Here is a 113,743-nt window from a genome sequence, read left to right as displayed (position 1 = left end):
TGGTCTACAAGCTCGTCGCACGGCAGGATGCCGACGGGTCGTGGATCGGGGTGGCGAAGGCGTCTGCCGACAAGGCCTCGTACGGCGGCCGCAAGGCGGCGTTCCGCACCGTGGTCGACGGCGTCGCGACCGCAGAGACCGTCGTCGTCTCCGACGGCTTCGAGGAACTGGACACGCCCGACGAGCACCCCGACGGCCGTGCGCTTCAGGTGACCTTCGTCGAGGCGGGCGACATCGACACCGCCCACGAGGGCGCGGAGGGGACGGCGGCCGCGCGAGCACACCACCTGCGCGTGCGCGAGGAGCTGCCGGTGCGCGCTCTCGCGCTCAGCAAGTCCGACCCGGCGATTCCCACCGTGTACGTCGAAGCCGACTGACGTCAGCCGATCATCGACTCGTAGATCTCCTTGCACGTGGGGCAGATCGGGAACTTCTCCGGGTCGCGACCCGGCGTCCACTTCTTGCCGCACAGTGCCCGCACCGGTTTCCCGGTGATCGCGGACTCGAGGATCTTGTCCTTCTTCACATAGTGCGAGAAGCGCTCGTGGTCACCCGGCTCGAGATTCTCCTCGCGGAGGAGCTCTTCCAGTTCGCGATCAAGCGTTGCCACGCCGCCCTGATCGGGGCTGTCCAGCGGAGTACTCATCCCGAGAGTCTAGCGGCGTCGAAGACGCCGCGGGCGGTCGTCACGCGGTCTCGACGAACTCCATCAGCCTCTCGCCGCTGCGCTCGAAGATGCGACCGCCGATGACCGCTCCGGCTGCCAGCACGGCGAGCCCGACGAGGAGCCCGACCCAGAACGTCGCCGGCGCATAGGCCGACCCCTCGAGGACCGTGGCCGCGAACAGCCAGGCGGTCGGGATGCTGACCACGATCGCTCCGAGGAAAGCGGCCGCCGGGCCGTACGTGCCTCGCGAGCTGGGCCGCTGCGGCTGCTGGAAAGGGCTGTCACCGGGCCGGGAGACCGCGTACGGGGCCACGACCGAGACGATGCTCGAGATGCCGAGCGCCGAGAACAGCAGACTCGCCGCAAGCCCCCCGAGCGGCAGCAGGAGGCTCCAGTCGCCGATGAGGAGGAGCGACAGCGGCGTGGCGATCGCGAGGACGGGAACAGCCACCAGCAGAACCGGAACCAGGCGACCGAGGCGATCGGGAAGCCCGCGCACCCCGCTCGCCACGTGTGTCCACAGAGCCGTCGAGTCGTAGGCGACGTCGTTGTGCGGCAGCCAGCCGAAGAAGAGCGCCATCACCGGGACGGGCACCAGGGCGGCGACCTCGACGGGCACGCCCGCGACGATGAGCGGAAGCACCGTCAGCACCCCGGCGACCGGCACGACGATGATGTTCATGATGTACCGGCGATCCCGGAGCCAGTACACGAGACTGCGGGCGGCGATCGCGCCGAACGCGTTGGACGGCAGGAGACCGAACCAACCGAGCCCGGTGCGCTCTCGCGAGGTGACGGGGCGCTCGGTCGTCGTGAGCAGGCGACGCACGAGCCACGACCAGGCGACCCACAGGAGGCCGACGGTGAGGACCGCCACGATGCCGCTCACCCACGCCGATGCCGTCCCTCCTGCAGCGGACGAGAAGAGGAAGGCAGGCGCCGCGGCGAACGGACTGAACCCGAGCACCGTCGACAGCGTCGCCAGAGAGTCGGGGACGAGACCGTCCCAGCGCAGGGACCCGAGGAACACCGCGACGGGGAACGCGATCACCAGCAGCGCGAGCGCGAACAGCGCGGTGAGCTCGCGCGAGCGACGCTCGGGGAGCAGCAGGGCGTTGACCGCCATACCGATCCGGGAGACGAGCACGGTCGTCACGACGCCGAGGAGCGTCATCAGGATGGCGAGCGGCCACGGCGTTCCCGCCTGGACCGCGACGATGCAGACGCTGATGTAGACGGCGAGCAGCGCCAGGCTGGGCACACTGACGAAGGCCGCCAGCGTGAGCACCCAGGGCATCTGGCGTTCGTCCACGCCGAAGACCGCGAACCGACGGGGATCCAGCTGGTCGACCGCGCCGACGAGGATCGGGCCCACGAGGAAGCCGACGAGCAGGGCGGCCCCGCCGAGCACGGTGACCGCACGGGCGACGGGCACAGGAGCATCGGCCAGGCTGAAGATCGCGAGGCAGACGATGACCGTGACGGCGACGACCGCTGCGAGCATCACGAGCATCCGAACCCGACGATCGCTGCGCAGCGCCCCGACGAGGAGCGCGACTCTCAGTCGGAGAACGTGTGCAGCCACTCGAGCCCCTCCACCTCTCCGCTGGATCCGGCGAGCTCCACGAAGCGCGCTTCGAGGGTCTGACCTGCGCGCACCTCGTCGATCGTTCCTTCTGCGAGCACCTCACCGTTGACGATGATGGCCACACGCGAGCAGACGCGCTCGACCAGGTCCATGCCGTGGCTGGAGAGGATGACGGTGCCACCGTGTGAGACGTAGGCGCGCAGGATGTCGAGGATGACCGCGGACGAGACCGGATCGACCGATTCGAACGGCTCGTCGAGCACGAGGACGCGCGGCGAATGGATCATGGCCCCCGCGAGCATGATCTTCTTCGTCATGCCCGCCGAATAGTCCGAGACCACTCGGCTGAGCGCGTCGCCGAGATCGAAGGCACGAGCGAGGTCAGCCGCACGCTTCTCGATGACATCGGCCGTGAGCCCGCGCAGAAGCCCGTAGTAGTAGAGGAGCTGGCGGCCGGTGAGCCGGTCGAACGTGCGCAGCCGGTCGGGCAGCACACCCATCATTCGCTTCGCCGCCTGCGGCTGCACCGCCTGATCGATTCCGCAGATCACGACGCTGCCCTCATCGGCGCGCAGCAGACCGGCGACGATGGAGAGCGTGGTGGTCTTACCGGCGCCATTGGGGCCGACGACGCCGTAGAACGACCCGGCCGGGACTGTCAGGTCGATCCCGGCGACGGCACGATTGTCGCCGAACTGCTTCACGAGACCGCGGATGCTGATCGCCTCGCCGTCGGACGTGCTGTCGGCTGCGCCGACCGCGTCGGAGGCCGTGTCGCCGGAGTCGACCACGGCTTCGACGACCTCGACCGACGTCGCTTCGCGCTCCGACTCGACCTCGACCTCGGTCGGTACAGCGACGTCGTCTGCCGCCGTCACCGCGGGTGCCTCTACCTCACCGCGCACCGGTTCCTCGGATGCGGGGGCGGGTTCGATCGCCGAAGCGGACTCGACGGGAGCCGTCTGGTCGCCAGCCGGAGCCGGCTCGACGACGGGCGTTGCGGTGGCGGCAGCCGTCTCGGCCTCCGCGGCGGCAGCGGCAGCCTTCTCCGCGGCAGCCTTCTCCGCGGCAGCCTTCTCCGCGGCAGCCTTCTCCGCGGCAGCCTTCGCCGCCGCCGTCTTCGCTGCCGCCGTCTTCGCTGCCGCGGTCTTCGCTGCCGCGGTCTTCGCGGTCGTCGACCGGGCCATGGTCTTCGCGGCCGCAGTCTTGGCCGCCGCCGTCTTCGCTGCGGTGGTCTTGGCTGCCGCGGACTTCGCCGATGCCGTCGTCCCCGCGGCGGGCTTCGTCGCCGCGGCACGTGCGGCCGTGTTCTTCGCCGCGGCCGTGCGGGCCGTCGCAGACGTGCGCTTCGGAGCGGCGTTCGACGCGGATCGATCGAGCATGGCGTTCTTCAGAGGCTCCACGACGACCTCAGCGGTCGGTGCCGCCTGCTCTGCAGCCGATCTCGCCGTCGTCGTGGCGGCGGGCCTCTTGGCAGGAGCCATCTTCGAGGCGGCAGGTTTCGCCGGAGCGCGATTCCCGGCGGGCTTCTTCGCGGCAGTGGTCTTCGCGGCGGTCGATTTGGAAGCAGTCGACTTCGCAGCAGCGGTCTTCGCGGCGGTCGACTTCGCAGCAGCCGTCTTCGCAGCAGCCGTCTTCGCAGCAGCGGTCTTCGCGGGCGTCGTTTTCGCGGCAGTCGTCTTCGCCACAGGCTTCGTCGATGCCTTCGGCGGCGCGGTCTCGGTCTCGTCCACCTGGGCGGCGCGGTCGTCAGGGGAGGAAGTCACCGTCCTACGGTATCAATGGGGAGCCGCATGCCAAGGCCGCCGCGCAACATTCACCGACGAACCCTCAGATCCGACACAATGGGCCCGGAGGGCGAGCCTGTGCGTCCGGTGTGTACTCGATCACGAAATGACAACGGGAGGCTCCCCGACCCGGGGCTTCCCAGGCTGCCTCGCTACCATGAACTCGGCACGACGAAGTGTCTGGTCGGTGAATCGACCGTGAACACAACTTCCTTTAGGAGCACTCGTGACTCTTCAGACCGTCATCCTCGCCGCCGGCATGGGCTCGCGCCTCGGCCGAGCGCTGCCGAAGCCGCTCACCGAACTGAGCGACGGCCGCACGATCATGGGCCAGCAGCACGACAACATCCGCGCCGCCTTCGGTTCGGACGCGCGCATCACCACAGTGGTCGGCTATCGCGCCGAGACCATCATCGACGCCTTCCCCGCCGTCAACTACGTCCACAACGAGCGCTACGACGAGACCAATACCTCGAAGAGCCTGCTGCGCGCCCTCGGCGCGACCGGCAAGGGTGGCGTGCTGTGGATGAACGGCGACGTGGTGTTCGACCCGATGATCCTCGGTCGTGCCGCCGCCTTCATCGAGCGCGATCAGTCGTTCGTCACCGTCAACACCTCCAAGGTCAGCGACGAAGAGGTGAAGTACACGGTCACCGCCGAGGGCTTCATCAACGAGCTGTCCAAGACCGTCAAGGGCGGTCTGGGTGAGGCCGTGGGCATCAACTACATCTCCTCCGCGCACAAGAAGGCGTTCATGCGCCAGCTGCAGCGCGTCGAGGATCAGGACTACTTCGAGCGCGGTCTCGAGCTGGCCATCGCCGAGGACGGTCTCCTCCTCGAGCCGATGGACGTCTCTGACCTGTACGCGGTCGAGGTCGACTTCGCAGAAGACCTCGAGCGGGCGAACCTCTTCGTCTGACCCGATTCCCGAAAGCCCGGCCCCCGTCGTGGGGCCGGGCTTTCGGCGTTTTCGCGGGCTGACTCCCTAGGATCGCCGCATGACCCCCAAGGTGCACAAGATCCACTCCCTGCCGGACGATGCTCCGTGGGACAAGGGCGTGCCTCCCGCCGGATCCCCGGAGCATCCGATGATGGTGCGGGGGCTCGACCGCGTGCTGTCGATCCAGCGCCCGCTCGTGCTCGCGCACATCCGGAGCATCCGCCTGCGCAACCCGCACGCGACGCCCGCCGAGATCATCCGCATCCTCGAGCGACGCTACCTCGCTGCCGTGACCACGGGCGGGGCGGCAGTGGGAGCGACCGCGGTCGTCCCCGGCATCGGTACCGGCGTGACCCTGGCACTCTCGGGCGTCGAGACCGTGGGTTTCGTGGAGTCGACGGCGCTCTTCGCGCAGTCGGTCGCCGAGGTGCACGGCATCGCGGTCGCCAACCCCGATCGCGGACGCGCTCTCGTGATGACCCTGATGCTGGGCAAGGAGGGCGTCGACCTGGTCGGGCAGCTGGCGGGGCAGATGGCCGGGCGCGGCGGGAGCAGATCGTCGTACTGGGGCGAGCTGGTCACGAAGTCGCTGCCCCGCGCCGCCGTCGGCCCCCTGGTCGACCAGCTCAAGAGCATGTTCGTGAAGCAGTTCGCCGCGAAGGGCGGAGCGTCGATCATCGGCAAAGCGTTGCCGTTCGGCATCGGGGCGGCGATCGGCGGGGCCGGAAACCACATCCTCGGTCGTCGCGTGCTCACCACATCGCATCGGGCGTTCGGTGCAGCTCCGATCGATCTCCCGTTCGAGCTGGAGCCCGTTCCCGGCGCCGAGAAGGTCGAACTGCGCGTGCTGCGCGGCGCCCGGTACGCCGGCACGGCGGTGGCCGGTGCTGCCGGGACGACAGTCCGCGGTGTCGAGTGGGTCGGTCGCAAAGCGCTCTCCCTCGGCCGCTCGCCCAAAAACGATCCGGCACTGGAGGAGACCGACCACGAGCAGGAACCGGACCCCGGCGGGCACTGAGCTCGCGCGTTCATCGCCAAAGGATCGACCGACCCGTTGTGCCGAGCATCCAACGGAGCGCGTCGCCCCGACGCTAGGGTGGAATCCGTGACGGACAAGCCCGACCTCTTTACCACCGCCGGCAAGATCGCGGATCTGCGCGCTCGCTACACGGAAGCCGTCGTCGACGCGGAAGCGAAGGCGAAGGAGAAGCAGCACGCCAAGGGCAAGATGACCGCCCGCGAGCGCATCGAACTGCTCGTCGACCCCGGGAGCTTCGTCGAGTTCGACGAGTATGTGCGCCACCGCACGACCGCGTTCGGCATGGACCGCTCCCGTCCCTACGGCGACTCGGTCGTCACCGGCGTCGGCACGATCAACGGACGCACCGTCGCGGTGTACTCCCAGGACTTCTCGACATTCGGCGGATCGCTCGGCGAGGTCGCCGGCGAGAAGATCATCAAGATCATGGAGTTCGCGCTCTCCGGAGGCATGCCGTGCATCGGCATCCTGGATTCGGGCGGCGCACGCATCCAGGAGGGTGTCGTCGCGCTCGGCAAGTACGGCGAGATCTTCCGCCTGAACACCCGCGCTTCCGGAGTCATCCCGCAGATCTCCATCATCATGGGCCCGGCCGCCGGAGGAGCTGTGTACTCGCCGGCACTCACCGACTTCGTCATCATGGTCGACAAGACCAGCCAGATGTTCGTCACCGGACCCGACGTGATCAAGACCGTCACCGGCGAGGACGTGGGTATGGAGGAGCTCGGCGGCGCGTACACGCACAACACCCGCTCCGGCGTCTCGCACTATCTCGCCGAGGATGAGGACGATGCGATCGACTACGCGCGCACGCTCCTCAGCTTCCTCCCCGACAACAACATGGCGGAGCTGCCCTCGTACGAGAGCACCTTCGAGTTCGAGACCACCGACGCCGACCGCACGCTGAACACGATCGTGCCGGACTCGACGAACCAGCCCTACGACATCCACACGGTGATCGAGCACATCGTCGACGAAGGCGACTTCCTCGAGGTCCAGCCGCTGTTCGCCCCGAACATCGTGATCGGCTTCGGCCGCATCGAGGGACGTTCGGTCGGCATCATCGCCAACCAGCCGTCGCAGATGGCCGGAACGCTCAACATCGAGGCCGGAGAGAAAGCCAGCCGGTTCGTGCGCTTCTGCGACGCGTTCTCGATCCCGATCGTCACCCTCGTCGATGTGCCCGGATACCTGCCGGGCACCGACCAGGAATGGGAAGGCGTCATCCGGCGCGGTGCGAAGCTCCTCTACGCGTACGCCGAGGCCACCGTGCCGCTGGTCACCGTCATCCTGCGCAAGGCCTACGGCGGCGCCTACATCGTGATGGGATCCAAGCAGCTCGGCGCCGACGTGAACCTCGCCTGGCCCACCGCCGAGATCGCGGTCATGGGCGGCCAGGGTGCCGTCAACATCCTGTACCGCGGTGAGATCAAGAAGGCGGAGGAGGCGGGCGAAGACGTCGCCGCCGTGCGCACCCGCCTCGCGAACGAGTACACCTACGACGTGGCGTCGCCGTTCCTCGCGGCGGAGCGCGGCGAGCTCGACGGCATCATCGAGCCCGCGAACACCCGCGTCTCGATCGCGAAGGCGCTGCGTGCTCTGCGCGGCAAGCGTGCAGAGCTGCCGCCGAAGAAGCACGGGAACATCCCGCTGTGACCGCGCACGACACGCAGGACGCAGCATCAGGGGACGTCGCGCCGATGCTCGAGATCACCCGTGGAGCCGCCACCGAAGAGGAACTCGCCGCACTCATCGCGGTGATCAGCGAGGCGTACGCCGCCGAGGCGGCGGACGCCGTCGTCGAGGAGCCGTCGGTCTCGGCCTGGACCCGCACGCAGCGCCCGCTCCGTCGTCCGCTGCGTCGAGACATCCCCTGGGGACGATTCTCCGGCTGATCGGGATCAGTGGTCGAGCAGCAGCGCCGATGCTCGCGGGCTGAGCACGGAGTCGAGTACCACGCAGCCGGCCCCCACAGCGGCGACATCGTCACCGACGACCGTCCCGTCCACGGGCAGCGAGCGCACCGCACGTGTGGCGCTCGCCCGTTCGAGCCGGTCGGGGATCTCCCGCAGGTAGACCTCGGCCAGCCGCGACCAGAATGGGCCACCGAAGACCACACGGTCCACGTCGAGCATGTTCGTCAGCCCGGCCGTCAGCACCGCCATGTGCGCCGCGGCCCGCGTCAGCACACCGTCGGCGAGCTCATCGCCGTCAGCCGCCCGCTGACACAGCTCCGTGAAACGCGCGTCCACCGCCTCGACATCGCTGAGCTCACGATCGTCGCGGAACACTCCCGCCCGCTCCGCCTGCGCGACGATCGCCTGCGGCGTGCAGACGACCTCGACGCACCCACGGGAGCCGCACGTGCACGGCGGTCCGTCCGGGTCGACGATGAGGTGTCCGATCTCTCCGATGTTGCGGGTGCTTCCGGGGACGGCTTCCCCGTCTCTGGCCAGCGCCGCCCCGATACCCGTGCCCAGATACACGAACACGAAGGAGTCGTCGGCCGACGCCCTCCGCGTCCAGAGCTCGCCCACCGCGGCGGCGGTCGTGTCCTTCTCGAGTACCACCGGGAGACCGATCGCCTCGGCCAGCACGGAGCGAAGCGGCACCCGGTTCCAGCCGAGCAGCTTCGGCGGGTCGATCACGGTGCCCTTCTCCGCATCGAGGGGGCCGGGCGCCGCGACCCCGACACCGGCGATCGATGCCCTGTCGATGCCCGAGACCGTGATGAGCGCGTCGACCGTCGCCGCCATGGCCTGGACGATCCGAGGAGGTTCCATGGCCGGGGTGCGCACGCCGACACGCCGCACGACCGCACCGGACAGGTCGAGGAGCACGAAAGTCATGAGGGCGGGATCCAGATGCACACCGACCGAGAAGCGGCTGTCCGCGACGAGCCGCAGCGTGACCCGCGGCTTGCCCGGTCCGTTGATCGTACGCCCGGCCTCGCGGATGAGGCCTTCGTCGAGCAGCCGGCGCGTGATGTTGGTGACGGTCTGCGCCGACAGACCCGTCGCTGCGGCGAGCTCGATCCGGCTCGACCCCTCACCGGACTGACGGATGGCCTCCAACACGACGGACTGATTGAAGTCGCCCATCCGCGGAAGATTCGTGCCCCGGCGCGTTCCCATCGTCCAATGATCCCCCATCGGCGGGGAAATCGTGTCCCCCAAAATACCTACAGACAACGATTGGAAGAACCCTCAGACTGAATGAGACGCTTCGCGTTCGGCTGGTCTCTCTGTCCCAGGGTAGACAGACGCTGATCGGCCACCAGCGGACGGTTTTCGGGTAACTGTCCGCACGGCGAGGGGCAGGCGGATACGCCGCCCCTCGCCCACTCTCTACCGCCTCGACTCCGGTCTCCTCCCCCACCGGAGCCGAGGGGCGGCGCGCCGCGTCGGTGGGGATCAGACCGCGGCGGCGTCCCGCAGGATCTCGTGCCACAGGTCGACGGAATCATCGTCGCCGGAGGAGCGAATGCCGGCGCGGCCGACCACGGTCACGGCGACGCGAGGATCACGAGCCGAACGGATGATGAGGCGAGCGCTCCGGGCACGGATGAGCACGGCGGCCAGCTCATCCCGGATCTCGACGCGTCGCGCCTCGTCGATGCCGTCGAAGCCGCCTTCGTCGAACACCGTCACGACCGCGCCCCGTCGACGCGCGCTGTCGATCGCATTCCGCACCGCATCGTTGAGCAGATCCGCACCGCGCAGCTCATCCCGCAGTCGTCCCTCAGCCAGACGGGCATCCAGGCGCTCCTGATCGTCCAACGACCCGCGAGACGCCACCACACGGCTCAGGACGGGCCCCGCGACAGCCAGAGCGAACTGCGTGCGCAGGCGCCGTTCACGCTGACGCACCCGTTGCGTGGCGTGCCAGGCCGAGACCGCCTGCTGGATCTCGGCGAGGCGTTCCGTGTCGCGGACCGCGCGATCCCAGAACATCACGAGCAGACGGGCGACGACGACCCACATGATCGAGCCCACCAGACCGAGGCTCAACGCGACACCGAGGCCGAGATAGGCGGACGTCGCCGCCACCAGGACCGCCAGCGTCGCCCAGCCGACGAGGAACCGACGACGGACGACGCACACGACCCCGAGCAGGCCGAGTGCGCCGATGTACCAGGTGGCGAACGGCGCAGTGCGGTCGGCGGGGTCGAGCGCGAACGTCACCAGCGCCGGGATGACGGCACTGGCCAGCAGCGCGAGCACGGCCGACCACAACGGCATCCGCACCGAAGTGGCGCTGCCGAGGATCGCGATGTTGACGACGACGAGGTAGAGACCGATCGCGAGGACCATCGCCAGCGGTGCGGTCGGCTGCTCGATCCACCAGATACCGCGCGCGACGAAGTACAGCGCGAACCCGACGGCGAGCGAGGTGGCGACGCTGCGGACGGTGCGGTTCACGAGCGCTCCCAGCCCAGGACCACGATCGTGCCGTGCTCGTCGGATCGGATCTCCGCGGTGCCCGCGACGCCGGCCATGCGAGCGAGGATGGACGCCCGGATGCCGAGACGATCCGCCCCGATGCTCTCGACGTCGAAACCCGGCCCGGCGTCGGACACCGTGACGGCGATCCCCTCGTCGCCGTGTCCCTCGGCGACGATGTGCAGGCCGCGCCCGCCGGCATGTGCGACGGCGTTGCCGATGGCCTGACGCGCGGCGAGCACCAGGGCCCGGGCCGCGCGACCGGGAATCAGCCCGATCCCGCCCCGCTCCTCGACGATCGCGTCGGCGCCGAGTTCGGAGAGCGCTCGACGCAGCTCCACCACGATCTGCGCCGTCCCGATCGGCTCATCACTCCCCTCCTGCGCCACCGCGGCCTCGGTGTTCGCCAGCCGGGTGAGCGCTTCGCGCGCCATCGCGACAGCGAGCTCCTTCGCCCGATCGCCTTCGGCGCGCTCCGCGGCGATCAGCGCAGCCAGGACGCTGTCGTGCATGAGTGCCGACATGGCCACCCGCTCCTCCTCTGCGGCAGCAGCAGCGGCGGCGGTCGAGTACGACGAGACCGCCTGACCTCTGGCCTCGTCCACGCCGGCCGCGACCGAGCGGAACATCCAGCCGAGCGAGATCATGACCACGCCCAGGATCAGCGTGAACGACACATCGAACGCGGTCGTCACCCAGAACTCCCGCGAGAACTCGCCCTGGACGAGTCGGACGTACCCGTAGACGAACGGCATCCCCGCCGCCCAGGCGAACTGGAGTCGCAGGGGGAACGCGAGCATCGCCGCGACCACGCCGACGTTGACGAGGAAGAATATCCACGGCTGATCCCCCGCACTCTTGTCGGTCGGATCGACGACGGTCGGCCATGCGGCCAGGGCCAGGACGTAGATCACGGCGAAGACGCCGGAGAAGAGGCGGACACCGCGCCCGATCAGACACGCGGCGAGCATCGCCGCCAGGGGCACGAAGACCGCGGCCAGGATCACGGCATCCGCCGCATCGGTACGCAACGGAGAGCTCAGCGCGGCGATCAGAGCCTGCACGCCGAGCGCAGCAGAGCCGATCGCCACGACGATCGCGAGGATCCGCTCCATTCGCTTGCCGGTGAAGCGCTCGAACTCGGTGTCCGCGCTGCCGGGCGAGGGGATCTTGCTCCAGGCATCGCGGATGCTGAGCGGATCAGCGGGCACTCGCCGCCCCGTCGGCCGCGACGATCCCGTCCTCCATCGCCCGACGGAGGAGGTCGACCTTGGTGGGTGCCGGACGACCGACCTCGACGTACTTCACGCGGACGCGGGTGATGTTCTCCTTGGCCGTGGAGTAGGCGACGCCGAGACGTTCGGCGACCGCCTTCAGCGGCAGTCCCGTGGCATAGAGCCGGAGCACCTCTCGCTCGCGAGTGGAGAGCTGCGCGTCGGCGAACGCCCGATCGCCGTCGACGGCGCTGGCCCATTCGACGTTGTTGAGCGCTTCGCCCTGGGCGACGGTGCGGATCGCATCCAACACGTCGTCGAGAGCGGATGACTTGCTGACGACGCCGGCGGCGCCCGCCGAGAGCGCCTCGCGCACTGCTGCGGGACGGTCGGCCACGCTGTGGATCACGACGCTCGCCCCGTCGTTCACGAGCGAGGTCACGTTCTCCGTCACGGTCGACCCGTCACCGAGAGTGAGGTCGAGCACGACCACGTCGGCCGGAGCGGACGCGGAGGCCACTCGCCACTCGAGGTAGGAGACGACCGTGCTGCCGGAGAACACCACCGTCTGCGAATCACGCGCGCACGCGGCCTCGAGGCCGAGGCGAACGGACTCGTGATCGTCGATGAGTGCGACCCTGCTCATCCACCCAGCCTAGTGAGTACCCGGCGGCGGCCGGGATCGGTCACCGGGTGAGGAGCGCGACGACCTCGAAGTGGTGCGAGTGCGGGAAGAGGTCGAAGCCGCGCAGCCGGTCGACCTTCCACCCGAGGGTCCGGAACGTCCCGAGGTCTCTGGCAAGGGCCACCGGGTCGCACGCGACGTACGCGATGGCCTCCGGCGCGAGGGCGTGCACCGCATCGACGACCTGGCGCCCGGCCCCGGCACGCGGCGGGTCGAGGATGACGGCTCCGGTGCGCCCACCGCTCTTCTGCGTGGAGAGGAAGCGATCCACGCGCGCGGTCACGGCCTTCACATCGAGCGGGGCGAGGTTGGCGGCTGCGTGCTGGGTGGCCCGCGCACTCGACTCGACCGTGACGATGTCGGAACCGCCGAGGTCGGCGAGGGTCACAGCGAAGAGTCCGACACCGCCGTAGAGGTCGTAGTGCGTCTTCTGCTCGTCGACGTGCCCCTCGAGCACGCCGTAGACCGCGGCGTCGAGCACGGACGCCGCGCGCGGGTGCACCTGCCAGAAGCCCGTCGCATCGACCTGGAAGCGGCGGTCGCCGACGACCTCCTCGATCACTTCCGGTGTCGGGCGGCGACGGAAGCCGCGAGCGACCTTCGCCGGCCGCTCGGTCTCCTCCCGCCGGATGACGCGGACTCGGCCGTCGGCCGGTTCGACGAGTTCGATGCGTCCCGGCGCCTCGCCGTGCAGGGCGAGTGCGGCCTCGGCGATGGCGGGACGCGAGAGCGGGTAGCTGGTGACGGGGATCACGCGGTGGCTGCGCGCAGCGAACGGACCGACCTCACCCGACTCGTCGACGTGCAGGGTGACGCGGGTGCGCCAGCCGGTGCCGTCACCGGAGTCGACGGCCTCGACCTCGGGAGCGACGAGACCTGATCCCGCGAACCGGTCGAGCGCCTCCGTCAGCACCTGGCGCTTGAGCACCCGCTGGTACCCGAGGTCGATGTGGCCGAGATCGGCTCCGCCCGGGCGGTCCGCCGGATCCCGGGAGAGATCGGCCTCGGCCCAGATGTGCGGACGGCGATGCTCCGACGCGTCGAGGACCTCGATCGTCTCGGCCCGCCAGAAGCTGCGGGTGGAGGCATCCGCCCCTTCCTGCGGGGCGATCACCCTGGCACGGACACGCTCCCCGGGGATCGCATCGGAGACGAAGACCACGCGGCCCTCATGGCGGGCGACGAAGGTGCCCCCGTGTGCGATGCCGGTGATGTCGAGTTCGAGCACGTCGGCTGCGGAGGAAGTCATTCTTCGAGGATACGGTGGTGGACATGCGCGTCTGCCTCGCCTCCACCTCTCCCGCCCGACTGATGCTGCTGAGGCAGGCGGGGATCGAGCCGCTCACCCTCTCTCCCGATGTCGACGAGGATGCCGTCGCCGCAGCCGCCGAGGCCGAACGCGGCGCCGCGCTCGCCCCCGCCGAGCTGGTGCTGCTCCTCGCCCGCGCCAAGGCCGCAGCGGTCGCCCGCAGTCTCGCAGAGGAGGGCGAGTTCGACGGTCTCGTGATCGGCGGTGACTCGATGTTCGCGCTCGGCGGGCGGGTCTACGGCAAGCCGTACACCGCGGATGAGGCCACCCGGCGGTGGGAGGAGATGCGCGGCGCGACCGGCATCCTGCACTCCGGGCACTCGGTGTTCCGGGTCGTTCCCGGCGCGGAGCCCGTCGAGGCGACCGCCGTCGCCGAGGCGGCGGTGACCTTCGCCGAAGACGTGAGCGACGCGGAGATCACGGCCTACGTGGCCTCGGGCGAGCCGCTGCACGTGGCGGGAGCCTTCACCGTGGACAGTCTGGGCGGCGCCTTCATCACCCGGGTCGACGGCGATCCCTCGACCGTCGTGGGCATGTCCCTGTCGACCGTGCGGCGCCTGGCCGCGGAGCTCGGCGTCCGATGGACGGATCTGTGGTCGTAGACTCCCCTCCACGTTTCCCCCACTTTCTTGTGGGGAGTCGTCAAAGGGATCGAGGGCCTTCTCGCTAGGCTGGCAACCATGCCTGCTATCGCCAAGGTGCTCGTCGCCAACCGCGGCGAGATCGCCGTACGCATCATCCGCGCCGCTCGAGACTCCGGGATCGCGTCGGTCGCCGTCTATGCCGACCAGGATCGTGATGCCCTGCACTCCCGTCTCGCAGACGAGGCGTACGCGCTCGGCGGCTCGACCAGCGCCGAGACGTACCTGCAGATCGAGAAGATCCTCTCCATCGCCCGCCGCGCCGGTGCCGACGCCGTGCACCCCGGCTACGGGTTCCTCGCCGAGAACGCCGAGTTCGCCCGCGCCATCATCGACGCGGGGATGACCTGGATCGGTCCGTCGCCCGAGGCGATCGAGGCCCTCGGCGACAAGGTGACCGCGCGTCACGTCGCCGAGAAGGTCGGTGCTCCCCTCGCGCCCGGAACCCCCGGTCCCGTGGCCGGAGCCGACGAGGTCATCGCCTTCGCGAAGGAGTTCGGCCTCCCGATCGCCATCAAGGCGGCATACGGCGGCGGCGGACGTGGCCTCAAGGTCGCCCGCGAGCTCGACGAGGTCGCCGAGCTGTTCGAGTCGGCCACCCGCGAGGCTGTCGCCGCCTTCGGTCGCGGCGAGTGCTTCGTCGAGAAGTACCTCGACAAGCCGCGCCACGTCGAGACGCAGTGCCTGGCCGATGCCGAGGGCAACGTCGTCGTCATCTCCACGCGCGACTGCTCGCTGCAGCGCCGCCACCAGAAGCTCGTCGAAGAGGCTCCTGCACCGTTCCTGACCGAGGAGCAGAACGACCTGCTCTACTCGGCGTCGAAGGCCATCCTCAAGGAGGTCGGATACGTCGGCGCGGGCACCTGCGAGTTCCTGATCGGCGCCGACGGCACGGTCTCATTCCTCGAGGTGAACACCCGCCTGCAGGTCGAGCACCCGGTCTCCGAAGAGGTCACCGGCATCGACCTGGTGCGCGAGCAGTTCCGCATCGCGGCCGGTGGCACCATCGACTACGACGACCCGAAGCCGCAGGGCCACTCCATCGAGTTCCGCATCAACGGCGAGGACCCCGGTCGCGGGTTCCTCCCCCAGCCCGGTCCGATCCACGTCTTCAAGACCTTCGGCGGTCCCGGCATCCGCCTCGACTCCGGCGTCACCGCCGGCGACTCGGTCTCGGGCGCGTTCGACTCGCTGCTCGCGAAGATCATCGTGACCGGCAAGGACAGGGCGGAGGCGCTGGAGCGCTCCCGCCGCGCACTCGACGAGTTCGAGGTCGCCGGTCTCCCCACCGTCATCCCGTTCCACCGCAAGGTCGTCCGCGACCCGGCATTCACGGCCGAGAACGGCGAGTTCGGCATCTTCACCCGCTGGATCGAGACCGAGTTCGTCAACGACATCCCCGCGTGGGACGGCGAGCTCGAGTCGCCGGCCGCCGGCGAGTCGCGCCACACCGTCGTCGTCGAGGTCTCCGGCAAGCGCCTCGAGGTGAGCCTGCCCGACCGGGTGGCGGTCGCTCCGGGCACCGCGGGTCGCCCCGCCGTCGTACCGCCGTCGCGTCGCAGCCACGCCACCACGGCCAACGCGGGCGCATCCGGCGACGCGGTGAAGTCGCCCATGCAGGCCACGGTCGTCAAGATCGCCGTCGAAGACGGTCAGCAGGTCGTCAAGGGCGACCTCGTCGTCGTGCTCGAGGCGATGAAGATGGAGCAGCCGCTGCAGGCGCACAAGGACGGCATCATCGGTAACATCAACGCGGATGCCGGTTTGACGGTCTCCGCCGGACACCAGCTGCTCACGATCAGCTGACCCCCGCCTACCCCCGCCTACGAGAAAGGCGCCCCACCGAGGTGGGGCGCCTTTCTCGTCGTCCGGTGTCTCAGGAGATGTTCACGAGGTGCATCGCCCGGCTGGCATCGGTGATGCTGCTCGAGAGCGACGGGTATGCCGCGAACACCCGCGAGACCTGGTCGACCGTGAGGCGACGCTCGACCGCCACAGCGATCGGATAGATCAGCTCGGAGGCCTTCGGGGCCACGATCACGCCGCCGATGACGGTGCCGGATCCCTTGCGGGCGATGAGCTTGACGAAGCCGTCCTTGATGCCCATCATCTTGGCGCGGGGGTTGGCCGCGAGCGGGAGCTTGTAGACCATGCCGTCCGCGACGCCGTCCTCGACGTCCTTCACCCCGTATCCGACCGTCGCGATCTCCGGAGCGGTGAAGATGTTCGAGGTGATCTTGATGAGTTCCAGCGGGATCACGATGTCACCGAGCGCGTGGAAGACGGCCGTGCGCCCCTGCATGGATGCGACCGAGGCGAGCGGGAAGAAGTTCGTGCAGTCCCCGACCGCGTAGACGTTGGGCACCGAGGTGCGCGCGACCTTGTTCACCCGCACGTGACCCGAGTCGTCGAGCTCGACACCGGCCTCCTCCAGGCCGATCCCCGCGGTGTTCGGGATCGAGCCCACCGCCATCAGGCAGTGGCTCCCCTCGACCGTGCGACCGTCGGACAGCGTGACGGTCACGCCCTCCTTCGTGGCCTCGACCTTGTCGGCACGGGACTTCGAGAGCACCTGCATCCCGCCGCGCTTGAACACCTTCTCCAGGACGCTCGCCGCATCCTTGTCCTCACCGGGAAGCACCTGCTCGCGGCTGGAGATGAGCGTGACCTTGGCGCCGAGGTTCATGTAGGCGGAGGCGAACTCCGCGCCGGTCACGCCGGAGCCCACGACGATGAGGTGTTCCGGCAGCGCTTTCATGTCGTACAGCTGCGTCCACGTGAGGATGCGCTTGCCGTCGGGCTTCGCGGAATCGAGCTCACGGGGCGACGCCCCCACGGCCACGACGATGGTGTCGGCCTCGACGCGGTCGAAGTCGGTGCCCTTCTCGCCCGTCGACACCACGATCGCGGTGGGACCCTCGAGGCGCCCGTGCCCGGAGAGGATCCGGACGCCGGCTTCGAGCAGAGTCGCCCGCATATCCTCGGACTGCTGCCCGGCGAGCGCGATGAGACGCTTGTTGACGGCGGCGAGGTTGATCGCGATCTCGGGCTTGAGCGGCTTGCCGTTCTCCCCCTTCGCGTAGAAGTTCACCCCGAGGTCGCTCGCCTCGGAGATGGCCACCGCGGCATCAGCCGTCGCGATCAGGCTCTTGGAGGGCACGACGTCGGTGAGGACGGCCGATCCGCCGACTCCCACCCGCTCGACCAGGGTCACCTCCGCCCCGAGCTGAGCGGCCGCGAGAGCCGCCTCGTAACCGCCGGGACCGCCGCCGAGGACGGCGACGCGCTGAGTGCGCTCGAAAGTGGTGGAAGACATGCAACCCATTCTTCCGCAATCCTGGCCCCGGAGCCTGCACCTTCCTAGAGTGGATCCATGCCCGAAACGCACAGCAATCCTCTCGATGACCCGACCGCGAACCCGTTCGAGGTCGCCGCCCAGGCCGCCGCCGACATCGCGCGTCTGACCGGAGTCGAGAATCACGACATCGCCCTCACCCTCGGCAGCGGCTGGGGCAAGGCCGCCGACATCATCGGCGAGACCGTCGCGACGATCCCCGCCACCGAGGTGACCGGGTTCTCGAAGCCCGCGCTGGAGGGACACGTCGGCACGCTCCGCAGCATCCGCACGCCCGGGGGCAAGAACGTCCTCGTGATCGGCGCCCGCACCCATTACTACGAGGCCCACGGCGTCCGTCGCGTCGTGCACAGCGTCCGCACCGCCGCCGCCACGGGTGCCAAGATCATGGTGCTCACGAACGGCGCCGGAGGCATCCGCGAGACGTGGACGCCCGGCCAGCCGGTGCTGATCAGCGACCACATCAACCTCACCGCCGACTCCCCGCTCGAGGGAGCGACCTTCGTCGACCTGACGGACCTGTACGCGAAGCGCCTCCGCGACATCGCGCGCAGCATCGACCCGATGCTCGACGAGGGCGTGTACACCCAGTTCCGCGGCCCGCACTACGAGACCCCGGCCGAGGTGCAGATGGCGAAGCACATCGGCGGACACATCGTCGGCATGTCGACCGCTCTCGAGGCGATCGCCGCCCGCGAGGCCGGCATGGAGATCCTCGGGTTCTCCCTCATCACGAACCTGGCTGCCGGGATCCAGCAGACCCCGCTCAGCCATGCCGAGGTGATCGAGGCGGGCCGCGAGGCCGAACCGGTGATCTCGGCGCTCCTGGCCAGGGTGGTCGAGGCCCTGTGAGCGAGGAGCGGCTCGCACAGGCGCGCGCCTGGCTGCGACAGGACCCCGATCACGAGACCCGCGACGAGCTCGCCGGTCTGATCACTCGAGCCTCCGGCGGGGACGGCGCCGCCGTCGCGGAACTCGACGACCGGTTCCGCGCGCGCCTCGAGTTCGGAACCGCCGGCCTCCGCGGCGAGCTCGGCGCGGGGAGCAACCGGATGAACCGCGTCCTCGTGGCGCAGGCGGCCGCGGGATTCGCCGCGTACCTGCGCGAGAAGGCGGTTCCCGGGCACACCCCGACCGTCGTGATCGGCTACGACGGCCGCCGGAACTCCCGAGTGTTCGCCACGGACTCCGCCGAACTCTTCGCCGGTGCCGGTCTGCGCGCGATCCTGCTGCCCCGCCTGCTGCCGACCCCCGTGCTCGCCTTCGCCGTCCGTCACTTCGGCGCGGACGCCGGCGTGATGGTGACCGCGAGCCACAACCCGCCGAACGACAACGGCTACAAGGTGTATCTCGGCGGCGCCGATCAGGGCTCGCAGATCGTCTCCCCCGCGGATGCCGAGATCGCCGCGCACATCCAGCGCACGGCCGACACCGGCTCCGTGGCGGCGCTGCCCCGCTCCGCGGCCTACGAGACCGCCGGCGAGGACGTCGTCGAGGCCTACATCGCGGCCACCGCCGCCGTCGCTCCCGCACCCGCCGGATCCTCCGGCATGCGGTGGGTCTACACCGCCATGCACGGGGTGGGCTGGGAGACACTGTCGCGTATCGTGCGGGACGCCGGCTACCCCCAGCCGTTCGTCGTCGACGAGCAGCTGACGCCCGATGCGACCTTCCGCACCGTCTCGTTCCCGAATCCCGAGGAGCCGGGGGCGATGGACCTCGCTTTCGCGCGGGCCCGCCGCGTGAAAGCGGACTTCATCCTCGCCAACGACCCCGACGCCGACCGCCTCGCCGTCGCAGTTCCCGACGACTCCGCCGCGGACGGCTGGCGTCGTCTGACGGGCAACGAGGTCGGGCTCCTGCTCGGCGCGAGGGCCGCCCGCGCCGCGGCCGGCACCCCCGGAGCCTCGCTCGCCTGCTCGCTCGTGTCGTCGCCCGGACTGGGTGCCGTCGCCGCGCACCACGGACTCGACTTCCACGAGACCCTGACCGGATTCAAGTGGATCTCCCGCGCCCCCGGCATCGTCTTCGGATTCGAGGAGGCGCTCGGGTACCTCGTGAACCCCGAGACCGTGCGCGACAAGGACGGAGTGTCCGCGGCGGTCGCCGTGCTCGGACTCGCCGCCGAGGCGCGAGACCGCGGGGCCACGCTCGTCGATCTGCTCGATGAGTTGGGCGAGACGTACGGGCACTTCGCCAGCGGCCAGGTCTCGGTGCGCGTCGAGGATCTCGCCGTCATCGGCAATGTCATGCTCGCGCTGCGCTCGCTGCCGCCGACCCACATCGCCGGACGCAGCATCACCTCGGCCGAAGACCTGCTGCAGGCAGCACCGGGACAGCCCTCCGGCGACGTGCTGCGGTATCGCCTCGGCGACGGCTCGCGCGTCATCGTCCGACCGAGCGGCACCGAACCGAAGCTCAAGGTCTACATCGACGCCAGAGCGGACTCCGCCGAAGCCGCACGCGGTGCCGTGGCCGAGCTCGAGGCGGGAGTGCGCGCCCTGCTCGACGAGCGCTCCTGAGCATGCCCACCCGACGCCTGATCGTCAGCGCGCACAACGGCGCGCACGCCCGGCCGGTGGCCGAGCTCGTGCGACTCGCGCAGTCGCACGGAGCCCCGGTGACCCTGCGCACCGCCGACGGCACGACCGTCGACCTGAGCAGCGTGCTGGCGGTCATGGACCTCGGGATCTCGTCCGGTGACGCGGTCGTGCTCGAGACGGCGGCGTCCGACACCGCGGACGACGTGCTGGATCAGCTCGCCGAGGTGCTCGCGCCTCGGGCGTGAGACGCGGATCAGCCGTCGATCACCGCGACGAGCTCGTCGAGGAAGGCCTCGAACGTGGTGCCCCTACGGACGATGCGCTGGACGCTCTCGCGCTCGCTGAACACCTCGACCAGCTGCTCGAACACCGTCTGGAACGCCGCCCGGTCGCTCTCGCTGAACGCGGCGAGCGCGACGACCTGCACGCGACCGCCGCCCCACGCGGCAGAGCCGTCCGCCACACCGATCGCGATGGCCGTGCGGGTCGCCGTCATCTGCAGCGCGTGCGGCACCGCGAGCGCATCCGTGAAGGCGGTCGACGACATCCGCTCGCGCACGATCGTGTTCTCGACGTAGTCCTCACCGATCAGTCCCGCCCGCACCAGGAGACCACCGAGACGCCTGATGATCGCCTCCTCCCCCTCATCCGGCAACGGGAAGACGTAGGCGTCGGCCAGGAAGTAGCGCGCGAGTTCGCCGCGTAGGCGGGTGAGGCGTCGCCCGCGGCGGACGCGTGCGGCGGCCTGCTGGATGCGGTCGACGTCGGCGTCCGTCAGGAACGGCTGGATGCGGACGAATCGGTCGCCCGCATCCCCCGGTTCGATCGTGCTCAGGACGAGATCGGTGTCGAAGGAGGTCCAGTCGGGATCGACGTTGGTGACGACGGTCGTGACCTCGATCGCCGAGCCGAGTGAGCGGTCGACGCTCGAGCGCAGCAGCTCGTGCAGCTCCTGGTAGCCGGGGCAGACGATCGTGGCCGTCAGGATCGACTCCGCCTTGCGACTGCGCTCGAGTCGCCCGCCGACGTGCATGGCGATGTAGGCGATCTCATCGTCGTGGATGGGTGTGCCGACGCGATCGTGGAGCCCGCTCGCGATCGAGACCGCCACCTCGAAGATCATCGGATACGTCGTCTTGAGCGAGCGGGTGAGCGGGTTGCGCGTCAGTGCGCTCTCCTCGGCCCGCCGCAGCAGGTTCTGCACGTGCAGGGCGAGTCGGAGGACGAAGGTCTCGTCCACGAGATCGACCTGGAAGTCTTCGGCGGCGCGGGCGATCTCCGCCCGGACCGCGGCTTCGACGGCCGGGTCCACACCGCTGCGCGCGACCTCCCTCGTCGCGTCCTCCCCCGGCGCGACGATCCGGGTCAGGACCAGGGAGGCGAGGTGACCGCTGTCGCCGTCGCCGAGGATCACGTCGAAGTGCTCGGTGGCGAGCCGGGCGATGACGGCACCCACCCGCGGGATCTCCTCCCGGGCACCCGCCGGCGACGACTCGAGGGCGTGCCCCGCGGCCACCCGCTCGGCGGCGATCGCGATGTGCAGCAGCACGTCGGCGATCGCGAGCTCGTTCACGTAGTATCCGAGCTCGCCGAGTTCCCGCACCAGTGACGTCTTGAACGGACCGACCGCACTGGCGGCCACCGCCGACCTCGACAGGGCGCGCCGGAAGGTCTCGGGGTGGAAGGAGGCGTCGTCCATCTCGTCATGCGCGAGTCTGCTGAGCAGCCGCCGCTGCGCGGCTTCGTTCCCTCGCAGTCGCACCCTCTCGCGGTCGCGCTCGAGCGCGAGTTCGGTGCCGTCGAGCAGACTGCGCACCCTGACCAGGTCCGCCTCGAGAGTCGCCTCACTCACGTGCAGTTCGTCGGCCGTGTCGAACACGTCGATCCCGGCGGGCTCGTCGAGCAGCAGCCGCACCAGCGTGTGCAGACGATCGCGGGGCGCGGACTCGCCGGTCTGGCGCATCCGGAGCGCACCACGGGCACCGGATCCTGCGCGATACCCGGCCGGGCCGGATTCGATCACGCCGGCCCCCGGGGTCCGTGCGTTCAGCGCTGCCACGTACGACCGGATGCTGCGGGGCGTGACCCCGAGCAGATCGGCGAGGCTGGCAGCCGTCGCCCACCCCTCCTGGCGCAGCAGAGCGGTGAGGAGCAGGTCCTGGCGCTGGCGCGACATGATCCTCCCCTTCCCGCTTGGTGACCGCACTGTCTCGACGTGGTCTCCATGATGTCAGCATGCCGGCATCGCCGGGCGGAAACCGGGGTTCCGCCCGGGCGGAAAGGAACCTGTTGGTGCGGCACCCCTCCCGGTTCCCAGACTGTTCTCAGGAAGGTGGGAATCGATGAGGATCCTCGTGGTGTGCGGCGCCGGCGCGTCGAGCACGTTCGTCGCGCTGCGACTGCGCACTGCGGCGACAGCGGCCGGTCTCGGCTGGGATGCCCTGGCGGGCACCGAGAGTTCCGTCGCCGGCTCCGACCACGACCTCGTCCTCGTCGGTCCGCATCTCGGTGACCGGCTCGAGGCGATACGCCGCAGCGTGGAAGCGCCCGTCGCCGTGCTTCCTGATGACGTCTTCTCCGACCGTGACGGATCCCGCACCCTCGACTTCGCCCGATCGATCCTCGCCGCCGCCGGCGACACCCCGAAAGGAACATCATGACCGCCACCCGCACCGTACGGATCGGCTCCTCCCACGGACTGCACGCCCGCCCCGCGAAGCTCTTCGCGCAGGCGGCCAAGGACTCGGGCCTCGCCGTGACGATCGCGAAGGACTCGGGCAAGCCGGTCAATGCCGCCAGCATCCTCGGCGTGATCTCGCTCGCGATCGAGTACGGCGACTACGTGACCCTGACGGCCGACGGCGACGGGGCCGAAGGCGTGCTGGACACGCTCACCGAGCTCCTCACCACCGACCATGACCAGGACGCCGCCGGATGAGCGAGCTGCGCGGGGTGGGCATCGGTCTGGGTGTGGCCCAGGGACCGGTCGTCCGCATGGCCGAGGCGATGCCGGCTCCGGAGAACACCCCGAGCACGGTGGGCGCCGAAACTGAACGCGCGCGAGTACGCGAGGCGGTCGCGACGGTCGCCCGCGAACTGAACGAGCGCGGTGAGGCGGCAGGCGGTGCCGCACAGGATGTGTTGGAAGCGCAGGCGATGATCGCCGAGGATCCGACGCTCCAGGAGGAGGTGGACGAGCGGATCGACGCCGGGGCGACCGCCGAATGGGCGGTGCACGATGCGTTCGCAGGTTTCCGCGCCACACTCGAGGCCGTCGGAGGGTACCTCGGCGAGCGCGCCGCCGATCTCGACGACATCGCGCAGCGCGTCCTGGCGCACCTGCGCGGCGTCGATGCGCCCGGCGTCCCGAACCCGGGACACCCGTTCGTCCTGGTCGCCCGCGACCTCGCCCCGGCCGACACCGCACTCCTGGACCTCGATCAGGTGCTCGCTCTGATCACGACCGACGGCGGGCCGACCTCCCACACCGCGATCCTCGCGAGGGAGAAGGGCATCGTCGCGATCGTCGGCGTCGGCGTCGCGGACGGGACGCAGCTCGTCACGGGCGAGACGGTGATCGTCGATGCCGCCAGCGGCGTGGTCACCCGCGAACCGACGGAGGACGAGAAGGACCGCGCAGCTCAGCGCGCCGCCGCCCGCCAGTCGGCCGACACCGCTCCTCCCACTCCCGGCGCCCTCGCCGACGGCACACCTGTCGCGCTGCTCGCGAACCTGGGGAAGCCCGCAGATGCGGCCGATGCGGTCGTTCGGGGGGCCGAGGGCGTCGGGCTGTTCCGCACCGAGTTCCTGTTCCTCTCCTCGGCACAGGCGCCGACCATCGCCCAGCAACGCGAGTCGTACCGCGAGCTGTTGGCGGCCTTTCCCGGCAAGAAGGTCGTAGTCCGGATGCTCGATGCCGGCGCCGACAAGCCGCTGGCATTCCTCAACGACGCGCACGAGGAGAACCCGGCGCTGGGGCTGCGGGGTCTTCGGGCGCTGCGCGCGAGCGAAGACATCCTGCGCGAGCAACTGACGGCGCTGGCCGAAGCCGACGCCGAGACCGAGGCCGATCTCTGGGTGATGGCTCCGATGGTGGCAACCGTCGAGGAGACCATCTACTTCACCGGTCTCGCCCGCGAGTACGGGCTGCAGACCGCGGGCGTCATGGTCGAGATCCCGGCGAGCGCCCTGCTCGCCGACCGGGTGCTCGCGCATGCCGACTTCGCCTCGATCGGCACGAACGACCTCACGCAGTACACCATGGCGGCCGACCGGATGCTCGGCTCGGTCGCCGGTTTCCAGGACCCCTGGCATCCGGCCGTGCTCCGCCTGGTGCGCGAGGTCGGCGACGCCGGTGCCCGCCTGGGCAAGCCGGTCGGCATCTGCGGCGAGGCCGCCGCAGATCCGCTCCTCGCCGTCGTGCTGGTCGGCCTCGGCGCCACGAGTCTCTCGATGGCTCCCCCAGCACTGGCCGATGTACGACACGCGCTCTCCGAACGCACCCCGTCCGAGGCGCGGAGCCTCGCCGAGGCCGCCCTGGCCGCCGACGATGCCTCCTCCGCCCGAACCGCCGTGGCGATGCTCGCCGCGGAACTCCCCCTTCACAAGAAAGAGACGACATCATGACGACGACGTCACCTGCCGCCACCAAACCCGGTGGCCTCCGCGTAGGAGTGCAGCGTTTCGGCACTTTCCTCTCCGGCATGATCATGCCGAACATCGCGGCCTTCATCGCCTGGGGCTTCATCACGATGCTCTTCATCGCCGTCGGCTGGCTCGGGTGGTGGCACCCGGTCTCCGACCTGCTCGGCGGCTTCGGCAACGCCGATCTCGTCGGCTGGGAGGGTGCGATGACGACCCTGGCACAGACCGAGGACGGCGCCACCTTCCCGCAGTACGTGGGCCTGGTCGGGCCGATGGTCACGTACCTGCTGCCCCTGCTGATCGCCAACACCGGCGGACGCATGATCTACGGCGAGCGCGGCGGCGTGGTCGCCGTCATCGCCACGATGGGCGTGATCGTCGGCACCAACATCCCGATGTTCCTCGGCGCCATGATCATGGGCCCGCTCGCGGCCTGGATCACCAAGCAGATGGACAAGCTGTGGGAAGGGAAGATCCGCCCGGGCTTCGAGATGCTGGTGAACAACTTCTCCGCCGGCATCCTCGGCATGCTGCTCGCGATCATCGGCTTCTTCGTGTTCGGTCCGGTGATCCTCGGTGTGAGCACCTTCCTGGGCAAGGTCGTCGATTGGCTCGTCGACGCTCAGCTGCTGCCGCTGCTCTCGGTCGTCGTCGAGCCGGCCAAGGTGCTGTTCCTCAACAACGCCATCAACCACGGAGTGTTCACCCCCCTCGGTCTCCAGCAGGTCGAGGAGACCGGCAAGTCGATCCTGTTCCTCATCGAGGCGAACCCCGGCCCCGGCATCGGACTGCTGCTGGCGTTCAGCTTCTTCGGCGTCGGTGCGGCGAAGGCGTCCGCTCCGGGAGCGGCGATCATCCAGTTCTTCGGCGGCATCCACGAGATCTACTTCCCGTATGCGCTGAGCAAGCCGATCACCATCATCGCGCTCATCGCGGGTGGGGCCACCGGCGTGACGACGAACATGCTGCTGAACGGCGGACTCGCCTTCCCCGCGGCGCCGGGCAGCATCATCGCGGTCACCGCCGCGGCCGTCGCACCGGCTGCGGGCGGATTCGCGAACCTGCTGGTGGTCTACCTGTCGGTCGTGCTGGCCGCGACCGTGACCTTCCTGCTCACAGCCGCGTTCCTGCGGGCCTCCCACAAGCGCGACCTCGAGGCCGAGGGCGACACCTTCGGCGACGCGATCGCACAGACCGAGGCGAACAAGGGCAAGTCGTCCGCGGCGATGGATGCGCTGCGAACCTCGACGGCATCGGCCGCGCCCGCTGCGACGGATGCGGTGCCGAGCGCGACCGCCGTCGCCGCCGCACCGATCGAGCGGATCGTGTTCGCGTGTGACGCCGGTATGGGCTCGTCCGCGATGGGCGCCAGCGTCCTGCGCAACAAGCTCAAGAAGGCCGGCATCGAGGACGTGAACGTCACCAACCAGGCCATCGCGAACCTCGATGGAACGGCCGACGTGGTGATCACGCAGCAGCAGCTCACCGAGCGCGCCACGGCGAAGTCGCCGAACTCGGTCCATGTGTCGGTCGACAACTTCATGAACTCGCCCCGCTACGAAGAGGTCGTCGAGATGGTGCGGGCACAGCGAAAGGACACAGAATGAGCGTTCTCACCCCCGAGCAGGTCCGCATCCACCCCGGCGGGGCGACGCGGGACGACGCGCTCCAGGAGGCCACGGACATCCTCGTCGCCGCCGGAGCCGTGACCCCCGCCTACGTCGACGCGATGCGGCAGCGCGAGGAGACCGTGTCGACGTTCATGGGCAACGGTCTCGCGATCCCGCACGGCACCAACGACGCGAAGGACGCCATCCTCGCCTCGGCCCTGTCGGTCGTCCGCTACGACGGCGGTGTGGACTGGGCAGGCGATTCCGCGACCTTCGTGATCGGCATCGCCGGGATCGGTGACGAGCACCTGGAGATCCTCTCCCGGATCGCGATCCTGTTCTCCGAGGAGGACGACGTGGCCCGGCTCTCCGCAGCACAGACCCCGGAGGAGCTCTACGCCCTCCTCTCGGAGGTGAACGAGGGATGAAGGCGGTCCACTTCGGGGCGGGCAACATCGGGCGCGGTTTCGTCGGGCTGCTGCTCCGCCAGGGCGGATACGAGGTCGTGTTCTCCGACGTCGCCGATGCTCTGGTGGACGCGATCAACGCGGTCGACTCGTACACCGTGCACGAGGCCGGCCCCGGAGGGACCGACCATGTCGTCACCGGTTTCCGAGCCGTCAACAGCCGCACCGATCCCGCCGCCGTGGCGGAGGAGGTCGCGACGGCCGATGTCGTCACGACCGCGGTCGGCCCGACGGTGCTGCGGTTCGTGGCGCCGTCGATCGTGGCCGGACTCGCCCTCCGTTCCCCCGATGCCGCGCCTCTGCAGGTCATGGCTTGCGAGAACGCGATCGGCGCCACCGATCTGCTCCGCCACGAGATCGCGACGGCGGCAGGGGCGGATGCCGAGACGCTGCTGGCCCGCGCGGTCTTCGCGAACACCGCGGTCGACCGCATCGTGCCGGCACAGCCCGCAGACGGCGGCGTCGACGTCACGGTCGAGCCGTACTTCGAGTGGGCGATCGAATCGGGTCCGTTCGGCGGCACGCTGCCGACCATCCCCGGCGCGCACTTCGTGGACGACCTGGCGCCGTACATCGAGCGCAAGCTCTTCACGGTGAACACGGGGCACGCCGCCACCGCGTATTTCGGGGCCCGCGCGGGGATCGACCGCATCTCGGACGCGCTGGCCGACCCCGCCATCGCGGCGAGCGTCTCGGCCGCGCTGGAGGAGACCTCGGCTGTGCTGGTCGCCGAGCACGGGCTCGACCCCGCCGACCTCGCGGCGTATCGCGCCACGATCCTCGAGCGGTTCCGCAATCCTGCGCTCGTCGACACCGTGCAGCGGGTGGGACGGCAGCCGCTGCGCAAGATCTCACGGCACGAGCGCTTCGTGGGGCCAGCGGCGATGGCTGCGGAGCGCGGTCTGCCGACCGTGGCTCTCGTGGCGGCCGTGTCAGCAGCACTGGAGTTCGACGATCCGGCCGACGAGCAGTCGGTCGAGATGCAGGAGCTGCTGCGCACGGAGGAGCCCGCCGCGTTCACCTCCCGCACCACGGGCCTGGATCCCGAGCATCCGCTGTTCCCCGCCATCCGGGAGGCCGTCGCAGCGCGTCAGCAGCACCTCGGGACCGCCTGACCCCGCGGAACTCGACGCCCCCGCTCACCCGTTACGATCGGTGGGCGGGGGCGTTTTTTCGAGCACACTGACGTGCGGGGAGCAGCATGAACAGATACGCCGTGATCGGCGCGGGTCCATCGGGGTTGGCCGCGGCGCGTGCGCTGCAGAAGCGCGGAATCGTGGTCGACGGCTACGAGGCCTCGCACGGCGTGGGTGGGCTCTGGGACATCACCAATCCCCGCAGCACGATGTACGAGTCCGCGCACCTGATCTCCTCGCGCACCACGACGGAGTTCGCCGAGTTCCCGATGCGCTCGCGGGTCGACTACCCCGGGCACCGGGTGCTGAAGGAGTACTTCGACGACTTCGCCGATCACTTCGGGCTCGCCGGGCTGTTCCGGTTCGACACGCGCGTCACCCGCCTCGAGCCTCGCGACGGCGGTTGGGAGCTGACCAGTTCGGGCCCCGACGGCACAGAAACGCGCTGGTACGCCGGCGTCGTCCTCGCCAACGGGACCCTCGCCGAGCCGAACGTACCGACGTTCCGTGGGGAGTTCTCGGGCGAACTGCTGCACACCAGCGCGTACAAGTCCCCGGAACAGCTGCGCGGCAAGCGGGTGCTCCTGATCGGCGCCGGGAACTCGGGCTGCGACATCGCCGTGGATGCCGTGCACCACGCCGTGTCCGTCGATATGAGCGTGCGACGCGGGTACTACTTCGTGCCCCGCTACCTGTTCGGCAAGCCCAGCGACACCCTCAACCAGGGCCGCCCGCTGCCGGCGCGCATCAAGCAGGCCGTCGACAGCCGCGTCCTGCGGGCGTTCACGGGCGACCCCGTGCGGTTCGGCTTCCCGAAGCCGAACTACCGCATCTACGAGTCTCATCCGATCGTGAACACCCTGATCCTCAACCACCTGGGCCAGGGCGACCTGCGCATCCGCTCGGACATCGACCGCTTCGACGGGCAGACGGTGCACTTCCGCGACGGCAGCGCCGATGAGTACGACCTCGTGCTGCTCGCCACCGGCTACACCCTGGATTATCCGTTCGTCGACCGGGAGCACCTGCACTGGCAGGGAGCCTCACCACGGCTCTTCCTGAACGTCTTCCCCGCCTCGTTCAACGGCCTCTACGTGATGGGCATGATCGAGGCGTCCGGCATCGGCTGGCAGGGTCGCTACGAACAGGCGGAGCTGCTCGCCGCCTACCTCGACGCGGTGGAGACCGATCCCACCCGCGCCGCCCGCTTCCGCGACCGGGTCACCGGCACGGCGTGGCCCGATGTCACGGGCGGCTATCACTACCTGGGCCTCGACCGGATGGCGTACTACGTCAACAAAGACGCCTACCGGGGCGCCGTGCGACGTGAGAAGAGTGCACTGGAGGCCTCGGCATGAACGTCGACGACGTCGTCCTCTCGTTCACGCCCGGCACGCTGACGATCCTCAACGTGGTCCTCGGCCTCATCATGTTCGGCATCGCGCTGGACACCTCACCGAGCGACTTCCGCGTCGTGGCGAAGCATCCGAAGCCGTTCGCGATCGCGATCCTCGCCCAGCTGCTCCTGCTGCCGATCGCGACGTTCCTGCTGACGCTCGTGCTCCCCGTGCCGCCGTCGATGGCGCTCGGGATGCTGCTCGTGGCCTGCTGCCCGCCGGGGAACATCTCCCAGGTGCTGACGCATCGCGCCGGGGGCAACGTCGCCCTCTCGGTGTCGCTCACCGCGGTGGGGAACCTCATCTACATCGTCGCGATGCCGCTGAGCATCACCTTCTGGGCCTCGCTGCATCCGACCGCTCGCACTCTGCTGCGCGACATCACGCTCGACCCGTGGCGGATGCTCCTGGAGATCCTCCTCATCGTCGGTCTCCCCTTCGCCCTCGGCCTGCTCCTCCGTGCGAAGGCACCCCGGTTCAGCGCCCGCGTGCAGCCGTTCGTGAAGTGGTTCAGCCTGATCGCCCTGCTCGGCTTCATCATCGCCGCCCTCGTCGGCAACTGGGCGGTGTTCGTGCAGGTGCTCGGCATCATCCTGCTGGTGGTCGCGGTGCACGACGCGGTGGCGCTCGCGCTCGGCTACGGCACTGCTGTGGTGGGCGGGCTCGGCACCCGCGAGCGCAAGGCCATGACCTTCGAAGTCGGCATCCGCAACGCCGGCCTCGGGCTGGGCCTGGTGTTCCTGTTCTTCGACGGCCTCGGCGGCATGGCGATCGTGGCCGGGTGGTGGGGCATCTGGGACATCGTCGCCGGCCTCGTCCTGGCCGGACTCTGGGCACGGCACACCAGGAAGCGCACGGGCTCGAGCACCGGCGACGCGAGCGGCCGCACGACCGTCGAGGCCATCTGATGCCCCGGGTGCTGATCACGGGCGGCAGCGGCTTCCTCGGCTCGCACGTGGCGCTGGCGCTCGCTGAGCGAGACGACGTCGAGGTCGTGGTCGCCGCGGACCTGCGAGCGGGCGCACCCCGCGCGGGCGTCATCGATGCGACGCTGGACGTGACGGATGCCACGGCGATCGCTCCCGTGCTGCGGCAGCACCGCATCGACACGGTCGTGCACCTCGCGGCGATCGTGAATCCCGGCCACGACGTCGATCTGGAGTACCGCGTCGATGTGACCGGTTCCGCCAACGTCCTCGCCGCGTGCGTCGAGGCGGGAGTCCGCCGCATCGTGGTCTCCAGCTCGGGTGCCGCGTACGGATATCACTCCGACAACCCGGAGTGGATCGACGAGGACCAGCCGCTTCGAGGCAACGACGCGTTCCCGTACGCCCGGCACAAGCGGCTGGTCGAGGAGATGCTGGCCGAGCACCGGCGTACCCACCCCGAGCTCGACCAGGTGATCTTCCGCATCGGCACGATCCTCGGTCCGACCGTGCGCAACCAGATCACCGCGCTCTGGGACGGCCGGCGGATCCTTCGCATCTCCGGCTCGGAGTCGCCCTTCGTCTTCGTCTGGGTCGACGACGTGGCGGCCGTGATGGTGCGGGCGGCGACCGACGGCCCCGCGGGCATCTTCAACGTCGCGGGTGACGGGCGGATGACGGTGCCGGAGATCGCCGCTCGTCTCGGCAAGCCGCAGCTCGTGCTGCCCGCGCGGGCGCTGTCGACGGCACTGCGGATCGGACGGACGCTGCGCCTCACCCCACACGGACCGGAGAAGGTCCCGTTCCTCCGGTACCGTCCGGTGCTGGCGAACCGCCGGCTGAAGGAGGAGTTCGGCTACACCCCGCGCCGCACGACGCGGGAGGCCTTCGAGGAGTACCTCCGCACGCACCCGGCCGTCGCCCGGAAGCGTGGTGACGCGGGGTAGCGTTGATCCGTGCAGAAGAAGCGTGGCCGCCGGGTCCTGAAACGTGTGCTGTGGAGTCTCGCGATCGTGCTGGTGCTGGCGGTGGTCGGCGTCCTCGCCTACACGCAGATCGGTGTCATGGCCGCCGAGCCGGAGCCGCTCGCGAGCGTGCGGGAGAACCCCGCGATCACGGTCACCGACGCGGACGAGGGCATCGTGCTCGCCCCCGCCGACGGCGACTCGGATCTCGGCCTGGTCTTCATCCCCGGCGCCAAGGTCGACCCGTGGGCCTACGCGGCCATCCTCCAGGGGCTCGCCGAGGAGGGAACCACGGTCGTGATCACCCGCCCCTGGCTGAACCTGGCCTTCTTCGACCCGCGCGGACTCGACGCTTTCACCTCGGCCGCCCCGGATATCGATGTCTGGGGTGTCGGCGGGCACTCGCTCGGGGGCGTCCGCGCCTGCCAGCTCGCGGCGGATGCCGACGCGCTGGTGCTGTTCGGCTCGTACTGCGCGACCGACGTGTCGGACAGCGGCCTTCCGGTCCTCAGCATCTCGGGCAGCGAAGACGGCCTCTCCACTCCGGAGAAGATCGCCGACGCGCGCGACCTGCTGCCCGCTGACGCCGAGATGGTGGAGATCGACGGCGCATCGCACGCGTCTTTCGGGGATTACGGCCCGCAGGACGGCGACGGTACCCCGACGATCTCGACGGACGAGATGCACGACGAGGTCACGCGACTCACCGAGGAGTTCCTCGCGCCGCTCGCGCCCTGAGACTCACTCCCCCACCGAGCCGACGGCCGCATCCAGCAACGGGTGCAGATGACGCGTCCGGAGAACGGTTGCGGCTGTCCGCGCGCCCGCCTCGAGTGCCGCGCCGACTCCTGCGCCGTCCAGGTGCGCGTCGAGCACGCCCGCGAAGAAAGCGTCGCCCGCACCGTTCGTGTCGATGACCTCGACGGGCACGGCCGTCACCCGATACTCGACTCCTTGTGCATCCACGGCCACTGCGCCCTCGGCCCCGAGCGTGCACACGGCGAGTGAGGCACCGGCGGCGATGCGGGAGTGCAGGAATGCGACCGGGTCCGGGAGGCGATCCGCGTTGCAGAACACCGCGTCCGCCGCCGCCAGGAACGGGCGGTGGAACTCGGCCTCACCGTCGTAGTCGTGCACGTCGACCCAGATCGGGACTCCGGTCTCGCGCGCCATCGGCAGGAGCCGCAGCGGTTCGGCGGCGAGGTCGAGCACGATCACCGCCGCCTCCCCCATCCGCTCGCGCACCCAGGCATCCTCCTCGCCCACGGTCGCCTCCGGCGACGACAGGTACAGCGAGACCCGTTCTCCGGCGCGGGTCATGAGGTTCAGATGCCGCTCGGTGGCTCCTTCGCCCCAGCGCACCTGGACTCCTGCACGGTCGAGGGCCGCACGTACGCGGCCGCCCTCCTCGTCGGGTCCGGTGAGGGCATAGAGCTGCGTCGCACGTCCGAGCCCGGTGAGGCTCAGGGCCTTACCGGCGCTCGTGCCGCCGACGGTCGCCCATGTCTCCTCGGCGAACTGCATGTGGGGCACCGGCTCGGGGAGTCGATCGAGAACGACGATCGTGTTCCACGAGGCGGGACCGGCGATGAAGACGGAGTCGGGCATGCGACCATCCTGCCGCTTCGACGCCGTCAGCCGATGCGCGACACCAGGGCGTCCAGGCCCATGCCGTAGTCGATGCGCACCACGGGGAGGGCAAGCTTGTCGGTGCCGATGGTGACGAACCCGGGTTCGATCGTCCGTGCCATCTCGTAGCCGGCCTGCCGGACGCCCTGCTTGGCGGTGTCGTTGTAGTGCCCGAACGGATAGGCGATGACCTCGCGAACGCCCAGCGTGTCGCCGGAGAGGTTGAGGTCGGCGGCGATCTGATCCGCGGTCCAGTTCACCATCAGCCCGTCACCGTTATCGCCCGCCTTGTGCATGTCGTGCGTGTGCGAGCGGCGCAGCACGTGGATCGACGGCGGCGGGTCGGAGCGGTAGGCGGTCACCATGAACGACGTCGCGAGCAGCTTGTGCTTCGCCACGACGGGGGCCCCGAGGTCGAACCAGGTCTGGTCGGCATCGTCATCCGTGATGATCACGCTCCGCGCGGGCAGCGAGAGCCGACCGTCGATGAAGGCGCTCAGCTCGTCCCAGGTGGGCAGGTAGAAGCCCGTCGTCGCGATGTGGTTCATGTGCGCGTCGAAGTCGCCGATGTAGGCGTAGTTGCCGCGCAGCCAGCCGGACTCCCCCTCGGGATTCGCCGTGAACTGGTGGTACATGAGGATCGGGACCTGCACGCCCTCGGCCGCGTTCTGCTCCGGCGTCTTCCAGGCGGCGAAGAGCTCGACCTGCTGCTGGTCGCAGACGACGGGGTCCGCGCCGTTCACCCGTGCGGCGACGGTGTAGGCCGCGGCATCCGCCGCCGTCGCGTACCAGCCGGCGAACACACGACCGGCGAGTGCCGGGATCGGGAGCGCCTGGTACAGACCGTCCTGCCGCTGCAGCTGGGGGTCGGCCGGAACCCCTTCGCCCGTGAACGTCACCGCGCAGGCGAGCGGATCATCGGCATCCGCGATGAGCAGCTCCGCCGGTGTCAGCGGGACCACGGTCTCGACCGGAGTCGGTGTCCGTGTCGGCTTCGCTTCGGCCTCGGCCGGTGCATGGTTCAGCCAGACGTATGCCGCGAAGCCACCGCCCACGACGACGATCACCGCAGCGATGATGATTCCCGCGACGCCCCCGCGCCGTCTCCCCCCGGAGGCCACGGTCAGATGTCGAATCCCTCGGCGATCAACTCGACGAGCTCCTCCCGCTCCTCGACGGGGAGGAACGCGGCCGCAGCCGCATTGAACTGGAACGTCTCGAGATCGTCGAGGTCGTACTCGAAGGTCTCGACGAGCAGGGCGAGCTCGCGGGTCAGCGAGGTGGCGCTCATCGTGCGGTTGTCGACGTTCACCGTCACCGAGAACCCGAGCTGGTACAGCAGATCGAACGGGTGGTCGGCCAGGGTGTCGCCCCACGCGGCGATCGCACCGGTCTGCAGGTTCGACGACGGCGACAGCTCGAGCGGGATCTCGCGGTCGCGCACCCAACGGGCCAGGTCGCCGAACTGCACCTGCACCTCGTCGCCCTCCTGTGTGACGACCTGGAGGTCTTCGGCGATGCGCACACCGTGGCCGAGGCGCAGCGCGCGACCGTCGATCAGCGCCGAGCGGATGGACGCGAGCCCCGCGGCCTCACCCGCGTGCACGGTCACCGGGAAGAAGTTGTCGGCGAGGTAGTCGAACGCCGCGCGGTGGTTCGACGGCGGGAAGCCGTCTTCCGGGCCGGCGATGTCGAAGCCGACGGCGCCACGCCCGCGGAAGGCGACCGCGAGCTCCGCGATCTCCCGTGCACGGTCGGTGTGGCGCATCGCCGTGATGAGCTGGCCGACGCGGATGCTGCGACCGTCGCGATCCGCCGCGTCCTCGCCCTCCTCGATGCCCTGCTGCACGGCTTCGACGGTCTGCTCGAGCGTGAGGCCCTGCGCCTGATGCTGCTCCGGAGCCCAGCGCACCTCGCCGTAGACCACGCCGTCGGCCGCGAGATCCTGGACGAACTCGCGCGCGACGCGGGTGAGCCCTTCCTGGGTCTGCATCACGGCGGTGGTCAGGTCGAACGTCTTGAGGTACTCGACCAGCGAACCGGAATCGCTCTGCTTCGCGAACCACTTCCCGAGGGCTGCGGGCGTGGATTCCGGGACCTCGAGGCCGATGGAGTCCGCGAGCTCGAGGATCGTCGAGGGGCGCAGAGCGCCGTCGAGGTGGTCGTGCAGCGACACCTTCGGGAGGCTCCGCAGGGAGACGCCCTGCAGCGTGACGTCGCCGTTCGCATCGATCGACATGGTGATCCTCTCGGTCGCGGATGTGCTCAGTTCAGGCTAGCGGTCGCGAGTCACGCCGTGATGCGCTCGCGCACGATGGGACCGGCCGCCGGAGCCTCGTCGCCGATCTCCCACGAGCCCTCGAGAGCATCGAGAGCCCGGCCGAAGCGTGCGTCGTCGGCAGCGGAGAGGGTGAACAGCGGCTGCCCCGCGACGACGCGGTCACCGGGCTTGGCGTGCAGGTCGATCCCCGCCTCGAAGATCACCGGATCCTCGGCCCTGGCGCGACCGGCTCCGAGCCGCCAGGCGGCGATACCGAACGGCAGCGCGTCCATGCGCGTCATCACCCCGTCGGCCGGGGCAGTCACGACGTGCGTCTCCCGTGCGGTCGGCAGCGCCGCATCGGGGTCGCCGTCCTGGGCGCGGATCATCGCCTTCCAGGTGTCCATCGCGCGGCCGTCGTCGAGCGCGGCTTCCACGTCGGCATGCGGCTGTCCGGCGAGGGCGAGCATCTCCCGTGCCAGGGCGAGGGTCAGCTCGCGGACATCGGCGGGGCCGCCGCCGGCGAGGATCTCGACGGATTCGCGGACCTCGTTGGCGTTGCCGATCGCGAGTCCGAGCGGCACGTTCATGTCGGTGAGGAGCGCGGTCGTGGCCACGCCGGAGTCGGTACCGAGCGCGACCATCGTGCGCGCGAGTTCGCGGGCGCGGTCGATGTCCTGCATGAAAGCGCCGGAGCCGAACTTCACGTCGAGCACGAGCGCGTCGGTGCCCTCGGCGATCTTCTTCGACATGATGCTCGACGCGATCAGCGGGATCGCCTCGACCGTGCCGGTGACGTCACGGAGGGCGTACAGCTTCTTGTCGGCGGGCGCGAGACCCGAACCCGCGGCGCAGATGACCGCGCCGACATCGCCCTGCATCTGCGCGAACATCTCCTCGTTGCTGAGGGCGGCGCGCCAGCCGGGGATCGACTCGAGCTTGTCGAGCGTGCCGCCGGTGTGGCCGAGTCCGCGACCGCTGAGCTGCGGGACGGCGACGCCGAACGACGCGACCAGCGGGGCGAGCGGCAGGGTGATCTTGTCGCCGACGCCGCCGGTGGAATGCTTGTCGACGGTCTTCTTGCCGAGCGAGGCGAAGCTCATCCGCTCCCCCGATGCGATCATCGCGTCGGTCAGTACGCGGATCTCATCGCGCTCCATCCCGCGCTGGAAGATCGCCATCGCGAACGAGGCCATCTGCGCGTCGGAGACGTAGCCGCGGGTGTACGCGTCGATCATCCACCGCAGCGCCGCCTCGGGGACCGCACCGCCGTCGCGCTTGGCGCGGATCACGTCCACCGCGTCGAAGGGCTCAACAGTCATCGTGCTTCCTCCAGGTCGCGCGGCCCGAACGCGTCGGGCAGCACCTCGTCGATCGTGCGGATGCCGGAGACCGTCTCCAGCAGCATGCCCGGCATCGCGTGCTCGAACAGCAGCTGCCGGCAGCGTCCGCACGGCATGATCGTCTGTCCGTCGTTGTTCACGCACACGAAGGCGACGAGCTGGCCGCCGCCCGACATGTGCAGATCGCCGACGAGGGCGCACTCGGCGCACAGGGTCACGCCGTAGGAGGCGTTCTCGACGTTGCAGCCGGCGACGATGCGGCCGTCACCGACGAGGGCCGCCGCCCCCACGCGATAACGCGAATACGGCGCGTACGCCTTCGTCATGGCATCCGTGGCGACCTGGCGCAGTTCATCCCAGTCGATGTCTGTCATTGCGATGCTTTCCTCTTCCGACCGGGCTAGGACTTTATGTAGGGCTTGCCGTCGGCGGCGGGCGCCTTGATCTGCCCGGCGAATCCGGCCACGGCGAGCAGCGTGACCAGGTACGGCAGCATGAGCATGAACTCACCCGGGATCGGCGTCTTCAGGATCGACAGCAGGTTCTGCAGGTTGGTCGCGAAGCCGAACAGCAGCGCGGCGAGCGTGGCACGGATCGGGTCCCAGCGGCCGAAGATCACGGCGGCGAGGGCGATGAAGCCGAGTCCCGCCGTCATGTCCTTGCCGAACTGCGGCACCGAGACGAGCGTGAAGTACGCACCACCCATGCCGGCGATCGCCCCCGCGAGCAGCACGTTCCAGAATCGGGTCGGGTTCACCTTGATGCCGACGGTGTCCGCGGCCTGCGGGTGCTCACCCACGGCACGGAGCCGCAGACCCCAGCGGGTGCGGTACAGCCCCCACGCGACCACGGCGACGGTGATGAACATCAGGTATCCGATGAACGTCTGGTTGAACAGGACGGGCCCGATGATCGGGATGTCGCTGAGCACCGGGATCTCGACGCGCGGGAACCGGACGGGGGTGTTCAAGGTCGTCTCGTTCGGTGCGAGGAGTGCGCCGTAGAGGAAGCCGGTGAGACCCGTGACGAGCACGTTGAGCACGACACCGACGATGACCTGCTCGACGAGGTACTTGATCGCGAACGCGGCCAGCACGCTGGCCACCAGCACGCCACCCACCATCGCGCCGATCAGACCGACGAACGGGTTTCCGGTGATGCTCGAGAGCAGGGCGGCGGAGAATGCGCCGAGCAGGAGCTGACCCTCGATCGCGACGTTCACGACACCGGCGCGTTCGCCGATGACGCCGCCCAGAGCCCCGAACACGAGCGGTACCGACAGCGACACCGCTCCGAACAGCAGGCTGGTGACCGGAACGAGTCCCCCGGCCGATGCCCAGACGAGGAACGCGAAGACGGCGAGCACCCCGTAGGCCACGACCAGCCACAGCGAGGGCTTGCGGTAGGTCCATGCCCGGAGGAAGGCACCGACGGTCAGGACCACCAGGATGCCGAACACGACCCAGAAGGTCGAGGCGGTCGGCAATGCCACGTCGGGCAGCGAGAGGGCCGAGGACTGGTCGGAGAGGCGGAACGTGCTGGTGCCCGAGCGCGGCACCGCGAGGAACAGCAGCGCCAGCAGCGCGGTCGCTGCGGCGAGGACGATCGGCGCTTTGAGGTGCCGCTCCTTGACCGTCGCGAGCTGCACCGTGCCGTCGGCGGCCTGGGTCTGAACGAGGGACATCATGCCATCACCGCCTTCTTCGCGGCCTTGGCTCTTGCCTTGGCAGCCTTCTCCGCATCGGTCTTCGGAAGGAAGAACACCGTCCGCAGCAGCGGCGGCGCCGCGATGAACAGCACCACGAGCGACTGCACCACGAGCACGATGTCGACCGGGATGTCCTGCGCCTGCATCGAGAACGAGCCCGCCTTGAGCGCCCCGAACAGGATGCCGGCGGCGAACGTGCCCCACGCACGGCTGCGGCCGAGGAGCGCGACCGTGATCGCGTCGAAGCCGATGCCGGCGTCGATCGTCTCGGTCACGCCGGTGGTGACGGCGCCCTGGATCTGGTTCATGCCGGCGAGACCCGCCAGGCCTCCGGCGAACAGCATCGCGTAGACGTAGATGCGCTGCACGCTGATGCCGGCGGCGCGTGCCGCATGGGGGTTCTCCCCCACCGCGCGCATCCGCATGCCGAGCGACGAGCGCTCGATCAGCCACCAGACGAACAGCGTCGCGACGATCACGATCACGAAGCCGAGATCGAGCAGCGGGAACTGCGGACCGAGCAGGGTCGGGAACTGCGCGCTCTGCGGCGTCGCCGAGCCGAGTGCCTGGTTGGTGCCCGGCTTCTGCAGCAGACCCGGCGTGCGGATCATCCACAGCAGCAGGTAGTACGCGATGTAGTTGAGCATGATCGTGAGGATCACCTCGTGCGCACCGGTGCGCGCCTTGATGAGCCCCGCGATGGCGCCCCAGAGAGCACCGCCGGCGATACCGGCGATCAGCGTCACCGGGATGTGCAGCCAGATCGGCAGATCGAGCGAGAAGGTCAGCAGCGCCGCGACGGCGACACCGATGAGCATCTGCCCACGGGCACCGATGTTGAACAGGCCGACGCGGAACGCCAGAGCGACACCGAGGCCGGCCGCGATCAGCGGAGCCGCGAAGCCGAGGGTGTTCGTCAGCGGGCGGATCTGCGCCGCGAAGTCCGCGCCACGGGCGTTGAAGATCGCTCCGCGGAACAGCGCCTCGTAGCCGTTGTACACGGCGTTCCAGGCGGCGACGAACGTGTCACCCGGCTGCGCGAAGAAGTACACCGAGGCCGTCTGCACGTCTTCGTTCGTGAAGGCGATGAGGATGCCGCCCACGATCAGTGCCAGGACGATCGCGAGGATCGTCGTGACGGCGTTGCCGCGGAGGATCTCCTTGAGGATGAGGTTTCCGCGCGGAGGCGGCGGCACGTCGGAGGGGTCGCGCGGGACGGTGCCGGTGCTCGTGGCGAGCTCCTGCGGCGGGATCCCCTTGGTCACATCTCCTGCGCCGGGCGTCGCTCCGCTCACGCGGCCACCTCCCCTTCGGCCGCTCCGGCCATCATGAGTCCGAGTGTCTCCCGAGGCGTGTCTCCGGGGACGATGCCGACGATCGTGCCGCGGTACATGACCGCGATCCGGTCGGCGAGAGCCGCGACCTCGTCGAGCTCCGTGGAGACGACGATCACGGGGATGCCCGCATCGCGCGTCTCGATGATCCGCTTGTGGATGAACTCGATCGAGCCGACGTCCACGCCACGGGTCGGCTGCGCGGCGACGAGGAGCCGCAGGTCGCGGCTCATCTCCCGGGCGATGACGACCTTCTGCTGGTTGCCGCCCGACAGCGTGCCCGCCGGCGTCTCCGGCCCCTGCGTGCGGATGTCGTACTCGGTGATGCGCGCACGGGCGAACTCGTCGAGAGCCGAACGGCGCAGCGTGCCGGCGCGGCTGAACGCCGGGTCGTCCGAGCGGTCGAGGATGAGGTTCTCCGCGACGGAGAAGCCGGCGACCAGCCCGTCCTCCGTGCGGTCCTCGGGGACGAAGCCGACGCCGGCGTCGAGGATGGCGCGCACGCTCTTGCCGACGAGTTCCTTCCCGTCGAGCACGATGCTGCCTTCGACGCGGGCGGCGAGGCCGACGATGGCCTCCACCAGTTCGGTCTGGCCGTTGCCCTGCACACCGGCGATCGCGAGGACCTCGCCGGGACGGACGGCGAGGTCGACGCCGTCGACGACGATCGCGCCCGTGGCGGTGAGGACGCGCAGTCCCTTGACTTCGAAACCGCCCTCGCCCAGGCGGGGCGGGTCCTTGTGCACGGTCAGCTCGACCGCGCGGCCGACCATGAGGGAGGCGAGCTCCGCGTTCGTCGCGGTGGGAGAAGCCTCGCCGACGACCTTGCCCAGACGGATGATGGTGATCTTGTCGGCCACCTCGCGCACCTCGCGCAGCTTGTGCGTGATGAACACGATCGCCGTGCCCTCGTCGCGCAACTGACGCATGATGTTCATCAGCTCGTCGGTCTCCTGCGGGGTGAGCACCGCGGTCGGCTCGTCGAAGACGAGCACCTTCGCGTCGCGCGACAGGGCCTTGATGATCTCGACGCGCTGCTGCACGCCGACGGGCAGGTCGCCCACGAGCGCATCCGGGTCGATGTCGAATCCGAAGCGGGCGGCGACCGAGCGCACGTGCTCTCGCGCCTTCGCGATGTCGAGCCTGCCGAGTGCCTTGGTCTGCTCGTGACCGAGCATCACGTTCTCGGCCACGGTGAAGACCGGGACGAGCATGAAGTGCTGGTGGACCATGCCGATCCCCGCAGCCATCGCGTCGCCAGGACCGCGGAAGCGCTGCACCTCGTCATCGAGGAGGATCTCTCCCTCATCGGCCTGGTACAGGCCGTAGAGGACGTTCATGAGCGTGGACTTGCCCGCGCCGTTCTCGCCGAGGAGCGCGTGGATCTCCCCCGGCTCAACCACCAGATCGATGTGGTCGTTGGCCACGAGGCTACCGAATCGCTTGGTGATGCCGCGAAGTTCGAGCTTCATATCTGCACCTTATCCAGAAGAGTTATCCAGAAGAGTCATCCAGGAGAATCGTCGTCCGTCCACGGCACGGGGCGAGTGGCAGCCTGCTCACCACTCGCCCCGTGCTGGACCGGTTACGACTTACGGGGAGTTCTCGGACTCCACCGTGATGTCACCGGCGATGATCTGCTTCTGCAGCTCGGCCAGCTCGTCGAGCAGGCCGTCGGGCAGCTCACCCTCGAAGTCGCCGAAGCCGGAGAGCTTGACGCCCTCGTTCTCGAGCGTGCCGACGTACGGCGCTGCGTCGAACTCGCCGGCGGCGGCCGCGACGGTGGCGTCATGCACGGCGACGTCGATCGCCTTCATGATCGAGACCAGCGTCATGCCGGCCACGTTCGGGTCGGCCACGGCCAGGTCGCTGTCAACGCCGAGCATCAGCGTGTCCTTGCCGCTGTCGGTGATCGCCGCAGCAGCGCTCTGGTAGACGGGACCGCCGACCGGGAGGATGACGTCGACGCCCTGGTCGAGCACGCCCTGTGCGGTCTGCTTGGCGGTGTCGTTCGCGTCGAAGCCGCCCGTGAACGAGCCCTTCTGCGTCGCGGCGTCCCAACCGAAGACCTCGACCGCAGCCGACTTGTCCTCGTTGTACTTGTCGACTCCGAGCTGGTAGCCGTCCATGAACACGGCGACCGACGGGATCTGCATGCCGCCGAAGGTGCCGACCTTGTTCACGCCGCTCTGCGCGGACCAGGCTGCCGCGGCGTAGCCGCCGAGGTAGGCCGCCTGCGCGGTGTCGAAGACGAGGGGCTTGATGTTCGGAGCATCGGTGGTGCCGTCGAAGTCGTTGTCGGCGTAGTCGTCGATGATCGCGTAGTCGATCTCGGGGTTCGCGAGCGCGGACTCGACCGTGGCTGCGGAGAGCTTGAAGCCGACCGCGACGATGAGCGAGCAGCCTTCGGAGACCGCGGTCTCGAGGTTCGGCGCGTAGTCGTTGTCGTTCGCCGACTCGAACTCGAGGGGCTTGATGCCGAGCTCGTCAGCCGCGCTGTCCATGCCCTCCTTGGCCGACTGGTTGAACGACTTGTCGTTCCAGCCGCCCGCGTCGGAGATGAGGCAGGGAAGGAAGTCGGAGTCGACCGGCTTCTCGGAGCCCGCGGGCTTGTCGGTCGGTGCCTGACCGCAGCCGGCGAGCGCGAAGATGACGCCCGCGGCGACCGTCGCGCCGAGCAGCTTCTTGGTGGTGGAGATGGTCAACTGATGCCTCCCTCAACGAAACCGCGGCCATCGCGGATCGATCAAAGTTACCTACTGTTTCGCCTTTTGCGCACGTGCGCGGCGGATGCGCTGGCCAAAGGTTACAAAGCTGAAATCAAGCCACCCGATGAGCGTGTACGCCTGCTCATCGGCGCAGGGTTCAGAGCACGTCTCCGCGGCCGGTGAGCTTGAGGGACTCGACGACGCCCTTCACGCGCTGCGCGTGCTCGACCGTGGTGACCAGGAGCGCGTCGGGGGTGTCCACGACGACGATGTCCTGGACGCCCACCAGGCTGATCACCCGAGAAGTCTGACTGACGAGGATCCCGCTCGCGCCGTCGGTCAGCACCCGGGCATTCGGCCCGAGGACGGCGAGGTCGTTCTTACGTCCGTTGTTGATGAGCTTGGTCAGCGAGGCGAAGTCACCCACGTCATCCCAGTCGAAATGGCCGGGGACCACCGCGAGCCGTCCGCGGCGGGCGGCGGGCTCCGCGACCGCGTAGTCGATGGCGATCTTCTTCAGGCGCGGCCAGATGCGGTCGACCGCAGGTCCGCGCAGCTCGCGGTCGTCCCAGGCCTCGGCGAGTTCGAGGAGCCCGGCGTGCAGCTCGGGCTCGTTCGCGGCGAGCTCGTCCAACAGCACGCTCGCCTTCGCGATGAACATGCCGGCGTTCCACAGGTAGTCGCGATCGGCGAGGTACTCCTTCGCCGTCTCCAGGTCGGGCTTCTCGACGAAGCTCTCCACGAGCGCGGCCTCGCGCGCGCCGTCGACCACGAGCTCCGGGCCCTTCTTGATGTAGCCGAAGCCGATCGCCGGCTCGGTGGGTGAGATGCCGATCGTGCAGATGTATCCCTCGCGGGCGACCTCGACGGCGTCGCGCACCGCGAACTCGAACACGCGCGTGCTGCGGATCACATGGTCCGCGCTGAACGAGCCGATGATCACGTCGGGCTCGCGTCGGTGCAGGATGGCTGCGGCGAGGCCGATCGCGGCGGCCGACTCCCGCGGCTCCGACTCGAGGAAGACGTTGAGGTCGGCGATGCCCGGCAGCTCGGCCTCGACCGCGGCGCGGTGCGCGCGTCCGGTGACCACGGCGATCCGGTCGGATCCGCTGAGCGGTTCCAGGCGGTCCCAGGTGTCGCGGAGCAGCGAATGCCCGGAACCCGTGAGGTCGTGCAGGAACTTGGGCGCGTCCGCCCGGGAGAGCGGCCAGAGCCTGCTGCCGATGCCGCCGGCGGGAATCACTGCGTAGAAATCCTTGATGGGTGCGCTCACCCTGCCAGGGTAGCCCGAGGAGACCTCTCGACATCGAGATACTTAGGCTCCCCTTCGTCGCTCCCAGTCTTCTGACAGGAATAGGATGGACAGCGATCGGGCGTGCCTGACTTCGACAGGCTCACACTTGAACGAGAGCAGCGCATGCGACCGACGCACATCGATCAGGGAGGACGACCGTGTCCACGAGCGCTCGCTTGACACCGTCGATTTCGGAAACCACGTCCAAGACCCCCCGCGGCACCCTCTATCGGGGCCGCGAAGGCATGTGGTCGTGGGTGCTTCACCGCATCACCGGAGTCGCCATCTTCTTCTTCCTGTTGGTGCACGTGCTCGACACGGCACTGATCAGGGTCTCGCCGGAGGCGTACAACGCCGTGATCGGCACGTACAAGAACCCCATCATGGCGTTCGGCGAGGTCGTGCTCGTGGCCGGCATCGTGTTCCACGCGATGAACGGACTGCGAATCATCGCCGTCGACTTCTGGTCGAAGGGCGCCAAGTACCAGCGTCAGCTCTTCTGGGGCGTGCTGCTGGTCTGGGGTATCATCATGGCCGGCTTCGTGCCCCGCCACCTGATGCTCGCGTTCGCCGGATTCGGAGGGGGACACTGATGACCGCGCAGACCATCGCAGCCCCGGCTCGCCGCCGCCGCGGAGTCAACCTCGAGAAGTGGGGCTGGGTCTTCATGCGCGCCTCGGGCGTCGTGCTCGTGGTGCTGATCTTCGGCCACCTCTTCGTCAACCTCATGGTCGGCGAGGGCATCCACGCCCTCGACTTCGCATTCATCGCCGGCAAGTTCGCCACGCCGTTCTGGCAGTGGTGGGACGTGCTGATGCTGTGGCTCGCACTGATCCACGGCGCCAACGGCATGCGCACGATCGTGAACGACTACGTCACGAACACCACCGCCCGGAAGGCCCTCACCTGGGCCCTCGGGCTCGCCGCCGGCCTGCTCATCATCCTGGGCACGCTCGTCGTCTTCACGTTCGACCCGTGCCTGGGTGCGACCGAGGACAGCGTCCTGTGGAGCGAATGCGCCGCACTGGTCGGGAACTGAGAAGAAGGCTAAGAAGAAGTGACTACCGAGACGCAGGATTCCGTCGTCCGTGACGGCGTGCACTACCACCAGTTCGACATCGTGATCGTGGGCGCCGGTGGCGCCGGGATGCGGGCGGCCATCGAGGCCGGCCCCGGGGCGAAGACCGCCGTGATCTCCAAGCTGTACCCCACGCGCTCGCACACCGGTGCGGCGCAGGGCGGCATGGCGGCAGCCCTCGCGAACGTCGAGGAGGACTCCTGGGAGTGGCACACCTTCGACACCGTCAAGGGCGGCGACTACCTCGTCGACCAGGACGCGGCGGAGATCCTCGCGAAGGAGGCCATCGAGGCGGTCATCGACCTCGAGAACATGGGCCTCCCCTTCAACCGCACGCCCGAGGGCAAGATCGACCAGCGCCGTTTCGGCGGGCACACCGCAGAGCACGGCAAGACCCCGGTCCGCCGCGCCTGCTACGCCGCAGACCGCACCGGCCACATGATCCTGCAGACGCTCTTCCAGAACTGCGTCAAGCTCGGCATCAACTTCTTCAACGAGTTCTACGTGCTCGACCTGCTGACGGTGAAGGACGCCGACGGCAAGACCCAGGTCTCGGGCGTCGTCGCGTACGACCTCTCGACCGGCGAGCTGCACGTGTTCCAGGCCAAGGCCGTGATCTTCGCGACCGGCGGCTTCGGCAAGATCTTCAAGACGACCTCCAACGCGCACACCCTCACGGGCGACGGCGTCGGCATCGTCTGGCGCAAGGGCCTCCCCCTCGAGGACCTGGAGTTCTTCCAGTTCCACCCGACCGGGCTCGCCGGCCTCGGCATCCTCCTCACCGAGGGCGCACGAGGCGAGGGCGCGATCCTGCGCAACGCCTCGGGAGAGCGCTTCATGGAGCGCTACGCCCCGACGATCAAGGACCTCGCTCCGCGTGACATCGTCGCGCGCTGCATGGTGCAGGAGGTCGCGGAAGGCCGCGGCGCCGGCCCGCACAAGGACTACGTGCTGCTGGATTGCACGCACCTGGGAGCCGAGGTCCTCGAGACCAAGCTGCCCGACATCACGGAGTTCGCCCGCACGTACCTGGGCGTGGACCCGGTCGTCGAGCCGGTGCCGGTGATGCCGACGGCGCACTACGCCATGGGCGGCATCCCGACCAACAACAACGGCGAGGTCCTGGCCGACAACGACACGATCGTCCCCGGCCTGTACGCCGCCGGCGAGTGTGCCTGCGTCTCGGTGCACGGTGCCAACCGTCTCGGCACCAACTCCCTGCTCGACATCAACGTGTTCGGCAAGCGCAGCGGCCGCAACGCCGTGGAGTACGTCAAGACGGCCGAGTTCGTGCCCCTCCCCGAGAACCCCGCCGGCTTCGTCTCCGGCATGCTCGAGGACCTGCGCAACAACCAGGGCACCGAACGCATCGCCGTGCTGCGCAAGACGCTGCAGGACGAGATGGACAAGGGCGCGCAGGTGTTCCGCACGCACGACTCGCTGCAGCACGTGCTGGGCGTGATCGCCGAGCTGCGTGAGCGCTACAAGAACGTGCACGTCGACGACAAGGGCAAGCGGTTCAACACCGATCTGCTCGAGGCCGTCGAGCTGGGCTTCCTTCTCGACATCGCCGAGGTCGTGGTCTACGCCGCGCAGAACCGCGAGGAGAGCCGCGGCGGCCACATGCGCGACGACTTCCCGACGCGCGACGACGAGAAGTACATGAAGCACACCATGGCCTACCTCACCGGTGACCCGCACTCGTCGACCCCGAGCGACCACATCAAGCTCGACTGGAAGCCCGTCGTCTTCACGAAGAACGATCAGGGCGAATTGAACTACCCGCCGATGGAGAGGAAGTACTGAGCATGTCGAACGCCATCGCCGAAGCACCCGCGGACACGACCGCAGAGACCGGCATCCAGTCCTTCATCGTCACGTTCAACATCCGCCGGTTCGACCCCGAGGTCGATGCCGAGCCGCACTGGGTCGACTACGACGTGGAGCTGTACTCCACCGATCGTGTCCTCGACGCGCTGCACAAGATCAAGTGGGAGGTCGACGGCTCGCTGACCTTCCGCCGCTCCTGCGCGCACGGCATCTGCGGCTCCGATGCCATGCGCATCAACGGCCGGAACCGCCTGGCCTGCAAGACGCTGATCAAGGACCTCGACATCTCGAAGCCGATCTACGTCGAGGCCATCAAGGGCCTGCCGCTGGAGAAGGACCTCGTCGTCGACATGGAGCCGTTCTTCGCCTCGTACCGCGAGGTGCAGCCGTTCCTCGTCGCCAGCTCCGTCCCGGAGAAGGGCAAGGAGCGCGTCCAGACGATCGCCGACCGCGAGATCTTCGACGACACCACCAAGTGCATCCTGTGCGCCGCGTGCACCTCGTCCTGCCCCGTGTTCTGGACCGACGGCCAGTACTTCGGCCCTGCCGCGATCGTGAACGCGCACCGCTTCATCTTCGACTCCCGCGACGACAACGCGGCCGTGCGTCTGGACATCCTCAACGACAAGGAAGGCGTATGGCGCTGCCGCACGACCTTCAACTGCTCCGAGGCCTGCCCGCGCGGCATCGAAGTCACCAAGGCCATCGCCGAGGTTAAGCAGGCGGTTCTTCGCGGCCGTCCCTGACGCGCCCCGCAGGCCATCATCCGAGAACAGGCGGTTCCCTTCCGGGGCCGCCTGTTCTCGCGTCTCCGCCTGTTCACGCGTCTCCCGCTGTTCTCACGTCCCCGGCTTCTCTCGCATCGCGCGGCCCTTGGATAGGGTGGGGACGTGTCTGAACCCGATGGCTCCGCGGCCGAGCCCGGTCGCCTCGATGCGGCCGTCGAGCGCGCGACCGCACTCACGCAGCGCACTCTCGGCCTGTTTCCCGTCCGCGTCTGGCGACACTTCCTGCAGCGCAACGGGTTCCTGCTCGCTGCGGGCGTGAGCTATCAGGCGCTCTTCGCGATCTTCGCGGCGATCTACCTCGCCTTCGCCATCGCCGGGCTCTGGCTCGGCGGCAGCGAAGAAGCCGTCAACGGTCTGATCGACATGATCAACAGGTACATCCCCAACCTGATCCTCCCCGAGGGTGGCGTCTTCACGCCGGAACAGGTGCAGGACGTCGCCGCGAGCACCGCCAACGTCCTGGGTATCACCGGCCTGATCGCCCTCGGAACCGTCATCTGGACGGCCATCGGCTGGGTGACGTTCTCGCGGCGAGCGACCAGGGACATCTTCGGCCTTCCTCCGGACCGGCGCAGCTACGTCATCCTGAAGGCCCGGGACCTGCTCGCCGCACTGATCTTCGGCGTCTCGTTGATCGTCGGCTCCCTCCTCAGCTCCGCCAGCGCCGCCGTGTTGAGCTGGCTCCTCAGTCTGCTGGGCTGGGATTCCGGCTCGGACGGGCTGAACCTCGGCATCCGCATCGCGACCGTCATCGTGTCGTTCGCCATCATGTCGACGGCGCTGGCCGCCATGGTCCGCTTCCTCACAGGGACGTCCCTGCAGTGGCGGACCATCTGGCCCGGTGCCCTTCTCGGCGGCGGCGCGATGACCGTTCTCCAGTACGGAGCCGGTTTCCTTTTGAGCTATACCCCGTCGAATCCGCTGCTCGCGACCTTCGCCATCTTCATCGGCCTCCTGCTGTGGTTCCGCGTCAACGGCGTCGTGATGCTGGTGGCCTCGTCGTGGATCGCGGTCGCCGCGCAGGACCGGGATCAGCCCCTGCTGGAGCAGACCGAGGCGGAGCGCCGCCTGATCGAGTACGAGACCCTGCTCACCGCGGCGCGGATCCGTGTGCGGGAGGCTCGCGAGGCCCGCGACGCCGCCCCGTGGTTCCAAGCATGGACGGCGGGACGAGCGCTGCGCGCCGCGGAGAACGAGCTCGCGGCTCTCGAGGCGTCCCCTCCCCCGCCCGTGGATTCCCCCACCCCCTTCGCGCAGCGACTCATCGCCGACCTGCACCGGCCGGATCGGGATGTCGGCGGCGCTCGTTAGGCTTGTGAGCATGCCTCATCTGCGTATCGCCACGGTCAATGTCAACGGAATCCGAGCCGCAGCTCGCAATGGGATGAGCAGCTGGCTCGACGAGGCCGGAATCGACATCCTCACGCTCCAGGAGGTGCGCGGGCAGGACGAGCACCTCGAAGCCGCGCTGCCCGGCTGGTCATTCGTGCACGACGAGGCCACCGCCAAGGGTCGCGCGGGCGTCGCCATCGCGAGTCGTACGCCGGCCATCGCGTCGCGCACCGAGTTCGGTGCTGCGGACTTCGACTCGAAGGGCCGCTGGATCGAGGCTGACTACCTGCTCGGAGACCGTCCGCTCACCGTCGTGAGCGCGTACGTGCACTCCGGCGAGGCCGACACCCCGAAGCAGGACGAGAAGTGGAAGTTCCTCGACGCGTTCGGCACGCGGCTCGGCGAACTCGGCGCCGACGGTGCGCTCGCCCTCGTCACCGGGGACCTCAACGTCGGGCACCGTGAGCTCGACATCAAGAACTGGCGTGGCAACCGCAAGAAGGCCGGATTCCTGCCCCGTGAGCGTGCCTACTTCGACCGCTTCCTCGGCGAGTCGGGCGCAGAGATCACCGCCGTCGACGGCACGATCGGCACGGGCCTCGGGTGGGTCGACGTCGGCCGCCGCTTCCACGGCGAGATCGACGGGCCGTACACATGGTGGTCGATGCGCGGTCAGGCATTCGACAACGACTCGGGGTGGCGCATCGACTACCACCTCGCCACGCCGGCACTCGCCGAGCGCGTCGCGACCTATCACGTCGCCCGCGCGGCGGCCTACGACCAGCGCTGGAGCGATCACGCTCCGGTCGTCGTCGACTACTCGTACTGACCCGATCCGGGGGCGGCCCCGGCGTCGCGGTCGGTGTGCTCCGCGTGACGGTACCAACCGCGGTACTCGAGGACTGTTCCGAGCACGGGGTTCGTGGCGCGCATCGCGATGGTGCGACGCTGCTCGGCGTCGTCCCAGCCGTCGACGAGGTCGACATCGAGGCGCAGGATGCCGCGAAGTGTGATCCGGTGTCTGCCGACCCGCAGGGCCACCGCGCGGGAGCGCATCCGCAGGGACCCCTCCGACGTGACGGAGCACTCCTCGAGCATCTCCACGCGCCCGCGAACGCCCAGAACGTTGTGGAGGACCCCGGGACGATCGATCACCGTGAGGCGATCGGAGATGTGCTGGATCGCCCCGGGAAACCGGAACTCCCGCCGGGCGGCGAGGGTCGCCCGGCCCGATCTCGATCGGCCGGCCACCGTGTCGATGCGGAACGGGACATCGCGGGCGAAACGCGTGACGAGCAGTCCGGGGCCCACCACCGGGTACCCCAGAGCGGTCAGCCGCCCGAACCGGCTGCCGGCGACCGAGAACACGCCGACCGCGCTGTCGCTCTCGGCCTCCACCCGCATCTGCGCGAGGATCTCCGGGTGCAGCCGCTCCGCGTCGTCGCCGAGCGCGGCGAGGAAGACGGCGCCCCTGGCCGTCATTCGCGAAGCTCCTCACGATAGGGCTTGACGGTCGCAGGCGCCGGCCCCTCGACGAACTCGCACGTGAACGCGCCGCGGTAGCCGAACAGGAATCCGAGGATGTCGTTGTGGATCTCGAGATCGATCAGGAACCGCTGCTGCTCATCGTCGTATCTCTCGCGCAGACGCGCCCGCCCGCTGAACAGCATCGGGAATCGGAAGGCGAGAGGCCCCTCGTAGAACCGCTGCTCGCCGGAGGTCAGCTGCAGAGCGCCGTCGTCGGTGACGGCCAGGTCGAGGTCGACCGCCAGGTGCTGATGCGTGCCCAGATAGTCGACCACTCGACGGCGGGCATCGCTGTAGATCATGGTGGCGTCGAAGCGTCGGCGACGCCCGGGGCGCACTTCCATCGTCCGGACGAACGTCACGGTCTCACGGCCGAAATCATCGACGTACGCATGGTTGTCGATCCGGAACGGGACATCGCGTCCGCGCTCCGGGAAGAGGATGTTCCGGAACGTCCCGATCAGCAGGAAGGGCAGCGTCCACCAGGGGCCACGACGCACCTCCGTCATCGTGCCGCGTCCGACGCAGCCGTACCCGGCCTCGACGCCGACCCCGAAGCGACGCTGGAGCTGCGGGTGGAGCCGGGCGAAATCGTCTCCGAGCGCGCGCTCGAAGATACCGGTCGACGTCGTCATGCGATCTCCTCGAGCGATCTCGGTGCGTCGTCCATGATCGTGCGCCCGGTGCGGCGGGCAGGTCGCGATCGACAGTTCCGCGCACGGGGCCGATATCCGCGGCGCAGCGACCGCCATCCGCTGGCTTGCTCCGGGGAGGTCCCCTCTTCCGCCCACATCCGCAGGCGGTCGAAACTCCGCGCGGTCAGCCACCACACGAACGGGCGGATGAGGAACGGGTCGCACAGGCGCCCGAGCCATCCCCATCCCGGGACGTAGTCGTAGCCGGTCAGGAATCGCACGCCCTCCGGCGTCGGGATGTATCGCCAGTATCCGCGGCCGGCACCCAGCGGCGACAGGGCGTCCTCCGTGTCGAACAGCAGCGCCGAGGTCCGCTCCCCCGCAGGTCCCTCGCGGGTGGCGAGGGAGACTCCCGTGCCGCGGATCGTGTGCACCCCGAGGTCGAGCTCGTATCGGAACTCCCGTGCGCCGTCCGATCGCGTACGCTGCGGAACGATGTCGCTGAATCGCGCATCCCAGCGCACGTGAGAGGCGGGATCCTGCGTCAGCCGCCAGACCTCCTCCAGCGGTGCGCGGATGAGGACCTCGACGTAGAGGGCTTCGTCCCCTCGTCTGCGGCGGAGAGGGGATTCGGGCGTCATGCGCCCATCGTATGGGCCCCGCACACACCCCATAGGATTGAGGGTGTGACGAAACCGCGCCTTTACTCCGGAATGCAGCCCTCCGCCGACTCCCTCCAGATCGGCAACTACATCGGCGCGCTGCTCCAGTGGCGAGACCTGCAGAGCTCCTACGATGCCTACTTCTCGGTCGTCGACCTGCACGCGCTCACCGTCGCACAGGACCCGGCAGAACTCCGTGAGAAGACACGTCGCACCGCCGCGCAGTACATCGCCGCGGGCATCGAGCCGTCGCTGTCGACCCTGTATGTGCAGTCCCATGTGCGCGCGCACGCCGAGCTCGCCTGGATCCTCAGCACGATCACCGGTTTCGGCGAGGCCGGCCGCATGACGCAGTTCAAGGACAAGTCGACACGGTACGGAGCCGATGCCACCAGCGTCGGCCTGTTCACGTATCCGGTCCTCATGGCCGCCGACATCCTGCTCTACCAGACCGATGTGGTGCCGGTGGGCGACGACCAGAAGCAGCACGTCGAGCTCACCCGTGATCTCGCCGAACGCTTCAACTCCCGCTTCGGCGAGACATTCACGGTGCCGATGCCGGTCATCCAGAAGGAGACCGCGCGCATCTACGACCTGCAGAACCCGACCGCCAAGATGTCGAAGTCGGCGGAGAGCGACGCGGGAGTCCTGTGGATGCTCGACGACCCGGCGAAGTCGGCGAAGAAGATCATGCGCGCGGTGACCGACAACGAGGGCTCCGTGCGCTTCGACCGGGAGAACAAGCCCGGCGTCTCGAACCTCCTCACGATCTACGCGGCCCTCAGCGGCCGCCAGGTCGCCGCGATCGAGGACGAGTACGCGGGTCGCGGCTACGGCGACTTCAAGAAGGGCCTCGCCGAGGTGGTCGTGACCGAGTTCGAGCCCGTGCGCGCGCGTGCACTCGAACTGCTCGACGATCCTGCAGAACTCGACCGCATCCTGGCCGAGAACGCCGGCCGTGCGGACGCCGTCGCCGATGCGACCCTCTCGAACGTGTACGACCGCGTGGGGCTCCTCCGGCGCGTCTGAGCCGCGCCCTAGGATGGGGGACGTGACTGATCCACAGCTGCCTCCCCCTTCCGGCGCCGAGCCCTTCGCGCCGCCGGCACCGCCCGCGACGACGGTCCCGCCGGTACCGGAAGCTCCGTTCGGTGCCGTGCCGCCGCCGGCAGCACCCGTGTACCCGCCCGCGGCACCGACGTATCCCGCCGCGCCACCGTACGCGACATCGCCGAACGCTCCGGCCGCCGCGTATCCGGCAGCCCCTCCGGGCGCGTACCAGGTTCCCGTCGGCGGCTACGACTCTCCGGCGGGCGCCTACACGGCCCCCGACACGACGGTCCGCCCGTCCGGCCTGTTCGGGACGATCGCGCTGATCCTCGCGCTCCTCGCCGCGGTCGTCACCCCCATCATCGCCGGCATCGCGGCCTTCGAGATCGGGCGCGTCCTCCCGCAGGGCGTGACGACGTCGACCACCGAAGACCTCAGCGTGCTCTCCCCTGCACGGGACCAGGTCCTCTGGGCCGAGCTGTCCTTCTGGATCGGCACGGTCCTCGGGATCGCCGCGATCGTGATCGGCATCATCGCCATCGCCAAGCGCAGGGGCCGTGGCGCCGGTATCGCGGCCGTCGTCGTCGCCGTGCTCGGCGCGGTCATCTTCTTCACCGTGCTGGTCGCCGCGCTCGCGGCCGGAAGCGCCGCAGGCTTCGCGACCTACACGTCCTGACGACGCTCTCGGAGCAGCGGGAGCGCCACCCGCGGCGTCAGCGCGGTGCGTGGTGCTTCTGCTGCGCCGCGAGAAGTCCTTCACCGACGAGGAGTTCGACCGCGTCGGCGGCATCATCGACGAGGATGGGCAGGTTCGGCCGTTCCTCTTTGCCGAAGGGTGAGAGGACCCAGTCAGCGGGATCCTGGCGGCCGACAGGTCGACCGATCCCCACGCGCACACGGGGGAACTCCGCTGTTCCGAGCGCCCGAGCGACGTCCCGCACCCCGTTGTGGCCGCCGTGCCCACCGCCGATCTTGAGCTTGACCGTGTCGAAGGGGATGTCGAGTTCGTCGTGCACGACGACGACCTGCTCTGCGGGCACCGAGTAGAAGCGCGCCAATGCCGCGACCGGGGTGCCCGAGACGTTCATGAAGGTGTTCGGCTTGGCCAGGACGAGCTTGTCCGCGCCAGGACGCAGCCACGTCTCGACGACGCGCGCTCCCCCTTTGTGCTCCCGGAACGCCTCGCTGCGTCGCGAGGCCAGCTCATCGACCACCATCTGACCGATGTTGTGCCGGGTGGTCTCATATCGCGGGCCCGGGTTGCCGAGTCCCACCACGAGCCAGGTCGATGCCATGTCGTCATCCTCTCCCCGCCCGGTACGAGCCCCGGTCAGGATACGACAGAGGGGACGCGATCGGATCGCGTCCCCTCTGTGATGAATCACTCGGAGATCACTCCGCGGCGGCCTCTTCGGCAGCCTCGGCGGCCTCGGTGCTCTCGCCCTCGGCGTCATCCTCGGTGGGTGCGGCCGGGACGGAGATCGCGACGACGAGGACCTCGGGGTCGGAGAGCAGTGTGGAGCCCTTGGGGAGCTTCACGTCGGCGCCGGTGATGTGCGCGCCCTCTTCCAGGCCCTCGACCGAGACCTCGATGTTCTGCGGGATGTGCGTGGCCTCGGCCTCGATCGAGAGCGTGGTCGCGTCGAGGTTCACGATGGTGCCGGAAGCCGACTCACCGGTGACGATGATCGGCACGTCGATCGCGACCTTCTCGCCCTTCTTCACGACGAGCAGGTCGATGTGCTCGATGATCTGGTGCACCGGGTCGCGCTGGACATCCTTGACGAGGGCGAGCTGGCCCTTGCCCTCGATGTCGAGCTCGAGCAGCGCGTTGGCGCGGCGGATGATGAGCGAGACCTGGTGGCCCGGCAGCGCGACGTGCACCGGCTCGGTGCCGTGGCCGTAGATGACGGCGGGGATCTTGCCGGCGGCGCGGAGGCGGCGGGCGAAGCCCTTGCCGAAGCTCTCGCGGAGCTCGGCCTGGACCTTGGTGTCTTCAGACATGGGGTTCTCCTTCGGGGCACGCAGCGAAGGCGCCGCGCGGTGGTCTTGGAATTGTCGAACTCGCTGACGCAGGAGGAAAGCCACCGGGCTTGCTTCGCCGCGTCGATAACGGATGAACGCGCACGCGCAGAAGCATCCCTCGCCGAGGTACAGCCTCAATGGTACCGGATGACCCGATAGGCTGAGGACACCCGGTCCTTTTCTGCAGAACACGGAGAACCCCCATGCTCGACGGCGCCTTCCTCTCGCACGCAATCCTCTGGCTGATCGGCGCCATGACCGTGTGCGCGGCCGTCACGTCGTTCATCGCACTGTTCGCCATGGGCCGCTCGAGCTACCGCAAGGACTGATCGCGGCTCAGACCGCGGCGGTTTCAGAGAGCCGACGCCTGCACCGCTTCGCGGATGAGGCGAAGCTCCTCATCCAGAGCGAGTGACGCGGACACGCGGACTCCGGCTTCGCCGTCCTGCAGCGACTCCAGGGTCCCCAGCTGGGAATCCAGCAGCGATGCGGGCATGAAGTGCTCTGCGCGCTGCGTCAGCCGCGCCTCCAGAGTGGCGCGATCCACCACCAGCTCCACGAAGAACGTGTCCGGCGACTCTTCGCGGATCGCATCCCGATAGCGACGACGCAGCGCGGAGCAGGCGATGACGATCCGGTCCTCGCCGTGGAGCGTCGCTCCGACCGTGCGAAGCCACGGCATCCGGTCGGCGTCGTCGAGCGGGATGCCGGCGGCCATCTTCTCGACGTTCGTCAGCGGATGCAGGTCATCGCCGTCGATGAAGCGCGCCCCCATGCTCTCCGCGAGCGCACTGCCGACAGTGGACTTGCCGCAGCCGCTGGGACCCATCACGACGATGCGCACACTCATATCTCCAGGCCGAAGTCGATGAGCACCTTGCAGGAGCTCGCGGGATCGGCCGCCAGCGCGAAGGCATCGTGAGCATCCTCCACCGGCAGCACCTCGCTGATGATACCGCGCACGTCGAGGCTGCCGTCGGCGAGGGCGGCGATGACGTCGTCGAACTCGTCACCGAAGCGGAACGAGCCGCGGAGCGTCAGTTCACGGGTGATCGCCGTGGCCAGGGGTGCCGGAACGTCTCCCCCGCGTTGCAGGCCGAGCAGCACGACGGTTCCGCCACGGATCGCCGCCGAGACCGCGGCCGAGAGACCGGGCACGGTGCCGCTGGACTCGACCACGACATCGGCGTGGAGCTCGGCGATCTCCGCCTCGGCCCTCGCATCGAGCGACCGGATGCCGCGCGCCTCGGCGATCTCGCGCGGACGCTGCTGCAGGTCGGTGACGGTGACGGACGCCGCCCCGCCGCGCTGGGCGACCGCGGCGACCAGCTGACCGATGGGCCCTGCGCCGATGACCACGACACGACGCCCGCGCACATCGCCGGCGCGCTGCAGGGCGTGCCAGGCGACGGCTGCGGGCTCGGCCAGCGCGGCGGTTCTCAGATCGATTCCGGCGGGCAGGGGGTGCAGCATGCGCGTGGGCATCGCGACCCGGCGTGCGAACGCTCCCTGCGTGTGCGGCAGGTGCATCGCCGAGCCGAGGTACGTCGAAGCCGGGGCGAGATTCGGCTGATCCGACGGCCAGGGCGTGCGTCCGTCGCCGTGCGCGGTGAGGGGATGCACGGCGACAGCCGTTCCGACGACGGGACCCGACCCGTCCGCCGCCGCGACGGCCACGACGCCCGCGACCTCGTGCCCCAGGACCATCGGCTCGCGCAGCACGGAGGCCCCGGCTGCACCGTGCCGGAAGTAGTGCAGGTCGGAGCCGCAGATGCCCCCGTAAGCGACGTCGACGACCGCCTCGTCGGAGCGGGGCGCGGGAGCACCGATGTCTTCGATCCGCAGATCGTCGGCGGCGTGGGCCACCACGGCGAGATTGTCCACCATGTCTCCTCCTCGGTCAGACGAACGCCGTGACCAGCTCGACTCCGGCCACCCTGATCGTCACGCGCTGGCCGGGATGCACCGGCGCCTGCGAATGCGGGGCGCCGGTCATCACGACGTCGCCGGGCCCCAGCACGGACCACGCCGCGACATACGCGAGGCAGTCCCGGATCGGCATCGGCAGCTGCCGGCTCCCGGTCCGGGCGACGAGGAGCCCGTCGACCTCGACGTCGAGGTCGACGTCGTCGATCCCCACCGCGGTATCGATCCACGGGCCGAGTGGCGTGTATCCCTCCCCCGACTTGGATTCGAAGTTGCGGGGATCGCTGTGCGCGCGGTCGGGGCTGGAGAGATCGTTCACGGCCGTGACGCCGAGCACATACTCGTGGGCATTCTGAGCCGTCAATCCGTGGGTCGCCCGGCCGATCACGACGGCGATCTCGCCCTCGGCCACCGGGGCGCCCGCATCGCGCCGCAGGGCGACCTCCGCTCCGCTTCCGATCACGGTCCGCGGGCTCTTGAGCCACGCCTGCACCGGCGAGGTGTGGTCGGGGCCGTTCTGGGCGATCCCGACGATGACGAGGGGGTCGACCGGCGCGACGATGGGTCCTTCGACGGCGTCACCCTCGTCATCCGGGGCGCGGCCCTCGGCGAACGCGAGGAACGGGTCCGAGATCGGGGTGAGCCCGTGGTCCGTCTCACGCACCCACCGGGGGCCCGCAGCGGACGCGACTCGACCGAGCCGCATCAGACGACCGCCGTCATGCCGCCGTCGACGAAGAGCGTCTGGCCGTTGACGAAGTCGCTCGCCCCGCCGGCGAGGAAGAGCAGAGCGCCGACGAGGTCTCGGGTGTCGCCCCAGCGTCCGGCCGGAGTGCGTCCGCGGACCCATGCCGAGAACTCCTCATCATCGACGAGCGGCTGCGTGAGAGCGGTCGCGAAGTAACCGGGAGCGATGGCGTTGGCCTGGATGCCGTGTGGGGCGAGATCGGCGCAGAGCCCCTTCGTGAACATCACGATCGCGCCCTTGGTCGCCGAGTACGCGGCGATCGAGGGGCGCGCGAGCTGCGACTGCACGCTGCCGATCTGGATGATCTTCCCCGAACCGCGGGCGATCATCCCGGCGGCGACACGGCGCGACAGGTGGAAGACGCTGGAGAGGTTGGTCTGCACGAGCGCATCCCAGTCCTCGTCCGCGAACTCCGCGATCGGCGCCCGGCGCTGGACACCCGCGTTGTTCACGAGGATGTCCGGCGTGCCGATGAGCTGCTCGACCTCGCGCATCCCGGCATCCACCGCCGCGGCGTCGGTCACGTCGAAGACGACGCTGTGGGCCACGACCCCCGTGCCCTGCATGATCTCGGCCGCGACCGCCGCGGCCTTCGCGGCATCGCGTCCGTGGACCACGACGGTCGCACCCGCTCCAGCGAGTCCCTCCGCGAGGGTCCGGCCGATGCCCTGGCTCGATCCGGTCACGAGCGCCGTGCGGCCGCTGAGGTCGAAGAGGGCGAGGCCCGCAGGCACGGCGCTCACCGTCCGACGGCCTTGATCGAGACCGTCGTGGCGAAGACGTCGTCGCCGCCCTCTTCGCGGGAGACCTTGATCGCGTCGTCGATGCGGGTGAGATCGCGGCGGAGCGTCTCCGGAGCGAGGAACGTCGAGGCGGTCGTGATGATGGCGAGCACGGCCATGTAGATCGCCAGGAGCACCCAGTTCCCGTCGCTCACCGCGATCAGGTACGCACCGAGGACACCGGCGAGGCCGCCGGCGAGCACGGCCGAGATCTCGCGAGCCATCGCGACGCCGAGGTAGCGGTGACGGTTGCCGAAGAGCTCGGGGAGCATGGCGCACTGCGGTCCGAGCATGCTGTTCACGGCGACGCCGATGCCGATCGCGATCACACCGATGGCCACGGCGTAGTTCCCGAGTGACAGCAGCCACCACGCGGGGAACGTGTAGACGAGCATGAAGACGGCGCCGAACCGGTACACCGTACGGCGCCCGAAGCGGTCGGAGAGGTGTCCGGTGAACGGCACGGAGAAGACGCCGATCAGCGATCCGAGGGTGACGCCCCACGTGAGCAGGCTCTTGTCGGCACTGTCCCCGACCACCGTGACGAAGAAGGCGAGACCGAGGGTCTGGAACATGTAGGAGCCGCCGTTCTCGGCCATCCGCAGACCGATGCCGACGATGACGCCGGGGAGGCCGTGCGTGAAGATCTCCTTGATGGGGCGATCGGCGATCTGCTCGTGCTTCTCGAGCTCGACGAAGGTCGGCGTCTCGCGCAACCGCATCCGGATGAACAGGGCGAGGAGGATCAGCGCGAACGAGGCGAGGAACGGCACGCGCCATCCCCAGCTCAGCAGCTGGTCCTCGGGGAGCAGCGTGATCAGCCCGAAGACGACCGCGGCGAGCAGGGTTCCGGCCTGGATGCCGACGAACGGCAGGGCGGAGAAGAACCCGCGGCGCTTGACCGGCGCGTACTCGGCCATCAGCACGGTCGCGCCCGCCTGCTCGGCACCGGCACCGAAGCCCTGGAGGAGGCGCATCAGCACCAGCAGGATCGGGGCCCAGAGCCCGATCGCCTCGTAGGTGGGCAGCAGACCGATCGCGGTCGATGCCCCGCCCATCAGGACGATCGTGGCGACCAGGACCCACTTGCGCCCGAGCTTGTCGCCCAGGACGCCGAAGAACAGGCCTCCGAACGGTCGTGCGAGGAAGCCGACGCCGAAGGTCGCGAACGCGGCGACCGTGGCCATGGCGGGGTCGTCCTGCGGGAAGAACAGGACGTTGAAGATCAATGCCGTCGAGAGCCCGTAGAGCGCGAAGTCGAAGTACTCGAGCGCGCTGCCGATGCTGGACGCGAGCGTCGCGCGGCGCAGATTCGCCGCATACTCCGGGTCATCGGACACTGCGCGTGCTGAGGTGCGGTGGTCGGTCACTGCCATCTCCTTCGATCGGCTTCGCCTGCGGCGTGACCCCGACTGTACCAGCCCGTTGGATTGCGTTCAACCCTTTGGACCGAGTTTCGACGCACGGAAGGACAGACCGCGCGCAGGACGCGGCAGCGCGGAACGAGTCAGCGACGAACGGCGGTGCTGAAGGGGTTCGTCAACGCCGCGGCAGCCGTGCGCAGCGCCTCGCCCACGCGCTCGATGCGCTCGTAGTCCGCCTCGGCGGCACGGATGGCGACGCCGAGAGCCAGCGGCGGATCGGTCGGCGCCCAGCCCTCGAGCGGGACGGCGACGCCGACGATGCCGCGGAAGGACTCCTCCGCATCCAGCGCCCAGCCCCGCCGACGGGCGGTGGCGAGCACTTCCAGCAGCCCCGCCATGGTCGTCGCGCTCCGCTCCGTCAGCGACGGGAAGACCGCGTCCTCGCCGAGGAGCTCGATAACCTCGGCATCGGTCATGGCGGCGAGCAGCGCGCGCCCGGTGGCCGAGAGCGGCGCGGGGAGCCGCGAGCCCAGCGGGGTTCCCAGTCGCAGCGACCGTGACCCCTCGTGCCTGGCGAGGTAGAGCGCATCCGTGCCGTCGAGCATGGCGACCTGCACGAGCTCGGAAGCCAGCTGCGGCGAAGCCTCGCACACGCTGTAGAACTCGCGCACCTGGTTGAACTGGGCCGCGAACGCACCCCCGAGCTCGGCGGTGCGCACTCCCAGACGATAGCCCTGCGGCGTGCGGTCGACCATGCCCCCGGCCTCGAGAGCGAGGCACAGATTCGCGGTCGACGACTTCGCCAGTCCGAGTTCGCCGGCGAGTTCGGTCAGGGTCCGGGGGCCACCGGCGTCGGCGAGGAGGCCGAGCAGGCGGATGCTGCGGGTGACGGCAGGCGCGGGATCGCGCCCCTCGCGGGTGTCGTCGTCCATGGCTGCGCCTTCCGCCGTCGGTGGGGCTGCGGGTGCACGCGCACCCGCCTGCGGATCAGTAGAACTCGACCGTATCGACCACGGCGGTCAGCGGCTCGCTATCGAGCAGGCGCGCCGCGTTCTCCGCGAAGCGCCGGGCGATCCGCTCCTCTTCCTTCGAGCTGAGCGCGGCCGTGTGCGGGCTCACCAGCACGTTCGGATGCGTCCACAGCGGCGACGCATCGTCGAGGGGCTCCCGCTCGAAGACATCGAGAGCGGCGAAGGCGATCCGACCGTCGTCGAGAGCCGCGAGCAGGGCGGTCTCGTCGACGACCGAGCCGCGACCGACGTTGGTGATGATCGCCCCCGGCTTCACCGCAGCGAGGACGTCGGCACCGATCAGGTGATGGGTCTGGGCGGTGCCGGGCAGCGTCACCACGATCGCATCGACGTGGGCCACCGCGTCGCGCAGCTCGTCGAGCCGCACCAGGCGATCGACGCCGGCGACCGGCTCGCCCGACCTCGTCGTGCCCCACACCCTCGCACCGAGGGCATGGAAGCGCCGCGCGCATTCCGCGCCGATGCCGCCGAGGCCGACGATCAGCACGGTCATCTCGTCGAGCTGCCGCATCTCCCAGCGGTCGGGCCAGGTGCGGGTGCTCTGATCCGCGAGGAGGCGAGGGAGGTTCTTCGCTCCCGCCATCACGCCGAACACCGCGAACTCGGCCAGCGGCCCGCCGTGCACGCCCGCACTGGTGGTGAAGACGACCCGATCGAGGTCTGCGCGGTCGAGCTCTGCGGCCTTGACCGCCGCCCCGCCGCCCGCCGCCGTCGTCATGACCCAGCGCAGTCGAGGGTTCGCCGCCACCGTGCGGGCGAGCGCCGCGGCGTCCACATCGGGGATGCCGAAGAGCACGTCGGCGGAGTCGACCAGTTCGTCGAAGGCCTGCTGCTCGCTCGCGGTGCGTGCGAAGTCCGGGTCGCCGGACCAATCCGCAGGCCCCCGCATCGGCGGGAGGAGCGAGTGATCGCGGACCACCTCGACGCGAGGCTCGAGCTCTTCGATGAGCCGGCAGAGGTCTTCGCGCAGCGGTACCGTCACGACGGCGCGCAGCTTCTTCTCGGTCCCCGTCATGCTGATCCCTTCCTCGGGAAATCTGGAATCCCTCACTTTAGCCCAGATCCATCCCGTTGGACACTGTTCTCTCCGTTGGATTGTTGCTACGGTGTGCCCATGGACATCTCATCCGTCACCGTCGGAGCCGTCGGACTCGGCGCCATGGGCCGCCCGATGGCCGACCATCTGCTCGCCGCGCACGGCCGACTGGTGATCCACGCCCGCCGCCCGCAGCCGGAACTGCTGACAGCCGGAGCCGACTGGGCGGAGACGCCGCGCGAACTCGCCTCCAGAGTAGACGTCCTCCTGATGATGCTGCCGGATCTTCCCCCGTTCGAGGCGATGCTCGACGGCCCGGATGGACTCCTCGCGGACGCCGGCGAGCTGCTCATCATGATCGGATCCACCTCGTCGGCACCGGCCGTCCGTGCGCTCGCGCAGCGCATCGGCGCGCAGACCGACGGACGGGTGCGAGTCGTGGACTGCCCGGTCTCGGGCGGCGAGGACGGGGCCATCGCCGGGACCCTCTCGATCATGCTCGGCGGCGATCCCGAGGACGCGGCCCTCGCGGCCGAGGTGTTGGCCCCGTGCGGCACCCCCGTCCTGCTCGGGCCGCTCGGCGCCGGCGAGGTCGCGAAGGCCTGCAACCAGCTGGTGGTGTCCGCGACGATCCTGGCCCTCGGAGAGGCCACGGTGCTCGCCGACCGCTCCGGACTCGACCTCGATGCCCTCTGGGCACTGCTCTCCGGCGGCTATGCGGGTTCGCGACTGCTCGACAGCCGACGCGAGAAGCTCGTCACGGGCGACGACTCCCCCAGCGGCGTCGCGCAGTACATGGTGAAGGATCTCGGCTTCGCCGCCGACATCGCCGAGGCCACCGGCACCTCCCCCGTGCTCCTTCCCACCCTGCGCGCCGCGTTCGACGAGCTGGTGGCCGCGGGCCTCGGAGACCGCGACATCGCCGTGTCCCGGCGGTTCATCGCGTCGCGTGACACAGGCGAGCACTGACCTCCCGGACAGCGATACGCTGAAACCACCCCTTCTTCACCCTCGAGGAGCCTTCTGTGCCCGAAGCATCAGCGAACATCGGAGTCGTCGGACTCGCCGTCATGGGATCGAACCTCGCCCGCAACCTCGCCAGCCGCGAGGGGAACACCGTGGCGATCTTCAACCGCAGCTACGAGAAGACCCAGACGCTCCTCGACGAGCACCCCGAGGCCGGATTCGTCCCGGCCCGCACCTACCAGGAGTTCGCCGACTCGCTGCAGAAACCGCGCACCGCGATCATCATGGTCAAGGCCGGCGGCCCGACCGACGCCGTGATCGACTCCCTGGTCGAGGTCTTCGAGCCGGGCGACATCATCGTCGACGGCGGCAACGCGTACTTCCCCGACACGATCCGTCGCGAGAAGGCGGTCCGCGAGACCGGCATCAACTTCGTCGGCGCCGGCATCTCGGGTGGCGAGGAGGGCGCCCTGCTCGGCCCGTCGATCATGCCCGGCGGCTCGGACGAGTCCTGGGTCACGCTCGGACCGATCCTGCGCTCGATCGCGGCGGTCGCCGAGGGCGAGCCGTGCGTCACGCACGTCGGCCACGACGGCGCCGGACACTTCGTGAAGATGGTGCACAACGGCATCGAGTACGCCGACATGCAGCTGATCGCCGAAGCGTACGACCTGATCCGCCGCGGCACGGGCAAGACCCCCGCGGAGATCGCGGAGATCTTCGCCGAGTGGAACCGCGGCGAGCTGGAGTCGTACCTGATCGAGATCACCGCCGAGGTGCTCCGCCAGGTGGATGCCGAGACCGGCAAGCCGCTCGTCGACGTGATCCTGGATCAGGCCGGCGCCAAGGGCACCGGCGCGTGGACGGTGCAGACCGCGCTCTCGCTCGGCGTCCCCGTCTCGGGCATCGCCGAGGCGACCTTCGCCCGCTCGCTCTCCTCGCACCCCGAGCAGCGCGCGGTCTCCCGCGACCTGCCGGGCCCGGAGGAGGAGTTCTCGGTCGAGGACACCGACGCGTTCATCGAAGACGTCCGCCTCGCGCTCTACGCCTCGAAGATCGTCGCCTACTCGCAGGGCTTCGACGAGATCCGCGCCGGCGCCGCCGAGTACGGCTGGAACATCGACCTCGGCGCGATCAGCAAGATCTGGCGCGGCGGCTGCATCATCCGCGCCCAGTTCCTCAACCGCATCGCCGACGCCTACGCCGAGACGCCGGACCTGCCGGTCCTGCTCACCGCCCCGTACTTCACCGAGGCGATCACCCGCGCCCAGGCCGCCTGGCGCCGAGTCGTCATCGCGGCAGCCGAGGCCGGTATCCCGGCGCCGGCGTTCTCGTCGTCGCTGTCGTACTACGACGGCATCCGTGCCGACCGCCTCCCCGCCGCGCTCGTGCAGGGGCAGCGCGACTTCTTCGGCGCGCACACCTACAAGCGCATCGACAAGGAAGGCACCTTCCACACGCTGTGGTCGGGCGACCGCACCGAGATCGAGGCGGAAGACACGCACTGACGTCTCCTCACGAAGGGCCGGGCACCGCGAGGTGTCCGGCCCTTCGTGCATCACACGAGGATGTTGTGGTTGCGCCGGAAGATGTTCTGCGGATCCCACGCGGCCTTGGTCGCGCGCAGCCGCGTGAGCGCCTCCGCCGAGAACATTCCCGGAACCGCATCCGGCCGCTCGGTGTCGGCGAAGTTGCCGTACTCGGCCAGCCGCCCGGCCCGGATGCCCTCGCCGTCCGCGTCGATCGCTGCGCGAGTCTGCTCGTCGAGCATGCCCGGGACGTCGAACGCCCCGGCCATCACGAACCAGTTCGCCGCACGCGCCGGGAACGCCGTCTCCTCCTGCGCGACGTCGTGGAACGCGCCGCCCAGCGACCGGAGGAAGACCACCGAGGCCGGATACGCGCGCCGGAAGGCCACAAGCCGCTCGATCAGCGCGTCATCGAGCTCGGCGTAGAGCCCGTTGCCGCCGAGGAAACCAGGAGGGGCGGGCACATCATCGCCCTCCGGCTCGGGCATCTCCATCAGCACTTCGCGATACGGCGGAGTCGTCACCTGCGTCTGCACGCCGGGGAGCGCGGAAATCGGCTCCCACATGGCACGCAGCCGATCGGGCTCCGGTGCCGCCCACACCGCGCTCAGGCGCGCTCCCGCCGGTGCGCTCGGGTCCATCGGCGGCACGTCCATGTACGTGACCGTGAGCTCACGCGGAGCGTCGCGGAGCAGATCGCGCGCGGCACGCAGCACCGCGGCCGCATCACCGTCGATCACACTCTCGGCGAAGGCGATCCCGGCCAGCGGATGCGCGGCGAAGTCGAACCGTGTGACCACGCCGAAGTTGCCGCCACCGCCACGCAGTGCCCAGAAGAGCTCGGGGTTCGTCGCGGAAGACGCTTCGACCACCTCGCCCGAGGCGGTGACGACCTGTGCGCCGATCAACTGGTCTGCGGCGAGACCCCAGGCCCGCACCATCCATCCGATTCCGCCGCCGAGCGTGAGCCCTCCGACGCCGACCGAGGCGGTGTCGCCGGAGCTCAGCGCGAGACCGTGTGCGGCGAGGGCCGTGGCGACATCGCCCCAGACCGCTCCTCCTCCGATGCGCACGGTCGTTCCCTCGACCTCGATGCCGGACAGGCCACCGAGTTCGAGACGGATCCCGTCGGCGGGTGCGTGCGACCACGGCCCGTGCCCGCCGGCGACGACGGTCACGGGGACGGCCTCGCGGGAGGCGCGTCTCACGACCTCGGCGACTTCGTCGACGGTCGAGGGACGGTGGACGGGAGGAACGGGAGCATCAGCGCTGTCGGCCATGGCGACATGGTAGCCAGAGCCGCCGACATCGTGCCCCCGTCCTCCGCACCGCCCTACTTCGTGATGTCCTGCACGACGCCCTTCGTCAGGCGCAGACGTCGAGTCGCCCGCCGGGCTACCGCCGAATCGTGGGTGACCACGATGATGGTGATGCCTTCCGCGCACAGGGACTGGAGCAGCGTCAGGATCTCGTCCCGCATGCTCTCGTCGAGGTTGCCGGTCGGCTCATCCGCGAGGAGCACCCGGGGGCGCTTCACGATCGCCCGCGCGATCGCCACACGCTGCTGCTGCCCGCCCGACAGTTCGGTGGGCAGGTGGTCGACGCGGTCGTCGAGACCGACGTGCGACAGCGCCGCCGCGACCCGCTTCCGCCGTTCCTCCCTGTCGAGGTGCAACGGCTCGAGCGCCATGTCGACGTTCTCCGCGGCGGAGAGCGTGGGGATCAGGTTGAACCCCTGGAAGACGAAGCCGATCTCCTCGGCACGGATGCGAGCGAGCTCCTTCGCCGACGCCGAGGACAGCTCTCGACCGTCGAGCAGGAGCGAACCGGTGGAGGGAGTGTCGAGCGCACCCAGCAGCTGCAGCAGCGTCGACTTCCCTCCCCCGGTCGGGCCCTGGATCGTGACGAACTCGCCGGGCAGGATCTGCAGATCCACTCCGGTCAGCGCCTTCACGATGCGTCCTTTCTGCGTATAGGTGCGCGTCACTCCTGCCGCGCGGTAGAGCGGTCGATCCTGATCCGGACCCCCTGTGGTCTCCACGATGTCTGCCATGGTCATGTGCTTCTCCTTCTCGTATGCCGCTGTGGACGGGCCGCTGTCGCCGATGCCGGACAGGGTCATGCGACCGACCGCAGTGCTTCCGCCGGGCTGAGACGCGCGGCGCGCCAACCGCCGAATACACCCGCCACGAGACCGCCGAGCACCGCGAGACCGACCGCTGCCACCAGCACCCAGGGCGTGAACGGCGCCTGCAGCACGATGTCGGCCGCCTGCGGCGTCGGCACCATCCCACCCGCGCCCCCGGTCGGGCCGGCGCCCATGCCGCCGGCGCCGGGGCCCTGACCGGCACCGCTCGCCGCGACAGAGGGCTTCAGGATGTTGATCACCACGATGCCGGCGACACCGAGGGCGAGCCCGACGGCCCCACCGATCAGGCCCTGCACCATGGACTCGCCCGCCACCTGGCGCACGACCCTGCCGTTCGACCAGCCGATCGCCTTGAGCGTGCCGAACTCCCGGGTGCGACGTCCGACGCCCGACAGGGTGAGGAGCACCGAGAGCAGCACGGCGACGGTGAGCACGATGATCGACAGCCACGTGCCGAGGTTCGTGATCAGGGCGCTCGCGTTCGAGAGCGATCCGGAGACGGTCGATGCGAGCTCGGACTGCGAGGTGATGGTCGCCTCCGGAAGCTCGTCGGCGAGCGCGGATTGCACGGCGTCGATCGACGCGGCCGAGTCCGCCTGCACGTACACGGTGGAGATGACGTCCTCGACTCCCGCGAGGGTCTGCGCGGTGCTCAACGGCAGGTAGACGTTCGCCGCGGTGTCCGCACTGTCCGAGGTCGAGCCGAGGAGCCCGACGACCTCGACGTCGGAGCCGGCCACATCGATGGCGTCGCCGACGGAGATCTCGTTCGTCGCGGCGTATGTGCCGTCGACGAGGGCGACGAGGGCATCGCCGTCGTCCGCGTCGAATCCGCGCCCCTCGGTCACCTCGGCCGAGGCGAGCGGGCCGATCGCCGTCGCGGCGGGATCGATCCCGAGCACGGAGAACGAGTCGACGCCGAACGATCCTCCGCCACCCTGTCCGCCCTCCGGGGGCGCCTGCCCCTCTTCGGGGGCGGTTCCCTGCCCGCCGTCCTGCGGAGCGAACCCGCCGCGGGGCATCTCACCGGAGAAGGTGGAGTTCGTGAGGCTCAACGCACCGGAGGCTGCTGCGACACCCTCCGTGGATGCGACCGTGTCGAGCACCGAGGAGTCGAGCGTGCCGCGCAGGAAGTCCGTCCGCAGCATCGACTGCGCGAGGGTGGTGGTCTCACCATCGGTCTCCCCCGCGTCCGCGTCGAAGTCGAAGCGGGGCCCTCCGCCCTCGCCGGGCTCGGTGGCCGCCCCCGTCACGGTGAGATCGGTGCCGACACCGTAGACGGATTCCAGCGCCTGCGTCTGCGCATCGCGCACGCCGGTCGTCAGGGCGTTGACGACGATCACGAGGGCGATCGCGATCGCCAATCCGACCGCCACGATCAGCGTCTGCTTCTTTCGGCCGGCGAGTTCCCGCCGCAGATATGTTCCGTACATCTCTCTCCTTCCGCCGCGGCCATCGCGGGGGTGAGATCGACGTTAGGAAGCGCGCATTTGCGAGATCGAGGGACGGGTGATGAGGAACCTATGGAACGGGTGACCGGGGGTCAGGCGCCGTGCAGCGCCTCCACGAACGATCGGGCGCGAACGGCGAGAGCCGCGAGATCGCCGCCGGGCGTCGCGGCATCGCCGACGAGGGGTCCGCCGACCCCGATGCCGAACGCCCCCGCGGCCAGGTACTCGCCCACGGTGTCGACACTCACTCCGCCCACGGGGATGATCCGCGCATCGGGGAACGGATCGCGCACCGCGCGGATGAAGCCGGCTCCGAGCGCCGACGCGGGGAACAGCTTGACCGCGGCACTGCCGAGGTCGTGACCGCGCTGGATCTCCGTGGGCGTGTACACCCCGGGGAGCACGCCGATCCCCTGCGCGACCGCGTACTCGACCGAGGCGCTGAGGGTGGGCGTCACCATGAACTGCGCTCCGGCCGCTGCTGCGCGCTCCACATCGGCCTCGCTGAGCACGGTCCCGGCGCCGATCAGCGCCTCGTCCGGAGCGTCCTGCACGACCTGGGCGATCGCTTCCTCGGCGTCCGGCAGGGTGAGGGCGATCTCCAGCGTCACGACGCCCGCATCGATGAGCGTGCGCGCCGCGGCAACCGTCGCATCGACGTCGGTACCCCGGAGGATCGCGACGAGCCGCGTGATTCGCAGTCGCTCCCGGAGCTGCGCGTTGTCGACGGTGCTCACAGCCCCGCCTCCGCGACGGAACCGGCTGCGCTCACGACCGGAGCCGCACCCGCCCAGGGCCACGCCGGAATCCCGCCGACGTCGACCTGCACGCCGAGCAGCGCGCCGTCGGCCTCTCCGGGTGCTGCGAGTCCGATGCTCGCCGTCGTGATTACGAGCACCGAACCGACGAGGGCGACCGCGGTCGGTCGCTTCGCCGGGAGGGCGATCGTCTCCAGGAGTTCGCCCTCGGGCGAGTATCGACGCACTTCGGCGGCGTCCCACACCGCGACCCAGAGGCTGCCGTCGAGGTCGATGGTCATGCCGTCGGGGTTGCCGCCATCGACGCGGCACACCGTGCGGCGGTTCGACAGCGTGCCGTCGGGGGCCACGTCGAAGGCCTCGATGCTGCGGTGCGGCAGGGTGTCGATGTAATAGAGGGTGGATCCCGTCGGATCGAAGGCGAGGCCGTTCGACACGGTCACACCGTCGAGGCGTGCGACGGGGATGCCGTCGGCGCCGATGCTCCACAGCGTGCAGTGGGGATCCCGCGGCATCGACTGACTGCCCACCCAGAAGCGGCCGGAGGGGTCGCCGCCGCCGTCGTTCATGTAGTCGCCCGGTGCGGCGACGTCGCCAGTGAGCGCCGTGACGACCGCGTCGTCGCCGACGTGCACCACGCGGCGATCGACACCCACCAGCCATCCGGCACCCGGCTCCGCGAGCGGGATCGGGGCGCCGATCTGCGCACCGATGACGACCGCGGTCTCGGGGATCACCCTGCCGTGCTCGAGTCGACCGCGATGCAGCGACCCGGTGGCCATGTCGATCCAGGCGAGGCCGCCGTCGCGACCGTCCCAGCGCGGCGATTCGGCCTGCACGTAACGGGCGTCGGAGAGGATCTCGACGGTTCGGGAGGGCGGGGTGTGCGACATCCGGATCATCCTTCGCTGGTAGCTCGTAACCGTTATGTGGCAGACTATCTCACAATATGCATAACACTTGCGAGAAATGTGGACACACGATGATGAAGCGGGGAAACAGCTGATGGCTCCGACACTCCACGGCTTGATGCCCATTCTGGCGACTCCGTTCGACGAGACGGGCGCCCTCGACCGCGCGAGCCTGCGCCGACTGGTCGAGTTCCAGCTCGCGTCCGGCGTCGACGGCGTCGCCGTCTTCGGGATGGCGAGCGAGGGCTTCGCTCTCACGACCGAGGAGCGCCGCACGATCCTGGACGATGTCGTCCGGGTCGTCGACGGGCGGATCCCCGTGATCGCCGGCGTCAACGGCACCTCCACCGCGACGTCCATCGAGCAGTCCCTCCTCGCCGAGGAGGGCGGCGCGGATGCCCTCATGGTGCTCCCGCCGTTCATGGTGAAGCCGCCCGCTGGCACGCTCGTGGACTTCTACGGCGACGTGGCCGCCGCGACCACGCTCTCCGTCATGGTGCAGGATGCGCCCGGTGTCACCGGCGTGGCCATGGCGCCGAGCCTGATCGCCGAGATCGCCCGCCTCGACGGCGTCGATTCCGTCAAGGTCGAGGCGCCGCCGACCGCCCCCAAGGTCGGAGCGGTGGTCGCCGCGATCGAGGACCCCGACTTCGCGGTGCTCGGCGGTCAGAACGCCCAGTTCTGCCTGGAGGAGTACGCCAGGGGCGCGGTGGGCACGATGCCCGCCTGCGAGTTCCCCGACCTGCTCGGCCCCGTGCTCGCGCTGTTCACCGAGGGGCGCGTCGAGGAGGCCCGTGCCGAGTTCCGTCGTATGCTCCCTCTCGTGCTCATCGGTCTGCAGGGAGGCATCGCCTGGGCGGTGCACAAGGAGGTGCTCGTCGCACGCGGCGTGATCGACCATGCGACGGTGCGCTACCCCGCGTCGCGCCTGGACGCGGGCAGCCGCGCCTCGGTCAAGCTCGTGATCGACGAGCTCGCTCTTCCGCCGATCCCCGCCACGGTGCGCGTGTGACACGCCGCGGCGTGCTGCTGATCGGCGGCAGCTCCGACATCGGACTCGCGATCGCCCGCGCCTTCGTCGACGGCGGAGACGCCGTCGTCGGCGTGGGGCTCGAGGACTCGGCGGACCCGGTCTTCGAGCGCTACCTCGTCGCGGACTGCAGCGCGCCGGGGGCCGCCGACCGCGCCGTCGCCGACGCCGAGCTGGCTCTGGGCCGGCTCGACGTGGTGGTGCTCGCCGCGGGCCGCATGCCGATCGGGCGTGCCGAGGCCACGAGCGACGAAGACTGGCGCGGAGCGCTCGGCGCGACGCTGGACTCGGCGTTCTTCGTGGCGCGGGCGGCACTCCCCCGCCTCACGCGCGGATCGTCGATCGTCGCGGTCACCTCGGTGAACTCATCGCTCGCCGCCCCTGCCCTGCCCGCCTACGCGGCCGCCAAGGCGGGCGTGGACGGCCTCGTGCGGCAGCTGGCGCTCGACTACGGCCCCCAGGGCATCCGGGTCAACGCCGTGCAGCCGGGCAGCATCTCAGCCGCGGACACCGGTGAGAGCGAGGGCTACCCCCTCGGACGCATCGGCCGGCCGGAGGAGGTCGCGTCGGTCGTGGCATTCCTCGCTTCCGACGCCGCCTCCTTCGTCACGGGAACGTCCATCGCGGTCGACGGCGGCCTCTCGATCTCGTCCCCCGCAGCCTGGCTGAAGCCGGTCCTGCGGGATCGCTGGCTCTGATCCCGCAGTCCACACGACGAAGAAGGCCGCGTCCCCTTTCGGGACGCGGCCTTCTTCGTGCGGGGGCTCAGGCGTTGGAGTCGAGCAGCCCCTGGACTTCCTTCTTCAGCGCGTTGAGCCCGGCCTGGGCCTCGACCTGACCGGCGAGGATCGTCGCGACCCCGGCACCGATCGCGGCGTCGATCTGCGCCGTCACGGCGACACGGTCCCACGCGGCGCCACGAGCGTGCTCGGAGACCTCCGTGCGGAACGCGCCCTGGAACTTGTCGGCCGCGAGCGCCGGGATCTTGTCGGCGACGCTCTTGGCGGCCGGAGCCACGGCGGAGTTCTCGTACAGCGCCGTCGCCGCTTCGACGTTGGTCGCCGCGTAGAGGATGAAGTCGCGGCTGGTGAGCTCACCCTCGCCCGCCGTCGCGAACACGCCGCTGCCCCACGCCCGGTTGAAGGAGTCCTTGCCCCCGGCCGTCGGACGCGAGATAGCCCCGATGTTGTCGATGATGTTCTGCGCGGCGCCGTTCGTCTTGACGAAGGTCGAGGCGAGCGGGGCGTCGTCGTAGAGCGCGGCCCGGCCGCTGGCGAACAGGATGCGGGCATCGCTGCGGGCGACGTTCGTCTGGGTCAGACCCTGGTCCTGCAGGGACTTGTACCAGGTGACGGCCTCGACGCTCTCGGCGTCGCCCAGCGTGCACTTGAGGTCGTCTGTGACGACATCGCTGCCGAAGCCCCACATCCACGGCACGGAGTCCTTGAGGTCGGGGTTCTTGGTGACCGCGGCGTACGGGATCAGCGACTTGTCCTGCTTCTTGATCTTCTCGAGCGCGGTGGCGAACTGCTCCACCGTCATGCCCGACTTGATGCCGACGCTCTTCGCGATCTCGCCGTTGGTGATGATGCCGATGCCGGCGGCCGTGAGCGGCAGCACGAGCAGCTTGCCGTCCATCGTGTAGGAGTCGAGCACGCCCTGCGGGATGCCGAGCCCCTTCGCGAGGTCGGTGAGGTCGGCGAGCACGTTCATCGGCGTGAGGACCTGCCATCCGCCCGACTGGCCGACGCCCATGAGGTTGCCGGAGCGCCCGGTCAGGGCGAGCTGCGTGGCCGCCTGGTCGTACGGGTAGATGACCGGGGCGACCTTGACGCCCTCCTTCTTGGAGAACCCGTCGAGGATCCCCTGCCACGCGGACTTCAGCGCCTCCTCGCCGAGCGAGTTGCCGTAGAAGTTGATGGTCTTCGCGGCCGTCGCAGCACCGGCCGAGGCCCCTCCGGCACCGGCGCCGGGGGCGGCGGGCGTTGCACACCCGGCGAGCGCGAGGGCACCGAATGCGGCGAGCACGGTGCCGCCTCCGAGGAAGGCTCGGCGGCTCAACTGTGAGTTCGAGATGGTCATGGAGACTGCTCCTTCGAGGTGATGGGGGTAGAGCTGTTCGGGAGACGCATGGCTACCCCTTGACGGCTCCGGCGGCGAGGCCGGAGACGAAGTAGCGCTGCAGGAGGACGAAGATGATGACGAGCGGGAGCGACGTGATGAGGGACGCCGCCATGAGCGCCGGCCAGTCGGCCGTGCCCTCGCGGATGAACGCCTGGGTCAGACCTGCCGGCAGCGTCTGCTTGTCGGGGCCGGCGAGCGTGAGGGCAAAGAGGAGATCGCTCCAGCCGCGCATGAAGGCGAACATGCCCGCGGTGATGAGGCCGGGGACCACGAGCGGGAACACGATGCGGAACATCGTCCCGGTGCGGGAGAGACCGTCGACCTTGGCCGCCTCGAGGATGTCGTCGGGGAGGGCGTCGATGATGCCCTTCAGCAGGAACACCGCGAGCGGCAGGGTGAACGTCGTGAACGAAATGATCAGCGCCGTGTAGGTGTACAGCAGTCCGGCCGAGCTCAGCATCAGGTACAGCGAGATGAGCAGCAGCGCACCGGGGATGAGCTGACCGATGAGGAACATGAACATGATCGCGTTGCGGCCGCGGTAGCGGAACTTCGACAGCGAGTACGCCATCAGACCGCCGACGAGCACCGCGAGCAGTGCCGTGCCGGTGGAGACGATGATGCTGTTCAGCAGGTTCTTCAGCAGGAGGTCGTTCTGGAAGAAGCCGATGAAGTTCTCGAACGTGGGGTCGACCGGGAAGAACGGCCGATCCAGGGAGAAGACGTCCTCCTTCTTCGTGAACGCCGTCGCCGTGAGCCAGTAGACCGGCAGCAGGCCGAACAGGGCCAGCAGCAGGAGCAGCACGCGCCCCGGGATGGACAGGTGGGGGCGGATGATCGACTCCCCCACATCGCGACTACGGCGCATCACTTCTCCAGCCGTCGGTTGAGGAACAGGTATCCGCTCGTGATGATCGCGAGCAGGACGAGCCAGAGGGCGCCCATGGCGGAGGCCTTGCCGAGTTCGTAGCTGCCGAAGGCGAGGTCGTAGAGGCTGACCGCGAGCGTCGTGGTCGAGTTGCCCGGCCCACCGCCGGTCATCACGAAGATGGTGTCGAAGTTGCCGAAGTTGTAGATGAACTCGAGCACCGCGACGAGGGTGACGGGGCCGGCGATGTGCGGCAGGGAGATGTGACGGAACCGCTGGGCGCGCGTGGCGCCGTCGATGGTGGCGGCCTCGATCTGCTCGCTCGGCAGGGTCTGCAGCACCGCGAGGGCGACGACCATGATCCAGGGGAACGAGTGCCAGGTCTTGGCGATGACCACCGCGGCCATCGCGCCGGTGGGGGTGCCGAGCATGCTGACCTCGGGGAGCCCGAAAATCGAGAGCACGTGGTTGACGACGCCGTAGCTGTCGTTGAAGATCCACGCCCAGAGGAAGGAGACGACCACGCCGGGCAGCAGCCAGGGCAGCATGAGCGCGCCGCGCAGGATGTTGCGTCCGCGCATGCGGGCGTTCAGCAGCAGCGCGAGGGCGACGCCGAGGATGAGTGGGAAGACCGTCGCGAGCGAGGCGAACACCAGGGTGGTGCCGAGACGGGCGAAGAACTCGTCCCAGACGGCCACGTAGTTGTCGAGGCCGACGAACGTGCGCTCCGGGCGGAGCAGCGACTGGTCGTACAGGCTGGTCCAGATGCTCGACACGAGAGGGAAGATCGCGATCACGAGGAACAGGAGGACCGCGGGAAGTGCGATCATGAAACCGAAGGTGCGGTCCTTCGCCCCCAACGTGGAGCGCCGCCCTGAGCGAGGCTCGACGGCCTTCTGCTCGCTCTCTGCGGGCCGCTCGAGTATGGCTTGTTGCATTGCAGTCACTTTCCAGTAGAGACGACCCCGGAGGGCCCTGCGCATCGTCGTCACAGTCGTCGACGTCGACGTGCGGCCAGTTAACCACAATGCGGATGCGAAATCCACAAAATGCATAAGACACCCACATTTGTGTTGCTCGAAGCCATTTCGCTGAATAGGATGACTGGCAACGGCGACGAGCCGCGGTCGCGCAGATGCGGCCACATCACCAAGGAGGAGTCACCATGGCGTCGGAATCGGTAGGCGGCACGCAGACCGTCGAACGGGCGATGTCGTTGCTCGCATGCTTCACGGAGGAATCCGGCGAGCTGAGGGTCTCCGAGCTCTGCACGCTGACCGGCCTCGGCCAGTCGACGGTCTCTCGCATGATGTCGGCACTCGACCGCATGAAGTTCGTGGTGCAGGACGCCCGCACGGGCCTGTACCGCCTCGGCCCCGCGGCGGTGTCGCTGGGCACGGTCGCGATCAACGGCTCCCCCATCTTCCGCGCCTCGCGGCAGATCGCGCAGAACCTGGCGCGCCGCATCGAGATCGGCGTCAACGTGGCCGAGCTCAGCGGCTTCACCTTCACCTACCTCTGCAACTTCGAAGGCGCCCTGGCGCCGAAGTCGTTCGCCATGGCGGGCCGCACCGGACCGCTGCACGCCACCGGCATCGGCAAGGCCCTGCTGTCGGGCATGTCCGATGCACAGGTCGACGAGTACTTCGCGCAGACGCCGCAGCGCTTCACGCCGCACACGATCGTGGACCGCGCGGCGATGCAGACCGCCCTCGACGAGACGCGCAGCCGCGGCTACGCGACCGAGATCGAGGAGCTCGCCTTCGGTCGCGCCTGCATCGCCGCACCGATCCGCAACCGGGCGGGTGAGATCGTCGCGGGCATCTCTGCCAGCGGCCCCCTCTCCGTGCTCGACCTGCACGAACCGCATCAGGAGCTCGCCCTGCAGCTCATCGAAGCCGCCGACGAGATCTCGGTGGCCCTCGGGTACAGCCCGTCCCGCACCGCTTCAGCGTTCGCGGCACTCTGACCCTCGGCCGCACTGCGGCTTCCCCCTCTGACGACGGCACCTGCCGCCGGCCGTTCGACCACCCCGTCTATTGGAGACCCCAGTGAGAATCACGCGCGTCCAGACCTTCCCCCTCTACCTGTCGAAGGAGGATGCGAACAACTCGTACGCCGGCGACACCGCCGTGGATCACCGCGGGTACGTCATCCGTCCGCCGTGGCGGAGCCTGTACTCCCCCGGCTACGAGACGCTGCTCGTGAAGATCGAGACCGATGAGGGTCTGGTCGGCTGGGGCGAGGCTCTCGCCCCCGTGGCCCCGGTCGTCGCCGCGGCCATCGTCGACAACCTGCTCACCCCGCTCATCCTCGGCGAGGACCCGCGCTCGGTGCGCACGCTGTGGCACCGCATGACGGAGTCGATGCGCGAGCGCGGACACCTCACCGGGCACCAGGCCGACGCCATGGCCGCCGTCGACATCGCGCTGTGGGACCTCTGGGGCCACGCCACCGGCCTCTCGGTCTCCGAGCTCGCCGGCGGGCGCTTCCACGAGGTGCTGCCGACCTACGTCTCGGGCATCCGCGGTGTCGACGACGTCGAGCGCGCCGAGAAGACGGCGGAGCTCGTGGAGGGCGGCGTCCGCCGCATCAAGCTGCACCTGGGTGTCGACATCCGCACCGACCTGGCGACCTACGACGCCGTCCGCGGTGTGCACCCCGATCTCGACGTCGCGCTCGATGCGCACTGGACGTACCGGCTCGGCGAGGCGCGTGCGCTCGGCCGCGAGCTGGACGACCGGCGCGCATGGTTCTTCGAGGCGCCGCTCGCCCCGGAGGACGTGGAGGGGCACCGCGATCTCGCGACCGCTCTCGCCACCCCGATCGCGATCGGTGAGGCCATGCGCAGCCGCTTCGAGTTCACGGACTGGCTCACCCGCCGCGCGGTCGGCCTCACGCAGCCCGACATCGGCCGCACCGGTATCACCGAAGGCCTCGCGATCGCCGCGGTCTCCGATGCCTTCCACGTGCCGGTCGCGCCGCACCACTCCGCCGCATTCGGCATCGCGATGGCCGCCGGCGTGCATGTCGCGGCGAGCGCCGCGTCGCTCCTCGCCTTCGAGTACCAGCCGTTCACCCTTCCCGTCGCCAACCGCCTGCTGACGACCCCGCTCGAGGTGCGCGCAGACGGCGGGTTCGTCGTGCCGACCGGCCCCGGGCTCGGCGTGACCGTCGACGAGGACGCGATCCAGGAGTACGTGCGGCACTGATCCGCAGCGACATCCGACGAAGAACGGGTGGGTGGGCCGGATCTCTCCGGCCCACCCACCCGTTCTTTCGCGTCAGTTCCCGATGCGCACGAACTGTGCGGCGCTGACCCGGTGGATGCTGGTGTTGCGGACTTCGAGTCGGACCGTGCCGGTGGCCCCGGCGGCGTAGCGGAACGAGCCCAGCGAACGCCAGGCCGCCGCGCCCTGCGTCTGGTCCACGATGACCTCGGAGCTGCCGTCCTGATGCTCCACGACGTAGGCCGCCGAGGTCGTGGTCGTCGAGTTCGTGGGGTACCAGACCGAGACGCGGTAGAGCCCGGCGTCCGGCAGCTCCACGTTCCACGTCACCGTGCTGCCCACCGAGTCGGAGTCGCTGTACCGCGTCCTGGTGCCGTTCCATCCCGAGAGTCCACTGGGGTACCAGTTGCCGGACTCCAGATAGCCGGGCCACGGGGACTGGGTGTGCGCGATGACGCCCTCGTCGGCGACGCGCACGAGCACACCCCGGCGCAGGGTCTGATCGAGACGCGCCTCGAACCGCGTCGATGATCCAGGCGCGACGCCCGAACCCGCGGTCACCGTCCAGGTGTGGGTGAGATCGGATCGCGGGGGCACTGTGATGCTCGTGCTCTGCTGCCCCACACTCCACCCGCTGACGCCGTACAGCGCGAGCGTGCCCTGCAGCGGGGTGACGCCCGTGTTGATGACGAGCGCGGTGAGCTTGGCGACGGCGCCCGGTCCGCTGACGATCTCGACGTCGGAGGTGAGTGACACCAGCCGTCGACGGTCGATCACCTCGATCGCGGCCGCGCGCAGCTGCACCGGATCCTCCCCCGCGACCGTCACGTTCGCGGTGACATCGACCTCGCCGAGCTCCGCGTTCGTCGCGATGATCGCCGCCGATTCCACCCGCGCGGAGCCCTCCGCGGGGACCGTGATCGCCGGTACGGTGCCGTCGAGCTGCCACCCCGCCGGCAGGGCCACCGCGATGTCGCCGGTGATCGGGTCGCCGGTCGCGTTGCGCACCTCGAAGATCAACGGCACGCGGTCCCCGGCCGTACCCGTCGCCTGCGCGATCACGTCGCCCACGATTCCGGAGTTGGCTCCGGTGATCCGGGCGGGCAGCCGCAGGGTCACCTCTTCGGTCGTCGTCCCGCCCGTGGTGATCGTGTACCGGAATTTGTCGGTGAGGTCGTCTACCGGGATCGTCCACTCGTAGGGATACGCCTTCGCGGGAGCCTGCTTCGCCGGCTTCCCGCCGATGCGATACGACAGCGTCGCCTGCTGCTCAGTGTCGATCTGCACGTAGGCGTCGTAGCCCTGTCCGTCGGGCCGCACCAGGAGCATCCCGCGGGCGATCCCGTAGTCGGTGGCGGGGTCGGTGTCGACCTCGTGGAAGCTGTCGCGGCCATGATCGGCCACGTCGTCGAACGGCAGCCCGGGGCGCTGCACGTCCACGTTCCGGATGACGAGGGCGACGAGCCCGCGCGCCGGCACAGTGACGGTGACCCGACCGTTGACGGCCGCGCCGGTGGACCGGCTGCCGTTCGCGGTCACCAGCTCGACGGCACCCGAGAAACCTCGGGGAATGCCCGTGAGCTCGGTGGCGAGGTCGACGATCACCTGCTGCGCCGCACCGGCGGAGTTGGTGAGGCTGACGTAGAGAGCATCGTTGCCGACGCCGCCGATCCAGTTGACGAGCGGATTGGAGACCGAGATCAGCCCCGCAGGGAGATAGGGCCAGACGCCGTCCTCGCCGAAGAAGGTCCCCGGGGCGTGGCCGTAGGCGAAGAACTTGAAGTAGGCGAAGTCGGCCTCGAACACGTGCGGGAACTCGATCGCCCCGCCGCTGCGGTGGAAGCTCTCACTGAGCAGGTAGTCCATCGCGAGGCCGAGCTGCGCGGGGGCGTGATGGAAGTAGTACCCGGTGATGCCCACCGGACCGCTCGTCGCGAAGTCGGGCTTCATGTGCGCGACCTGGAACTGTCGGCCGTAGTAGCCGGGATAGGTCGTGAACCGGCCGATCACCATGTTGTGGGCGATGTCGGCCAGCAGCTCGTCGCCGGTGTGATGCGCCAGTCGCAGCAGGGCACCCGCCCAGCACGGGTTGAACACATAGCCCCCGCCCGGGTTGGTCAGTGTGCTGACGCCGAGCTTGAACGACGACAGCGCCTCGAACGTGAGACCCGAGGGAGACACGTACCAGGCCGGGACGGTCTCGGTCGGCACGTTCGTGGTCGGATACGACGGCAGCGACGAACGCGACTCCCAGTCGTACTGCTGCTTGATCACGTGGCCGGCCGGCACCGTGACCGTGCCACCCGGAACCGGGCGGACCGCCGTCTGCGTGATGAAGCGCTGCACCTCCCGGTACGCACCGTCGAGGAACTCGGCCTCACCCGTCGCCTCAAACATCTCGAGCAGGTCGACCCAGTACTTCGAGAAGCTGTACGCGAACCCGCCGGGCGGCTGACCGTTGCTGCGGTACGGCTCCAGGATCTGCTCCTGCGAGTAGCGGCGGGCGATCAACGTCGCCTCCGCCAGGTACGCCGGATCCCCGGTGACCCGGTACGTCGCGAGGGCGTTCGAGAACGGCGCCCTGCTCTGCCCCACGACGCCGGCCTTGGTCGCCTTCACTGCGAGCCGCTGGATGCCGGCGTTGCGGCCGTGCGTGAGCTGGTAGAGCGACGCCAGGTTCACGGCATCCGTGGGGATCCTGCCGATGCGGTACTGGCTCGTGTCGTTGTAGACAGGGCTCCCGATCATCGGTGTATGCCCGATGCCCTTGCGGGAGAGCTGGTACTCGACGAGCGGTCGGGCACGGCGGTCGTAGAGGGTTCCGTCGGCGGTGCCGGTGAGATAGTGCGCCGAGAGCACGACGCCACTGGCCGCGGCGCGCACGGCATCCTCGTTCTCCACGTCGACGAACCCCTTGGCGCGATTCCACCAGCCGGAGTACGAGGGGATGTAGTCGGTCGAGTCGTCGCCGTCGGGTTCCACCGCGATCAGTGCCGCCATCGCGTGCACGGCGTCGGTGAGCGAGCGGTCGTAGACGTTGCTGCGGTAGGCGGTCAGCCCGTACTCGTTGCGGCACAGCTGTGCGTACGTGCCGTACAGCGTGTCCGGGCGTGCCGCGAGGCCGAACGCGAATCCGCGCTGCTCGCCGACGGCCATGGCCGTGCGCAGCCCGGGCTGCGGCGCGTACATGCTGGGCACGATGTCGAGGCTGTCGTTGCGCAGACTCATCCCGTAAGGCTGTCGGTCGGCCATCAGCTGCCGCTCGTGCACGAACTCGGCCACCTCGGCGGGCAGGTACACGCCCGAGGTGACAGCCACATCGCCCACGGCGTACTGGGTCAGCGCCATCGGCGCGAAGAGCTCCCAGGCGCCCAGGGGCGCGGATCCGTCGAGCACCGAGAGCGCGTGCTGATACGACCCGCACAGCACCTCGTCGAGGTCGTCGAGGGACTTCGCGTCCTGGCTCTGGTATCCGACGATGTAGTCACCGGCGGTCTTGGCCGTCAGCACGTAGTGCGCCTCGGGATGGGCGCCCTCCAGCCGCCAGCGGACGACCAGGTCGACGTCGTCCGTGCTCGTGGTCAGCTCGATGGCCTGCGAGCCGAGCACCTGGTACGACGTGAAGCCGAGCCAGCTCGGTGCGAGCGGCCCGTACAGCTCGGGCGCGCTGCCCGACGGCAGTGTCCCCTCCAGCACCAGCCACTGCTCGTCGAAGCGGTGCGCGGGGTCGGTGATCTGCAGCCAGCCGCCGTTGTGCGCGACCTCGAGGTCGCGCACGATCGTGGCCCCGCCGTCCCAGGTCGCCTGGAAGAAGGTCATCCGGTGGTTCTGTCCGACCAGCTGCGCGACCTGCGTGAACGCGAGATTCGGCTTGTCGAGGCGCCGGAGGGCGTCGGCGTACGCACCGGTGGTCGTCGTGAGCTCCGTCGCCGCTGCCGGGGCCGCACCATATGACGACCCGAGCACCGGGGGAAGCACTCCCGCGATCACGAGTGCGCGCAGCACGGAGCGTCGGCTCCACAGCAGAGGATTGTCTTCGGCTCCATCGCCAGGCATTGAATCCATGATGCACATACTGCAATCCGTATGCGATCATGTCAATGCGTCGGCCTTCCGGGCCACGGCGCCGCCTCGTCGTGCCACGCCGGTAACGTCGAGCAGGCAGAACCACCCGAAAGGACACGTGCGGTGCCCCAGGATCCTCCCGCCGAGCTGACCGAGTACTCGTTGAGCGCGCTGCTGACCCCGCCCGCGTCGCCCGTCGAACCGGACGACTTCGACGACTTCTGGGGCGCGACCTTCGAGGAGTTCGGCACGGGTCTCGTCTCGTGGGAAACCACCCGCGAACTCCCGCCGACCGCGACGCACCGAATCTCGGAGATCCGCTTCCGCTCCGCGGCCGATGAGGACGCCGCGGCCTACGTCATGCTGCCGCACACGCTCGGGAGTGCACCTCGCGGGCTCGTCGTCGGACACGGCTACGGGGGCCGCGCAGCACCCGACCTCGACCGGGTGCCCGACGACACGGCCGCGATCTTCCCGGTCGCACCCGGGACGCACGCCGGCACCGCGAGCCGCTTCCCCGCCCTCCCTGACGAGCATGTCCTCGCCGGGATCGCCCACCGCGACACCTACTCGCACCGCTTCAGTGCGGCGGACATCTGGCGTGCGGCCACCGTGCTGCTCGAGATGGTGCCCGCAGCGGCGGGTGCCCTCGACTTCAGCGGCGGCAGCTTCGGCGGCGGCATCGGCGCGATGGCCCTCCCCTGGGACGCCCGCTTCCGCCGCGGCGTGCTGGACGTGCCGAGCTTCGGTGACCACGACGTGCGGCTCACGCGGAAATGCACCGGGAGCGGGGAGGCCGTGCGTCAGCATCTGCTCCGGCACCCCGAGGACCGCCCGGTGCTCGACTACTTCGACGCGGCGATCGCGGCACGGAGGCTGCGGCTTCCCGTGCACGTGACCGCGGCGGTGCAGGATCCGGCCGTCGACCCCCGGGGCCAGTTCGCGGTCTACCACGCGCTGACCGGGCCGCGTCGCCTGAGCGTCCGCGCCGCAGGGCACCTTCCCGGCGAGATCGGCGAACTGTCGGACCGGCTCGCGCTGCAGGCCGGCATCGACTTCCTCGCCCTCCCCGACGAGCGGCTGGCATGACCACGCGCCACGCCTCCCAGACAACACATAGCGATCTCCATAGAAATCACATAGGAGATTCCGCAGAATAGGGGTATGACCAGCGACCTGCCCGAACTGCGCCGCCCCGACGGCACCCCCCTGCGCATCCTCGCCGTCGACGACGAGCAGATGCTGACCGACCTGCTCGCGATGGCCCTGCGCATGGAGGGCTGGGAGGTGCGCACGGCCTCGTCCGGCATGGAGGCGCTCCAGGTCGCGCGGGAGTTCGAACCCGACGCGCTCGTGCTCGACATCATGATGCCCGACCTCGACGGCATGTCCGTGTTGAAGCGGCTGCGCGAGTCGGGGAACCTCGTCCCGGTGCTGTTCCTCACCGCCAAGGATGCCGTGGGCGACCGCGTCGCCGGCCTCACCGCCGGCGGTGACGACTACGTCACCAAGCCGTTCAGCCTGGAAGAGGTCATCGCCCGGCTGCGCGCGATCATCCGCCGCACCGGCCACGCGACCACCGACGACGGGCAGTCGATCCTGCGCGTCGCCGACCTCACGCTCAACGAGGACAGCCACGAGGTCGTGCGCGACGGCACCGAGATCGAGCTCACCGCTACCGAGTTCGAGCTGCTCCGCTACCTCATGCGCAACGAGCGACGGGTGCTGTCGAAGGCCCAGATCCTCGACCGGGTCTGGAGCTACGACTTCGGCGGCAAGTCCTCCGTCGTCGAGCTGTACATCTCGTACCTGCGCAAGAAGATCGATGCCGGTCGCACGCCGCTGCTGCACACCGTCCGCGGCGTCGGCTACATGATCAAGGCTCCGCAGTGAGCTCTGCGACGATGATGAGACGGCCGATGAGCCTGCAGACACGGCTGATGACCGCCGTGATCGGGTTCGTGTCGCTGATCCTCATCATCGTCGCCGTCATCACCAGCGCCACGCTGGGCAAGACCATGGAGGACCAGCTCGACCAGAAGCTGAACAACAGCGCGCACGCGCTGGTGGGCGTCACCGAGGCCTTCGCCCCGTCGGCGGCGACCGCACAGAACGTCCTCCTGGCCGGTCGCTACTCTCCGCCGGCCGGGCTGCTGTTCGTCGTCTCGAGCCCGGTGACCGGCTTCAGCGGGGCCCTCGTGAAGAGCACCGCCGCCGACGAGCTCACGGGAACCCTGCAGCCGTTGACCGGCGAGCAGCTGAGCGAAATCGCGGCGGCGTTGAAGGGTACGTCCGTCGCCACGGTCTCCCTCACCGACCTCGGCTCGTATCGGGTCATGGCACTGCCCTCGAACAACGGCGTCCTCGCGGTGACCGGGCTCCCCCGCGACGAGATCCAGAGCCAGCTCACGCAGCTGCTCACCGTGATCGCCCTCGCCACCATCGGCGGTCTGATCCTGCTGGCGCTGACCACCGCGATCACCATCCGGGTGAGCCTGCGCCCGCTCCGCGCCGTCGCGGTCACCGCGACCAGGGTCGCGAACCAGCAGCTCGATCGCGGTGAGGTCACGATCACCGAGCGCGTGCCGGCATCCGAAGCCGATCCGCGCACCGAGACCGGCCTGGTCGGCGCCTCACTGAACAAACTCCTCGACCACGTCAACGCCTCGCTGGCCTCGCGTCAGAAGAACGAGGAGCGGATGCGCCGGTTCGTCGCCGATGCCAGTCATGAGCTGCGCACGCCACTCGCCTCCATCCGCGGGTACTCGGAACTGTCGCTGCGCGCCCTGCATCAGCGTCCGGCTTCGGAGCAGGGTCCGGAAGTCATCGAGGGCACGACCTCGTCGCTCGAACGCATCCAGGCGCAGTCCCTGCGGATGACCCGTCTCGTCGAGGACCTGCTGCTGCTCGCACGGCTCGACGAGGGGCAGGAGCTGGTCTACGGCACCGTCGACCTCACCCAGCTGGCGCTCGAAGGACTCTCGGATGCGCGGCCGACGGCGGCCGACCACCACTGGAGCATCGAGGTGCCGGACGAGCCCGTCACCGTCGTCGGCGATGCCGGACGGATGCACCAGGTCGTCGCGAACCTCCTCGCGAACGCCCGGACGCACACGCCGGCGGGCACCAGGATCACCCTGAGCGTCGCGCGAGAGGGCGCGGACGCCGTGCTGCGCGTGCACGACGACGGCCCCGGCATCGACCCCGCCATCCGCGACGAGCTCTTCGCGCGCTTCGCCCGCGGCGACAGCTCCCGGGCTCGCCAGACCGGGGGAACCGGACTGGGCCTCGCGATCGTCAAGGCCATCGTCGAGGGCCACCACGGGACGATCTCCGTGGCCAGCGAGCCCGGCGACACGACCTTCACCGTGCGCATCCCGGTCAACCCTGCGGCCGCGGCCGCCGAAGACGACGCGTCCGAGGCCTGACGGCCGGCCGGCCGTGAGCCGGATCAGTACCCGGCGAAGGCATCGGTCGTGAGGGCGCGGGCCTTCTGCAGTGCGGGGGCGAGATCGGCGATGAGGCGCGGGGGTCCGGAGATGAACGCGTGGCGGGTGCCGAGGTCGGGGACGGTGCGCTCCAGCGTCTCGGCGTCCAGTCGCGCTCCCTGCGCCCAGGTCCAGTGCGCGGGCAGGTCGAGTGGCTCGTCGCGGGTGAACACGACCGTGCGCACCCCCGTCGCGGCGAGCTCATCACGGAAGGCGAGCTCGGAAGCCTCGGACGCCACGTACACGAGCACCACGTCGCGCTGCTGCCCCACGGCCTGGAGCTGACGCAGCTGGGACACGAACGGCGTGACGCCGATGCCCGCGGCGACCATCAGCACCGGGTGATCGCTGCGCGGCAGGATGAAGTCACCCCAGGTGCCCGTGACCGCGAACGTCGCGCCCGGCTCGGCCGCGGCGAGAGCCCGCTTGTAGCTCGACGGATGCTTCTGGTCGCCGTTCTTGTAGGCGATGCGCAGCGTGGGCAGGTCGGCCGGCGCCGACACGATGCTGAACTCGCGACGGGTGCCGCGCGCGTCGGGGCGGTGATGCGGGACGTCCAGCTCGAGGTACTGACCCGGCAGGAACCGGACCCGCCCCTTGGCCCGGAACGTCAGCTCCTGCGCGGTCGGGGTGATGAACTCGCGACGCTCGAGCACGAGTCGCACCGACCCCCGCAGCGCGAACGCGAAGGCCACCAGGTTTCCGATCAGGAGCGCCCGCTCCTGGCCGAGCGTGAACAGGCCGGCGACCGAGATCGGCCATCCGGCGAGCAGACCCACCACGACGGCCACCACGAGCTGCTGGCGGCGACGCGGGGGCAGGGTCAGCGGCTCGGAGAGCATGAACGCCCCGAGGAACAGGAACGGCGACTGCAGCACCGCGAACTGCAACGCGGTGAGCACGTCGAAGCCGATGTCGAACTGCACGGCCTGCACGGCCTGACGCACGACCGAGGTGGCGACGGCGACCAGCACGAACACCAGCACCACCCGCACCTTCTCGGTGCGCCACAGCACCGCGAGGCCGAGGAGGAGCACGGGGATCGTCAGCACCGGCGTCCCGACCCACCAGGACGACGAGGTGCCCAGCCACTCGAACGCCCCGAAAGCCCCGAGGATCGAGACGACGGCCGCACCGAACGCCGCCGGGTTGAAGATGTGCCGACCGCGCCATGCGATCAGGTACTTCGACACACTCGCCACGGCTCCGGCGAGGGCGAGTCCGAGGAGCGCGCCGATTTCGAGACCCGGGCGGAGCACGAACAGCAGGATGAGGGCCGTGACGAGGGAGGATTCGATACGCCACGGGAGTCGGAGGATGCGCTGGGCCGCGGCGTCGACGGCCGAGATCACGATCGCGAGCACCAGGAACGACGCCAGCATCTCGAGCGGCGTGGGCGAGACGATCACGCCGAGCAGCGAGAGCACGAACGCGATCACCGCCAGGGCGATCAGCGCGAACAGCACGAGGCGATACATCGACAGCGAGCCCAGGACCGCGAGGACCCGCTGGCGTGCGGCGGCGAATGAGGTGATCACGTTCTCCACTCTTCCCTAGTTCGGCGCCGCGGGGCGCGTGTTCGCCCCCGCGATGAACAGTTCCGCGGGGCATCCCGGCGAGTGCTGCACCCGGCCGTCGGTGCTCATCCGCACCCATTCCACGCCCCAGGCGCCGGCGAGCTCCGGTCCGCCGTCGAAGAACAGCGCGGTCGAGACGGCATCCGCCGTCATCGCGTCGGGAGCCAGTGCCCAGGTCGCCGCCCAGGTGCGCACCGGAAGCCCCGTGCGGGCGTCGAGCACGTGGTGCAGTCCGCTCCCCCACGCCCGCCGGTTCACCGCGGAGGCGCACAGCGCCTGATCGCGCACCTCGACGACGCCGATCGCCTTGGTCGCGTCGTACGGATGCTCGAGCCCGATGCGCACACCGGCACCCCGCACCCGGATGTCGCCGCCGGCATCGACCACCACATCGCCCGGAACGTCCCCGAGCATGTCCATCACGAGGTCGACCAGTCGCCCCTTGCCGAGGGCGCCGACGTCGAGGAGGGCAGGGGCGGATGCCGCGACCTCGTCGGTCGTCCACGACACCTGCTCCTGCCAGGCCTCCGGAGCACGCACCGGGTCACCGCCGACGAGCGAATAGCCCGCGTCGTACCCCAGGGCTTCGAGACTCGCCGCCACGAGCGGGTTGACCGCGCCGCCCGTCGCCGCCGAGAGCTCGCGGTAGGCGTCGAGCATCGGAGCGGCGTCCGGTGAGGCGAACGAGCCGCCCTCCCGTCCGAGCCGCGTCACCGCGGAGCCGTCACGGAATCGGGACCACTCGCGGTCGAAGCGCTCGATCTCGGCGTCGACCGCCGCACGCGCCGGGTCCGCGAGCGGATCCGTGGTCTCGATCTCCCAGCGCGTTCCGATCGCCTCGAAGCGCCAGCTCGCCATGCGGCCTCAGGCGCCTAGGAGGCCGCCTGCTCCTTGATCGACTCGACCGCGTCGTTGAAGCCGCCGCTGGTGAGCGACGAGCCGGCGACCCGGCTGACATTCAGCTCGTCGATCGACTTGCCCTCGACCTCGTCCGCGATGCCGTCGATGAACTGGCCCTGGTACTGCTCGGTCTCAGGTGCCTGCGGGTCGCCCGTGACCTCGACGTCGGTCACGACGCCGTCGGCGAGGGTCAGCGTGACGGAGATCTGCTCGACCGTCTCGGGTGTCTGGTACGAACCGTCGGCCGTGTAGGTGCCGTCTGCGTAGGTGGCGGTCGCGTCGCCGCCCGAGGACTCCGAGGAGCCGGCGTCGGGCGTGCTGCCGGTGTCGTTCGGGGTGTCACCCGCGTCGGCGGTGCCGGAGCACCCGGCGAGGACGAACAGGCCCGCGATCCCGAGGATGGCGGAACCCTTGCGGACAGAGGTCGGTACGGTCGTGCGGATCATGCTGGTCCTCCCGGCGCGGTGTCGTTCGACGGGTTCGTCGACCCTTCGACCGTAAGCACCGTGTCTATGCGCGGGCTGTGCCGTGACGATGCGTTACGCGTCGCCACCGAACATGCTCGTCACGGAGCCGTCTTCGAAGACCTCGTGGATGGCGCGGGCGAGCAGCGGCGCGATCGGGAGGATCGTGAGGTTGTCCCAGCGACGCGACTCGGTGAGCGGGATCGTGTCGGTGATGACGACCTCGTCGATCGACGAGTCCTGCAGACGATCGGATGCCGGGTCGCTGAAGATCGCATGGGTCGCCGCGACGATCACACGGTGCGCCCCGGCCGCCTTGAGCGCCTGGGCGGCCTTGACGATCGTGCCACCGGTGTCGATCATGTCGTCTACGAGGAGGCAGGTGCGCCCCTCGACGGTTCCGACGATCTCGTGCACCGAGACCTGGTTGGCCACCTTCGGGTCACGACGCTTGTGGATGATGGCGAGCGGGGCACCGAGGCTGTCCGACCAGGTGTCGGCGACGCGCACACGACCCATGTCGGGCGAGACGACGGTGAGGATCTCGCGGTCCGCCGGCGAGAGCGTGCGCTGGAAGTAATCCAGCAGCACGGGCTTGGCGAACAGGTGGTCGACGGGTCCGTCGAAGAAGCCCTGGATCTGCGCCGCATGCAGGTCGACGCTCATGACGCGATCGGCACCGGCGGTCTTCAGCAGGTCGGCGACGAGGCGGGCGCTGATCGGCTCGCGTCCGCGGCCCTTCTTGTCCTGACGCGAATACGGGTAGTACGGAGCCACGACGGTGATGCGCTTGGCCGACGCGCGCTTGGCGGCGTCGATCATGATGAGCGTCTCCATGAGCCACTCGTTGACCGGCTCGCCGAACGTCTGGATCAGGAAGAGATCGACGCCGCGGATCGAGACCTCGAAGCGGGCGTAGATCTCACCGGAGGCGAACGTGCGGTGCTCGACGGGGGCGATCTCCGTGCCGAGCGCCTCGGCGACGGCCGCCGTGAGCTCAGGGTGCGAGCGCCCGCCCGCGACGACGAGTCGCTTCTTCGTCTTCGCGATGATGCCGGGAGCCACGCCGTTGTCGCGATCCAGATCGACCGTCTTCTTCTTGCGCGCCATGCTCCGCCTATTCCGCCGAATTCTCGCGGGACGCAGCATCCGCCGCGCCCGTCCCTGCTCTGTTCTTCGCGACCCAACCTTCGATGTTGCGCTGGGGTGCGACGGTCATGGCCAGCGCTCCGGCCGGGACATCCTTGCGGACGACCGCGCCGGCGCCGGTCTTCGCGCCAGCTCCCAGCCTAACGGGCGCGACGAGCACCGTGTGCGAGCCGGTGTGCACCTCGTCGCCGATCTCGGTGCGGTGCTTGTTCACGTCGTCGTAGTTCGCCGTGATGGTGCTCGCACCGAGGTTGACACCGCGGCCGATCGTGGCGTCGCCGACGTAGGAGAGATGCGGGACCTTGCTGCCCTCGCCGATCTCGGCGTTCTTCGTCTCGACGTAGGCGCCGATCTTGCCCTTGGCGCCCAGGACCGTGCCGGCCCGGAGGAACGAGAACGGGCCGACGGTGGCCTCCGCACCGATCACGGCGAGGGTGGCGTCGGTGCGACGGACGGTCGCGTCCTCGCCGACCTCGCAGTCGACGAGGGTCGTGTCCGGTCCGATCACGGCGCCGGAGGCGATGACCGTGGCACCCAGGATGTGGGTGTTCGGCAGGAGGGTGACGTCGGGCGAGAGCTTCGCGTCGTCGTCGATCCAGGTGGTGGCCGGGTCGATGACGGTGACGCCCTCGAGCTGCCAGCGGCGCACGATGCGCTGGTTGAGCAGGCGACCGACCTCGGCCAGCTGTGCGCGGTCGTTCACTCCGAACGTCACCGCGATGTCGGAGACGACGGATGCCGCCACCCGGTCGCCGTCGCGACGGAGCATCCCCGGCACGTCGGTCAGGTACATCTCGCCCTGTGCATTGTCGACGCCGACCCGCGGCAGGTAGGTGCGCAGGGTCTCGGCGCGGAACACGTACATCCCGGCGTTGATCTCGCGGACCGCGGCCTCTTCGGCGCTCGCATCCTTCTGCTCCACGATGCGGTCGACACCGCCGTCGGCGTCGCGGACCACGCGGCCGTAACCGGTCGGGTCGTCGAGCAGTGCCGTCATCAGCGTCGCCGGAGCGCCCGACGCGCGGTGCTCCGCCACGAATGCCGAGAGGGTGTCGGCGTCGGCGAGCGGGCAGTCTCCGGAGAGGACGAGCACGTCGCCGTCGAAGTCCTCGGGGAGCGCGTCGACCGCCACCTGCACGGCCCGCCCGGTTCCGGGTACCTCGTCCTGGTCGACGAACACCGCGTCGGGGTAGTCCTTGGTGAGTGCGGCGACCACCTGATCGCGCTCGTGCCGCACGACCACCTCGACGTGCGCGGCCTGCAGCCGCCCTGCGGTGGTGAGCACATGCCCCACCAGAGGGCGCCCGCCGATCGGGTGCAGCACCTTGGGCAGACGCGACTTCATGCGCGTGCCCTGGCCTGCAGCGAGGACGATGATGGCGAGATTGTTCCCAGTCATGCTCCGCCGCCAGGACTCGAACCTAGACCTAACAGCTCCAAAGGCTGTCGTGCTGCCATTACACCACGGCGGACCGCGCCGCCCAGGAGGGCACCGCGGGGTCAAGTCTGCCATGCTCCGGCCTGTGTTCCGATGTGCGCGGATGCCGCCCCTCCCGCGCCGTCATGGTTCGGAAACACGGCTCTGGGATGCTGGCACCATGAGCATCGTGATCGAAAGGGTCGAGACGGCGACCCCCGCCCTCGCAGAATTCCTGGTCGCCCACCACGCCGAGCTGGAGCACACCGCGCCCGCGGAGAGCCGTCATGCGCTGGTCTTCGAGCGCCTGCTCGCTCCCGGTGTCCGGCTGTTCGCCGGCTCGATCGACGGCCGCCCGGTCGCCACCGGCGCGCTGGCCACGGTCGAAGACGGCCACGAGGAGCTCAAGTCGATGCGCACGGATCCGGCCCTGCGCGGCCGCGGACTCGGGAAATCGATGCTGGCCTTCCTCCTCGCCGATGCGCAGGAGCGCGGCATCCGTCGACTCTCGCTCGAGACCGGCAGCGACGACTTCTTCATCCCGGCACGCGCGATGTACGCGGCGGCGGGCTTCCGCGAGTCAGGCCCGTTCGGCCGCTACCTCCCCGACCCGTACAGCGCCTTCATGACCCTCGAGCTGCCCGTGGTGTCCGTCACCCCCGACCCGCACACGCGATAATGGGCGGATGAGCGAGGTGGATGAGGTCGACCGGATCGTCGGCGCGTGGAACACCCAGCGTCCCGACCTCGACTTCTCCCCCCTCGAGGTGCTCTCGCGGATGGACCGCCTCTCGCGCCATCTGGACCGCGCCCGCCGCGACGTGTTCCGTCGCAGCGACCTGGAGCACTGGGAGTGGGATGTGCTCTCGGCGCTGCGCCGCGCGGGAACGCCGTTCCAGCTCTCCCCCAAGCAGCTGCTGCAGCAGACCCTGGTCTCGAGCGGCACGATGACCAACCGGATCGACCGGCTCGTCGGCCGCCGCTTCGTGCGCCGCGAGGCCGACCCCGGCGACGGGCGCAGTGTGCTCGTGACGCTGACCGACGACGGGCGCATCCGCGTGGATGCCGCCATCACCCGCCTCGTCGACGTGGAGGCCGACCTGCTGCAGGCGCTCTCCCGCTCGGACCGGGATCGCCTCGCCGGGCTGCTGCGCAAGCTGAGTCTGAGCTTCGACACGTGAGCGGCTGCGCCTGATGGGCATGCCCTCTCCCCTCCCGGTGCGCGACGGCGTCGGAGCGACCCGACTGCACGTGCCGCTCACCGGCTCCTGGCCGACGGTCGCCGCGTACATGGTCGAGCGCTTCTTCCACCTCGATCCGGAGCGTCTGCTCGAACGGTTCGACCGCGGCGACATCGTCCGGGCCGACGGGTCGCCCGTCCCCCGCGATGCACCGCTCGGCAGCGTCGAGTTCGTCTGGTACTACCGCGAACCCGCCGTCGAGACCCGGATGCCGTTCGAGATCGAGATCCTGCACCGGGACGACCATCTCGTGGTGGTCGACAAGCCGCACTTCCTGCCCACCACCCCCGGCGGCAAGTTCCTGCAGAACTCGGCCCTGGTGCGGCTGCGCAACCTGCTCGACAATGCCGACCTCGCGCCGATCCACCGCCTCGATCGAGCGACGGCCGGACTGCTGATGTTCTCGACGCGCCCCGCGACCCGCGGCGCCTACCAGCTGCTCTTCGAGAAGCGGCAGGTGCAGAAGGTCTACGAAGCGGTCTCCGAGCTCCCAGGGAACGGGACGCTCCCGTCGTTTCCCGTCGTGTACCGCAACAACATCGAGAAGCTCCGCGGTCAGGTGCGCGTGCAGGTCGATGAGTCCAAGGAGCCGAACTCCGAGACCCTGGTCGAGCTGATCCATGCCGACGACCGCGTGGTGCACACGCTGCTGCGACCGCACAGCGGCAAGATGCACCAGCTTCGGGTGCATCTCGCCGCCCTCGGCATCGGCATCCTGAACGACCGCTTCTACCCCGAGCTGCAGGAAGACCGGCCGGACGACTACAACCGACCGCTGCAGCTGCTGGCGCGCGAGCTGCGCTTCGTGGACCCGATCAGCGGGCAGGACCGGGTGTTCACCACGCGCCGCACCCTGCAGGAAGCACCCGTCAGCGACGCATGACCTTGCGGGCCAGGCGCGTGCCGAGCATCTGCACCAGGTGCACGAACACCACGATCAGGACGATCGCCGCCCACATGACGAGCGGCTCGAACTGCCGGAAGCCGTAGATCTGCGCGAACGCACCGAGCCCGCCCCCGCCGACGAGGCCCGCCATGGCCGTCATGTCGATCAGCGCCACGAGGATGAACGTGTAGCCGAGGATGAGCGGACCGAGCGACTCCGGGATGGCCACGGTGAAGAGGATGCGCCAGGGGCCGGCACCCATCGCCCGCGCCGCCTCGATGACTCCGGGAGAGACCGAGACGAGGTGCTGCTCCACGATGCGCCCGATCGCGAACGCGGCGGCGAGACCGATGATGAAGGCCCCGGCCGTCGTGCCGATGCCCACGCCCACGACCGCGCGCGCCAGCGGCTGCGCGACCACGAGGAAGATGACGAACGGGATCGGGCGGAAGAAGTTCACCACGAGGTTCGCGAGCACCGAGATGACCCGGTTCTGTGCGAGACCACCGGGGCGCGTGACGTACAGGACGATGCCGATCGCCAGCCCGAGGATGCCGCCGAGCACCAGCGCGAACGACGTCATGTACAGGGTCTCGAGTGCGGCCGCCCAGAACTCGGGCCACAGTTCGTTCAGACGCTCCATCAGCGGGCCTCCTCTGCGGCGATCTCGGTCACTTCGACGCGTTCGGCGATGCGGGCGAGCGCACCGTCGATCGCTGCGGCGTCACCACGGATCGCGAGCGTCAGATGCCCGAAGGCGCGCCCGCGGATGTCGTTGATCCCGCCGAAGACGAGCTCGAAGTCGAGGCCGGCACCGGCGAGGTCGAGGAACACCTGCGCCTGCGACGAGTCGCCGTCGCGGAACGAGAACGTCACCAGGCGGCCCCGGTGCCGCTCGCGGAGCACCGCGAGTTCGGCCGGCGACGGCACGCCCTTCACGACCGTGCCGACGAAGCGCTGGGATGCCGGGTTCTGCGGAGCGGAGAAGACGTCGAACACGTCGCCGTGCTCGATCACGCGGCCGTTCTCCATGACCGCGACCTTGGTGGCGATGGTCTGGATGACGTCCATCTCGTGCGTGATGATCACGATCGTGACGCCCTGCTCCTGGTTGACCCGCTTGAGCAGGTCGAGCACCTCGTGCGTGGTCTGCGGGTCGAGGGCGCTGGTGGCCTCGTCGGCGAGGAGGATCGCGGGGCCCGTCGCGAGGGCCCGTGCGATGCCGACGCGCTGCTTCTGACCGCCCGAGAGCTGTTCGGGGTAGGCCTTGGCCTTGTCGGCGAGGCCGACGAACGACAGCAGCTCGGCGACCCGCTTCTCGATGTCGTCCTTGGACCAGCCGGCGAGCTTGAGCGGGTAGGCGATGTTGGCCCTGACGCTCCGCGAGGAGAACAGGTTGAACTGCTGGAAGATCATCCCGATGCCGCCGCGGACCCTGCGCAGCTCGCTCTCCTTGAGCGCGGTGATGTCGACGCCGTCCACCGTGATGGTGCCGCTCGTGGCCGGCTCGAGGGCGTTGATCAGCCGCACGAGCGTGGACTTGCCGGCACCCGAGTATCCGATGATGCCGAAGACGTCGCCCTTCTCGATCTCGAGGCTGACGTCGTCCACGGCGACGACCTCTGACCCCTCACGGGTGCGGGGCGGATAGGTCTTGGAGACGTTCGTCAGGGTGACGATCGGCATGGGCTGCTCCGGTCTGCTTCGGGAACGAAGAATCGGGTGACGCTTCTCGCGGCACCCGATTCTCCCTCATCGGACGAAAGGGGGTTTCCCCGTCGTCCTACTTCTTCGAGTCCGCGTCCTTCTGGACCTTCTCGAGCGACGCGACGAGGTCCTCGACCGGGGTCTGCAGCGCCACGGCGGTGTCGCCCGAAGACTTCAGCAGACCCTTCTGGACGTCTTCATTCGTCTGGAAGATCTCGACGAGCTTGAGGTACGTCTCGTTGTCGGCGTCCTCGGCCCGCGCGGCGAAGATGTTCACGTACGGCAGCGCGCCGGCATCCTCGGGGTCGTCCTGGGCGATCGCGTCCTCGAACGAGAGGCCGGCGGGCTCCACGAAGTCGTTGTTGATGATCGCGGCGGCGACGTCGGGCAGCGACGTCGGGACGATCGCGGCCTCCAGCGCCTTGACCTTGACCTCGGACTTCTCGGTGTCCACGTCGGCGAGGTCGGAGTACGGGGTGCCACCGCTCTTCAGCTCGATGAGGCCGGCCTGCTGCAGCACGTTCAGCGCGCGGGCCTGGTTCGAGGCGTCGTCCGGGACGGCGACGGTCTCGCCCTTCGGGATGTCCTTCACGTCGTCGTACTTGGTCGAGTACAGACCGAGCGGGTAGATCGCGGTCGACCCGATCGGGGTCAGGTCCGCACCCGAGGCGTTGTTGTACTCCGCGAGGTACACGATGTGCTGGAACTGGTTCAGGTCGATCTCACCCTCGGTGAGCGCCGGATTGGGCTGCTCGTAGGAGCCGAAGTCGACCAGCTCGACGGTGATGCCCTCCTCGGCTGCGGCATCGACGAATGCGGGCCACTGCTCATCGCCCTTGCCGACGACGCCGATCTTCACGACCTCGTCCTCGGTCGAGCCCGCGCTGCCGGAACCGGCTTCGGAGGATGCCGTCGCGCAGCCTGCGAGCGCGACGAAGAGCGGGACCGCGGCGAGCGCGGCGATGACGGAAGTGGTGCGGCGTGACATGGGAAGGAGTTCCTCTCGTGGGGGGACTCGAATACGTTAGGCAGGCACCATCGAACGTGCGGAATCGAGTCGTCACACGGCGTCACAGCCCGATCGGCGCAGGTCAGTCGAACTCCTCGATCCCCTGCAGACGCACCTGCTCGAGGTCGAGGCGGGCCGAGATGCGGCGCACGACGAGGTCGTCGACCGTCCCCGCACCGCGCAAACCCAGGAGCACCTCGCGCTTGCGGTCGATGAGGGCGAGCTTGAGGCGCGTGTGCTCCTCGTGCCGGATCAGCGGCGAGCGCTGCGCGAGGTCGACGTCGGCCGAGGTCGCGATCATCTGCAGGACCGTCCCGTCGGTGCCATCGGGCCCCGTGGCCTGATCCACTCCCCCGCTCGGTGCCGGATCTTCGTCGGTCGGATCGGTGGTTCCGGCGCTCAGCGGATCGGGCTCGCCGAGCATCTCGTCCAGCGCGTCGGCCTCCGCGTCGACGATCGCCTGCTCGCGCGCCAGCGTGCGCGCGTTCGCGAACTCGAGCATCGCGTATCCCTCGGTGCGCACACGGTCGCGGACCTCCTGCCCGATGCCGTGCTCGGCGGCGAGCTCGTCGAGGGCCGCGAGCGCCGCACCCGAGATCGCCCGCTCGGCGAGCTCGTACTCCTCGTCCTCGACATGGTCGGCGGGGAACCGCGCCCAGCGCACGAGTGCGGGGAGCATCGGGGCCTGCACGAGCAGGCTCAACAGGATTACCCCTGCCGTGACGAACACGATCTCGTCACGTCCGGACACCACCCCGCCCTCGGTGATCGTGGCGGGGACCGACAGCGCGATCGCGAGCGAGACCGCACCGCGCATGCCGGCCATGGTCGACACGACGCGCGCCCGCGACCGGGCTCCCCGCGCCGGACGCCCACCGGTCTGGCGCTGGAAGAGCACGTTCAGCACCTGGAACACGTAGCGCACGACCAGGAGGGTCGCCCACACCGCGAGCGTGATCAGCACGAGCCGGCCGATCGCCGCCGCCGAGATCTCGTGCACGACGTACTGCACCTCGAGGCCGATCAGCACGAACAGCGCGCCGTTGAGCAGGAAGACTCCGAACGGCCAGGCCGCATCGGCCTGTCGGCGGGAGGACGCCGTCGTCACGCGCGGCGACACGTAGGCGACGATGAGCCCGGCGACGACGACCGCGAGAACGCCGGAGGCGTGCACCATCTCGGCAGCCAGGAACGCCGTGAACGGGATCAGCAGCAGCGCCACGTTGATCACGATCGTCGAGGATGTGCGCCGCAGCAGCAGGTATCCGAGGCCGGCGATCACGACACCGGCGGCTATCCCGCCGACGTAGGAGATGAGGACGTCGACCGTGACCGACAGTGGGGTGATCTGACCGCCGAGCGCGAGCGAGACCGCGATCGCGTACAGCACGAGCGCCGTGCCGTCGTTGGTGAGGCTCTCGGCCTTCAACTTCATGAACGTGCGGCGCGGCAGCAGCCGTCCGAGCGCCGCCACAGCGGTGGCATCCGGCGGTGCGACGGCGGCCCCCAGGATGAGCGCGATCTCCCACGGCATCCCGAACAGCACGCCGATGCCGGCGACCGCGAAGGCCGACGCGACCACGAGGACCGTGCTCATCGGGAGGATGTAGCGGAAGTCGCGGCGGATCGAGCGCAGCGACGTCGTGAGACTCTCCCAGAACAGGATCACCGGGAGGAACAGCAGCAGCACCGTCTCGGGCGGCAGCTGCACTTCACGCAGCGGCGGGATGAAGCCGAGCAGCAGTCCGAAGATAACCAGGACGAGGGGCAGCGCGAGACGCACGCGCGGGGCGATCAGGGTTCCGACGAGAATCGTGAGTCCGAGCAGGACGGTTACTTCGAGGCCTTCCATCCCTACCTCCCAACACGTCAGGAGAAGGATATTCCTCGGTCAGCCGATCTCCTCGGTGAGTTCGAACCAGCGCAGCTCCAACTCCTCGATCTCGGCCTGCTGATCGCTGATCTTCTTCATGCGATCGCCGAGTCCCGCGTAGTCGGCCTGGTCGTGATCGGCGAGCGCGGTCTTGGCGGCATTGACCTGCTGAGTCAGCTTCTGGATGCGCCGCTCGAGGGAGGAGATCTCCTTCTGCGCTGTGCGGAGAGCCGCACCGTCGAGACCTGAGGCGGTTGCCGTCGCCGTCGCCGTGGCTGCCGACGTCGCGGTCTGTTTCGAGCCCGCCGACGCCTGCAGGTGGCGCAGTCGCAGGTACTCGTCGACGCCACCGGGAAGGTGCCGCAGGTGGCCGTCGAGGATCGCGTACTGCTGGTCGGTGACACGCTCCAGGAAGTACCGGTCGTGGCTGACGACCAGGAGCGTGCCCGACCATGAGTCGAGCAGGTCTTCGATGGCGGCGAGCATGTCGGTGTCGAGGTCGTTGGTCGGCTCGTCGAGGATCAGCACGTTGGGCTGGTCGAGCAGCACGAGCAGCAGCTGCAGACGGCGCTGCTGACCACCCGAGAGGTCCTTGACCGGGGTGGAGAGCTGGGCGGAGTCGAACCCGAGGCGCTCGAGCAGCTGTCCGGGCGTGAGGTCCTGCGCCTTCGAGCCGGCACCCATCGAGTACGAGGTGCGCAGCCCCGAGATGATCACGCGCACCGGGTCCTTCCAGTGCTGGGTGAGCTCGTCGAGCCGCTGGGTGAGGGTCTGCACCTTCACGGTCGTGCCGCGCTTGACCCGGCCGACCGTGGGTTCGACGGTGCCGGAGATGAGCCCGAGGAGTGTGGACTTGCCGGCGCCGTTCACCCCGAGGATGCCGGTGCGCTCCCCCGGCGCGATGCGCCACTCGATGTCGCGGAGCACGACCTTCTCGCCGCCGTCCGCCGTCGGGTAGGTCACGCCGACGTCGAGCAGGTCGACCACGTCCTTGCCGAGGCGCGAGACGGCCAGCGACTGCAGCGACACCTTGTCGCGGATCTCGGGCACGTCGGCGATGAGCTCGTTGGCCGCGTCGATGCGGAACTTCGGCTTCGCCGTGCGGGCGGGAGCACCGCGCCGGAGCCAGGCGAGCTCTTTCTTGGCCAGGTTCTGTCGCTTCGCCTCGGTCGCCGCCGCCATCCGGTCGCGCTCCACGCGCTGCAGGATGTACGCCGCGTAGCCGCCCTCGAAGGGCTCGACGATGCGGTCGTGCACCTCCCAGGTCTCGGTGCAGATCTCGTCGAGGAACCACCGGTCGTGGGTCACGACCATGAGCGCGCCCGAGTTCTGCGACCAGCGCTTCTTGAGATGCGCGGCGAGCCACGTGATCGCCTCGACGTCGAGGTGGTTGGTGGGCTCGTCGAGGGCGATGACGTCCCAGTCGCCGGTGAGCAGCTTCGCGAGCGACACCCGGCGCCGCTGGCCACCGCTGAGCGAGCCGATCTCGGCATCCCACGGCAGATCGGTGAGGAGGCCGTCGATCACGTCGCGGATGCGCGCGTCGCCCGCCCACTCGTACTCCGGGGTGTCGCCGACGACGGCGGCGCTGATCGTGAGGTCGTCCGGCAGGTTGTCGGCCTGGTCGAGCACGCCGATCCGCGTGCCGCCGCGCACCGTGACGCGGCCGGAGTTCGGCTCCTTGATGCCGGCGAGCATGCCGAGGAGGCTGGACTTCCCGTCGCCGTTGCGGCCGACGATGCCGATGCGGTCACCCTCTTCGATGCCGAGGGTCACGGAGTCGAAGACGACCCTGGTCGGATATTCGAGGTGCAGGGCTTCAGCCCCGAGAAGATGTGCCATGTTCCTTCCAGGGTAGCCGCGCGCGATGGGTACGGCGGCCAGCCTAAAATCGACGGGTGCCAAGTAAACGCCGGGTGTTCTCGCTCATGCTCGACGATCGCAAGGCGAAGCTGGTGCAATCGCGAAGGCGACCAGGTCGCTACGAGCTCAGCGTCGACGGGATCCCGCAGTCCGTCGTGTCGATGACGGATCCCACCGAACTCGAATACGCCTACACCCAGCACATCGCCAGGGCGATGGATGCCGCGGCCGAGCCCGGTGCACCGCTGTTCACCGTGCATCTGGGAGCCGGAGCACTCACGCTGGCCCGCTATGTCGAGGCCACGCGTGCCGGCTCACCCCAGCTCGTGGTCGAGTTCGAGCCCGCTCTCTACGACGCGGTGATCGCCGCGCTGCCCCTGCCCCCGGGCGCTGATGTGCGGGTCATCTTCGGCGATGCGCGAGCGGTCGCCGACGCGGAGCTCCCGGACGAGTGGGCGGATGCCCGCTTCACCGTGGTCGACCTCTGGGATGCCGCCGTCATCCGACATCGGGTGGCCAGTCAGGAGTTCTACCGCCGGGTCGCCGCGCGCTCCGCCGCAGACGGCGTCGTGGCGGTGAACCTGCTCGACGGGCATCCGTTCGAGTACTCACGGCGACAGGCGGCCACGCTGAGCACCGTGTTCGATCACGTCGCCGTCGTCCTCGACGCCGAACCGGACGATGACGAAGGGCCGCTCGGCAACGTCGTCGTCTTCGCGAGCGATGAGCCACTCGACGTCGTGACGACTCCAGACCTTCTCGGCACGCCGCGACCGCACATGCTCCATGACGATGAGCTGACGTCGTGGATCGCCGACGCGCGCATCATGACCGACGTCGACGGCACGGACTCCCCCGACCCGGACGACCCGATCTGGGATTAGCGCTCAGCCCGACGGGGCCCGGTCCGTCGGGCTGCGACAACGGGCGGAGACAACGGCCGAATCGGATGCCGGAATCCCGGTGAACATAGTTTCGAATGTCGGTGGTCCGTGATGGACTGAAGTCATGACAGCACTGCTCGATGCGACCGATTCCCAGATGGCGATGCTCGCCGATCTGGTGGCGTCGCTCGAGGCGGCAGAGGCGACGCTGAGCAGCATGCACGCGGCCCGAGACGGCATGCTCGCGATGGCCGGGCGCCTGGCGATCGACATCGCCCGCGAGGCCGCGCATCCCGATCAGGGCGACATGGCCATCCGCACGGTGGCGGCCGAGATCGGGGCCGCGCAGCACCTGAGCGACCGCACGATCGAGCGGCGGATGGCAGAGGCCTCCTGGCTCGTCGAGCACTTCCCGACGGCGTGGGCGGCACAGGGCGAGGGGCGCATCAGCGGCGCGCATGCGCGGGTGATCGTCGATGCGGGTGCCCATCTCGACGATGCGGCCGACCGGCGGGCCTACGCCGCCGAAGCGGTGGCGATCGCCGAGACCGAGACGCCGAACCGACTGCGGCGGCTCGCGCGACGCCTGGCCGAGCGGTTCCAGGAGCGCACGGTCACCGAACGGCACCGCGATGCCCGAGAGCTGCGGCGGGTATGCGTGAAGGACCTCGACGACGGCATGGCCGAACTCGGCGCGCGTGGCCCTGCGGCGCTCGTGCACGGCATGTTCGACCGGCTCTCGCAGATGGCGCATGCAGTGAAGAAAGACAATGCCCGAGCGGCGAGAGATGCTGGCTCCGATGGCCCTCCGGCAGACGAGCGCACGGTCGACCAGTTGCGGGCCGACCTGCTCGCCGACCTCCTGCTCACGGGAACGCCCGCGGGACACGACACGACCGACGGGCTGCTCGGCGAGATCCAGGCACGCATCGAGGTCTCCGTGCCGGTGATGTCACTGATGGGCGATGACCTCCACTCCTCGGAACCATCTCTCACCGGCGATGACGGCGGCGACTCCTTTCGACACGAGACACCGCCGCCCGCCCTGCTCGACGGCACGACGCCGATCGATATCACGACCGCCCGCAGGCTGGCCGGCTCCGCCGTGGGCTGGGATCGCGTGCTGACGCATCCGATCTCCGGCGCGCTGCTCGTCGTCGACCGCTACCGGCCGAGCGAGCAGTTGCGACGGCATCTGCGCGCACGGGATCAGCGGTGCCGGTTCCCCGGGTGCGGGATCGGAGCGCGGAAGTGCGATCTCGACCACAATCACGCGGCCTCGATCGGAGGCGCGACCACAGATGTGAACCTCGCGGCGTTCTGCCGACGACATCACATGCTCAAACACCACTCCCCCTGGCACGTCGAACAGCGTGCGGGCGGCGTGCTGGAGTGGACGAGCCCGACCGGGCGCTCGTACGTCGACCGACCGCCTCCCCAGAACACGGTGACGTTCACGGAATCGGCAGTTCCGGTTCCGTTCTGAGGCGCGCTTCAAGCAACCCGGTTTCATCGTCCGATCACGAATAGGGTGTGGTCGTGAAGGAATCAATGGATCACGATCACGCAGCATTCGCAGGTGTTCGTGACCGGACGGAGCGAGGATGCTGCGTGTTCGTGAACGGCCTCCCCGGATCCGGCAAGTCGACGTACGCCCGGAGCTTCGTGAAGGGCCGACGCTGAGGTCCAGCCGCTCGCGTTGGCGGTCCTCCGGGCACACATCGCGTCCGGCGGGAACGTCATCTTCCCCCAGCTCTTCTACGCGCCCGAAGAAGCCTCCGAGTTCGAAGCGGCCGTCGTGGACGCTGGCGGAACTGTTCTGCGCACAGTGCTCCGTGAAGAAGTCGCCGAATGCTGGCGTCGCGTAGAGAAACGGGCTCAGCACGTTCCCACCGAATCCGTCGAAAGCCGCATCCTCCAGCTGCTCATCAAAGCCGGCGGAGTGATCGAGCTGGAACGGATCGAGAAGCAGCTGTCCGCCTGGTCGGATCTCGCAGACCCACCCGTGGCTCTCACCTCGGCGACAACGTACGAAGAGCTCGCGGCGCTCGCGCGCGCTAAACGCGGATGACAACGACGAACCGCCCGGACCCGAAGGCCCGGACGGTTCGCGCGTCCCTGAGGACTGTTAGATCACTGCGGTATTACTGGTACGACTTCACGATCTCGAGGAGGCTCGGGACGTTGGCGTACGCCTCGGCCGCGTTCTCCTTCGTGACGATGACCGGCGGCAGCAGGAACGCGGGAACGACCTTCACGCCGTTGTCGTACTGCTCTTCGTCGTTCACGTCGACCTCTTCGCCCTTCTGGAGCTGGCCGACCATCTTGATCGACTGCTCGACGAGGAGCGTGGTGTCCTTGTTGATCGTGGAGTACTGGATGCCCTCCATGATCGACTTCACCGACTCGACCTCGGAGTCCTGGCCGGTGACGACCGGGACATCCTTGCCCGCACCCTGCACCGAGGTGATGATGGCGCGAGCGAGCGTGTCGTTCGGGGACAGGACGCCGTCGAGCGCCTCAGAGCTGTAGGTCGACGTGAGGATCGAGTCCATGCGGCGCTGGGCGTTCTCGGCCTTCCAGCCCTCGGTCGCCGTCTGGGCGATCTCGGTCTGACCCGAGACGACCTTCAGGGTGCCGTCGTCGATCTTCGGCTGGAGGACCTCCATGGCGCCGTTGAAGAACACCGCGGAGTTCGCGTCATCCGGCGAGCCCGAGAACAGCTCGATGTTGTACGGGGCCTCGTGGCCCGCACGCTCGGCGAGACCATCGAGCAGAGCCTGACCCTGGAGCTTGCCGACCTCGAAGTTGTCGAACGCGACGTAGTAGTCGACGGCCTCCGTGTTCTCGATCAGACGGTCGTACGCGATGACCGCGACGCCGGCGTCGCGGGCGGCCTCGACCTGCGTCGCGAGCTGCTTGCCGTCCTTGGCTCCAATGATGATGACCTTGGCGCCACCGGTGACCATCGCCTGGATCTGGTTCTGCTGCTCGGCGACCGTGTTGCTGGCCGGCGCGTACTGCACGTCGGCCTTGAACCCGGCCTTCTTGAGCCCGTCCGTGAACAGCTGACCGGCGAGGACCCAGTTCTCCGAGGTCTTGTCCGGAAGGGCGACACCGATCGTGGCGTCTGCGGCGAAGCCTGCTGCCGCCTCGTCGCCACCATCGGCGCCGGTGTCTCCGCCACGCTCCGAGGAGCAGCCGGTGAGGGCGAAAGCGCCCACGGCGACGATCGCTGTCGCCGTAAGAAGCATCTTCTTCATGTGATCTCTTTCTCTGGTGTGTGTAGGTCTCGACGCGTGTGCGTGCGCAGTGAGACCCCTACTATCCGCGCGTCTCGTCGACGGCGGGGGCTTCGTACTTCTGGTTGGTGGGGTAGTTCGCCTTCGGGTCGAAGGTGTCGGTCATCGGATCCTCCTTGCGGCCGAAGCGACGCGTGAGGAAGCCGGTGATCGACGGGCGGCCCTGCTGCTTGTTCCAGACGTCGACACCGACGGCGAACAGGAGCACGAGGCCCTTGATCATCGAGACCACGTCGGCACCGGCGCCCAGCAGCGCGAGACCGTTGTTCAGGAACGCCATCACGAGACCACCGATGATCGAGCCGATCACGGTTCCGATACCGCCCGAGACGGCCGCGCCACCGATGAAGACCGAGGCGATCGCATCCAGCTCCCAGCCGTTGCCGTCCTGCGGCCCCGAGGCCGTGGCCCTGGCGACATAGATCATGCCGGCCAGCGAGGCGAGCACCGACATGTTCATCATCACGAAGAAGTCGACCCAGCGGTCCTTCACACCCGACAGGCGCGCGGCCTGGCGGTTGCCGCCGACAGCGTAGATGTGGCGGCCGAACACGGTGTTGTTCGTGATGAACGAGTAGAGGATGACGAGGGCGAGCAGGATGATGCCCGAGATCGGGAAGCTGGTGCCCTCACGGCCGGTGGCGAACAGCCATCCCGCGACGAGGATCACGACCGAGATCAGCACGACCTTGGTGACGCTCACCCACAACGGCGCCATGTCGGCACCCATCTTGTGCTGGATGCGACGGGTGCGGATCTCCCAGAACACGATCCACGCGACGCCGAGCAGGGCGAGCAGCATGGTGAAGACGTTGAAGGGCACGGGGATGAACGACAGCTCGGGCAGGTAGCCGGCGCCGATGACCTTGAAGCCCTGCGGGACGGGGATCGACTGCGAGTCGCCGACCCACTGGTTCGCACCACGGAAGAACAGCATGCCCGCCAGCGTCACGATGAACGCCGGTACCCCGACATACGCCACCCAGAACCCTTGCCAGGCACCGACGAGCACGCCGACGCCGAGACCGAGGAGCACGCCGAGCGGCCAGGGGAGATTCCAGTCGGCCATGGCCTTCGCGACCACGATGCCGGTGAACGCGGCGACCGAGCCGACCGACAGGTCGATGTGACCCATGATGATGACCATCACCATGCCGATCGCGAGGATCAGGATGTACGAGTACTGGTTGACGACGTTGATCAGGTTGCCGGACGAGAGCGTGAGGCCGGTGCCCTTGAAGATCCAGGTCAGCACCTGGAAGACGACCAGGATCACGACGAGGCTGCCGAGGATGCCGAACTGGCGGAGGGTCGACTGGCCGCCCCCGAACATCTTCGTGATGTCCTTGAAGTGGAAGCCGCGCTTCGTTGCGGTGGTGTCGGTGGTCATGCGGATGCTTTCTGGTTCGTCGAGGTCATGCTGCGCATGAGGTCCTCGGGTGTCGCCTGGTCGGCCGGGATGCAGTCGGTGACCCGACCTTCGAAGACGGTGTAGATGCGGTCGGAGATGCCGAGCAGCTCGGGCAGCTCGCTGGAGATGACGATGACGCCCTTGCCCTGTGCCGCGAGCTGGTTGATGATCGCGTAGATCTCGTACTTCGCTCCGACGTCGATGCCGCGGGTCGGCTCGTCGAGGATCAGCAGGTCGGGGTCGGTGAACATCCACTTCGCCAGCACGACCTTCTGCTGGTTTCCGCCGGACAGCTTGCCGACCCCCTCCTCGACCGAGGGCGTCTTGATGCGCAGGGCCTTGCGGTAGTCCTCCGCCACGGCGAACTCGGCGCGCGCATCGACGACGCCGCGCTTGGCGATCTTGGAGAGCTTGGCGGCGACGACCGAGCGCTTGATGGTGTCGAGCAGGTTGAGCCCGAGCACCTTGCGGTCCTCGCTGACGTACGCCAGGCCGTGCTTGATCGCGGACGAGACGTCGTGGAGCGCGACCTCCTGGCCGTCCTTGATCAGGGTGCCGGAGAGGAAGTTGCCGTAGGAGCGACCGAAGATGCTCATGGCGAACTCGGTGCGCCCGGCGCCCATGAGCCCGGCGATGCCGACGACCTCGCCGCGGCGGACGTTGATGTTCGAGCCCTTGACGACCATGCGCTCCGGGACGGTCGGATGCTGCACCCACCAGTCCTTGACCTCGAAGAACACCTCGCCGATCTCGGGCGTGCGGTCGGGGTACCGGCTCTCGAGCGAGCGGCCGACCATGCCGCGGATGATCCGGTCCTCGTTGATCTCGCCGCGGGAGATGTCGAGCGTCTCGACCGTGCGGCCGTCGCGGATGATCGTGATCTCATCGGCGATCTGCTCGATCTCGTTGAGCTTGTGGCTGATCATGATCGACGCGATGCCCTTGGCCTTGAGGCCGAGGATCAGGTCGAGCAGGTGCTGGGAGTCGTTCTCGTTGAGCGCGGCGGTCGGCTCGTCGAGGATCAGGAGCTTGACCTCTTTGTTGAGCGCCTTCGCGATCTCGATCAGCTGCTGCTTGCCGACGCCGAGGGTCTTGATCTGCGCGTCCGGGTCCTCACTCAGCCCGACGCGGGCGAGGAGCTCGATCGTGCGCTCCTTCTGCGCCTGCCAGTCGATGCGTCCGCCGCGGGAGATCTCGTTGCCGAGGAAGATGTTCTCGGTGACCGAGAGCTCGGGGATGAGCGCGAGCTCCTGGTGGATGATCGCGATGCCGGCCTGCTCGCTGGCGACGATGTCCTTGAAGCGCTGCTCCTCGCCGTACAGCAGGATCTCACCCTCGTAGGTCCCGTACGGATACACCCCGGAGAGGACCTTCATCAGGGTCGACTTCCCGGCGCCGTTCTCCCCGCAGATCGCGTGGATCTCGCCGGCGCGGACGGTGATGGAGACATCGGCCAGCGCCTTGACCCCCGGGAACTCCTTGGTGATGCTACGCATCTCCAGGATCGGGCCTGACACAGTCGGCAACGTTGCAGTGGTGCTCACGGATCATTCCTCGCGACGTGCGGTCACCTTCAATGTGACCGTTCACATCGATATATCGTCGTCTTCTGCTGGACCGCTGTCAAGTCCGCGCCGGGATTTCGTGTCGCTACCGTGATGCAGCGGATTCGCGCGCGCGCAGGATCGTCTGCAGCGGGCCGAACTCCGGCACCTGCTCACCACGGATCTGCGCGAGCAGGATGCGCACGGCTCGGCGCCCGAGCTCGGGGAAGTCCTGGTGCACGGTGCTGAGCGACGGAGCCACATGCGCCGCGACGGGGATGTCGTCGAAACCGATCACACTCACGTCGTGCGGGACGCGTATCCCCGAGTCGCGGAAACCGTGCATCAGCCCGATCGCCATGAGGTCGTTCGCGGCGAACACGGCGGTGAAGTCGCGGCGGAGGGCGAGCTCCTTGCCCGCGAAGTACCCGAAGTCCGCGGTCCAGTCGCCGCGGATCGGCGGGAACGTGGGCAGATCGGCCTCGCGCAGTCCGTCGAGGTAGCCGCGCATGCGCGACTCGGCCTCGATCCAGTCCTGAGGTCCAGCCAGGTGCAGGATGTCGCTGTGACCGAGCGAGATCAGGTGCTCCGTCGCCGCTCTGGCACCGGCGACCTGGTCGGCGGACAGGCTCACCCCGTCCGAGCCGGATGCCGTCTGCAGCGTGACGAACGGCATGTCGACGGACATGCCGCGAAGGACATGGAACACCCGCACCTGCGGCGCGAGCACCACGATCCCGTCGACCTGCTCGCGCGAGAGCTGCCGCACCGCGTTGCCGATCGCCTCCGGACTCGTCGCGGGGAGGTTCAGGGTCGAGACCGAGTACCCCTCCTCGCGCGCTGCATCCTCGATCCCGGCGATGGATGACGTCGGACCGAACTCCCCGATGGTCGCCGAGAGGATCCCCAGCATGTTCGACTTGCTGGTGACCAGCGCCCTGGCCGCGAGATTCGGCCGGTAGTCGAGCACGGCGATCGCGTCGAGGACCTTGGCCTTCGTCTCGGGACGGATGCTCGGATGATCGTTCAGCACCCGGGACACGGTCTGATGGGAGACTCCCGCGAGCCGTGCGACGTCGCGGATGCTGGGCAGCCGCGCACGCTCGGAGGCGGTGGACATCACTTGCCTCCTCGCGTGTGCACGGTCACATCGTCACTTCATTATGTCTGCTGGGACGCGCGCACGCACCTCTCGCCGACCGTCGCCGCGCGTCGCCGGTTGTGCGGGAGCACGGGAACGTACACCCGGTTTCGTCGGACTGCACCGGAACGGCCTCCCCCAGCATGGCATCGTGACCACGTGGACACTCTGCTGCGCGGCGGGCGCGTCATCGACCCGAAGACCGGATCCGACCGGATCGCCGACCTCCTGATCACAGAGGGACGGGTGGCCGCCGTCGGTGATGCACTCACGGCACCGGTGGATGCCGACGTCGTCGACGCCAGGGGTCTCATCGTCGGCCCCGGCTTCGTCGACCTGCACAGCCACGTGCACTCGATCGCCGGACAGCGTCTGCAGGCGATGGACGGCGTCACCACCGCACTCGACCTCGAAGCGGGCCTCATGCCGATCGCCGAGGCTCTCGCACGCGCCGCGGCAGACGGCCGCCCCCTGAACTACGGATTCTCCGCCTCCTGGTCGCAGGCACGGGCGTACGCGCACCTCGACCGGGTGCCCGTCGCCGACTTCGCCGCGTCGATGGACCTGCTCGGCACGCCCGAGTGGCAGCGCGCCTCCTCCCCCGCCGAACGCCGCCGCTGGCTGAGCCTGCTCGAGGACGAGCTCGGTGCCGGCGCCCTCGGGATCGGTGTGCTCATGGGCTACGCGCCCCGCTCCGACCCGGACGAGTATCTGGAGCTCTCCCGGCTGGCCGCGGCCGCACATGCCCCGACGTTCACGCACGTGCGCGAGCTGATCGAAGCCGACCCCCGCACGCCGATCGACGGGTCGGAGGAGCTCGTCCGCGCGGCCGCCGAGACCGGTGCCGCCATGCACCACTGCCACGTGAACAGCACGTCGCTGCGCCACATCGACCGCGTGCTGGCCCTGCTCGACCGCAGCCGCGCGGCGGGCTCCCGCGTGACGGTCGAGGCCTATCCCTACGGCGCGGGCAGTACCGCGATCGGCGCGTTCTTCCTCGCTCCGGAGAAGCTCAAGGGACTCGGGATCACCCCGAGCTCGCTCGTGCTCGTCGACACCGGCGAGCGCATCGCCGACGAGGCCCGGCTGCGCGAGGTGCGCGCGACGGACCCCGGCGCCGCGTGCATCGTGACGTTCCTCGACGAAGCCGATCCCCTCGACCGCGCGCACCTGGACCGCGCCCTCGCCTACCCCGATTCGATCGTCGCGAGCGATGCGATGCCGATCTCCTGGGCGGCAGCCGACGGTCGGACCGTGTACGAGCAGCGCGACTGGCCCCTGCCGTCCGGCGGGCACACGCATCCGCGCACGGCCGGGACGTTCACGAAGTCGCTGCGTCTCATGGTGCTCGAGAGCGACACGTGGACCTGGCCGGAGGCCTTCCGTCGCTGCTCATTCCTTCCGGCGCGGGTGCTCGACGAGGTCTCCTCGGGCATGCGGGGCAAGGGGCATCTCGCTGTCGGAGCCGATGCCGACATCGTGGTCCTCGATCCGGCGACCCTCACCGACCGGGCGACCTACTCCGACCCGACCCGGCCCTCGCGGGGCATCCGCTACCTGTTTGTGCACGGCACCCCCGTCGTGCACGCCGGGGAGATCGTGACCGAGGCCCTGCCGGGGCGCCCCGTACGAGGGAACGTCTGAGGCATCGATCCTTCGTCCGGGCGAACCAAGGTCCGCGCAAGTCTCGTCGCCCGACACCAACGGGCCGGCGGAGCACGCGAATAGTCTCGGCCCATCGCCGTCGCCTCGAATGCGACGACCCACTCGATGTAGAGGAGCGCACGTGTCCGACCTGAACGAAATCGGCAGCTGGGTGCGGGAGAACCTTCCCGCGATGCTGGCCGACGCGCACATCCCCGCGGCATCCGTCGCGATCCTGGCCGACGGTGAGATCTTCACCACCGCCGCAGGAATCCTGAACCGCAACACCGGTGTGGAAGCCGACGTGGACTCGGTCTTCCAGATCGGCTCGATCACCAAGACCTGGACGGCGACGCTCATCATGCAGCTCGTCGACGAGGGACTGCTCGACATCGACGCCCCGGTACGCGACACCGTGCCCGCCTTCGCGATCGGCGACGATGCGGCGGCGAGCACGATCACGGCCCGGCAGCTGCTGAGCCACGTGAGCGGCTTCGAGGGCGATCTCTTCAACGACACCGGGGTCGGCGACGACGCCGTGGAGAAGTACCTCGCGACGATCGCCGACGCCCCGCAGCTCTTCACCCCCGGCGAGCGCTTCTCGTACAACAACGCCGCCTTCGTGGTGCTCGGCCGCATGGTCGAGGTCCTGCGCGGCACGTCGTACGACCAGGCGCTGCGCACGCACCTCGCCGGTCCGCTGGGCCTGACGCACGTGGCCACCACGGCCTCCGAGGCGATCATGTTCCGCGCCGCGCTCGGGCACATCCCGGCCGAGGGCAGCGACGAGCCGGCGGCGGCCCCCGTGTGGAATCTGGTGCGCTCGAACGCGCCCGCCGGGTCGATGCTTGCCATGACCGCGCATGATCTGGTGAGCTACGCGCGCATGCACCTGGACGGCGGCGTCGCTCCCGATGGGACGCGCATCCTGTCCGAGGAGAGCGTCCGCGCGATGCAGGAGCGTCAGGTCGAGCTCCCCGAGCTCGGCCTGATGGGCGACGCCTGGGGCCTGGGCTGGGAGATCTTCGACTGGGAGGGCGGACCCGTGATCGGCCACGACGGCGGCACGATCGGACAGAACGCGTTCCTGCGGATGGTTCCCTCCGCAGGGGTCGCCGTGGCGGTCCTCACGAACGGCGGGCAGACGGTCGACGCCTACCACGCCATCACCTCCCGGGTGCTCGCGGTGCTGGCCGGGGTCACGATGCCCGCGCTGCCCACGATCCCGGAGACGCCGGTCGAGGTCGACGTGGACCGCATCCTCGGCACGTATTCGTCGTCGGTCTCGGACTCGACCGTGCGACTCGACGACGACGGCCGCATCTGGCTCGAGCGCACCATGAAGGGGATCTTCGCCGAGCTGGGCCCGGCACCGGAGCCGGTCGAACTCGTCGGCTGGACGACCGACACGCTGCTCCCCCGCAAGCAGGAGCGCGGGATGCGCATGCCGCACGCCTTCGTCGGCGACGACGGCACCGGACGTGCGCTGTACCTGCACACCGGACGAGCCGACCGCCGGGTCGACGCATGACCACCACGGCGGCGCTCTTCACGGAGGCCGGCGCGACCGGGTTCCTGCACGCGCGGGAGATCGGCGAAGAGGGCGGGCCCGAGGTGAGCGTCGACGCCGACGAGCCCGTGGTGCTCGCCTCGGTGTTCAAGATCCTCGTGCTCACGGCCTACGTGCGCGCAGTTGCCGCCGGGGAACTCGACCCGACCGAGCGGACCACCGTGACGGCGCGCTACCGCATCGGCGGCGTGGGCACCGCCGGGTTCTCGGACGACGTCGAGGCCAGTTGGCGCGACCTCGCGCAGAACATGATGACCATGAGCGACAACGCCGCCACCGACGTCGTGTACCACCGGCTCGGGAGTGATGCCGTGAACCGGGTCATCAGCGACCTGGGGCTGCGGCAGACGCGGCTCGTGGGGTGCTGCGAAGACCTGTTCGCCTCGGTCGTCTCCGATCTCGGCGGCACACCCGACAGCGACCTCGACGAGCTGTTCGAGGGGGCGAGCGCCGAACAGATCCTCGCACTCGACGCGGTGCATCCAGCCAAGACCTCGCACTCCACCCCGCGGGATGTCACGACACTGCTCAACGCGCTGTGGACCGACACCGCGGCGACGGCCGAGGCGTGCCGTCAGGCCAGGGACATCATGGCGCAGCAGATCTGGCCGCACCGGCTGAGCTCCGGCTTCCCCCCGGGTGTCCGTATCGCGGCGAAGACCGGCACGCTGCCCACCTGGCGCAACGAGGCCGGCGTGGTGACCTATCCCGACGGCCGGCAGCACGCAGTGGCCGTCTTCACCCGCGCCGCATCCCTCGCCGACAGGCAGCCTCTGGTGGACGCCTCGATCGGCCGCGCTGGCTTCGCCGCCGTCGAGCACCTGCGCGCCCTCTGACCTGATTCCTGCACCATCCACCTGCACCATCCCGAACACTGCTGGAGGCTTCTGATGCGTTCTCGTACCCCGCTGATCGCGCTGCTGGGCGTTGCGGCGCTCGCCCTGACATCCTGTGCCGCGAGCGCCCCTCCCGAAGGAGGAGACACCCCCGACGGCGTCCTCGCCGACGGCAAGACCTTCACCGCGGCCGTCGCCACCGACCCGGGCACGCTCGACCCGTTCACGACCGTCATCGGCACGGCCCGACAGATCGATCGCTACCTGTACGGTCGCCTCGTCGAGGTGCAGAACGACGGGACGATCCTGTCCGGACTCGCCTCCGAATGGGAAGCCGGGACGGAGCAGGCGACCTTCACGCTGCGTGACGACATCACCTGCCAGGACGGCTCACCGCTCACGGCGTCCGCCGTCGCCGCGAACATCTCCTTCATCGGCGATCCGGCGAACGGCTCCCCCCTCGCCGGCGTGCAGGTGCAGCCGGGAACCACCGCGACCGGAGACGACGCCAGCGGCATCGTCACCGTCACGAGCGGACGGCCCGATGCCTTCCTCGTGGAGAACGTCGGAAGCATCTCGATCGTGTGCGGCAACGTCGTCGACGACGCCGACGCCCGCGCCGCCGGCGAAGGCGCGACCGGGATGTTCACGCTCACCGAGGTCGTGCCGAACAGCCAGTACACCCTGACCCGTCGCGACGACTTCACCTGGGGGCCCGGCGACTGGGATCCGAAGCAGCCGGGCATTCCCGACACGGTCGTCTACCGCGTCATCCCGAACGAGACGACCGCGGCGAACCTCGTGCTCTCCGGCGAGGTCAACACGGCACTCGTGATCGGCCCGGATCGCCAGCGGCTCCAGGACGCCGGGCTGTTCGTCTCCGAGCTGCCGCTGGCGGCGGGACAGCTGTTCTTCAACCAGGCGGACGGCCACCCCGGCTCCGATCAGGCCGTGCGTGAGGCCCTCACGGAAGCACTCGACCTCGCCCAGCTCCGCCAGGTCCTCACGAGCGGGCAGGGCACTGCGGCGAAGAGCCTCGTCACGATCGCTCCGAACCCCTGCCAGGCCGATGTCGTCGGCGATCTGCTCCCCGCCTTCGACGAGAAGAAGGCCGCCGCGGGCCTCGATGCCGCCGGATGGAAGGCCGGCTCCGACGGCATCCGTGAGAAGGACGGGACGGCGATGACGATCACTCTCCTCACTCCCACGACGCTCGGCGACGGCGGCAGCGCCGCGGCGGAGCTCATGCAGGCATCGTGGAAGAAGCTCGGTGTCGACGTGACGATCAAGACCGTCGATGCGCCCACCCTGAGCGAGACCCTCTTCGCCTCCGGCGACTGGGACGTCTCCGCTGCTCCGCTGGGCGTCTCGCTGCCGAGCATGCTGGTGCCGTTCTACTCCGGACCGACCCCGCCCGACGGCACGAACTTCGCGTCGGTGGCGGACGACGCCTACACGGCCGCCGTCACGGCCGCCTCGTCGAAGCCGGGCGCCGAAGGATGCGCGGACTGGGGCGACGCCGAGAAGGCCCTGTACACGTCGGTGTCGGTCGTCCCGTACGCGAACAACGTGCTGACGACGTTCGGCAACAAGGTGACCTTCACCGAGGGCGACGGCATCGACCCCGCCTCGATCCGCATGTACGAGTAAGCACGCAGAGAACAACCGAGCCGGAGGCAGCCGATGGCCAGCACCACCGCCACGCACGCGATACTGATCAGATCCGCACGGTCGGACAACCCCTGGGTGTCCTTCCTGGTCCGTCGCGGAGGGCAGTTCGTCCTGTCGGTGTGGGTGCTGGTCACGGCCGCCTTCTTCATGATCCACCTGGTGCCGGGTGATCCGGTGCGCGCGGCGCTCGGACTGAACGCCCCGGCCGAGCTCGTCGAGTCCCGTCGCGCGGCGCTCGGGCTCGACCAGCCCCTGCTCGTGCAGTACTTCCAGTACATCGGAGGGCTGTTCACCGGCGACATGGGCTCGTCCATGATCACCGGGCAGCCGGTCGCCGAGATCATCTCCACGCGGCTGCCCGCGACCCTGCAGCTCGCCCTCCTCGCCGTCGTGCTGGTGCTGCTGGTGTCCGTCCCGCTCGGGGTGACGATGGCCGTCGCGACCCGCGGTGGCCGGCGTCGCGGCCTCGAGCTGGCCTTCGCGACCGGATCCGTCATCCTCGCCGCGATCCCCGAGTTCCTCCTCGCCGTCGGACTCGTCTACTTCTTCGCGGTCTCGCTCGGCTGGTTCCCCGTCGCCGGTAACACCGCCCCGTTCTCGCTGGTGCTCCCCGTGATCGCCCTCGCCGTCGCCCCGACCGCAGTGTTCTCGCGCATCATCCGGGTCGAGGTGCTGTCCGTCCTCAACCAGGACTTCATCCGCACCGCCCGGGCCAAGCGGCTCGCGCCGCACCGGATCTACTCGCGCCACGCACTGCCGAACGCCATGACCGCGACCCTCACCCTCACCGGCCTGCTCCTGACGGGCATGGTCGCCGGCACCGTGCTGGTCGAGAACGTGTTCGCCTGGCCGGGCCTGGGCACGATGATCGTGCAGTCGATCCTCACCAAGGACTACTCGGTCGTGCAGGGCATCGTCCTCGTCTACGGGATCGGGGTGCTCATCGTGAACCTGGTGGTCGACGTGGTCCTCGCCCTCCTCGACCCTCGATCCACCATCCGGGAGGCATGATGTCGGCACGTACGGCATGGTCGGGCATCGTCCGCTCACCACTGGGGATCACCGCTCTCGCGCTCGTCCTCCTCGTCACGCTCACCGCGATCTTCGCGCCGATCGTCTGGGGCGCGCAGGCCGAGCAGGTGAACCCGACCGAGATCACCCAGGGACCGAGCGCCGCACACCTGCTGGGCACCGACACGCTCGGCCGCGACGTGCTCGCCCGCGTGCTGGTGGCGACCCGGCTCTCGGTGGTGCTCGCCGTGATCGCCGTGATGATCGGCGTCGTCGCCGGCACCTTGCTCGGCACCGCACCCTCGGTGCTCCCCCGCTGGCTCGGACGCCCGATCGTCGGCTTCGTGAACATCGCGGTCGCCTTCCCCGGACTCCTGCTCGCGCTGTTCTTCGCGGTCATCTTCGGGGTCGGATCCACCGGCGCCGTCCTCGCGATCGGGTTCGCGATGGCGCCGCAGTTCGCGCGGCTCACCCAGACGCTGTCCGCGGCGATCGCCGGACGCGACTTCATCGACGCCGCTCGGGTGGCCGGCGTCTCGCGGTTCCGCATCCTGATCCGTCACATCCTGCCGAACATCGGCGAACCGCTCATCGTGAACGCCACCGTCTCCGCGGGATCGGCACTGCTC

Annotated in this window: 105 protein-coding genes and 1 tRNA gene (2 of these 106 running past the window's edge); 50 read left to right on the top strand and 56 right to left on the bottom strand. The window is 69.2% G+C overall.

Annotation, left to right across the window (positions count from 1 at the left end):
* Positions 1-377, top strand: the 3' end of a protein-coding gene (locus ACIOTO_RS19295; RefSeq protein ID WP_262002609.1) for a nicotinate phosphoribosyltransferase. 949 nt of this gene lie to the left of the window's left edge; the window shows 377 of its 1,326 coding nt (coding positions 950-1,326); the start codon falls outside the window, past its left edge; it ends in the stop codon at positions 375-377.
* A gap of 2 nt (positions 378-379) precedes the next feature.
* Here the strand turns inward: ACIOTO_RS19295 and ACIOTO_RS19290 are convergent, their stop codons facing one another.
* The 3 genes from ACIOTO_RS19290 to ACIOTO_RS19280 are packed head-to-tail and all read right to left on the bottom strand — an operon-like array spanning position 380 to position 4,021.
* Positions 380-646: a DUF3039 domain-containing protein gene (locus ACIOTO_RS19290; protein WP_026049764.1), complete on the bottom strand. Its 267-nt coding sequence runs from the start codon at positions 644-646 to the stop codon at positions 380-382.
* Between the two features lie 40 nt (positions 647-686).
* Positions 687-2,252, bottom strand: coding sequence for a hypothetical protein (locus ACIOTO_RS19285; RefSeq protein WP_400859090.1), 1,566 nt, complete (start codon positions 2,250-2,252; stop codon positions 687-689).
* Complete coding sequence (locus ACIOTO_RS19280) at positions 2,228-4,021, bottom strand: ATP-binding cassette domain-containing protein (RefSeq protein WP_400859089.1); 1,794 nt, start codon at positions 4,019-4,021, stop codon at positions 2,228-2,230. The genes ACIOTO_RS19285 and ACIOTO_RS19280 overlap by 25 nt, the downstream gene beginning before the upstream one ends.
* Positions 4,022-4,268: 247 nt before the next feature.
* Between ACIOTO_RS19280 and ACIOTO_RS19275 the strand changes: the two genes are divergently transcribed.
* From ACIOTO_RS19275 to ACIOTO_RS19260, 4 genes are all read left to right on the top strand, one after another.
* Positions 4,269-4,961 carry an NTP transferase domain-containing protein gene (locus tag ACIOTO_RS19275; RefSeq protein ID WP_029262521.1) on the top strand — a complete coding sequence of 231 codons (693 nt, stop codon included), beginning with the start codon at positions 4,269-4,271 and terminating at the stop codon, positions 4,959-4,961.
* A 79-nt stretch (positions 4,962-5,040) separates the two neighbouring features.
* Positions 5,041-6,000 carry a hypothetical protein gene (locus ACIOTO_RS19270; protein ID WP_400859088.1) on the top strand — a complete coding sequence of 320 codons (960 nt, stop codon included), beginning with the start codon at positions 5,041-5,043 and terminating at the stop codon, positions 5,998-6,000.
* An 87-nt stretch (positions 6,001-6,087) separates the two neighbouring features.
* Positions 6,088-7,677: an acyl-CoA carboxylase subunit beta gene (locus ACIOTO_RS19265; protein ID WP_400859087.1), complete on the top strand. Its 1,590-nt coding sequence runs from the start codon at positions 6,088-6,090 to the stop codon at positions 7,675-7,677.
* Entirely contained in the window at positions 7,674-7,916 is a 243-nt protein-coding gene (locus ACIOTO_RS19260; RefSeq protein ID WP_029262524.1) for an acyl-CoA carboxylase epsilon subunit, read from the top strand. Before ACIOTO_RS19265 ends, ACIOTO_RS19260 begins: the two co-directional genes overlap by 4 nt.
* A 6-nt stretch (positions 7,917-7,922) precedes the next feature.
* On the opposite strand, the gene ACIOTO_RS19255 is transcribed toward ACIOTO_RS19260, so the two are convergent.
* The 5 genes from ACIOTO_RS19255 to ACIOTO_RS19235 form a co-directional block, all read right to left on the bottom strand.
* Positions 7,923-9,122, bottom strand: a complete 1,200-nt coding sequence (locus tag ACIOTO_RS19255) for an ROK family transcriptional regulator (RefSeq protein ID WP_372469394.1) — start codon at positions 9,120-9,122, stop codon at positions 7,923-7,925.
* Positions 9,123-9,434: 312 nt separating this feature from the next.
* Positions 9,435-10,442 carry a hypothetical protein gene (locus ACIOTO_RS19250; protein WP_400859086.1) on the bottom strand — a complete coding sequence of 336 codons (1,008 nt, stop codon included), beginning with the start codon at positions 10,440-10,442 and terminating at the stop codon, positions 9,435-9,437.
* A complete protein-coding gene (locus ACIOTO_RS19245) occupies positions 10,439-11,674 on the bottom strand; it encodes a hypothetical protein (RefSeq protein ID WP_029273921.1) in 1,236 nt (411 codons plus the stop codon). Before ACIOTO_RS19245 ends, ACIOTO_RS19250 begins: the two co-directional genes overlap by 4 nt.
* A complete protein-coding gene (locus tag ACIOTO_RS19240) occupies positions 11,664-12,323 on the bottom strand; it encodes a response regulator transcription factor (protein ID WP_029262528.1) in 660 nt (219 codons plus the stop codon). The genes ACIOTO_RS19245 and ACIOTO_RS19240 overlap by 11 nt, the downstream gene beginning before the upstream one ends.
* A gap of 40 nt (positions 12,324-12,363) precedes the next feature.
* Entirely contained in the window at positions 12,364-13,611 is a 1,248-nt protein-coding gene (locus tag ACIOTO_RS19235) for a class I SAM-dependent RNA methyltransferase (protein ID WP_400859084.1), read from the bottom strand.
* A gap of 23 nt (positions 13,612-13,634) precedes the next feature.
* Between ACIOTO_RS19235 and ACIOTO_RS19230 the strand changes: the two genes are divergently transcribed.
* On the top strand, positions 13,635-14,273 hold the full coding sequence (locus ACIOTO_RS19230) for a Maf family protein (protein ID WP_400859163.1): 639 nt from the start codon (positions 13,635-13,637) through the stop codon (positions 14,271-14,273).
* Positions 14,274-14,351: 78 nt separating this feature from the next.
* Positions 14,352-16,118: a biotin carboxylase N-terminal domain-containing protein gene (locus tag ACIOTO_RS19225; RefSeq protein WP_029262531.1), complete on the top strand. Its 1,767-nt coding sequence runs from the start codon at positions 14,352-14,354 to the stop codon at positions 16,116-16,118.
* A gap of 70 nt (positions 16,119-16,188) precedes the next feature.
* Here ACIOTO_RS19225 and ACIOTO_RS19220 read toward each other — a convergent pair whose 3' ends face one another.
* Positions 16,189-17,637 (bottom strand): NAD(P)H-quinone dehydrogenase, encoded by a 1,449-nt coding sequence (locus ACIOTO_RS19220; RefSeq protein ID WP_029262532.1) that lies wholly within the window; start codon positions 17,635-17,637, stop codon positions 16,189-16,191.
* Positions 17,638-17,685: 48 nt separating this feature from the next.
* Between ACIOTO_RS19220 and ACIOTO_RS19215 the strand changes: the two genes are divergently transcribed.
* From ACIOTO_RS19215 to ACIOTO_RS19205, 3 genes are read left to right on the top strand one after another with little or no spacing between them, the layout of a single operon-like run.
* On the top strand, positions 17,686-18,519 hold the full coding sequence (locus tag ACIOTO_RS19215) for a purine-nucleoside phosphorylase (protein WP_029262533.1): 834 nt from the start codon (positions 17,686-17,688) through the stop codon (positions 18,517-18,519).
* Positions 18,516-20,189, top strand: coding sequence for a phospho-sugar mutase (locus tag ACIOTO_RS19210; RefSeq protein ID WP_029262534.1), 1,674 nt, complete (start codon positions 18,516-18,518; stop codon positions 20,187-20,189). Before ACIOTO_RS19215 ends, ACIOTO_RS19210 begins: the two co-directional genes overlap by 4 nt.
* 2 nt (positions 20,190-20,191) lie before the next feature.
* Positions 20,192-20,455 carry an HPr family phosphocarrier protein gene (locus ACIOTO_RS19205; protein ID WP_029262535.1) on the top strand — a complete coding sequence of 88 codons (264 nt, stop codon included), beginning with the start codon at positions 20,192-20,194 and terminating at the stop codon, positions 20,453-20,455.
* A gap of 8 nt (positions 20,456-20,463) precedes the next feature.
* Here ACIOTO_RS19205 and ACIOTO_RS19200 read toward each other — a convergent pair whose 3' ends face one another.
* Complete coding sequence (locus tag ACIOTO_RS19200; RefSeq protein ID WP_400859081.1) at positions 20,464-22,386, bottom strand: BglG family transcription antiterminator; 1,923 nt, start codon at positions 22,384-22,386, stop codon at positions 20,464-20,466.
* A gap of 166 nt (positions 22,387-22,552) precedes the next feature.
* On the opposite strand from ACIOTO_RS19200, the gene ACIOTO_RS19195 reads away from it, so the two are divergent.
* From ACIOTO_RS19195 to ACIOTO_RS19150, 10 genes are all read left to right on the top strand, one after another.
* Positions 22,553-22,870 carry a PTS sugar transporter subunit IIB gene (locus ACIOTO_RS19195; RefSeq protein WP_400859079.1) on the top strand — a complete coding sequence of 106 codons (318 nt, stop codon included), beginning with the start codon at positions 22,553-22,555 and terminating at the stop codon, positions 22,868-22,870.
* Complete coding sequence (locus ACIOTO_RS19190) at positions 22,867-23,148, top strand: HPr family phosphocarrier protein (RefSeq protein WP_105710872.1); 282 nt, start codon at positions 22,867-22,869, stop codon at positions 23,146-23,148. Before ACIOTO_RS19195 ends, ACIOTO_RS19190 begins: the two co-directional genes overlap by 4 nt.
* A complete protein-coding gene (gene ptsP, locus ACIOTO_RS19185; RefSeq protein WP_400859078.1) occupies positions 23,145-24,836 on the top strand; it encodes a phosphoenolpyruvate--protein phosphotransferase in 1,692 nt (563 codons plus the stop codon). Before ACIOTO_RS19190 ends, ptsP begins: the two co-directional genes overlap by 4 nt.
* A complete protein-coding gene (locus ACIOTO_RS19180) occupies positions 24,833-26,461 on the top strand; it encodes a PTS mannitol transporter subunit IICB (protein ID WP_105710874.1) in 1,629 nt (542 codons plus the stop codon). The genes ptsP and ACIOTO_RS19180 overlap by 4 nt, the downstream gene beginning before the upstream one ends.
* Positions 26,458-26,892 (top strand): PTS sugar transporter subunit IIA, encoded by a 435-nt coding sequence (locus ACIOTO_RS19175; RefSeq protein WP_400859075.1) that lies wholly within the window; start codon positions 26,458-26,460, stop codon positions 26,890-26,892. Before ACIOTO_RS19180 ends, ACIOTO_RS19175 begins: the two co-directional genes overlap by 4 nt.
* A complete protein-coding gene (locus ACIOTO_RS19170) occupies positions 26,889-28,046 on the top strand; it encodes a mannitol-1-phosphate 5-dehydrogenase (protein WP_105710876.1) in 1,158 nt (385 codons plus the stop codon). The genes ACIOTO_RS19175 and ACIOTO_RS19170 overlap by 4 nt, the downstream gene beginning before the upstream one ends.
* 86 nt (positions 28,047-28,132) lie before the next feature.
* On the top strand, positions 28,133-29,425 hold the full coding sequence (locus ACIOTO_RS19165; protein WP_400859074.1) for a flavin-containing monooxygenase: 1,293 nt from the start codon (positions 28,133-28,135) through the stop codon (positions 29,423-29,425).
* The gene (locus ACIOTO_RS19160) at positions 29,422-30,372 is read left to right on the top strand and encodes a bile acid:sodium symporter family protein (RefSeq protein WP_400859073.1); all 951 of its coding nucleotides are present in this window, start codon (positions 29,422-29,424) and stop codon (positions 30,370-30,372) included. The genes ACIOTO_RS19165 and ACIOTO_RS19160 overlap by 4 nt, the downstream gene beginning before the upstream one ends.
* Positions 30,372-31,337, top strand: a complete 966-nt coding sequence (locus ACIOTO_RS19155) for an SDR family oxidoreductase (RefSeq protein ID WP_400859072.1) — start codon at positions 30,372-30,374, stop codon at positions 31,335-31,337. The genes ACIOTO_RS19160 and ACIOTO_RS19155 overlap by 1 nt, the downstream gene beginning before the upstream one ends.
* A gap of 9 nt (positions 31,338-31,346) precedes the next feature.
* Positions 31,347-32,093, top strand: coding sequence for an alpha/beta hydrolase (locus ACIOTO_RS19150; RefSeq protein ID WP_029262546.1), 747 nt, complete (start codon positions 31,347-31,349; stop codon positions 32,091-32,093).
* 3 nt (positions 32,094-32,096) lie between these two features.
* Here the strand turns inward: ACIOTO_RS19150 and ACIOTO_RS19145 are convergent, their stop codons facing one another.
* The 10 genes from ACIOTO_RS19145 to ACIOTO_RS19100 all read right to left on the bottom strand — a co-directional run bounded on the left by ACIOTO_RS19145 (position 32,097) and on the right by ACIOTO_RS19100 (position 43,610).
* Positions 32,097-32,963 (bottom strand): carbohydrate kinase family protein, encoded by an 867-nt coding sequence (locus tag ACIOTO_RS19145; protein WP_400859070.1) that lies wholly within the window; start codon positions 32,961-32,963, stop codon positions 32,097-32,099.
* A 26-nt stretch (positions 32,964-32,989) separates the two neighbouring features.
* Positions 32,990-34,051: a polysaccharide deacetylase family protein gene (locus ACIOTO_RS19140; protein ID WP_400859068.1), complete on the bottom strand. Its 1,062-nt coding sequence runs from the start codon at positions 34,049-34,051 to the stop codon at positions 32,990-32,992.
* Positions 34,052-34,107: 56 nt separating this feature from the next.
* Entirely contained in the window at positions 34,108-35,223 is a 1,116-nt protein-coding gene (locus tag ACIOTO_RS19135) for an adenosine deaminase (RefSeq protein WP_029262549.1), read from the bottom strand.
* Positions 35,224-35,273: 50 nt separating this feature from the next.
* Positions 35,274-36,566, bottom strand: a complete 1,293-nt coding sequence (locus tag ACIOTO_RS19130) for a thymidine phosphorylase (RefSeq protein WP_400859066.1) — start codon at positions 36,564-36,566, stop codon at positions 35,274-35,276.
* The gene (locus ACIOTO_RS19125; RefSeq protein WP_029262551.1) at positions 36,563-36,961 is read right to left on the bottom strand and encodes a cytidine deaminase; all 399 of its coding nucleotides are present in this window, start codon (positions 36,959-36,961) and stop codon (positions 36,563-36,565) included. The genes ACIOTO_RS19130 and ACIOTO_RS19125 overlap by 4 nt, the downstream gene beginning before the upstream one ends.
* A 26-nt stretch (positions 36,962-36,987) precedes the next feature.
* Entirely contained in the window at positions 36,988-38,271 is a 1,284-nt protein-coding gene (locus ACIOTO_RS19120) for an ABC transporter permease subunit (RefSeq protein WP_029262552.1), read from the bottom strand.
* Positions 38,271-39,590, bottom strand: a complete 1,320-nt coding sequence (locus ACIOTO_RS19115) for an ABC transporter permease (protein WP_029262553.1) — start codon at positions 39,588-39,590, stop codon at positions 38,271-38,273. The genes ACIOTO_RS19120 and ACIOTO_RS19115 overlap by 1 nt, the downstream gene beginning before the upstream one ends.
* Positions 39,587-41,101, bottom strand: coding sequence for an ABC transporter ATP-binding protein (locus ACIOTO_RS19110; RefSeq protein WP_029262554.1), 1,515 nt, complete (start codon positions 41,099-41,101; stop codon positions 39,587-39,589). Before ACIOTO_RS19110 ends, ACIOTO_RS19115 begins: the two co-directional genes overlap by 4 nt.
* A gap of 120 nt (positions 41,102-41,221) precedes the next feature.
* The gene (locus tag ACIOTO_RS19105; RefSeq protein WP_029262555.1) at positions 41,222-42,334 is read right to left on the bottom strand and encodes a BMP family protein; all 1,113 of its coding nucleotides are present in this window, start codon (positions 42,332-42,334) and stop codon (positions 41,222-41,224) included.
* 160 nt (positions 42,335-42,494) lie between these two features.
* Positions 42,495-43,610, bottom strand: a complete 1,116-nt coding sequence (locus tag ACIOTO_RS19100; RefSeq protein ID WP_029262556.1) for a mannose-1-phosphate guanylyltransferase — start codon at positions 43,608-43,610, stop codon at positions 42,495-42,497.
* Positions 43,611-43,789: 179 nt separating this feature from the next.
* Here ACIOTO_RS19100 and sdhC point away from each other — a divergent pair, with 179 nt between their 5' ends.
* From sdhC to ACIOTO_RS19070, 6 genes are all read left to right on the top strand, one after another.
* The gene (sdhC, locus tag ACIOTO_RS19095) at positions 43,790-44,224 is read left to right on the top strand and encodes a succinate dehydrogenase, cytochrome b556 subunit (RefSeq protein WP_105710884.1); all 435 of its coding nucleotides are present in this window, start codon (positions 43,790-43,792) and stop codon (positions 44,222-44,224) included.
* Positions 44,224-44,670, top strand: a complete 447-nt coding sequence (locus ACIOTO_RS19090) for a succinate dehydrogenase hydrophobic membrane anchor subunit (protein WP_091030821.1) — start codon at positions 44,224-44,226, stop codon at positions 44,668-44,670. The genes sdhC and ACIOTO_RS19090 overlap by 1 nt, the downstream gene beginning before the upstream one ends.
* A gap of 18 nt (positions 44,671-44,688) precedes the next feature.
* The gene (gene sdhA / locus ACIOTO_RS19085; protein WP_029262558.1) at positions 44,689-46,515 is read left to right on the top strand and encodes a succinate dehydrogenase flavoprotein subunit; all 1,827 of its coding nucleotides are present in this window, start codon (positions 44,689-44,691) and stop codon (positions 46,513-46,515) included.
* Positions 46,516-46,517: 2 nt separating this feature from the next.
* On the top strand, positions 46,518-47,285 hold the full coding sequence (locus ACIOTO_RS19080) for a succinate dehydrogenase iron-sulfur subunit (RefSeq protein ID WP_105710885.1): 768 nt from the start codon (positions 46,518-46,520) through the stop codon (positions 47,283-47,285).
* A 144-nt stretch (positions 47,286-47,429) separates the two neighbouring features.
* A complete protein-coding gene (locus ACIOTO_RS19075) occupies positions 47,430-48,638 on the top strand; it encodes a YihY/virulence factor BrkB family protein (protein WP_029262560.1) in 1,209 nt (402 codons plus the stop codon).
* A gap of 10 nt (positions 48,639-48,648) precedes the next feature.
* Entirely contained in the window at positions 48,649-49,488 is an 840-nt protein-coding gene (locus ACIOTO_RS19070; protein WP_181156274.1) for an exodeoxyribonuclease III, read from the top strand.
* Here ACIOTO_RS19070 and ACIOTO_RS19065 read toward each other — a convergent pair.
* From ACIOTO_RS19065 to ACIOTO_RS19055, 3 genes are read right to left on the bottom strand one after another with little or no spacing between them, the layout of a single operon-like run.
* Complete coding sequence (locus tag ACIOTO_RS19065; RefSeq protein WP_400859062.1) at positions 49,476-50,141, bottom strand: DUF4166 domain-containing protein; 666 nt, start codon at positions 50,139-50,141, stop codon at positions 49,476-49,478. The two genes, ACIOTO_RS19070 and ACIOTO_RS19065, sit on opposite strands and share 13 nt — an antisense overlap.
* Positions 50,138-50,821, bottom strand: a complete 684-nt coding sequence (locus ACIOTO_RS19060; RefSeq protein ID WP_400859060.1) for a DUF4166 domain-containing protein — start codon at positions 50,819-50,821, stop codon at positions 50,138-50,140. Before ACIOTO_RS19060 ends, ACIOTO_RS19065 begins: the two co-directional genes overlap by 4 nt.
* On the bottom strand, positions 50,818-51,462 hold the full coding sequence (locus ACIOTO_RS19055) for an SRPBCC family protein (protein WP_372466428.1): 645 nt from the start codon (positions 51,460-51,462) through the stop codon (positions 50,818-50,820). Before ACIOTO_RS19055 ends, ACIOTO_RS19060 begins: the two co-directional genes overlap by 4 nt.
* Positions 51,463-51,507: 45 nt before the next feature.
* Here ACIOTO_RS19055 and trpS point away from each other — a divergent pair, with 45 nt between their 5' ends.
* Both trpS and ACIOTO_RS19045 read left to right on the top strand, forming a co-directional pair.
* Entirely contained in the window at positions 51,508-52,512 is a 1,005-nt protein-coding gene (gene trpS, locus ACIOTO_RS19050; protein ID WP_400859059.1) for a tryptophan--tRNA ligase, read from the top strand.
* A gap of 22 nt (positions 52,513-52,534) precedes the next feature.
* Positions 52,535-53,209, top strand: coding sequence for a hypothetical protein (locus ACIOTO_RS19045; RefSeq protein WP_400859058.1), 675 nt, complete (start codon positions 52,535-52,537; stop codon positions 53,207-53,209).
* 37 nt (positions 53,210-53,246) lie between these two features.
* Here ACIOTO_RS19045 and pth read toward each other — a convergent pair whose 3' ends face one another.
* Both pth and ACIOTO_RS19035 read right to left on the bottom strand, forming a co-directional pair.
* Positions 53,247-53,828 carry an aminoacyl-tRNA hydrolase gene (pth, locus tag ACIOTO_RS19040; RefSeq protein ID WP_400859056.1) on the bottom strand — a complete coding sequence of 194 codons (582 nt, stop codon included), beginning with the start codon at positions 53,826-53,828 and terminating at the stop codon, positions 53,247-53,249.
* A 97-nt stretch (positions 53,829-53,925) separates the two neighbouring features.
* A complete protein-coding gene (locus ACIOTO_RS19035) occupies positions 53,926-54,537 on the bottom strand; it encodes a 50S ribosomal protein L25/general stress protein Ctc (protein WP_029262568.1) in 612 nt (203 codons plus the stop codon).
* A gap of 224 nt (positions 54,538-54,761) precedes the next feature.
* Between ACIOTO_RS19035 and ACIOTO_RS19030 the strand changes: the two genes are divergently transcribed.
* Positions 54,762-54,887 carry a hypothetical protein gene (locus ACIOTO_RS19030; protein ID WP_258134167.1) on the top strand — a complete coding sequence of 42 codons (126 nt, stop codon included), beginning with the start codon at positions 54,762-54,764 and terminating at the stop codon, positions 54,885-54,887.
* A 23-nt stretch (positions 54,888-54,910) separates the two neighbouring features.
* Here ACIOTO_RS19030 and ACIOTO_RS19025 read toward each other — a convergent pair whose 3' ends face one another.
* The 7 genes from ACIOTO_RS19025 to ACIOTO_RS18995 form a co-directional block, all read right to left on the bottom strand.
* The gene (locus ACIOTO_RS19025) at positions 54,911-55,408 is read right to left on the bottom strand and encodes a gluconokinase (protein WP_400859054.1); all 498 of its coding nucleotides are present in this window, start codon (positions 55,406-55,408) and stop codon (positions 54,911-54,913) included.
* Positions 55,405-56,445, bottom strand: coding sequence for an alcohol dehydrogenase catalytic domain-containing protein (locus tag ACIOTO_RS19020; protein WP_372466425.1), 1,041 nt, complete (start codon positions 56,443-56,445; stop codon positions 55,405-55,407). Before ACIOTO_RS19020 ends, ACIOTO_RS19025 begins: the two co-directional genes overlap by 4 nt.
* 13 nt (positions 56,446-56,458) lie before the next feature.
* Positions 56,459-57,190, bottom strand: a complete 732-nt coding sequence (locus tag ACIOTO_RS19015; protein WP_400859053.1) for a fumarylacetoacetate hydrolase family protein — start codon at positions 57,188-57,190, stop codon at positions 56,459-56,461.
* Complete coding sequence (locus ACIOTO_RS19010; RefSeq protein ID WP_029262572.1) at positions 57,190-57,975, bottom strand: SDR family NAD(P)-dependent oxidoreductase; 786 nt, start codon at positions 57,973-57,975, stop codon at positions 57,190-57,192. The genes ACIOTO_RS19015 and ACIOTO_RS19010 overlap by 1 nt, the downstream gene beginning before the upstream one ends.
* Positions 57,972-59,390 (bottom strand): MFS transporter, encoded by a 1,419-nt coding sequence (locus tag ACIOTO_RS19005; protein ID WP_105710895.1) that lies wholly within the window; start codon positions 59,388-59,390, stop codon positions 57,972-57,974. The genes ACIOTO_RS19010 and ACIOTO_RS19005 overlap by 4 nt, the downstream gene beginning before the upstream one ends.
* A gap of 131 nt (positions 59,391-59,521) precedes the next feature.
* Complete coding sequence (locus tag ACIOTO_RS19000) at positions 59,522-60,310, bottom strand: IclR family transcriptional regulator (RefSeq protein WP_400859051.1); 789 nt, start codon at positions 60,308-60,310, stop codon at positions 59,522-59,524.
* A 55-nt stretch (positions 60,311-60,365) separates the two neighbouring features.
* The gene (locus ACIOTO_RS18995; protein WP_400859049.1) at positions 60,366-61,424 is read right to left on the bottom strand and encodes a D-2-hydroxyacid dehydrogenase; all 1,059 of its coding nucleotides are present in this window, start codon (positions 61,422-61,424) and stop codon (positions 60,366-60,368) included.
* Positions 61,425-61,523: 99 nt separating this feature from the next.
* Between ACIOTO_RS18995 and ACIOTO_RS18990 the strand changes: the two genes are divergently transcribed.
* Both ACIOTO_RS18990 and gndA read left to right on the top strand, forming a co-directional pair.
* Complete coding sequence (locus tag ACIOTO_RS18990) at positions 61,524-62,414, top strand: NAD(P)-dependent oxidoreductase (RefSeq protein WP_400859047.1); 891 nt, start codon at positions 61,524-61,526, stop codon at positions 62,412-62,414.
* A gap of 56 nt (positions 62,415-62,470) precedes the next feature.
* A complete protein-coding gene (gene gndA / locus ACIOTO_RS18985) occupies positions 62,471-63,919 on the top strand; it encodes an NADP-dependent phosphogluconate dehydrogenase (RefSeq protein ID WP_400859045.1) in 1,449 nt (482 codons plus the stop codon).
* A gap of 50 nt (positions 63,920-63,969) precedes the next feature.
* Here the strand turns inward: gndA and ACIOTO_RS18980 are convergent, their stop codons facing one another.
* From ACIOTO_RS18980 to ACIOTO_RS18960, 5 genes are all read right to left on the bottom strand, one after another.
* Positions 63,970-65,220, bottom strand: a complete 1,251-nt coding sequence (locus tag ACIOTO_RS18980; protein ID WP_400859043.1) for an FAD-binding oxidoreductase — start codon at positions 65,218-65,220, stop codon at positions 63,970-63,972.
* Positions 65,221-65,273: 53 nt separating this feature from the next.
* Positions 65,274-65,999, bottom strand: a complete 726-nt coding sequence (locus ACIOTO_RS18975; RefSeq protein WP_400859042.1) for an ABC transporter ATP-binding protein — start codon at positions 65,997-65,999, stop codon at positions 65,274-65,276.
* A 59-nt stretch (positions 66,000-66,058) separates the two neighbouring features.
* Positions 66,059-67,522 carry an ABC transporter permease gene (locus ACIOTO_RS18970; protein WP_400859040.1) on the bottom strand — a complete coding sequence of 488 codons (1,464 nt, stop codon included), beginning with the start codon at positions 67,520-67,522 and terminating at the stop codon, positions 66,059-66,061.
* 110 nt (positions 67,523-67,632) lie between these two features.
* Positions 67,633-68,277, bottom strand: a complete 645-nt coding sequence (locus ACIOTO_RS18965; RefSeq protein WP_400859038.1) for a bifunctional 4-hydroxy-2-oxoglutarate aldolase/2-dehydro-3-deoxy-phosphogluconate aldolase — start codon at positions 68,275-68,277, stop codon at positions 67,633-67,635.
* The gene (locus ACIOTO_RS18960) at positions 68,274-69,191 is read right to left on the bottom strand and encodes an SMP-30/gluconolactonase/LRE family protein (RefSeq protein ID WP_400859036.1); all 918 of its coding nucleotides are present in this window, start codon (positions 69,189-69,191) and stop codon (positions 68,274-68,276) included. The genes ACIOTO_RS18965 and ACIOTO_RS18960 overlap by 4 nt, the downstream gene beginning before the upstream one ends.
* A gap of 112 nt (positions 69,192-69,303) precedes the next feature.
* Between ACIOTO_RS18960 and ACIOTO_RS18955 the strand changes: the two genes are divergently transcribed.
* Together ACIOTO_RS18955 and ACIOTO_RS18950 are read left to right on the top strand one after the other, a co-directional pair.
* The gene (locus ACIOTO_RS18955; protein WP_091030893.1) at positions 69,304-70,221 is read left to right on the top strand and encodes a dihydrodipicolinate synthase family protein; all 918 of its coding nucleotides are present in this window, start codon (positions 69,304-69,306) and stop codon (positions 70,219-70,221) included.
* Positions 70,218-70,937, top strand: a complete 720-nt coding sequence (locus ACIOTO_RS18950; protein WP_400859034.1) for an SDR family NAD(P)-dependent oxidoreductase — start codon at positions 70,218-70,220, stop codon at positions 70,935-70,937. The genes ACIOTO_RS18955 and ACIOTO_RS18950 overlap by 4 nt, the downstream gene beginning before the upstream one ends.
* Positions 70,938-71,004: 67 nt before the next feature.
* Here ACIOTO_RS18950 and ACIOTO_RS18945 read toward each other — a convergent pair whose 3' ends face one another.
* From ACIOTO_RS18945 to ACIOTO_RS18935, 3 genes are read right to left on the bottom strand one after another with little or no spacing between them, the layout of a single operon-like run.
* Positions 71,005-72,321, bottom strand: a complete 1,317-nt coding sequence (locus ACIOTO_RS18945; RefSeq protein WP_167634495.1) for an extracellular solute-binding protein — start codon at positions 72,319-72,321, stop codon at positions 71,005-71,007.
* A gap of 52 nt (positions 72,322-72,373) precedes the next feature.
* Positions 72,374-73,231 (bottom strand): carbohydrate ABC transporter permease, encoded by an 858-nt coding sequence (locus ACIOTO_RS18940; protein ID WP_105710904.1) that lies wholly within the window; start codon positions 73,229-73,231, stop codon positions 72,374-72,376.
* Positions 73,231-74,061, bottom strand: a complete 831-nt coding sequence (locus ACIOTO_RS18935; protein ID WP_231481692.1) for a carbohydrate ABC transporter permease — start codon at positions 74,059-74,061, stop codon at positions 73,231-73,233. Before ACIOTO_RS18935 ends, ACIOTO_RS18940 begins: the two co-directional genes overlap by 1 nt.
* 335 nt (positions 74,062-74,396) lie before the next feature.
* Between ACIOTO_RS18935 and ACIOTO_RS18930 the strand changes: the two genes are divergently transcribed.
* Positions 74,397-75,200 carry an IclR family transcriptional regulator gene (locus ACIOTO_RS18930; RefSeq protein WP_029273785.1) on the top strand — a complete coding sequence of 268 codons (804 nt, stop codon included), beginning with the start codon at positions 74,397-74,399 and terminating at the stop codon, positions 75,198-75,200.
* 82 nt (positions 75,201-75,282) lie between these two features.
* Positions 75,283-76,443, top strand: a complete 1,161-nt coding sequence (locus ACIOTO_RS18925; protein WP_029262589.1) for a mandelate racemase/muconate lactonizing enzyme family protein — start codon at positions 75,283-75,285, stop codon at positions 76,441-76,443.
* Between the two features lie 72 nt (positions 76,444-76,515).
* Here the strand turns inward: ACIOTO_RS18925 and ACIOTO_RS18920 are convergent, their stop codons facing one another.
* Positions 76,516-80,526 (bottom strand): hypothetical protein, encoded by a 4,011-nt coding sequence (locus tag ACIOTO_RS18920; protein ID WP_400859031.1) that lies wholly within the window; start codon positions 80,524-80,526, stop codon positions 76,516-76,518.
* Positions 80,527-80,649: 123 nt separating this feature from the next.
* Here ACIOTO_RS18920 and ACIOTO_RS18915 point away from each other — a divergent pair, with 123 nt between their 5' ends.
* The 3 genes from ACIOTO_RS18915 to ACIOTO_RS18905 all read left to right on the top strand — a co-directional run bounded on the left by ACIOTO_RS18915 (position 80,650) and on the right by ACIOTO_RS18905 (position 83,954).
* The gene (locus ACIOTO_RS18915) at positions 80,650-81,615 is read left to right on the top strand and encodes an acetylxylan esterase (protein WP_400859030.1); all 966 of its coding nucleotides are present in this window, start codon (positions 80,650-80,652) and stop codon (positions 81,613-81,615) included.
* Positions 81,616-81,690: 75 nt separating this feature from the next.
* Entirely contained in the window at positions 81,691-82,419 is a 729-nt protein-coding gene (locus ACIOTO_RS18910) for a response regulator transcription factor (protein WP_029262591.1), read from the top strand.
* 26 nt (positions 82,420-82,445) lie between these two features.
* On the top strand, positions 82,446-83,954 hold the full coding sequence (locus tag ACIOTO_RS18905; RefSeq protein WP_400859028.1) for a sensor histidine kinase: 1,509 nt from the start codon (positions 82,446-82,448) through the stop codon (positions 83,952-83,954).
* 23 nt (positions 83,955-83,977) lie between these two features.
* Here ACIOTO_RS18905 and ACIOTO_RS18900 read toward each other — a convergent pair whose 3' ends face one another.
* The 6 genes from ACIOTO_RS18900 to ACIOTO_RS18875 all read right to left on the bottom strand — a co-directional run bounded on the left by ACIOTO_RS18900 (position 83,978) and on the right by ACIOTO_RS18875 (position 89,576).
* Positions 83,978-85,552 carry an FAD-dependent oxidoreductase gene (locus ACIOTO_RS18900; protein ID WP_400859026.1) on the bottom strand — a complete coding sequence of 525 codons (1,575 nt, stop codon included), beginning with the start codon at positions 85,550-85,552 and terminating at the stop codon, positions 83,978-83,980.
* A gap of 15 nt (positions 85,553-85,567) precedes the next feature.
* The gene (locus ACIOTO_RS18895) at positions 85,568-86,449 is read right to left on the bottom strand and encodes an FAD:protein FMN transferase (RefSeq protein WP_400859024.1); all 882 of its coding nucleotides are present in this window, start codon (positions 86,447-86,449) and stop codon (positions 85,568-85,570) included.
* A 14-nt stretch (positions 86,450-86,463) separates the two neighbouring features.
* Positions 86,464-86,937 carry an FMN-binding protein gene (locus tag ACIOTO_RS18890; protein WP_029262596.1) on the bottom strand — a complete coding sequence of 158 codons (474 nt, stop codon included), beginning with the start codon at positions 86,935-86,937 and terminating at the stop codon, positions 86,464-86,466.
* A gap of 93 nt (positions 86,938-87,030) precedes the next feature.
* On the bottom strand, positions 87,031-88,065 hold the full coding sequence (locus ACIOTO_RS18885; protein ID WP_262002564.1) for a ribose-phosphate diphosphokinase: 1,035 nt from the start codon (positions 88,063-88,065) through the stop codon (positions 87,031-87,033).
* A 7-nt stretch (positions 88,066-88,072) separates the two neighbouring features.
* Positions 88,073-89,503, bottom strand: a complete 1,431-nt coding sequence (glmU, locus tag ACIOTO_RS18880; RefSeq protein WP_400859022.1) for a bifunctional UDP-N-acetylglucosamine diphosphorylase/glucosamine-1-phosphate N-acetyltransferase GlmU — start codon at positions 89,501-89,503, stop codon at positions 88,073-88,075.
* Between the two features lies 1 nt (position 89,504).
* Positions 89,505-89,576, bottom strand: a tRNA-Gln gene (locus ACIOTO_RS18875).
* Positions 89,577-89,615: 39 nt separating this feature from the next.
* Here ACIOTO_RS18875 and ACIOTO_RS18870 point away from each other — a divergent pair.
* Genes ACIOTO_RS18870 through ACIOTO_RS18860 form a run of 3 tightly spaced genes read left to right on the top strand, consistent with a single transcriptional unit; the run spans position 89,616 to position 91,645 of the window.
* Positions 89,616-90,200 (top strand): GNAT family N-acetyltransferase, encoded by a 585-nt coding sequence (locus tag ACIOTO_RS18870; RefSeq protein ID WP_400859020.1) that lies wholly within the window; start codon positions 89,616-89,618, stop codon positions 90,198-90,200.
* A 7-nt stretch (positions 90,201-90,207) separates the two neighbouring features.
* Entirely contained in the window at positions 90,208-90,702 is a 495-nt protein-coding gene (locus ACIOTO_RS18865) for a MarR family winged helix-turn-helix transcriptional regulator (RefSeq protein WP_372469380.1), read from the top strand.
* A 19-nt stretch (positions 90,703-90,721) separates the two neighbouring features.
* A complete protein-coding gene (locus ACIOTO_RS18860) occupies positions 90,722-91,645 on the top strand; it encodes a pseudouridine synthase (protein ID WP_400859019.1) in 924 nt (307 codons plus the stop codon).
* Here ACIOTO_RS18860 and ACIOTO_RS18855 read toward each other — a convergent pair.
* From ACIOTO_RS18855 to ACIOTO_RS18835, 5 genes are all read right to left on the bottom strand, one after another.
* Positions 91,632-92,291 (bottom strand): methionine ABC transporter permease, encoded by a 660-nt coding sequence (locus tag ACIOTO_RS18855; protein ID WP_400859017.1) that lies wholly within the window; start codon positions 92,289-92,291, stop codon positions 91,632-91,634. The two genes, ACIOTO_RS18860 and ACIOTO_RS18855, sit on opposite strands and share 14 nt — an antisense overlap.
* Positions 92,291-93,334, bottom strand: coding sequence for a methionine ABC transporter ATP-binding protein (locus ACIOTO_RS18850; protein WP_400859015.1), 1,044 nt, complete (start codon positions 93,332-93,334; stop codon positions 92,291-92,293). The genes ACIOTO_RS18855 and ACIOTO_RS18850 overlap by 1 nt, the downstream gene beginning before the upstream one ends.
* Positions 93,335-93,431: 97 nt before the next feature.
* Complete coding sequence (locus ACIOTO_RS18845) at positions 93,432-94,343, bottom strand: MetQ/NlpA family ABC transporter substrate-binding protein (protein ID WP_029262604.1); 912 nt, start codon at positions 94,341-94,343, stop codon at positions 93,432-93,434.
* Between the two features lie 103 nt (positions 94,344-94,446).
* Positions 94,447-96,216, bottom strand: coding sequence for a Na+/H+ antiporter (locus tag ACIOTO_RS18840; protein WP_400859013.1), 1,770 nt, complete (start codon positions 96,214-96,216; stop codon positions 94,447-94,449).
* Between the two features lie 39 nt (positions 96,217-96,255).
* Positions 96,256-98,079, bottom strand: coding sequence for an ABC-F family ATP-binding cassette domain-containing protein (locus ACIOTO_RS18835; protein ID WP_400859012.1), 1,824 nt, complete (start codon positions 98,077-98,079; stop codon positions 96,256-96,258).
* A 56-nt stretch (positions 98,080-98,135) separates the two neighbouring features.
* On the opposite strand from ACIOTO_RS18835, the gene ACIOTO_RS18830 reads away from it, so the two are divergent.
* From ACIOTO_RS18830 to ACIOTO_RS18820, 3 genes are all read left to right on the top strand, one after another.
* Positions 98,136-98,984 carry a spermidine synthase gene (locus ACIOTO_RS18830; protein WP_400859010.1) on the top strand — a complete coding sequence of 283 codons (849 nt, stop codon included), beginning with the start codon at positions 98,136-98,138 and terminating at the stop codon, positions 98,982-98,984.
* Positions 98,985-99,108: 124 nt separating this feature from the next.
* Positions 99,109-100,470, top strand: a complete 1,362-nt coding sequence (locus ACIOTO_RS18825; RefSeq protein WP_400859008.1) for a DUF222 domain-containing protein — start codon at positions 99,109-99,111, stop codon at positions 100,468-100,470.
* A 213-nt stretch (positions 100,471-100,683) separates the two neighbouring features.
* Complete coding sequence (locus tag ACIOTO_RS18820) at positions 100,684-101,055, top strand: hypothetical protein (RefSeq protein WP_400859006.1); 372 nt, start codon at positions 100,684-100,686, stop codon at positions 101,053-101,055.
* A gap of 73 nt (positions 101,056-101,128) precedes the next feature.
* Here the strand turns inward: ACIOTO_RS18820 and ACIOTO_RS18815 are convergent, their stop codons facing one another.
* The 4 genes from ACIOTO_RS18815 to ACIOTO_RS18800 form a co-directional block, all read right to left on the bottom strand.
* A complete protein-coding gene (locus ACIOTO_RS18815) occupies positions 101,129-102,247 on the bottom strand; it encodes a sugar-binding protein (protein WP_105710920.1) in 1,119 nt (372 codons plus the stop codon).
* Between the two features lie 61 nt (positions 102,248-102,308).
* Complete coding sequence (mmsB, locus tag ACIOTO_RS18810; RefSeq protein WP_029262610.1) at positions 102,309-103,676, bottom strand: multiple monosaccharide ABC transporter permease; 1,368 nt, start codon at positions 103,674-103,676, stop codon at positions 102,309-102,311.
* The gene (gene mmsA, locus ACIOTO_RS18805) at positions 103,673-105,193 is read right to left on the bottom strand and encodes a multiple monosaccharide ABC transporter ATP-binding protein (RefSeq protein ID WP_205829065.1); all 1,521 of its coding nucleotides are present in this window, start codon (positions 105,191-105,193) and stop codon (positions 103,673-103,675) included. The genes mmsB and mmsA overlap by 4 nt, the downstream gene beginning before the upstream one ends.
* 154 nt (positions 105,194-105,347) lie before the next feature.
* Positions 105,348-106,361, bottom strand: coding sequence for a LacI family DNA-binding transcriptional regulator (locus ACIOTO_RS18800; RefSeq protein WP_029262612.1), 1,014 nt, complete (start codon positions 106,359-106,361; stop codon positions 105,348-105,350).
* A gap of 180 nt (positions 106,362-106,541) precedes the next feature.
* Here ACIOTO_RS18800 and ACIOTO_RS18795 point away from each other — a divergent pair, with 180 nt between their 5' ends.
* The 6 genes from ACIOTO_RS18795 to ACIOTO_RS18770 all read left to right on the top strand — a co-directional run.
* Entirely contained in the window at positions 106,542-108,026 is a 1,485-nt protein-coding gene (locus tag ACIOTO_RS18795) for an amidohydrolase family protein (RefSeq protein WP_400859003.1), read from the top strand.
* 142 nt (positions 108,027-108,168) lie between these two features.
* Positions 108,169-109,557, top strand: a complete 1,389-nt coding sequence (locus ACIOTO_RS18790) for a serine hydrolase domain-containing protein (RefSeq protein WP_400859001.1) — start codon at positions 108,169-108,171, stop codon at positions 109,555-109,557.
* Entirely contained in the window at positions 109,554-110,432 is an 879-nt protein-coding gene (locus ACIOTO_RS18785) for a serine hydrolase (RefSeq protein ID WP_400859000.1), read from the top strand. The genes ACIOTO_RS18790 and ACIOTO_RS18785 overlap by 4 nt, the downstream gene beginning before the upstream one ends.
* Before the next feature lie 54 nt (positions 110,433-110,486).
* Positions 110,487-112,082: an ABC transporter substrate-binding protein gene (locus ACIOTO_RS18780; RefSeq protein WP_400858998.1), complete on the top strand. Its 1,596-nt coding sequence runs from the start codon at positions 110,487-110,489 to the stop codon at positions 112,080-112,082.
* Between the two features lie 33 nt (positions 112,083-112,115).
* Positions 112,116-113,114, top strand: a complete 999-nt coding sequence (locus ACIOTO_RS18775) for an ABC transporter permease (protein WP_105710927.1) — start codon at positions 112,116-112,118, stop codon at positions 113,112-113,114.
* Positions 113,111-113,743 carry the 5' portion of a dipeptide/oligopeptide/nickel ABC transporter permease/ATP-binding protein gene (locus tag ACIOTO_RS18770; RefSeq protein ID WP_400858995.1) on the top strand. The gene runs 1,311 nt beyond the window's last position, so the window shows 633 of its 1,944 coding nt (coding positions 1-633); its start codon is at positions 113,111-113,113; the stop codon falls past the right edge of the window. The genes ACIOTO_RS18775 and ACIOTO_RS18770 overlap by 4 nt, the downstream gene beginning before the upstream one ends.

Origin of the sequence: Microbacterium sp. NPDC087592, assembly GCF_044743585.1 — a bacterium.
Lineage (GTDB): Bacteria > Actinomycetota > Actinomycetes > Actinomycetales > Microbacteriaceae > Microbacterium.
Note: the sequence above shows the minus strand (reverse complement) of the source record. Positions and strands in the feature narration are given on the sequence as shown.

What these genes read in the sequence shown, in the direction of transcription:
- ACIOTO_RS19290 (WP_026049764.1), bottom strand. Translation starts at nt 646, where the DNA reads ATGAGTACTCCGCTGGACAGCCCCGATCAGGGCGGCGTGGCAACGCTT.
- ACIOTO_RS19270 (WP_400859088.1), top strand. Translation starts at nt 5,041, where the DNA reads ATGACCCCCAAGGTGCACAAGATCCACTCCCTGCCGGACGATGCTCCG.
- ACIOTO_RS19255 (WP_372469394.1), bottom strand. Translation starts at nt 9,122, where the DNA reads ATGGGCGACTTCAATCAGTCCGTCGTGTTGGAGGCCATCCGTCAGTCC.
- ACIOTO_RS19240 (WP_029262528.1), bottom strand. Translation starts at nt 12,323, where the DNA reads ATGAGCAGGGTCGCACTCATCGACGATCACGAGTCCGTTCGCCTCGGC.
- ACIOTO_RS19235 (WP_400859084.1), bottom strand. Translation starts at nt 13,611, where the DNA reads ATGACTTCCTCCGCAGCCGACGTGCTCGAACTCGACATCACCGGCATC.
- ACIOTO_RS19230 (WP_400859163.1), top strand. Translation starts at nt 13,635, where the DNA reads ATGCGCGTCTGCCTCGCCTCCACCTCTCCCGCCCGACTGATGCTGCTG.
- ACIOTO_RS19225 (WP_029262531.1), top strand. Translation starts at nt 14,352, where the DNA reads ATGCCTGCTATCGCCAAGGTGCTCGTCGCCAACCGCGGCGAGATCGCC.
- ACIOTO_RS19220 (WP_029262532.1), bottom strand. Translation starts at nt 17,637, where the DNA reads ATGGGTTGCATGTCTTCCACCACTTTCGAGCGCACTCAGCGCGTCGCC.
- ACIOTO_RS19215 (WP_029262533.1), top strand. Translation starts at nt 17,686, where the DNA reads ATGCCCGAAACGCACAGCAATCCTCTCGATGACCCGACCGCGAACCCG.
- ACIOTO_RS19205 (WP_029262535.1), top strand. Translation starts at nt 20,192, where the DNA reads ATGCCCACCCGACGCCTGATCGTCAGCGCGCACAACGGCGCGCACGCC.
- ACIOTO_RS19200 (WP_400859081.1), bottom strand. Translation starts at nt 22,386, where the DNA reads ATGTCGCGCCAGCGCCAGGACCTGCTCCTCACCGCTCTGCTGCGCCAG.
- ACIOTO_RS19195 (WP_400859079.1), top strand. Translation starts at nt 22,553, where the DNA reads ATGAGGATCCTCGTGGTGTGCGGCGCCGGCGCGTCGAGCACGTTCGTC.
- ACIOTO_RS19190 (WP_105710872.1), top strand. Translation starts at nt 22,867, where the DNA reads ATGACCGCCACCCGCACCGTACGGATCGGCTCCTCCCACGGACTGCAC.
- ptsP (WP_400859078.1), top strand. Translation starts at nt 23,145, where the DNA reads ATGAGCGAGCTGCGCGGGGTGGGCATCGGTCTGGGTGTGGCCCAGGGA.
- ACIOTO_RS19180 (WP_105710874.1), top strand. Translation starts at nt 24,833, where the DNA reads ATGACGACGACGTCACCTGCCGCCACCAAACCCGGTGGCCTCCGCGTA.
- ACIOTO_RS19175 (WP_400859075.1), top strand. Translation starts at nt 26,458, where the DNA reads ATGAGCGTTCTCACCCCCGAGCAGGTCCGCATCCACCCCGGCGGGGCG.
- ACIOTO_RS19170 (WP_105710876.1), top strand. Translation starts at nt 26,889, where the DNA reads ATGAAGGCGGTCCACTTCGGGGCGGGCAACATCGGGCGCGGTTTCGTC.
- ACIOTO_RS19165 (WP_400859074.1), top strand. Translation starts at nt 28,133, where the DNA reads ATGAACAGATACGCCGTGATCGGCGCGGGTCCATCGGGGTTGGCCGCG.
- ACIOTO_RS19160 (WP_400859073.1), top strand. Translation starts at nt 29,422, where the DNA reads ATGAACGTCGACGACGTCGTCCTCTCGTTCACGCCCGGCACGCTGACG.
- ACIOTO_RS19155 (WP_400859072.1), top strand. Translation starts at nt 30,372, where the DNA reads ATGCCCCGGGTGCTGATCACGGGCGGCAGCGGCTTCCTCGGCTCGCAC.
- ACIOTO_RS19145 (WP_400859070.1), bottom strand. Translation starts at nt 32,963, where the DNA reads ATGCCCGACTCCGTCTTCATCGCCGGTCCCGCCTCGTGGAACACGATC.
- ACIOTO_RS19135 (WP_029262549.1), bottom strand. Translation starts at nt 35,223, where the DNA reads ATGTCGATCGATGCGAACGGCGACGTCACGCTGCAGGGCGTCTCCCTG.
- ACIOTO_RS19130 (WP_400859066.1), bottom strand. Translation starts at nt 36,566, where the DNA reads ATGACTGTTGAGCCCTTCGACGCGGTGGACGTGATCCGCGCCAAGCGC.
- ACIOTO_RS19125 (WP_029262551.1), bottom strand. Translation starts at nt 36,961, where the DNA reads ATGACAGACATCGACTGGGATGAACTGCGCCAGGTCGCCACGGATGCC.
- ACIOTO_RS19120 (WP_029262552.1), bottom strand. Translation starts at nt 38,271, where the DNA reads ATGTCCCTCGTTCAGACCCAGGCCGCCGACGGCACGGTGCAGCTCGCG.
- ACIOTO_RS19110 (WP_029262554.1), bottom strand. Translation starts at nt 41,101, where the DNA reads ATGAAGCTCGAACTTCGCGGCATCACCAAGCGATTCGGTAGCCTCGTG.
- ACIOTO_RS19090 (WP_091030821.1), top strand. Translation starts at nt 44,224, where the DNA reads ATGACCGCGCAGACCATCGCAGCCCCGGCTCGCCGCCGCCGCGGAGTC.
- ACIOTO_RS19080 (WP_105710885.1), top strand. Translation starts at nt 46,518, where the DNA reads ATGTCGAACGCCATCGCCGAAGCACCCGCGGACACGACCGCAGAGACC.
- ACIOTO_RS19070 (WP_181156274.1), top strand. Translation starts at nt 48,649, where the DNA reads ATGCCTCATCTGCGTATCGCCACGGTCAATGTCAACGGAATCCGAGCC.
- ACIOTO_RS19065 (WP_400859062.1), bottom strand. Translation starts at nt 50,141, where the DNA reads ATGACGGCCAGGGGCGCCGTCTTCCTCGCCGCGCTCGGCGACGACGCG.
- ACIOTO_RS19060 (WP_400859060.1), bottom strand. Translation starts at nt 50,821, where the DNA reads ATGACGACGTCGACCGGTATCTTCGAGCGCGCGCTCGGAGACGATTTC.
- ACIOTO_RS19055 (WP_372466428.1), bottom strand. Translation starts at nt 51,462, where the DNA reads ATGACGCCCGAATCCCCTCTCCGCCGCAGACGAGGGGACGAAGCCCTC.
- pth (WP_400859056.1), bottom strand. Translation starts at nt 53,828, where the DNA reads ATGGCATCGACCTGGCTCGTGGTGGGACTCGGCAACCCGGGCCCGCGA.
- ACIOTO_RS19035 (WP_029262568.1), bottom strand. Translation starts at nt 54,537, where the DNA reads ATGTCTGAAGACACCAAGGTCCAGGCCGAGCTCCGCGAGAGCTTCGGC.
- ACIOTO_RS19030 (WP_258134167.1), top strand. Translation starts at nt 54,762, where the DNA reads ATGCTCGACGGCGCCTTCCTCTCGCACGCAATCCTCTGGCTGATCGGC.
- ACIOTO_RS19025 (WP_400859054.1), bottom strand. Translation starts at nt 55,408, where the DNA reads ATGAGTGTGCGCATCGTCGTGATGGGTCCCAGCGGCTGCGGCAAGTCC.
- ACIOTO_RS19020 (WP_372466425.1), bottom strand. Translation starts at nt 56,445, where the DNA reads ATGGTGGACAATCTCGCCGTGGTGGCCCACGCCGCCGACGATCTGCGG.
- ACIOTO_RS19015 (WP_400859053.1), bottom strand. Translation starts at nt 57,190, where the DNA reads ATGCGGCTCGGTCGAGTCGCGTCCGCTGCGGGCCCCCGGTGGGTGCGT.
- ACIOTO_RS19005 (WP_105710895.1), bottom strand. Translation starts at nt 59,390, where the DNA reads ATGGCAGTGACCGACCACCGCACCTCAGCACGCGCAGTGTCCGATGAC.
- ACIOTO_RS19000 (WP_400859051.1), bottom strand. Translation starts at nt 60,310, where the DNA reads ATGGACGACGACACCCGCGAGGGGCGCGATCCCGCGCCTGCCGTCACC.
- ACIOTO_RS18995 (WP_400859049.1), bottom strand. Translation starts at nt 61,424, where the DNA reads ATGACGGGGACCGAGAAGAAGCTGCGCGCCGTCGTGACGGTACCGCTG.
- ACIOTO_RS18990 (WP_400859047.1), top strand. Translation starts at nt 61,524, where the DNA reads ATGGACATCTCATCCGTCACCGTCGGAGCCGTCGGACTCGGCGCCATG.
- ACIOTO_RS18980 (WP_400859043.1), bottom strand. Translation starts at nt 65,220, where the DNA reads ATGGCCGACAGCGCTGATGCTCCCGTTCCTCCCGTCCACCGTCCCTCG.
- ACIOTO_RS18975 (WP_400859042.1), bottom strand. Translation starts at nt 65,999, where the DNA reads ATGACCATGGCAGACATCGTGGAGACCACAGGGGGTCCGGATCAGGAT.
- ACIOTO_RS18970 (WP_400859040.1), bottom strand. Translation starts at nt 67,522, where the DNA reads ATGTACGGAACATATCTGCGGCGGGAACTCGCCGGCCGAAAGAAGCAG.
- ACIOTO_RS18960 (WP_400859036.1), bottom strand. Translation starts at nt 69,191, where the DNA reads ATGTCGCACACCCCGCCCTCCCGAACCGTCGAGATCCTCTCCGACGCC.
- ACIOTO_RS18955 (WP_091030893.1), top strand. Translation starts at nt 69,304, where the DNA reads ATGGCTCCGACACTCCACGGCTTGATGCCCATTCTGGCGACTCCGTTC.
- ACIOTO_RS18945 (WP_167634495.1), bottom strand. Translation starts at nt 72,321, where the DNA reads ATGACCATCTCGAACTCACAGTTGAGCCGCCGAGCCTTCCTCGGAGGC.
- ACIOTO_RS18940 (WP_105710904.1), bottom strand. Translation starts at nt 73,231, where the DNA reads ATGCGCCGTAGTCGCGATGTGGGGGAGTCGATCATCCGCCCCCACCTG.
- ACIOTO_RS18935 (WP_231481692.1), bottom strand. Translation starts at nt 74,061, where the DNA reads ATGATCGCACTTCCCGCGGTCCTCCTGTTCCTCGTGATCGCGATCTTC.
- ACIOTO_RS18930 (WP_029273785.1), top strand. Translation starts at nt 74,397, where the DNA reads ATGGCGTCGGAATCGGTAGGCGGCACGCAGACCGTCGAACGGGCGATG.
- ACIOTO_RS18920 (WP_400859031.1), bottom strand. Translation starts at nt 80,526, where the DNA reads ATGGATTCAATGCCTGGCGATGGAGCCGAAGACAATCCTCTGCTGTGG.
- ACIOTO_RS18910 (WP_029262591.1), top strand. Translation starts at nt 81,691, where the DNA reads ATGACCAGCGACCTGCCCGAACTGCGCCGCCCCGACGGCACCCCCCTG.
- ACIOTO_RS18905 (WP_400859028.1), top strand. Translation starts at nt 82,446, where the DNA reads ATGAGCCTGCAGACACGGCTGATGACCGCCGTGATCGGGTTCGTGTCG.
- ACIOTO_RS18895 (WP_400859024.1), bottom strand. Translation starts at nt 86,449, where the DNA reads ATGGCGAGCTGGCGCTTCGAGGCGATCGGAACGCGCTGGGAGATCGAG.
- ACIOTO_RS18890 (WP_029262596.1), bottom strand. Translation starts at nt 86,937, where the DNA reads ATGATCCGCACGACCGTACCGACCTCTGTCCGCAAGGGTTCCGCCATC.
- ACIOTO_RS18885 (WP_262002564.1), bottom strand. Translation starts at nt 88,065, where the DNA reads ATGGCGCGCAAGAAGAAGACGGTCGATCTGGATCGCGACAACGGCGTG.
- glmU (WP_400859022.1), bottom strand. Translation starts at nt 89,503, where the DNA reads ATGACTGGGAACAATCTCGCCATCATCGTCCTCGCTGCAGGCCAGGGC.
- ACIOTO_RS18870 (WP_400859020.1), top strand. Translation starts at nt 89,616, where the DNA reads ATGCTCCGGCCTGTGTTCCGATGTGCGCGGATGCCGCCCCTCCCGCGC.
- ACIOTO_RS18865 (WP_372469380.1), top strand. Translation starts at nt 90,208, where the DNA reads ATGAGCGAGGTGGATGAGGTCGACCGGATCGTCGGCGCGTGGAACACC.
- ACIOTO_RS18860 (WP_400859019.1), top strand. Translation starts at nt 90,722, where the DNA reads ATGCCCTCTCCCCTCCCGGTGCGCGACGGCGTCGGAGCGACCCGACTG.
- ACIOTO_RS18855 (WP_400859017.1), bottom strand. Translation starts at nt 92,291, where the DNA reads ATGGAGCGTCTGAACGAACTGTGGCCCGAGTTCTGGGCGGCCGCACTC.
- ACIOTO_RS18850 (WP_400859015.1), bottom strand. Translation starts at nt 93,334, where the DNA reads ATGCCGATCGTCACCCTGACGAACGTCTCCAAGACCTATCCGCCCCGC.
- ACIOTO_RS18845 (WP_029262604.1), bottom strand. Translation starts at nt 94,343, where the DNA reads ATGTCACGCCGCACCACTTCCGTCATCGCCGCGCTCGCCGCGGTCCCG.
- ACIOTO_RS18840 (WP_400859013.1), bottom strand. Translation starts at nt 96,216, where the DNA reads ATGGAAGGCCTCGAAGTAACCGTCCTGCTCGGACTCACGATTCTCGTC.
- ACIOTO_RS18835 (WP_400859012.1), bottom strand. Translation starts at nt 98,079, where the DNA reads ATGGCACATCTTCTCGGGGCTGAAGCCCTGCACCTCGAATATCCGACC.
- ACIOTO_RS18825 (WP_400859008.1), top strand. Translation starts at nt 99,109, where the DNA reads ATGACAGCACTGCTCGATGCGACCGATTCCCAGATGGCGATGCTCGCC.
- ACIOTO_RS18815 (WP_105710920.1), bottom strand. Translation starts at nt 102,247, where the DNA reads ATGAAGAAGATGCTTCTTACGGCGACAGCGATCGTCGCCGTGGGCGCT.
- mmsB (WP_029262610.1), bottom strand. Translation starts at nt 103,676, where the DNA reads ATGACCACCGACACCACCGCAACGAAGCGCGGCTTCCACTTCAAGGAC.
- mmsA (WP_205829065.1), bottom strand. Translation starts at nt 105,193, where the DNA reads ATGCGTAGCATCACCAAGGAGTTCCCGGGGGTCAAGGCGCTGGCCGAT.
- ACIOTO_RS18800 (WP_029262612.1), bottom strand. Translation starts at nt 106,361, where the DNA reads ATGTCCACCGCCTCCGAGCGTGCGCGGCTGCCCAGCATCCGCGACGTC.
- ACIOTO_RS18785 (WP_400859000.1), top strand. Translation starts at nt 109,554, where the DNA reads ATGACCACCACGGCGGCGCTCTTCACGGAGGCCGGCGCGACCGGGTTC.
- ACIOTO_RS18780 (WP_400858998.1), top strand. Translation starts at nt 110,487, where the DNA reads ATGCGTTCTCGTACCCCGCTGATCGCGCTGCTGGGCGTTGCGGCGCTC.
- ACIOTO_RS18775 (WP_105710927.1), top strand. Translation starts at nt 112,116, where the DNA reads ATGGCCAGCACCACCGCCACGCACGCGATACTGATCAGATCCGCACGG.